Below are 115343 nucleotides of genomic sequence, written 5' to 3' on the forward strand. Positions count from 1 at the left end.
ATCCATGGGGTCGTATTGCAAGTGAATTTAACGCAGTACCCGCGAAAAAAGGCCGTTTGAAACATATTCATTAAACCGAATTGAGGTTAATTATTTAAGTTAAGCGATAAATTAAGATTCTGCTGGCGCAGCAGTCGATTTATAGACTTTAACTTCTGCGGTTTCTCTTAACGCCTTAATTAACGCTTGATAATGGTAATCTGTCATTGCCTGTAATAAACGCTGCTCAGTTGCCTGATCAGTCGTTTCAACTTCGGCAGTGGTAACATTATTTAATTTAACCAAAGCAAACTGAGCCGGAGAGACTTCAACCCAAGTTGTCGAAGCTTGCTCATTGCTAGGCTGTGCCATTTCAAATGCTTTACGAGCAATTGGTGATGGTACTGAGCTACCAAAACGAGGAATGTCGGCTTCAGATTTAACTTCAAGTGATTTTTCAGCTAATAAAGCTGAAATATCATCACCGGCTTGCCATTTGCTGTTTACTTCTTCAACCCAGCTTTGTGCAGCCTGTTTAGCTAAATCCAGTTTTACTGCCTCTGTTACTTGCGCTTTTACTTCATTAAGCGATTTAGTACGGGCTGGTTCGTGCGCTTCAACTCGAACAACCACTAAATGGTCGCTTGAAATTTCAATCACACTTGAATTGTAACCTTGATTTAATACGTCATCAGACATAGCAGCATCTGTTACTTTCGGGTTATTTAATGGCGCTGGTAAATTATTTATATTCGCCAAAGCAGTTGTTTTAACCGTTAAACCAGCTGCTTTAGCAGCATCCGTCAATGTATCAGGTACTTCGAATGAGACATCTGCTAATTGCTGTTGTTTTTCAACAAAAATATCACGCGCTTGATTTTTCTGAAGCTGTTTAACAATATCATCTTTCACGTCTGCCAAAGGTTTGATTTTAGCTTCTTCAATAGCGGTCAATTTAATAATGTGATAACCAAATGAAGACTCAACAACATCAGATACATCACCGATATTCTCTAATGCGAATGCCGCTTCTTCAAATGCTGGATCCATTACACCTTTACCAAAAAAGTCTAAATCGCCACCATTTTCACCAGAAAAGGTATCTTCTGATTTTTCTTTTGCTAATTCAGCAAAGTCAGCACCCGCTTTAATCTCAGCTAATAAAGCTTGCGCTTTAGCTTTAGCATCGTCAGTCGCTGTGCTGATTAAGATATGTGAAGCACGGCGACGCTCAGCTGCTTTGTAAGTATCTTGATTTGCGTCATAATATTCTTGAACTTCGCTGTCACTTACCTCAACCTGAGACGCTACCGCATCTAAAGTTAATTCAACATAGCTTAACTTTAACTGCTCTGACGTTTCATAACTGGCAATATGTTGCTGATAATATTCTTCAATTGCGGCATCATCTGCCGTTACGCCAGCTTTAAATGATTCAACCGGCACTTCAACATACTCAATTGAACGTTGCTGAGCTTGTAAAGCTTGGAATTGTTTAGCTTCATTCTCTAATACAAATTCTGAATCAGTTAATGCACTCACCACTGCTTGTCGGGTTAAATCCTGACGCAATGTGTCTCTAAACTGAGCTGGCGTATAATTATTACTGCTTAATAACTGAATATATCTGTCGTTATTAAATTTGCCATCAACTTGAAAAACAGGCATTTCAAAAATTTCTTTTTTGATTTGCTCGTCACTGATACGAATAGATAAACGTTTAGCTAAATCATTAATTAGCTGCTCTGAAATTAAACGCTCTAAAACACCTTGCTTAAAGTTAGCAAGATAAGCAGGATCAGCCGTTAAACGAGAAAACATTTCGCCATACTGGCTTTCCATTCGTCGTTTAGCGTCATCATAAGCACGCTCAAATTGGCTTTGTTTTATTTCAAGATCATTAACTTCTGCTGCATTTGGTTCGCCACCAGAATTAATGTATGAACCAACCCCCGCAATTGCGAAACTAACAATAACTAAACTAAGAATAACTTTGGCCACCGGGCCCTGACTGCCCTCGCGGATTTTTTCTAACATGTGATTTCTCTTTTGAATTTTACTGTTACAAACTGTTTAATTTGCTGGCTTTTACCAGTGCTCTTATAATTTGAGACAGAACAGTATTCAACCGACCCTCAGTCATTTTTAACTTTTTTCACGAAGGCCTAAAACAAAGAAGGCTCCGATTCTCATCGAAGCCTACATTATGCAAAACTAATATAGAACGTGTTATTACTTGTTAACAGCGTCTTTTAATGCTTTACCAGGCTTGAATGCAGGAATTTTAGCTGCTGCGATTTCAATAGTTTCACCTGATTGTGGGTTACGGCCTGTACGAGCAGCACGCTCACGTACAGAAAAAGTACCGAAACCAACTAATGCTACTTGGTCATCTTCTTGTAAAGCGCCAGAAACAGCTTCAATAAATGAATCTAATGCACGACCTGCTGAAGCTTTAGAAATATCAGCGCCTGCAGCGATTTTTTCGATAAGTTGAGATTTGTTCAAGATTACATCCCCTTCAATTGTTATTATACTGCCACAATATCGAACACAACGCCGATGCGGCCAGATTGGTCAGAGTTTTATATCAGGCTTTTTTAAACTAATCAAGCAAATCGGCCTAACATTCCTTAAATTTTCAAATTTTCTCTAGCCCTTTAAATATAAGGGCTAGCAAACAAACTAAGGCTACCATAAAAAAAATAAATAAGAAGTATTTCTACTCAATTAATTTACTTTTTTACCACCTCAAAGCCTTCTGGTGGCTGCTCAAGCGCTAAATTGAGCACTTCATCAATCCATTTCACAGGGTGAATAGATAAATCACCAATGACATTTTTTGGAATTTCTTTTAAATCGCGTTCATTATCTTTTGGAATGATCACGGTTTTAATGCCGCCTCTGTGTGCTGCCAGTAGTTTTTCTTTTAAGCCGCCAATAGCTAATACTTCACCACGTAATGTAATTTCACCTGTCATTGCTACATCGCAACGTACAGGGTTACCGGTTAAGCTAGAAACTAAAGCTGTACACATTGCAATACCCGCACTTGGACCATCTTTAGGGGTTGCTCCTTCAGGAACATGCACATGAATATCGCGCTTTTCATAAAAATCTTCGGCGATTCTAAGCTTATCAGCTCGTGCCCGCACCACACTCATCGCAGCTTGAATTGACTCTTGCATAACATCGCCAAGCGAACCAGTCGTTGTCATTTTACCTTTACCGGCAACGGCTGCGGTTTCTATAGTTAATAACTCACCGCCGACTTCTGTCCAAGCTAAGCCAGTAACCTGACCAATTTGGTTTTCGCTTTCAGCTTTACCATAATCAAAACGTTGTACACCTAAAAAGTCACTTAAATTATCTTGATTGATTTCAACAGTTTTAATCGTTTTATCCATTAAAATATTTTTAACGGCTTTACGGCATAATTTTGATACTTCACGCTCTAAACTACGTACCCCAGCCTCGCGGGTGTAGTAACGAATAATGCCTAAAATAGCAGAGTCATCAATTAAGATTTCTTTTTCTTTTAAGCCGTTACGGTCGATTTGTTTTGGAATTAAATGACGTTTGGCAATATTTAGCTTTTCATCTTCGGTATAACCGGATAAACGAATCACTTCCATACGGTCAAGTAATGGACCCGGAATTCTCATGCTGTTTGATGTTGCAACAAACATCACATCAGATAAATCAAAATCCACTTCCAGATAATGGTCAACAAAAGCATTATTTTGCTCAGGGTCTAATACCTCAAGCAGTGCAGATGATGGATCACCACGCATATCAGCTGACATTTTGTCGATTTCATCTAATAAAAATAGTGGGTTTTTAACCCCTACTTTAGTCATATTCTGGATGATTTTACCCGGTAATGACCCGATATAAGTTCTTCTATGGCCTCTGATTTCAGCTTCATCTCGAACCCCACCAAGAGCCATTCGCACATATTTTCTGCCCGTTGATTTAGCAATGGATTGGCCAAGCGAAGTTTTACCAACCCCCGGCGGCCCAACTAAACATAAAATAGGCCCTTTAACTTTATTGGTTCTTTGCTGAACCGCTAAATACTCAATAATGCGCTCTTTAACTTTGTCGAGACCATAATGATCGGCGTCTAACACTGTTTGAGCAGCCGGTAAATTCTTTTTAACTTTTGAACGTTTTTTCCACGGCACAGACGTAATTGCTTCAATGTAGCTGCGAACAACCGTCGCTTCAGCCGACATTGGCGACATCATTTTTAATTTTTGCAGCTCTGAATTGGCTTTTTCTTCTGCCTCTTTTGGCATTTGAGCATCTTTAATTTTATTTTGCAGAGTTTCAAATTCATCAGGCACATCATCTAGTTCACCTAATTCTTTTTGAATCGCTTTCATTTGCTCATTTAAATAATATTCGCGCTGACTTTTTTCCATTTGTTTTTTAACACGGCCACGAATTTTCTTTTCAACCTGCAATAAGTCGATTTCGCTTTCCATTAATGCCATTAAAAACTCTAACCGATCAGAAACATCAATAATTTCTAATACGGTTTGTTTATCATTTAATTTAAGCGGCATGTGCGCAGCCATCGTATCAGCAAGACGGGCAGGCTCTTCAATACCATTAAGTGAGGTTAATACTTCAGGTGGAATTTTTTTATTAAGTTTTACATAACCTTCAAATTGGTTAATTGCAGAACGGATAAATACTTCCTGCTCGCGCTCATCTACCTCTGGTGAATTAATTAATTCAACTTGAGCGCTAAAATATTCCTCGGTTTGTAAATATTCGCTGATTTTGCCTCTTTGGTTGCCTTCAACCAATACTTTCACTGTGCCATCAGGTAATTTTAATAATTGTAAAATAGTCGCTATTGTGCCGATTTCGTAAATTTCGTCTGTATTTGGATCATCAACAGATGCGTCTTTCTGCGCGACTAAAAAGATTTGTTTATCATTATCCATCGCCGCTTCTAAACAACGAATAGATTTTTCCCGCCCGACAAATAACGGAATCACCATGTGTGGGTATACAACTACATCTCGTAGCGCTAAAACCGGAATATCAATACGATCTGAGGTTTCTATCGTCATGTTTAGTATCTCTTTTTCGGCAAAATGATATAGGTTAATACTGCCTAAAATTATAAATTAGTCACCTTGAAAAAGGCTTGATTAGTTAGTTTTTAAACAGGTATTAATTGATTTACTTGAATATAACTATATGGGGCTATGCAGGCTAACTTCAAGCACTTTTAGCTGTTAGCTTGCATTTTTTGTTGCAAAGCAGTGAAACTGGTGTTTTTTTGTACCACTTTGATTTTGTAGTAAGATCTTAACGACTTAAATAACAGATATAAAAAAAGCGAATTAAAATTCGCTTTTTTGTTTATCAAAGTTATCGGTTTATTCTGAAGCGGCTGCCTGATTTGAATTTTCATAAATCAAAATAGGATCAGATTCACCATTAATAACGGTTTCATCAATCACAACTTTGGCAACATTTTCCATTGATGGTAAACGATACATAGTATCGAGTAATACACCTTCCAGAATAGAACGTAAACCACGTGCACCCGTTTTACGTTCCATCGCCTTTTTAGCAATAGCGCGTAATGCATCTTCGCGAAACTCTAAACCAACATCTTCCATTTCAAATAATGCAGCATATTGCTTGGTTAATGCATTTTTAGGTTCACTTAGAATTTGAATTAAGGCGGCTTCGTCTAATTCAGCTAAAGTAGAAATAACAGGTAAACGACCAATAAACTCAGGGATTAAACCAAATTTAACTAAATCTTCTGGTTCAACCGATGCAAATTTCTGGCTTAATGTACGTTTTTCGCTATTCGTTTTAACCTCTGCGCCAAACCCAATACCAGCGCCTTTTTCAGTGCGCTGTTCTATTACTTTTTCTAAACCGGCAAACGCACCACCACAAATAAACAAGATTTTAGAAGTATCTACTTGTAAAAACTCTTGCTGTGGATGTTTGCGGCCACCCTGCGGTGGAACTGACGCAATTGTGCCTTCAATTAATTTAAGTAACGCTTGTTGTACCCCTTCACCGGATACATCTCGGGTAATTGAAGGGTTATCAGATTTACGCGAAATTTTATCTATTTCATCAATGTAAACGATACCGCGCTGGGCAAGTTCAGGATCATAATCACATTTTTGTAATAGTTTTTGGATGATGTTTTCAACATCTTCACCCACATAACCGGCTTCGGTTAACGTAGTTGCATCAGCCATGGTAAATGGCACATCCAGAAAACGAGCCAAAGTTTCAGCTAACAGGGTTTTACCACTACCTGTTGGGCCTATTAGCAAAATATTACTTTTACCCAGTTCAACATCTACTTTGGACTTTTCAGAGTTACGTAATCGCTTATAGTGATTATATACAGCTACCGACAAGACTTTTTTAGCTTGTTGTTGATCAATTACATAATCATCTAAATGTTTATGTATTTCTTGTGGTGTCGGTAACTTGTCACGAGAAGACTTAGCTTCAGGTGCAATGTCTTTAATCTCTTCACGAATAATATCGTTACACAGCTCTACACATTCGTCGCAAATAAACACAGAAGGCCCCGCAATAAGCTTACGAACCTCATGCTGACTTTTGCCACAAAATGAGCAATGCAACAGTTTATTGTCACCAGCCCCATCACCTTTGCGGGAATCTGTCATCGAACTACCTCTAATTTCTTTTATCTCATTGTAATTACTATGGGCTGTTACCCTAAATTACAATCAAAATTTTAGACTATTTTAACGACTGGTTAAAATACTATCAATTAAACCATAGTCTAAAGACTGTTGTGCAGTCATAAAATTGTCACGGTCTGTATCTTGTGACACTTTCTCAAATGGTTGTCCTGTATGGTCTGCCATCAAGCGATTTAGTTTTTCTTTGATTGCTAAAATTTCACGAGCATGAATTTCAAAGTCAGATGCCTGACCTTGGAAACCACCTAAAGGTTGGTGAATCATTACTCGGGAGTTAGGTAAACAATGACGCTTACCTTTAGCACCGCCTGATAATAAAAATGCGCCCATACTAGCCGCCTGACCAATACAAACAGTTGATACGTCAGGTTTAATAAACTTCATCGTATCATAAATTGCCATCCCAGCAGTTACAGAGCCGCCCGGAGAGTTAATATAAATATGAATATCTTTTTCAGGATTTTCTGATTCAAGAAACAACAACTGAGCAACAATTAAATTAGCCATGTGGTCTTCAACTTGACCGACTAAAAAGATCACTCGCTCTTTTAATAATCTAGAATAAATGTCGAATGAGCGCTCACCTTTAGCGGTTTGCTCAATAACCATAGGCACCAATGCATTCATTGGATCAAAAGTAGAATTTAACGTATTCATGAATTCCTTTGCTCTGAAAATAAAAAATGGCTTGAATGATTCATCCAAGCCATTTAACCAAGGCAAGCCCTATTTAGTCAATCCTAAAGTGACTAATTAGCCTTGTTTATTCATAATTTCGTCAAAAGTTTTAGCAACAGTTTCAACCTGAGCTTGCTCAAGTACAAAATCAATTGCTTGCTCTTCCATTACAACATTTTGAACGCTTTGTAATAATTCTTTGTTGTTTAAGTAATATTCAACAACTTCTTCTGGTGATTCATAAGCAGAAGCCATGCTTTCAACCGTTTCTTTAACACGGGCATCATCCACTTTGATTTCGTTAGTTTTAACGATTTCAGATAAGATTAAGCCAGTTTTTACACGACGAACTGCTTGGTCTTTAAATAATTCAGCCGGTAATTCAGGCATGTTTGCACCCTGACCACCAAAACGCTGAACAGCTTGACGACGTAACGCATCTACTTCTTGATCAATTAATGCATTTGGAATTTCAACATTAACTGTATCTAATAAACCGTTAATTGCACTTTCTTTAACTAAAGATTTAAGTGCATTTTTTAATTCACGTTCCATGTTTTGACGAACTTCAGTTTTAAGTGCGTCTAAACCGCCTTCAGCAATACCAAACTTAGCAATGAACTCATCATTGATTTCTGGTAACACTTTTTCTTCTACTTTGTTTACTTTAATTTTGAATACAGCTTCTTTACCTTTAAGGTCTTCTGCATGATATTCTTCAGGGAAAGTAACAGTAACGTCTTTTTCTTCACCCGCTTTTAAGCCAACAATGCCGTCTTCAAAACCAGGGATCATACGACCAGAACCGATTTCAATGCTAAAGCCTTCAGATTTACCACCTTCAAACACTTCACCATCTACAGAGCCTTCAAAATCGATATTTAATTTATCGCCTTCAGCCGCTGCACGGTCAACTTCTGCAAACGTAGCGTGTTGCTTACGTAAAGTTTCAAGCATGTTGTCTAAGTCTGCATCTGTTACTTCAGCAGTTGCTTTTTCAACTTTGATAGACTCTAAACCTTCAACTTTTACTTCAGGGTAAACTTCAAATACAGCCGTAAATTTGAAATCTTCACCTTCTGCTAAAGATTGCTCCTGAATTTGAGGTGCACCAGCAGGGTTTAATTTTTCTTGAACGATTGCTTGATAAAAGTTTTGTTGGATAACTTCTTGTGCAACTTCATTACGCACAGCCGCACCATAACGTTTATTGATTACGTTTACTGGTACTTTACCTGGACGGAAGCCATCAATTCTTTGTGTTTTAGCTAATCGTTGTAAACGACCTTTAACTTCAGATTCTACTTTTTCAGCAGGAACAGTAATTGTTACTCGGCGTTCTAAGCCTTGAGTTGTTTCAACAGAAACTTGCATTGCAATACCTCAAAATTATGAGCTTTAACCAAAATGAGCTCTTTATTTCCTTTTGGGGCTTTAAGCTGCCTTTTTGAATAAGCCAAATACTTATACGAAAACCAAAAACAGAAAAGCCCCCAACGGCAGGATATTCAACGCCAGTAAGCGTTATATCCAGACATTAAATTCTGTACATTCAAAAATGACGCAGCATTATAGCGATGACAATGGATAGAGTCGAGTAAGAATGCGAATTAAAGACAAACTTTTTATGAATTTGTAATAAAAATATGAGATATAAAGAGAATAAGTGGTCGGTGATGCAAGATTCGAACTTGCGACCCCTTGGACCCAAACCAAGTGCGCTACCAGGCTGCGCTAATCACCGATATATAAACTAGAAATGGGGTGGCTGATGGGACTTGAACCCACGACAACCGGAATCACAATCCGGGGCTCTACCAACTGAGCTACAGCCACCATAGTAGATTTTTGAATGGCGCGTCCTGCAGGATTCGAACCTGCGACCCACGGCTTAGAAGGCCGTTGCTCTATCCAGCTGAGCTAAGGACGCACATTTAAGGCCGAATGCCTCATTCATCAAAAAAGTGGTCGGTGATGCAAGATTCGAACTTGCGACCCCTTGGACCCAAACCAAGTGCGCTACCAGGCTGCGCTAATCACCGACATTGTGTGAGGTTCCCCTCGACAGCGGGGCGCATATTACTGAGTTCACCTGTGTACGTCAAACACTTTTTTAAACTTTTTTATCGTTTGCTCATTATTTTATCTATTTGCATAAAAATAACCCAAATAAATTGATTTTTATGCTTTTTAATCTCAACTCAAGCTAAAAAGTGACTCTGAGCTTTAAATAATTTGAAAAATAAAAACAGATACAAACAAAAAAGGTTAGCCTTAGCTAACCTTTTGTCTTCACTAAATTATCGCTTAAAATTATAAAGCAACAATGTTCTCAGCTTGAGGACCTTTTTGGCCTTGAGTGATAGTGAATTGTACTTTTTGGCCTTCAGCTAAAGTTTTGAAACCTGAACCAGTAATTGCGCTGAAATGAGCGAATACGTCTGGACCAGCTTCTTGAGCGATAAAACCAAAACCTTTAGATTCGTTGAACCATTTAACTGTACCAGTAGTAACGTCTGACATAGTATATCCTGTTTAAAATTAAGTAATTGTTTGCCCGTTAAGGCGGTATTGCTGTGGAAGTGTTGCTATTACTTATTGTTGAACAGAACGATTAACTAACAAAGAGCAGAACATCGAAATGGTGTACAAAATAAATATAGGTCTAACTTTCAAGCTAAGTTCAGTATATACTTAGCTAAATCCTTGTCAATAAGAATTATTTTGACTTACCAGAACAAAAAACAATCAAACTATACAATTTTGGTTTATACCTGTGGCAAATGAACATTTAGATCCACTGAATGGGATCACCTTAGAAAAGATGCTAGTGGCGCTTAATAACGAGCTTGGCTGGCAATTAATGCATCAGTCTGTGCAGATAAACTGTTTTTCAAATGACCCGAGTATTAAGTCCAGCTTAAAGTTTTTACGAAAAACACCGTGGGCAAGAGCAAAAGTTGAAGAATTATATTTAACAACATTTCACCCGTATTATCAGTCAAATAAAAAATAGTCGCTTAAAAAATAAAAAACCGGCGTATATAGTGCCGGTTTTTAAAAGGTAAATTTGCGAATATCTTGGTTTAAGATAAATATTGATTCAGAGCATCTAAAATAGCGACATTCGCTTTTGGAAAATCGTAATCTACTAGCTGATTAACGTTAGCCCAAATAATCTCCTGTCCTTCTAAACCTTTTGCTTCACCGCTAAATTCAGTCACTAAATAGGTATCCAAACAGACTTTTTTATCACCATAATCATGTTCAATTACAATCAAAGGTTTTAGTTGAGTTGCTTCAATTGCACACTCTTCTTTTAGCTCTCTGATTAAAGCTGAGCAGGTTGTTTCATCGGTTTCGATTTTACCGCCCGGAAACTCCCACTTTCCACCCTGATGCTGATCAGGCTTACGTCTAGCCAATAATACTTTGTCGCCATAAAGCACCACGCCAACGGCGACATTAACCACTTTCGCCATTAGCTTAATTTACCATGACAGTTTTTATACTTTTCACCTGAGCCACAAGGACACGGTTCGTTACGGCCAACTTTAGCACCCTGGCGGAATTGAGCCTGACCACTTTGTTTATTCTCAAGTGCGTTATCTGACTCATGCTGGTATTCTTTTTTCGCTTGTTCAGCAGCCTGACGGCGTTTAGCTTCCATAGCCTCAACTTCTGACTCTTCACGTACCTTAACTTTCGATAAAACGCCAATCACATCAACTTTTAAGTCTTCGAGCATTTGCGAGAATAACTGGAAAGATTCACGCTTATATTCCTGTTTCGGATTTTTCTGAGCAAAACTACGCAAATGAATACCCTGACGTAAATGATCCATTGCGGCTAAATGCTCTTTCCAGTGTGAATCTAAGCTTTGTAACATAATGGCTTTTTCAAAGTGGCGTAATACCGCTTCACCAACTTGAGTTTCTTTGGCTTTATAATCTTCGGTTAACGCTGTTGAAACTCTTTCTCTGAGCTGCTCTTCATCCATTTTGTTATCTTCTTCAAGCCATTTTTTAACTGGCAAGTCTAAGTTAAATTCAGATTTCAAACGCTCTTCAAGGCCATCTACATCCCACATTTCTTCAACAGATTGCGGCGGAATATAAGAATCAATCGTCGAACTTAATACATCTTCACGAATAGAAGTAATTGTGTCGCTAATATCCGTTTCGTTCATTAACTCATTACGTTGCTGGTAAACAACTTTACGCTGATCATTCGCAACATCATCGTATTCAAGCAATTGTTTACGAATATCAAAGTTACGAGCTTCTACTTTTCGTTGTGCATTTTCAATTGCTTTAGTTACCCAAGGATGCTCAATAGCTTCGCCTTTTTCCATACCCAGTTTTTTCATTAAACCGGCAACTCTTTCCGATGCAAAAATACGCATTAATGCATCTTCCATTGATAAATAGAAACGTGATGAACCCGGATCACCTTGACGGCCTGCACGACCACGTAACTGGTTGTCAATACGGCGAGATTCATGGCGCTCTGTACCAATAATATGTAAACCACCAGCATTGATAACTGTGTCATGATCTTTTTGCCACTGCTCTTTTGCATTTTTAATTTGAGCTTCGGTTGGGTTTGCAACATTACTTAATGCTAAATCAGGGTTACCACCTAATAAAATATCTGTACCACGACCAGCCATATTGGTTGCAATTGTCACCGCACCAGGCTTACCAGCTTGAGCAATAATCTCAGCTTCTTTAGCGTGATATTTAGCATTTAATACATTATGCGCAATTTTATGTTTTTTCAGTACGCTGGATAATAACTCTGAATTTTCAATTGAAACTGTCCCCACTAAAACAGGACGACCGGCTTCAACACACTCTTTAATATCAGCCACAATCGCTTCGTATTTTTCTTCTGCGGTTAAATACACTAAATCAGAAAAGTCTTTACGTACCAATGGGCGATTTGGTGGTAATACTATGGTTTCTAAACCATAAATAAAGTTAAACTCAAACGCTTCAGTATCGGCAGTACCTGTCATCCCAGATAATGTATTGTATAAACGGAAGTAATTCTGGAAAGTAATAGAAGCTAAAGTTTGGTTTTCATTTTGAATTCGTACGCCTTCTTTTGCTTCAATGGCCTGATGCAAACCTTCTGACCAGCGACGACCTTCCATCGTTCGGCCTGTATGTTCATCAACAATGACAATCTGTTCGTCTTTAACAAGATAGTCCACATCTCTGTGGTAAAGCTTATGAGCACGTAATGCAGCATTAATATGCGTTAATAACGCTATGTTACCAGCGCTATAAAGTGAGTCGCCTTCCTGTAAAATTTTATGTTCAATCAGAATTTCTTCAACTTTAAGCTGACCTTTTTCTGTTAAATGAACCTGTTTAGACTTTTCATCAATAGTGAAATGCCCTTCACTTTCTTCTTCTTCGGTATCTTCTTTTTCAGCCTGAATTAAACTCGGAACTATAGTGTTAATTTGGGCATATAAAGCAGAACTATCTTCTGCCGGACCAGAAATAACCAGCGGTGTACGTGCTTCATCAATTAAAATTGAGTCAACTTCATCGACAATCGCAAACTGTAATTTGCTCTGTGTGCGTTCTTCTGGGCTAAATGCCATATTGTCACGCAGGTAATCAAAACCAAATTCGTTATTCGTACCGTAGGTAATATCAGCATTGTAAGCTTCTTTTTTCTCAGCAGGTCCCATCCCCGGAATATTACAACCAACAGATAAACCTAAAAAGCTGAATAAAGGACGACTCCAATCCGCATCACGGCGGGCAAGATAATCATTCACAGTAACAACATGCACAGAGCCAGCAATTGCATTTAAATAAGCCGGTAATGTTGCGGTTAAGGTTTTACCTTCACCGGTTCTCATCTCTGCAACTTTACCTTGGTGTAATACCATACCGCCCAATAATTGCACGTCAAAATGGCGCATACCCAGTACACGTTTTGAAGCTTCACGACAAACAGCAAATGCCTCTGGTAATAAAGCATCTAATGTTTCGCCGTCTGCTAGGCGTTTTCTAAATTCGTCAGTTTTTGCTTTTAATGCTTCATCGGATAAAGCTTCAAATTCTGACTCTAGACCATTTATCTGGTTTACGACTTTATTTAATTTTTTAATAGTCCGATCGTTACGGCTGCCAAATATTGATGTCAGTATTTTTGTAATCATTTATCTATCCAAACCTGTTGCCAGGTGAGTGCTTCTTAGAAAAAATAAAAGCAACCATCAGATTGCCTTGCTAAAGTTATCCTAAAAACTGACGAGCAAAAAGTTAGCTCATCAGCTCACTTTATTGAGCCCGACGATAAACATATTTAAGCGGGTCAATTTGTTTGCCATTTTTAAGAATTTCGTAATGCACATGAGGCCCGGTCGAACGACCTGTAGAGCCCATCACGGCTATTTGCGTGCCTTTGGTCACAATTTCACCAACGGTCACAGTAATTTCTTTATTATGCCCATAGCGAGTTTTCATGCCGTGGCCATGATCAATCTCAACTAAGTTACCATAGCCATAACGTTCACCAGCCCAAGTCACAACACCAGAACCGGTTGCCACTACTTCACTGCCTTCTTGTCCAGCAAAATCAATTCCTTTGTGTTTTGCGGGTAATCCGCTAAACGGATCTTTTCTGATCCCATAATAAGATGATAACCAGCCGGATGTAATTGGTCGGCCAGATATATATATCTGTTCACTTATATTGTGATTCAGCATCACAGATTCAAGTAAATGAAGTTGTTGTTCTTGAAAATTAAATTTTTCTAACAATGCATCCATTTGATTCAGCAACGAAAAATCTGCGGAGTCTGCTTGCAATTCAAAATCGTGAGTATGTTCTTCAGGGCCACCGGTTGCTGGTTGTTCAGCAAAATTAAACTCATCGCCTGAAATATCAGCCTGCTCAGCAACCCTTGCACCAAGTGCATTCATACGTAAGGCATAGCTTTGTAGTTCTGCAAGCTTAAGTTTAAGCGCCGTAATTTCAACTTCTGTCTTTTGTTTTAAATCTATTAGTTGTTTTTTATGTTCAGAAATATCTTGTTTAGATTGATTGACCGGATTAAAAGATTTTTCGGTATCGCCAAAAATCTTGTTTATACTATAGGTAATCATAGAGGCTAATGAGATTAGCAAAAGTAAAACAGCAAGCCCGTGACGTACAGATAATCGCCACTCTAATTGAGTGTCATGCTTAGTATATTGAATAGAAAAAGACATAAATAATTAAATGCGACCCAGACCAAAAACAGTTCAACAAATTTTTAATAAAAAGTGGCCAAATAAGCAACCACAAAATTCTGCGCCCGAGTATACCAGCCCTATTGAGCAGGAGCTAGCGCTTTACATACCTGAAAAACTACAAGATATAATTAAAATTAAACAATTTGACAAGGGGATGTTAACGCTCACTATCCCAAATGCAAGCTTTCAAATGCAATTTAATGCAATTCGTAGTGAATTAATGTCTAAACTTAGAATTAATAATCCCAGTTTAATCAGCATAAAATGTATTGTTGAACCCAGCCGTCAAGTATCCAACTCAGCTAAAACGCATCATACTTCAACTCATCAAGCTCAGCCAAGTATTAAATTATCAGATAACGCCAAAGCCAATTTAGCGGCTATTTTGCCTGACATGCCAGAAGAAATAAAAACAGCTTTAGCCAAATTAATGAATAAATAGCAATAATTAAATCAAAGTGAGGATAAAACAAAGCGAGCCTAAGCTCGCTTTAAAGGGAATTTATGCAGGAGTTGGTTCTAAGAACTGAACCGGCCCTTGATTACTTTGAGTAAACTCAACCAAGGTCCAGCTGTCGGTTTGTTTCATGACTTCTCTGAGCAATATATTATTTACTGCATGGCCTGTTTTAAATGAATTAAACTGGCCTAAAATCGGCAAACCCGCCATGTATAAATCGCCGACTGCATCTAAGATTTTGTGCATGACAAATTCATCGTCATACCTTAAACCGTTGGCGTTTAATACCTGAAACTCATCTAATACAACTGCATTATCAAAGTTTGCACCTAGCGCTAAATTGTTTGCCCGCAAATATTCAAAGTCCTTCATAAAGCCAAAGGTTCTTGCCCGGCTCACTTCATCAATGAAGTTTTTACTCGAAAAGTCGAAAGTCACGTGTTGACGAGTTGCCGAAATTGCAGGATGCGGAAACTCAATGCTAAAGTTGAACTTATAGCCGTTATAAGGCACAAGTTCAGCCCACTTATCACCTATTTCAACACGGATCGGTTTATCGATTCGGATAAACTTTTTCGCCGCTGATAACTCTTCAATCCCAGCTTCTTCTATTAACATAATAAAAGGGCTAGCACTGCCATCTACAATTGGCACTTCATTAGCATCTAGCTCAATAATTAAGTTATCAATACCAAGTCCGGCCAAGGCAGACATTAAGTGTTCAACAGTCGAAATTGCAACACCATCCGAATTGGTCATACAAGTACACATTTGTGTATCCGTAACAGCTTCCGGTGATATTTTGATATCCACCGCAGGAGTGAGATCGGTACGACGAAATACAATCCCTGTATTAGCAGGTGCAGGACGTAACGTTAAATTGACCTTTTCTCCGCGGTGTAATCCAACACCAACTGTACTCACACTTGTTTTTAATGTGCGTTGTTTCACCATAATCGTTTGTTTTCTCCACACATGAGCGCTGCTTCGCGCTTATCGTTTGATAATCATGCGAAATAGTATAACACATCAGACCAGCTAAACCGAAGAGCTGCTGACTCTAATCTATAAAATTGCTAACTTGTACACACTAAAAGTGTACACCAAGCTTTAATTAATCTGCTTGTTTGCGTAAAAACGCCGGAATATCTAAATAATCCAAGTTAGCTGAAGCTTCTTTGCTTTTTGCTGGCGCAGGTGATGCTTGCGCAGGCGCAGCAGTACGTTCTTCAATTGCAACCGCAGCAGAACCAGCAGCTGTTTCAGAAGAACGGAAACTTTGATAAGAAGTTTCATTTAAGCTTACTCTTGTATTTGGTACTAAAGAAATATCAGGGCGAGTATCGCCAATACCAGTAGCAACCACAGTTACTCGTAATTCTTCTGACATTTCAGGATCAATTACAGCACCAACAACCACTGTCGCATTTTCAGAAGCAAAAGCTTTAACTGCATTACCAACAATTTCAAACTCTTCAATGCTCATGTCCATGCCAGCAGTGATATTCACTAAAATACCGCGAGCACCGGCTAAATCAACATCTTCTAATAATGGGCTTGAAATAGCTGCTTCTGCTGCTTCTTCCGCTCTGTCTTCGCCTTTAGCAATACCAGTACCCATCATAGCGGTACCCATTTCAGACATTACGGTTTTAACATCTGCAAAGTCAACGTTAATTAAACCCGGACGAGTAATTAACTCGGCAATACCTTGTACTGCACCTTGTAATACATTATTAGCCGCTTTAAACGCATCTAATAAAGTAGTGCCTTTGCCTAATACTTTCAATAATTTGTCATTAGGGATTGTAATTAAAGAATCTACATTTTTTGATAATTCTTCAATACCAGCATCGGCATAAGCCATACGCTTTTTGCCTTCAAACGGGAAAGGTTTAGTCACAACTGCAACCGTTAAAATACCTAATTCACGTGCAATTTGAGCAACTACCGGAGCCGCACCTGTACCTGTACCACCGCCCATACCGGCAGCAATAAAGACCATGTCAGCACCTTTTAATACTTCGCTGATAACTTCTTTATCTTCTTCAGCACTACGACGACCAATTTCAGGATTAGCACCTGCGCCTAAACCTTTGGTTACGTCACGGCCTAATTGAATTGTTGTGCTTGCAGCAGAATTACGTAACGCCTGCGCGTCAGTATTTGCTGTAATAAACTCAACCCCTTCAATGGTATTTTTAACCATGTGTTCAACAGCGTTACCGCCGCCGCCACCAACACCAATTACTTTAATGACAGCTTCATCATTATGCTCTTTCATTAAATCATCAAACATATTATTTCTCCTAACACACCTGCATAAAAAAATTAAAATTCACCTTTAAACCAACTTTGAATACGATTCCACCAGTCCCCTACACCTTGGCTTTCTTTATGGTCGGTATTAACTACCTGTAGATTTTGTTTGCCATAATGTAACAAGCCAATTGAGGTTGAATAGACTGAGTCTTCAACATATTCAGTGAGTCCTTTCAAATTTACCGGACTACCTAAACGCACCGGCATTTGAAATACTTCTTCCGCTAACTCAACAGCCCCTTCCATTTTGGCTGTACCACCTGTTAGCACAATACCAGCCGCGATTTGCTCTTCCCAACCGCTTGCACGAATATCTGCCAGTATTAAATCAAATAATTCCTGATACCTTGGCTCTACCACTTCGGCCAATGTATGACGAGACATAGAACGAGCCGGACGACCGCCAACACTTGGCACTTCAATACTGTCCTCCAAACTCACCATGTGTCGTTGAGCACAGGCATACTGCACTTTAATTTGTTCAGCGTGACTTAAAGGCGTTCTAAAAATTTGCGCAATATCTTTAGTCACCTGATTACCAGCCACAGCAATGACAGAGGTATGACGAATGGCACCATTGGCATAAACCACTAAGTCCATAGTACCGCCACCAATATCCACCACCGCAACGCCTAGTTCTTTTTCGTCTTCGGTTAAAACGGCATAACTTGATGCTAAAGAAGATGAAACCAATGCATCTACTTTTAATCCACAGCGCTCAACACATTTCACAATGTTTTTCGCCATATCATTGGCACAAGTAATTAAGTGCACTTTAGCTTCTAAACGCACGCCAGACATACCAATTGGGCTTTTTATCCCCTCTTGCACATCCACATTATATTCCTGCGGTAATACATGCAGCACCATGCGCTCAGCTGCTAAAGGTACAGATTTAGCAGTGTGAATAACATTATCCACATCATCCTGAGTCACTTCAGTTTCATTAATTGGCACCATGCCATTTTCATTCTGACATTTCACATGGCGACCAGATACAGCCAAATAAACGGATGAAATTTGGCAGTCTGACATCATTTCTGCTTCATGAACTGAGCGCTTAATTGATTTAATAACCAACTCAATATCATTGACTCCGCCTTTATCCATACCTTCAGACGGGTGCGTACCAACACCAACAATATTCACTGTATTGTCAGGCAGCACTTCTCCAACCACAGTGACAACCTTTGATGTCCCTATGTCTAAACCCACAATTAAATTTTTATCTAATGCTTTGGACATTGTTTTATCTGCCAATTAACCTGTTATTGTTGCTTTTTGTTTAAGTTCACCAACCGCAAACCCGGTATCATATCGCAAATCGACATATTGTATTTGATGTTGCTTTGCCAACCTAGGGTAAAACTCTAAAAATCGTTTAATTCTTGCCAGCCAGTTTTCTCTGCCTAATTTTAATTCGATGCCATTATCTAAGGTAATTTGCACCGAATGTCTGTCTGTTATCGTCAGCTTTACAGCTTTCATATCATGCAGCGCCAGTAAAGCTGAAAAATCTTCGTAATGTTTAAGCACACTACTTGCTTCATCATCTGGGCCATGCAAATTCGGTAAAGCATTAGCCAATAAACTGGCATCAGCTTTAAATACTTCACCCAAATGATTTAATAAAAAATCATCATTCCATTTTGCTTTGGCTTTTTGCTCAACCAAATTCACTTTTATGGTATTGGGCCACTCTTTACGAATGGCCGCCCAATATACCCAATCCAAATTCTCGACACTGGCTTGAGCCGCGTTTACATCTAACCCCACAAAACTAGATTGCATTTGTGGTTTAAGTGCAGTTAATACCATTTGGTGATTAACCTGAGTTAAATCCCCTTCAACAACCAAATATTGAATTGGTAATTGGTTTTTATCTTTTAACCAATCGTTGGCCGACAGCATTAAATGCACACAACACCCAATCACAGCAATAAAAAACACAAAGCCTATCCAAAATGGCCACTCAAGTTGTTTTAATTTCTGCGACCAGGTTTGCATCCTGTTACCTTGCTGCCTGTAAAATATCTAAAACCAGTTGTTCGAAACTCAAACCCACAGCTTTAGCTGCCATTGGCACTAAACTTTTTTCTGTCATGCCGGGTACCGTATTCGCTTCCAATAAATAAAACTGACCATCAGCATCGCGCATAATATCAATACGTCCCCAAACACTTGCCCCTACTGCATCAAAAGCTTCGAGAGCCAGTTGCTGAATATAAATTTCATCTGTCTCAGATAATCCACAAGGGCATAAATACTCAGTGCTATTCGACAAATATTTAGCTTCGTAATCATAAAAACTGCGTTGAGTCTGCATTCTAATTGCTGGTAAAGCCCGGCCATTTAAAATAGAAACCGTATATTCAGGACCATTAATCCACTGTTCAATTAATACCGTTTCATCAAATTCAAAAGCCGTTGTAACTGCTTGTTCTAATTCGGCTGCATTAGTAACTCGGCTCATGCCGATACTTGAACCTTCACGCGCTGGTTTTACAAAAACGACATCGCCAAGCTGCTGCATAATGGTGGAATATTCAATTTCCTGCCCACGTTTCACACTGACATATTTAGCCGTTGGTAACTGACAGCTTTGCCACACCTGTTTGGTTCTAATTTTATCCATCGCCAACGCCGAGCCTAAAACTCGACTGCCGGTGTAAGGCAGCTTTAAGCTTTCTAACAATCCCTGAATCACCCCATCTTCACCACCACGCCCATGCAGCGCGATAAAAACAGCCTGATACCCTAACTGTTTTAGTAATAACGGGGAGATTTCTTTTGTATCAACCAGCTCAGCATCCACACCTTGTGCAACTAAAGCTTTATGAACAGCCTTTCCTGACTTTAATGAAATTTCTCGCTCAGCCGATTCACCGCCATAAACCACCGCTACTTTTGCAAACTGACTCATACTAAACGCTCCTGGGCTGAGCTATATCTTATCATTTCGTTTTCATCTAAATTAAGTTCTTTCAATAACTTAGCTATAGCTCCTATATTACCTGCTCCTTGGGTAATAAAGAGATCATTAGGTTGTAAAACCCGAGCCAATTCTGCTGGCAATTGCGCTGGCGTTGCCACATAAATAGGATCAACCTGTCCACGCTGGCGAATAGAACGCGATAAATGGCGGCTATCTGCACCAACAATACTGGCTTCCCCTGCGCTATAAACTTCAAGTAATAACAACACATCAACCTGAGACAATACTTGTACAAAATCATCATATAAGTCACGGGTTCGGGTATATCTGTGTGGCTGATAAGCCATAACCAGTCTTTTTTCTGGATAAGCCGCGCGAATCGATTTAATGGTGGCTAATACTTCAGTTGGGTGATGACCATAATCATCTAAAAATTCAACTGAGCCACCACCAAACGGATACTGCCCCATAGCTTCAAAACGGCGACCAATACCTTCAAACTTAGCCAACGCAGCTAAAATCTGGCTATCATCAATACCTTCATCGGTTGCGACAGCTATTGCTGCGGTTGCGTTTAACGCATTATGTTTACCCGGTAGATTTAGCTCTACTGATAAATCGGTTAAATTTTTACGTTTCACTGTAAAACAGGTTTTTGTGCCGTTTTGTTTAAACTCACTAATACAAAAATCAGCATCTTCACTAAACCCATAGGTCAAATAATTACGACCAATTTCTAAACTTAACTTACGTACGTTTTCATCATCAATGCATAACACAGCCAAACCGTAAAAAGGTAAGTTGTGCAAAAACTCTTTATAAGTCAGCAACATTTTATCGAAGTCACCATCATAGGTATCCATGTGGTCAGCTTCAATATTGGTCACAATAGACACCATTGGCTGCAAATGTAAAAACGATGCGTCACTTTCATCGGCCTCTGCAACCAAATAGCGGCTCTTACCTAATCTGGCGTTGGTTTTTGCACTGTTTAAACGACCACCAATAATAAAAGTTGGATCTAACTCGGCTTCGGCAAAAATACTTGAAACCAAGCTGGTAGTTGTTGTTTTACCGTGTGTTCCAGCCACCGCAATACCATGACGGTAACGCATAATCTCAGCTAACATTTCAGCACGGCGAATAACTGGTACTCTCTGCTCCAATGCTGTTGCAACTTCGGGGTTAGAGCTATCAACCGCGCTGGAGATCACAACCACATCCGCGCCTTTAATATTATCTGCCTGATGACCAATTTTAATATCCGCGCCTAACTCTGAAAGTCTTTGAGTATTAACACTTTCAGCGATATCCGAACCTGAAACCTTATAACCATCAGTCAACAAGACCTCAGCAATCCCACACATACCAGCTCCGCCAATGCCAACCATATGAATAAGTTGAACTCGGCGCATTTCTGGAATTGTAAAATCACTCTTGTTATTCATTTTCATCTTTACCTTGAATTATTTACTCTGCACTAATTGCTCAAGCAAAGTGCCAATTTTTTCCCTAGAATCAAGTACCGCCACTTGTTTACACGCAGCAGCCATTTCAATTAACTGCTCTGGTTTTGCTTTAATTTGCGCTAATAAAGGGGCTAATTCACCATTAGCTAATTGATTTTGTGGTAATAAATAACCACAACTGGCATCAACCAATACCCTTGCATTAAAGGTTTGATGATCATCAACTGCGTGTGGCAAGGGCACAAAAATACTTGCTCTGCCTATTGCGGCAATCTCAGAAACAGTTAATGCACCAGCGCGGCAAATCACTAAATCAGCTTTTTCGTACGCGCTTGCCATATCATCAATAAATTCAACTACCTGGTAATTAATTGCAGTTTGTTGATACGCTTGTTCAGTTTCAGCCTGCTGACCTTTTCCTGCCTGATGCAGCACACAAAAATCATTTTGTGCAAAACCAGCAAGCGCTTTGGGCACATATTGGTTAAGCGCCTGCGCACCTAAACTGCCACCCACAACTAAAATCGAAACAGGTGCCGTTACTTTAGGTGATACGGCGGGTGCTATCTGTTTTCTGAGCGGATTGCCCACACGCACCATTTTATTCCCTAAATGCTCAAAACCACTAAAAGCAACTAAGACCTTGTTCGCAAAACGGCTTAAAATTCTGTTAGTTAAACCAACCGCCGCATTTTGCTCATGAATCACCAAAGGTACTTTTGCCAACCAAGCTGCAATCCCACCCGGCAAAGCAACATAACCACCAAAACCAACCACAACATCCGGTTTAAATTGTTTAATCACCTTACGCGCTTGCATAACCGCGTTTAACACCATAAAAGGAGATTTAAACTTAGCCAGTTTAGATTTATTTCTAACCCCTTTGATATTAATAAACTCAATATCAAAACCCGCTTTAGGCACTAAATCTGCTTCCATTCTATCGGCTGTACCAAGCCATAAAACTTGCCAGCCTTTAGTTGATAACTCTTGTGCAACCGCCAATCCGGGGAAAATATGTCCGCCAGTTCCACCCGCCATAATTAATATTCGTTTAGTCATTGGGTTTTCCCCGCTTACTGCCACGAGTTGCCTGTAACTGACTGCATCTTTGTTCATAATCGATGCGTAAAACCAAACCAATAGCCACACTCATTACAATTAAACTACTACCGCCATAACTGACTAAAGGTAAAGTTAACCCCTTAGTCGGTAAAATACCGGCACTCGCACCAATATTGACCGCAGCTTGAAAACTAATCCAAATTCCAATGGCATAAGCTAAATAACCGGCAAATACATTTTCTTTTTTAATTGCCCGGCTACCTAAACTAATCACCTTAGCAACCAAGAAAAAAGTCAGCGCAATCACACAACTCACCCCGATAAAACCAAACTCTTCAGCCAAAATGGCGACGACAAAATCAGTATGTGCTTCGGGTAAATAATCTAATTTTTGAATACTGTTACCTAACCCAGTGCCAAACCAGTCACCACGACCATACGCCATTAAACTTTGAGTTAACTGATAACCTGAGCCAAATGGGTCTTGCCACGGATCTAAAAATGACGTCACCCGCTTTAACCGGTAAGGCTCTAAAATAATCAAAGCAACAATTGCCATAATCCCAGTCATAAATAATGCAAAAAACTGAATTAGCTTAGAGCCGGCTAAAAATAGCAAACCAACCGTAGTTGCAAACATCACAACCACTGTACCTAAATCTGGCTGAATCAATAACAAAATGGCCAGTATAAAAAATACCGCGAGCGGCTTTAAAAACCCTTTTAAGTTTTGTTTTAAATCCGCTTCCCGACGAACCAAATAACCGGCTAAATACGCAAAAAAGAATAACTTAGCAGGCTCTGCGGCCTGAATATTTAATGGACCAAACGATAACCAGCGCGTTGCACCATTTACCGTTTTACCCATAATTAATACGGCAATCAGCAACCCTAAAGCGACAAATAACAAATACGGGTTAAATTTTTCCCACCAACTGATTGGCAGTTTCATGACTGCGCCCATTGCTATAAAGCTCAGTACCAGATAAATAATATGTCTGATTACAAAGTGCAGCGGGTTATCAAATTCACGCATCGCATACGGAATTGAGGCCGAAGCCACCATTACCAACCCTAAACAGGCTAAAGTTATAGCGATAAGCAAAATACTACGATCATACAAAGCATGCTCAGACGAAACGCCAAAAGCGCTTTCAAAAAAGCGCCCTATGGTTTCTTTAACGGTTGGCTTTGCAAGTATTTGCTCTGACATTTCTACCTATCTCAATTTCAGTGTCGCTAAACCAATTAAAACTAATACCAAGCTAATAATCCAAAAACGAACGATCACTCTCGGTTCCGGCCAACCTTTTAATTCATAATGGTGATGAATCGGTGCCATTCTAAAAATTCGGGTACCGCGTAATTTGTAACTGCCAACTTGCAAAATAACCGATACGGTTTCCATCACAAACACACCGCCCATAATCACAAGTACAATTTCTTGTCTGACCATTACAGCGATCACACCTAAAGTTGCACCCAAAGCCAGTGACCCAACATCGCCCATAAATACTTGTGCCGGATAAGTGTTAAACCATAAAAAACCTAACCCAGCCCCAAAAATGGCAGTACACACAATCACCAGCTCACTGGTTTCGGGTATAAACGGAATATTTAAGTAAGCCGAAAAATTCACGTTGCCTGTTACATAAGCAACAATTGCAAATGCCGCAGCCACCATAATGGTGGGTACAATTGCAAGACCGTCTAATCCGTCAGTTAAATTAACCGCGTTACTAGTCCCCACAATCACAAAATAAGTTGTCACCAAATAAAAAATACCCAGCTGAGGCATAACCTCTTTTAAAAACGGAATTAATAACTGAGTTTCAACTTCTTGTCGGGCCGTTAAAAATAAAGTTAAAGCCACTGCAATTGCGGTCACTGATTGCCAAAAGTATTTCCAGCGGGCAATTAACCCTTTGCTGTCTTTTCGGATTACTTTACGGTAATCATCCACAAAGCCGATAAGTCCAAAAGCCACCACCACAAATAAGGTAATTAAGACATAACGATTGGTTAAATCTGCCCATAATAAAATAGAGGTAGATATTGCCCCTAAAATCAAAATACCGCCCATAGTCGGCGTACCTGACTTTGAAAAATGCGATTCTGGACCATCAGTTCTAACCGTTTGTCCAATCTGCATTTTTTGTAAATATCTAATTAACTTAGGACCTAAAAATAAAGACAAAGCTAAGCCAGTTAAAATGCTTAAAATCGCGCGAAAAGTCAGGTATGAAAAAACATTAAACCCGGTATCCACATTTTGTTGTAGCCACTGCGCCAACCAAACTAACATGCAAAAAATTCCTCAAAATATGGCTTAAGAGCTACTACAACTCGCTCCATTTGAGCACTGCGAGAGCCTTTAACTAAAATGTTGATTTCAGCTTTTGAATCAGCTGAAAGAATCGCTTTAACATCCTGTTTTATTGTTTCGATTAATCCCTCTATTTGCTTAAAGTGATACTCAGGCTTAAATTGTGCAAACTGAGTTAACTCACCTAAGGTATAAAAATGTTCAATCTGTTGATTACGTACATGCTCACCAACTTGTTGATGCAAGTCTTGCCCGTAATCGCCCATCTCACCCATGTCACCCATTACAAAAAAGTGATGTCCGCGCGCTTTAGCTAATAAATCAACGGCGGCTTTCATTGATGACAAATTGGCGTTGTAGGTATCATCAATTAATTTAATTTGATGATTAATTTGATGCACATGAGCTCGGCCATTAGTGCTTTTAACCTGAGCTAAACCCAGGTTAATCAGTTCAGCAGAAATCCCCAGAGCTAGCGCACAGCTAATTGCAGCCAAGGCATTTTTAGCATTATGTTCACCAGCCAGAGGCAAACGAACAAAATAACTTTGGCCTCGATAAACCCATTCAAATGATGGATTAAGCTGCTCATCCAAACTTAAATTTTTGTAATAAACATCCGCGAATGGCGCTGTTGAAAAACTGATTTGTTGAAGATGCGCAATATCGTTTTGCCAAAAATGAACAAATTCAGAATCAGAATTAACCACGGCAATCCCGTGCTGTGGTAACGCCTGATAAATTTCACCTTTAGCCTGAGCAACCCCTTCAAGGCTGCCAAATCCTTCTAAATGTGCAGCGCCCACATTATTAATCACAGCAACATCCGGCTGAGTTAACCCTGCGGTATAGGCTATTTCACCTTGGTGATTCGCGCCCAGCTCAATCACTGCATATTGATCATGCTCAGATAATCTCAATAAAGTTAATGGCGCACCAATATCATTATTAAAATTGCCTTTAGTCGCTAGAGTTTGACCGGCTAATTGGCAAATCGACAACAGCATTTCTTTTACCGTTGTTTTACCGCAACTACCGGTAATTGCGACTGTTTTCACATTGGCGACTTGCTTGTTGTATGCTGCAATTTGACCCAATGCAATTCGGGTATCGGCCACCACTAGTTGACTTACGGCTAAATCCTGAGGTTGATTAACCACTAAACATTTCACGCCTTTTTCAACCGCTTCCCGACAAAATGCATGACCATCAAATTTATCGCCTTTAATGGCTAAATAAACATCGACATTATCAAGCTGACGGCTATCATGGCTGATAGAGCTAAGCTCAATATCGTCACCAAGCATTTGACCCTGGGTGATTTGTTGCCATTGAGATAATTTAACCGGGATCATGCTGCAACCTCCGCGGCTAATTCAGCAACATACAAACGCTCGTTATAATTCACTTTACCGTTTGCAAATTCCTGATAAGTTTCATGGCCTTTACCTGCCACTAAAATACAATCCTGACTGTTGGCATTAGCCAAAGCCAGTTTTATTGCGTTTTTGCGATCAAATTCGACTTGATAATCTTTTGCCTGAATCCCAGCAATAATTTGCTCAACAATTGCTTCTGGTGATTCAGTTCTCGGATTGTCGTTGGTTAAAATAATTTTATCAGCCAACAAAGCAGCAATTTGTCCCATTTTACTGCGCTTTTGTTTATCTCTGTCACCACCGCATCCAAATACAACCCAAACATCACCGCTACAATGTGCTTTACAAGCAGTTAAGGCTTTTTCTAATCCGTCTGGGGTATGCGCAAAATCAACAATCAGATTGACATTTTTTGCCGTAGTAAATACTTCCATCCGTCCGGCAACCGGTTTTAACAGACCCGCAGCTTTTGCTACCTGCGCTAATTCAAAACCCTGATTCAACATACAAGCAATGGCTAACAGTGCATTTTCAACATTAAACTGCGCAATTAACGGTAATTTAAATGTTTGCTGTAAAACGCTATTAGTTGCAGGTAATTGAACTTCTACTGTTAGTGAAAAACCATTCGGTAGCTGCTCAGCCGTTACCAGTTTTAAATAGTTATTCGAGAAGTGTTCTGCATTTAAACCCACAGCAAATAATTTGTCAGAATCAACGACAGCGTGTAGTTGGTTAAATAATTTTTGGCCGTATTCGCTATCCGTATTAATCACTTGTAAAGCGGTTGGATTTTGTAAAAACAAACTGGCTTTAGCCTCAAAATAGGCCTGCATGGTTTGATGATAATCCAGATGATCGTGCGATAAATTTGTAAATACAACTTGATTAAACTGACAACCAGCAATTCTATGCTGAACAACCGCATGCGATGAAACTTCCATTGCAGCAAGCTGACAATCATGTTCAGCAAATTCAGCTAAATAACGCTGCACTTTTACAGCATCAGGTGTGGTTAATCCAGTTTGAGCTAACTGAGCCTGATATTTAACCCCTAAAGTGCCCATATAAGCCGCTTTTTGATTTAAATTTTCAGCTAACTGATAAATCATTTCACAAACTGAGGTTTTACCATTGGTGCCGGTTACCCCAATTAACGCCATCGTCTTATCTGTCGGGCGGTAAAATAAAGCGGCAATTTCACCAGCTAACTGGTTTAAGCCACACACAAACAGGCAAACCGTTTTGCCGTCAATTAAACTTTGCTGCGCATGTAATTCTTGCTCGTTGGTATCAACCAAAATTAAACTTGCACCCTTGGCTACTGCTAAGTCATTAAATGTTGAACCATGTACTTTTTGACCAGCTAGAGCCAAAAAGCAAAAATCGGGTTTAACTTCCCGACTATCAATACAAATACCCTTGACCTGAATATCTGGTAATGAACAGCCCAATAATTGGTTTAAGCGAGTAATAAAATTTGAATTAATATGCACTTGAACGATCTCCTTTTACACTGGCTAATTGGATATCGTCATTGCTGTTTTTATCATTCGGAATATTTAAAATTTGCAAAGCACCGCCCATAACAGCACTAAAAACAGGTGCAGCTACATCACCGCCGTAATAAACATCCCCTTTAGGATTATTAATCACAACAGCTAATGCAATTCTTGGATTTGAAACCGGCGCAACCCCTGCAAATAAACCAACATAGTCATTACCATAACCACCAGCGACAGCTTTACGTGATGTACCGGTTTTACCTGCAACTCGATAACCTTCAACAGCTGCATTTTTACCACCACCATCGTCAACTACAGTTTCTAGCATTTTCAATAATTCTTCAGAGGCTTTTTGACTGAAAACGCGTTCACCTTCATGCGGTTTATCCAGTTTTAAAATAGATAACGGCCGACGTACCCCACCATTACCAATTACTGAATACATTTGCGCCAGTTGCAGTGAAGTAACCGATAAACCATAACCAAAAGATAAGGTTGCCAATTCAAAATCAGACCAGCGCCGTCTGTCGTAAAAAATACCAGCGCTTTCACCAATTAATCCAGTTCCGGTATCACTGCCAAAACCAACATTATAAAAAGCATCCAAAAATTGCTCATGCGGCAATGACAATGCTAGTTTAGTTGTACCTACGTTACTGGATTTTTGTAAAATTTCGGCAATAGATAATTCGCCACGGTTGATCGGATCTCGTACGCGACGACCACCAAACATAATCCAACCCGGTGAAGTATTAATCACTGTATTGGCTTTAATTGAGCCAAATTCTAGAGCAGATATAACCGCCAGCGGTTTTAAGGTAGAGCCAGGTTCAAAAGTATCGGTAATCGCTCGGTTACGCATGACCGACGGGCTAATCCCTTTACGATTATTTGGGTTGTACGACGGGTTATTTACCATGGCTAAGATTTCACCCGTATTAACATCTAAGGCAACTAAAGATCCTGAATCCGCCTGATAATACTGAACCGCTTTTTTAAGCTCTTGATAAGCTAGCGTTTGAATACGCTGATCGATAGATAAAGTGACATTTTTAGCCTCTTTAGCAGCCTGCTCAGATAAAACCTCAATCACTCTGCCATGTGCATCACGTAAAATATTCTTTTTGCCACTTTCACCAGTTAATGAATCATCAAATAGTTTTTCAATACCATCAATACCGTGATCATCTATATTGGTAATGCCCACCACATGCGCGTTAACTTCAGCAGCCGGATAATAGCGCTTAGATTCTGGTCGTAAATAAACGCCATACAGATTTAAGTTTTTAATGTAATCAGCCATCGCGGGTGATACATGGCGAGCTAAATACACAAAACGGCTTTTGGGATTAGCCGCGACTCTTTGTTTTAATTGATCAACATCTGTATCCAGAATATCGGCCAGCGCTCGCCATTCTCTGTCTTTGCTTAAAACATTTTTTTCAATTACCTGCGCAGGATCAGCCCAAACGGTATTAACAGGTACACTAATTGCCAATTCCAGTCCATTTCTGTCGGTAATCATCCCTCTGAGTACGTCATCAGACAGTTGGCGATGGGTTCGCAAATCACCTTGTTTACGTAATTCGTCTGGCGAGATAACCTGAATATAAGCAGTACGGGCAATTAATCCACAAAAAACAAGCGCAATAAGGCCAAACACTGTTACTAAGCGCCAGCGTATTGTCCCTGTTTGTTTAATTACTTTTCGCTTATTCATGGTGTTTTAATAATAATTTCTTGCTCGCCCGATGGCCTTTGCATATTCAGTTTATCTTTCGCTATCTGCTCAACCCGGTTGTGTTCAGATAACACGTTGTTTTCAAGCAGCATGTGCCGCCAGTCAATATCCAGTTTGTCTTTATCTTCCAGTAACCGCTGTAACTCTGTGTTTAATTGGCGATTATTCCACGCGTAATAAATCACTGCATACGCACTTGCCAACACAAAAAGCAATAAAGCAATAGTTATTTTATGTTCAAGCCAGTCCGAAATAATGCTGGAAACCAGTCCGGGCTGCCTTGATTTATCCGTCGTTTTATCTTGCTTTTCATTAATCGACGGCACGTTCCGCAACCCTTAACACAGAGCTTCGAGCACGTGGATTCATCGTAATTTCAGCGTCACTTGGTTTTATCGCTTTGCCAATTAACTTGAGCTTTATATCTTTATTTAGCTCAGCGTCAGTAACTGGCAAACCTCTTGGTACAGCTTTAGCTTTGCTTTGCTCGTTAAAAAAGCGTTTAACTATGCGATCTTCTAACGAATGAAAACTAATGACAGAAATGCGTCCATGTTTTTTAACCACATCAACAGCGCTTTCCAGTACCTGTTTTATCGCATCTAATTCGCCATTTACCTGAATCCGAATCGCCTGAAAACTTCTGGTTGCCGGATTTTTCCCCGGCTCTTTCTTTTTAATAATTCGCCCTAACAACCCAGCTAACTGTGCTGTTCGGGTAAATGGCGTTTCAACTCTGTCATGCACAATGGCTCTGGCAATTTTTCTGGCAAATCTTTCTTCGCCATACTCTTTCAGCACATAGGCAATTTCATCTTCACTTGCGTGCTGTAACCACTCAGACGCAGATTCCCCTACATCGGGGTTCATGCGCATATCCAGCGGTCCATCCCGCATAAAACTAAATCCGCGTTCGGCTTCGTCTAACTGAGGCGAACTTACTCCTAAATCAGCTAATACACCATCCACTTTGCCGGTTAAACCACGCGCTTCGATAATGTCAGCTAAATCTCTGAAATTACCTCGCACAATCTCAAAGTTAGCCTGATTAAAATGTTCATTTGCCCATGCAATAGCGGTTGGGTCTTGGTCAATCGCTATTAATTTTCCGCTTTCACCAAGCTGATTTAAAATCAACCGACTATGTCCGCCTCGGCCAAATGTGCAATCGACATATACGCCGTCTGGTTTTATTGCCAGCGCATCGACTGACTCTTGTAATAAAACGCTGATATGTCCGCTTTCTGGCTGCATGTTCAATTCTGCTTATTTGTTAATTTTTATAATGAAAAATCTTGTAGCTTATCGGTTAGCTCATAATCATCAGCCGCGATCTGAGTTAAATCATCATCAATTTGAGCTTGCCATACAGCCTCATCCCAAATTTCAAACTTATTCAAGCTACCTACTAACATAATTTGTTTTTCTAAGCCGATGACTTTACGTAGCGTATTAGAAATCAATAAACGGCCATTTTTATCTACTTCGCCTTCCATCACATGGCTTAATAACACACGTTTAAATCTACGTTCAGCCGGATTGGTATCAGACAAGTTTCTTAATTTTTTCTCGATCTGCTCCCATTCATGTAATGGGTACATTAATAAACAAGGTTGAGACACATCTTTTGTGCATACAATCTGGCCGCTGCATTCTTCTTGCAGCAACTCACGATATCGGGTTGGAATTGTAATCCGCCCTTTATCGTCCATTGTGATTGCGTTAGCGCCTCTAAACACTTGTTTTTTATCCTATTTATCAATTCTTATTAGAATCGGCCTTGTTTATTATTAAAAACAGATGAGATCTAAGCTGGTATTATAATCCCACTTTGATCCACTTTATACCACTTTTTCACAGTTTGAGTACCGATCAAAGCTTTGTCAAGATAAAAAATACGCTTAATCTGCGAAGAAAATCACGCAAAAACAAGGGTGTGATTCAAGTGGCTGAAAAGTGGTAAAAAATGGAACAAAGGGGAATAAACTGATTGATTGAACAAAAATAGAACAATTAGTTAGATATATATAACTAATCGATATTCACTTTACTGAAAATGATAACAATTATCACTTGCAATATAATTTAACTACGCTATTCTATACACAACTTGATGATTACCCACAGTTATCAAGTTATCTCCGTGGCGTGTAGGTAGTTAATCAGTTGGTTGCTCATTCCTTGCTGGTTAACTACTTACCATTCCTAAAAATATACACCTTTCCTGATCTCTAAAATTTATAATCTGCTTGAGTACAAACCAACTTATTTTACATAAATTTAGGTAGCTTTCTGCTCACGGATTGGATGTAATCGCGACAGCTAAATAACCTTAATTCTGGATAACAAGTTGCTTTCTAGTGGTTATTTTTCCTGATAACTGAGTTAAATGCACTAGTCACAGCCAGGCAATTTAAGGCTTTAACTAACTTCTTATCCTGAATCCGGAGTTGAGGTTAAATAGATAAATCACAAAAAATAAAAATGATAACAATTATCACTTGTAATTAAGTAAAATTAAGTTACTCTATAAATGACTTGATAATAACCCACAGTTGTCAAGTTATCTCCGTGGCGTGTAAGTAGTTAGCTAGCTGGTTGCTCATTCCTTGTTAGTTAGCTACTTACTTTTTCTCTAGATGATAAACCCACCTTAATTAATCAAATTTAACTTGTGTAAGTGATTCAACCACTTCTGTTGCAGCAGAGGCGGCTAAATTATCCTGTTTGGTATAGTCAGATTGAATTAATATTCGCCGGTTAACTCCAGCAGCTAATGCGGCTTTTACGTCTGACTCTCTATCACCAATCATCACAGATTGGGTTAAATCTAAATTAAATTCACGTTTTGCCTGCAATAACATGCCCGGCATAGGTTTACGACACAAACAATTGTGTAAATATTGCGTACCGCCATATTCGGGATGATGCGGACAATAATAAGCTTTGCTGATTGTAATTTCTTGTTTGGCAAATTCAGCAATCATCCACTGATGAAGCTGCCTGACGTCTTGCTCGGTATAATAGCCACGGGCAATGCCAGCCTGATTAGTCACCACCACAATTAAATAGCCTAAGCTTTGTGCCTGTTTACACAACGCAAAAATATGATCGGTAAATTTAAAATCTTCGATTTTATGCACATAAGCAAAATCGTGATTAATAATGCCGTCTCTGTCTAACAATAAGGCTTTATTCACTTTTAATACCCTGCTCTGCAACCACTTTATCAAACATCTTAATTACAGCTTCAAGGCTTATATCTGCCATTAAATTTTCACCTTTTACTCTGGTGCCCCATTTTAATTTGTCAGCCGATTGACCAAACTGATCGGTTAAATGCTGGTGATACACTTCGACAACATAATTTTGATAACAATAAGGCCCGGTTCGGGCTGGATTACTATGTGCATACAAACCAATCACAGGTGTACCTTGAGTCACCGCCATGTGCGCAGGCCCTGTATCTGGTGCTATCACTAAATCGGCTCTGGCTAATAACGCCAACAGCTGTTTTAAGCTTGATTGTCCAACACAGTTTTTTATTAAGTCACTGGAACTGGTTTGACTGGCCGCCATAATATCCTGTGCTAATGATTTTTCCATTGCGGTTGGGCCGCCACTTAAAATCACCCAAAAACCTTTATCAACGGCATAATCCGCCAATTTAGCATAGCGATCTGCCAGCCAGTTACGCTCGGCTTTACTAGCCGCTGGCGCAATCACTAACACTGGTTGTTGAGTATTGCACTGAGCTTCCGCCCATTTTTTATCATCATCAGATACCGGAATAAACCAACTCGGGTTAAAATCCGGTACGCCTATGGCTGCAGTAAACGCTTTAAAGCCATCCAGCACATGTGGCTGAGCTAAAGCCGGGGCATGTTCATTTATCACCAAACTATGTAGCTCTTTTGATAAATGCGGGGCAAATCCAATTTTCCGTTTCGCTTTAATAAAAAACGCTGCAATATTTGCCCTAAGCGCAACTTGCATGTGCAGCAAAACATCAAACTTTTCCGGCAAATCCCGTTTAAGTTGTTGATACGCTGACCAGCCTTGCTTTTTGTCAAATATAACAAACCGCACACCGGGTAAATCTTTTAGTAACATGGCTTCAATTTTACCTATCACCCAAGTTATTTTAGCGTTTGGATAATGTGCCTGAATAGCTTGAACACTGGCAACTGCGTGGCATACATCCCCAATTGCTGATAAGCGCAAAATACAGATAGATTGAATAGACTGGCTGGAAGTCATTAAAAATTAAAGCCTTAATTATTGCGATAAAGTTATTACCAAAATTCTGCCATAAGTTGGCCTAATCACAAAATTAAACAATAAGAGAATTTTTGTGGTTATTAAGTTAAATCAGTATACTTGGCTAAATTTTTTATTGGGTTAATCGGTTTTGCCAACAATTTCTAAACTTGCCAAACAAACTTATTTAATTAGCTCTGCTAATCAGCCGCTGGATATTTCAGATAACTGGTTTGAGCCTGCATTCTGGCAAAATCAAAACGCGATTACTGGCCAGTCTGTGGGGCGAAATACGACATACTTTTTTGCCCACCAGCAGCAAAACTATGTATTACGCCATTATTATCGTGGCGGATTAATTGGTAAATTTGCCAACGACGGTTATTTTTATACCGGTTTAAAACGTAGCCGGGTCTATTGCGAATTTGCTTTGCTTGAAAAAATGCAACAACTTGGGCTGCCAGTACCAACGCCCATTGCAGCACGTTTAATCCGAACTCTGCATTTATATTCTGCCGATATTGTGATGACTCAAATACCGAATGCGTCTGACGTTTTTCATATTTTACAAAAACAAGCGCTGGATAATCAGGTTTGGCAAACCATTGGCAAAACCATTGCTCAATTTCATCAGGCGGGGGTTTTTCACGCCGATTTAAATATTCATAACATAATGTTGGATAATCAAGGCAAAGTCTGGATTATTGATTTTGATCGCGGCCGCTTTAAAACACCGGATAAAAGTTGGCAGCAAAATAACTTGAATCGTTTACTTGTATCGCTCAAAAAAGAAAAAAACAAACAAGCTCAATTTTATTGGCAAGACGATAACTGGCAAGCTTTATTAACTGGCTATCAGATTATATAGCCAGTTAGAGAGCAATCCATTCTACTGCTCTCATATAGTTAGGTATTAAAGTGCTTCAAACTCGCATTCGTAAGATGTAAATTTGCGAATATTAATTACACCCGTATCAAAAATTAAATATTGGCCTTTTATTCCTTCAAGTACACCGCTCACTTCTGCTTCTTTATCAAAATTAAATGACTTAATTTTAGTTGGATATTGAGTCACCGGAAAACTTAAATCAACAACGGATTCATTAAGCTCTTCTATCGCGTCTTCACCAAAATTTAATTTAATATCCGCTAATTTTTCAGCAATTAAGGGTTTTAATGCTGCGGCTTTAGCTAATAAATCTAATTCGGCATTATCGCCTTTTAATAGCGCGCGCCAGTTGGTTTTATCGGCAATAAACTCGGCTAATGCAATTTCCACTAAACCAGAAATCCGGCGGGTCTTTACTTTAAAAATAGGCAAAGCTTGAGTTGCACCTTGATCAATCCAGCGGGTTGGTATTTGAGTATGACGGGTGATGCCCACTTTTAACCCCGAGGTATTGGCCAGATAAACATAATGCGGGATCATACAATTATCTTCGCCCCACTTTGGCTCCCGACAAGTACCTAAATGATAATGGCAAGTTTCGGGTTTCATTATGCACATATCGCATGCGGCTAATTTACGCATGCAATTAAAACAATAACCTTGAGAAAAACTTTTTTTAGTTTTTTTACTGCAATTTAAACAATAAATATTTCCGGTATGAGTTAGTTTAATCGCTTGCCCAATATACTGATTTAAATTAACCAGTTGATCACCCAAAGGCAGTTTATATTCAATTGGCGTTGAATGATTAGATTTTAACTTTTTAATACAGCCCAGCATAATTCTCACGTGACGAGATATGAAAAAATTAATTTTATCATATCTGCTCAAATAATTCGGCTACCGATTCAATGCAATAAGCAGCTTTTGGCAAGTGAGTTAAATCATCCGGTTGAAACTTACCTGTTTTCACCAAACAAGCGCCTAAACCGGCATCAAGAGCGCCACACACATCAGCTTTAACATCGTCGCCAATCATTAAACACTGCTCAGCTTTTAACCCGGTTGAAGCAACTACTTGAGCAAAAAAATGTTTATCCGGTTTACCCATAATAATCGGCTGTTTAGATGCAGCCCATGCAATGGCTTTAATAAAAGGTCCGGCGTCTAAAACTAATGCATCATCGGCTTTATAATATTTATTCATGCCAATTCCAATTAAAGGCGCACCTTGCTGACAAAGCTGAAATGCAACATTTAACGTTTGATAATTTAAATCATCTCCCGCATCACCCAATAACACACAATTAGGATCGGTTTGATTTATTTTGGCAAAATCGGTTTTAATTGCCTGATGAATCAAACAATAAGGACGTAACCCTTGCTGCTCTATATACTGTTTGGCTGCAATCGGCGCGGTAAATAATTCATCCGGCGAGAGTTGAAACCCCATGTTTTGTAAATCATCTAAAATGACATAACTGGGTTTACTAGCGGTATTGGTGACAAATCTCAGCTTTAAATTAAGGCTGCGGGCTTTTTTAACTGCGCTTAGAGCACCATTAATGACTTGATTGCCCTGATATAAAACACCACTTAAATCAAAAAAGATAGCTTTGAATGGAAAGCTCATTTGAGACCTCCTTGTTGGATAACAAAAAAGCAAATGGACTCATTTAACCTTAGCTGAAAGCTAAATTATTTTCGAGCGTAATTTAAAGCGGTGTAGGTTTTAAAACAGCGCAGGCTGAATTTTTTTAATCGCGGACAGCGTTTTTAAAGTCGCGCCTTGGTTGATCATAACGACTTCACTGGCGGCAACTGCAGCTTGTTGATATAAATTAGGATCAGACCATAATCGTAAAATCACTTCGGCTAATTCATTTGCATTATCTATTGTTGCTAAAGCTCGCTTATCCTGAAGCGCCTGACAAATATCCAAACAATTAACCTGATAAGGCCCCATAACTACAGGTTTGGCTAACGCTGCCGGTTCAAGCGGATTATGCCCACCACGATCAACCAAACTGCCACCTACAAACGCTATTTCAGCCAATGCATAAAATGACATCAGTTCGCCTAACGTATCCACTAACCAAACAGAATGTGTTGAACTAATCTCAGTTTGTTTGGTGCGGCTAACAAACTGAATATTTTGGCCGGTTAAATACTCAGCAACTTTATTAAATTGCTCGGGATGCCTAGGTACTAACACCAATAAAGCATCTGGCTTTTGCTTAACAATTTTCAAATGCGCATTAATCACTTGCTCATATTCGCCCGGATGAACACTTGCCCCAACCCAAATAGGCCGAGTTGCTGTAACCAGTTGAGTTAACTGACTTACCTTTGCCGCGATATCTGGATTAATTTGCAAATCAAATTTTAAATTACCGGTTACGCTGACTTTATTGGCCGATAGGCAGGAATAACGACTGGCGATTTGATCGCTCTGACAGCCAATCCAACTAAAGCAGCCAATCACAGGATTAAACAAAGCAGCTAACGATTGATAACGCTTAAACGACTTTTCAGATAAACGGGCATTAACCATCACCAAAGTAGTATTTTGTTTGTTAAGTGACAGTAGCCAATTTGGCCAAATTTCTACCTCGGTAAATACAGACAAACTTGGCGATAATTTTTTGCTGAATCTGCGGCTCGCGCCCCACACATCAATAGGTGCCATTAATTGAGTGACTTTTGAGCCAAATAAATGCTCAACTTGTGCTGCTCCGGTTGGCGTTGAGTTGGTGATCACAATAGTGTGTTTAGGGTAGGTATTTATTAATTGTTCAATCAGATTTTTAGCTGCGTTAACTTCGCCTAAAGAAGCGCAGTGAATATGAATACAGCCGTTAAAATTGCCACGAATAAACCCTAACCTTTGCCAAAATCCCTGACGGTAATCTTTACTTTTCAGCATTCGCCGCGCCAGATACAACAAAATAACCGGCAGCAATAAATAGCCGATAACAGAATAAAGCAATAAACTGAGTTTCGTTTTTAGCGACAACCGGTTAGTCAAAATAATTGTTAGCCCGCATGGTTAATAAGTTAATTTTAGCTGCGAATGAAGCATCATTAATGGTTAGAGACAATCCAGCATTAAGCAAAAAACCGCCGTTTATCAACCGCGGATTTTTTTAATTACATTGGTGGTAGAGCAGCCGTCAACAAACTCAATCACCACAACTTCACCGCCGTTTTGCTGAACAAATTCTGCGCCAACAATCGTATCTACAGTGTAATCGCCACCTTTAACCAATACATCCGGCTTAACCGCTTCAATTAATTTAAGTGGCGTATCGTCACCGGCTTCACCAAATGGAATCACCCAATCAACTGATTTTAATGCAGTCATCACCACAGCTCTTTGCTCAAGTGGGTTAACCGGTCTGTCTGGCCCTTTTAAGCGGCTAATACTCTCATCGGTATTTAAACCCAATACCAAACGATGACCTAGCGCTTTGGCTTTTTCTAAATAGGCGACATGGCCTGCGTGTAAAATATCAAAACAGCCATTGGTAAATACAATTTTTTCACCCGCTTGTTTCGCAAATTCAATATGCTGTAAAACATCGTCAAACGGGCATTGATAATGCAAACCTTGAGTTAATAATTGTTGATTAAATTTGGCGGCCAATTCTTCTGGTTTAACCGTTGCCGCGCCTAATTTAGCCACGACAATTCCAGCTGCGGTGTTAGCCATTTTAGCCGCATCAGCCAATGGTAAACCAACCGATAACATAACCGCTAATGTCGCAATCACAGTATCGCCTGCACCAGTTACATCACTCACTTCTAAAACTTCGGCTGGCATATCGGTTTTTTCTGTTTGAGAGATAGCAGACATGCCCTGTTCGCTACGAGTTAATAAAATAGAGTCGATTCCAGCGTCAGCAATCAGTTGGCGGGCAGATTGAGTAATGGTTTCTTCATTAGTAGTATTACCGCCAGCCAGTTTAAACTCGCCTAAATTTGGCGTAATCACGGTTGCACCGCGATAAAGATTCAAATCGCTTTGTTTAGGATCAACCAAAATAATTTTACCCGCCTGTTTAGCGGTTTGAATCATTTGAGAAATATGACCTAACGAGCCTTTGTTATAATCTGAAAAAATAACGGTTTGGTAATTATCTAACACAGCTTCAAATTTCTTTTGTAACTCGCCAGCTTGTTCAAGTTCAAAAGTTTCTTCAAAATCTAAACGCACAACTTGTTGATGGCGGCTTACCACACGTAATTTAGTAATAGTTGGTTTAGTATTTTGCTCAACCAACTCAGACTGAATATTTTCTTGTGCGAGTAATTGTTTTAAATGCTCACCGTTTTCATCATGACCAACAATACCTAACAAGCCAACTTTACCATCCAAGTGAGCGACATTTCGTGCAACGTTAGCCGCGCCACCAACTTTATCCTGAGTTTGAGTTATTTTAACAACAGGCACTGGTGCTTCTGGCGAAATCCGCTGTGAATCACCAATAAAATAGCGATCCAGCATAACATCACCCACCACCAAAATATTGGCTTTAGATAAACGCGAAAAAACCGATAAATCTATACTCACAGTTAATTAATCCTCAATTAAAAGCTCAAATGCTTCACACACCCAGTGCCCCATAAATAAATGCGCTTCTTGAATTCGGGCGGTTTCCGGATGGTTAACAATAATAGGGAGTTTGGCGATATCTTTAATCAGTCCGCCATCTCGACCGGTAAAAGCAACTGAATAAGCACCAATGTTGTTTGCCGCTTCTAATGCTAAATTGATATTTGGGCTTTTACCCGAGGTAGATAAACCAATCACCACATCTTTATCGGTACATAAAGCTTCAACCTGACGGCTAAATACAGTATCAAAACCAAAATCATTGGCATGTGCAGTTAAAATTGAGGTATCGGTTGTTAATGCAATAGAGGCTAAAGCGCGACGATTCTTTTTAAATCTAACCACAAATTCCGCAGCTAAATGCTGGCTGTCGGCTGCACTGCCGCCATTACCGCAAAATACAATTTTTCCACCATTGGCCAATGCTTGCTGGCATTTTTCAACTAAGGTTAATAACTCATCCTGATGAACTGATAAGGTTTTAAATAACTCAAGATGACTGGCAAGGTTTTGTTCAAAGCTGGTTTTAAGTACAGATTCAGACATAGCGGCACTCTTAGCATGGTAGCAAAACAGTAAAAATTAGATTGGCAAGAATACACCGGATTGAGTTTCGAGTGTAGTCATAACCGGTAAAAGCGTAAAGCAATTCAATTATTTGTCTAAAAAACATTCATAACAACAGGATAGTTTAATCTTATTGTAATCTGATAACTGTATGGCATTATACGCCACTCAAAGGAACGAGGAACAACCATGAAACACTACTTATTTTTTATCGCCCAAAACTATTCATTTGAAATACTTCGCCCGTTACAACAACAAATAATTAATAATGGTGACCAAGTATTATGGTTTGTTTATGGTAATAATGTGAATTTATCCCTATTTACCGACAACGAAACTTACACTCAGGATGCCGCCCAAGCTGTCGCTTTTAACCCTATAGCTTCGTTTGTACCCGGTAATATTATTCCTAACTTTATTCCCGGCTTAAAAGTTCAGGTTTTTCATGGTTTTGAATGGAAGAAAAAAGGTCATTTTGTGATTCGGGATTGTTTTGATCTGTATTGTACTCAAGGCCCGTTATTTACCGATAAATTTAACCAACTTGCTAAAAAACACCCTCATTTTGATGTAGTTGAAACCGGCTGGCCAAAACTTGATCCTTTATTTAAAACCAAAGCCATGCAAGTAAATTGCCCTGAACTGCCATGCATTTTATATGCGCCAACGTTTTCTCCTGCGCTCACCAGTGCGCCCGATTTATTTGATCAAATAGTGCATTTAAGCCACCAGCAAGACTGGCAATGGTTAATTAAATTTCACCCCAAAATGGATAAAACATGGGTAGATAAATTTAAGCATGCCGCACATGCCAAACTACAAATAGTAGAAGATGCAGCAATTTCCCCTGTATTGCATGCCGCCGATGTTATTTTATCGGATACTTCATCTATCATTACTGAGTTTATGTTACTGAGTAAACCGGCTGTTACTTATAAAAATGCTCAGCCAGAGCCTGAATTAATCGACTTTACTAATCCAAAGCAACTGTTAGAAAAATTAGAATATGCACTGAACTTAGAGCCAAGCGAATTGGCAAAAATTGATGCCTACACAGCCAAAATGCACCCATATCAAGATGGATTATCGTCAAAACGAATTTTAGCAGCAGTCGATAATATTGTTTTAAACGGTAAAAAAGCGCCTAAAAATAAGCCGTGGAATTTAATTCGTAATTTAAAAATGAGAAAAAAATTAGCGTATTGGAAATAATTTCTACCGCGTTAACTGGTTAATGAACAAGGTATTAAAGTGAACTTTAATACCTTAATTGCTTAGATGCTTTACTTAAAATGAGTTAATTTAGGTTGGATCATTCAGGTCTGGATTTGACTACTTCGATAATTTCAGTGGTTGAAATAGATGGTGTTCTTGGTAAATACACCACCTCACAGACATCTTTAAAACAATCAAACTTGCCAGCCCAGTCATCCCCCATCACTAACACATCTGCTTTATGTTCAATTAAATAATCTCGTTTTAAATCCAGTGAATGCTCAGCAAAAACTTGATCGACACATTTTAATGAGCTGATGATTTTCATTCTGTCAGCTTCACTATAAATAGGGTAACGCTGCTTTTTAGAAAAATTAAGCGCATCAGTCGACACCCCTACAATTAAATAATCGCCTAAAGCAGCAGCTCTTTCTAAAATATTAATATGGCCGACATGAAATACATCAAAAGTGCCGAAAGTAATGATACGTTTTTGCAAAAAACAACTCCGTTAAACCAGTTTGTGGCCTACATAAAAATTATAGTGTTTTATTTGTGCCTGATTGTATTTATACTAATGCATACATCAAAACTTGAAATTAAACCAAATTTCAAGACTATATCATGTTTCAAATAAAACCCAAATGCCGCATATTGGGTGTATAAAGTTATCAAGTGGGACAAACATTGAGTAAAATTATTGGTTATACGACTGGAGTCTTCGATCTATTTCATATTGGTCATTTAAATATTCTTCGTAGAGCAAAAATGGAATGCGACTACCTAATAGTTGGTGTAACAACTGATGAGCTTTCACTTAAACGCAAAAATAAAAAACCGATAGTTCCCTTTGAAGAACGCATGTCAATTGTGGAAGCTATCAAGTTTGTTGATGAAGTAGTCCCACAAACTGATATGGATAAATTCCATGCTTGGAATAATTTAAAGTTTGATCGTATGTTTGTTGGTAGTGACTGGAAAGGCACTGATGCATGGAATAAGTTAGAAGCAGAATTTGCCACAAAGGGTGTTGAAATTGTTTACTTCCCCTATACAGACCATACTTCCAGTACTTTTTTACGCTCAGTACTAGAAAAAATATAATCTCTATGGGTGGACAACATAAGCTCACAGGTAAAGTTGCAGAAAAAGCGCTCAGGATGCTTTCAGATGTCACATTCACTTTATCAAAACATAAAATAAATTATTGCTTGGAAGGAGGGACACTTCTAGGCATAGTCAGGGAAAATAGATTATTACCATGGGATGATGACCTTGATATCACCATAACTGAACATCAAATCCCTAATCTAGAGAATGCTCTCAAATCTCTACCGCGAAAATACAGAGTACGAAAACGTTTCTACTTTACCAATCATAAAGCGATAAAATCAGGTAATTTACGTTTAATCCGAATCAGCAATAGAAAATGGTATTTTTTAAAAGGCAAAGTCCGTATGGATATATTTGTTAAATATCAGGATGATAACGACTATTATTGGACTGTAGGCAGTAAAAAACACTATGTTATAAAAAGCGTCCCCAAAGATTATTATGACAACCTCACGCAATACCCTTTTAATGGAAAATCATATTCAGTTCCCAAAAATTATAAAAATTACCTGACGTTAAGATATAGTAATTGGCAACAACAGGTAAAAAAATGGAATTGCTTATCAGGGAATAACATAATCTTATCTCATAAAAATAAACACCATGGAGCGGCAATAAAGTAATTATATTAAAATTACTCCGATAAACCATATAATTAAATCAAAGCAAACCACATGAATATAATTTTTGATACGCTTAATATTTATTACTTGCCACAATATATTCCTATTTCAATTGCTTTGAAGCAAGCTGGGCATAATTGCACATTTGTTTGCTACCAAAGTAAAAACGATGAACAGCAATTCAGTTCTATTTTGAAACAAGTTAACTGCCCTGTGAAGTGGGTTAATGATGAAGCTCAAGCAACCAACTATTATTTGCAAGCGAAAGCAGATTGGATATTTTTTGGGAATGCATTTAATGAGTTATCGAAAATCCACCAAGTATCAAAAACAGTACAGCTTGGACATGGTGTAGGCCCAAAACCCAGTTATTATCATAAATCCAGAACACCTATGACGGTGCGCTTTATCGAAGGCACAAAACGTTTAGAAAAAATTAAAGAACTTTACCCCAAAGATAATTTTGTTCAGGTAGGATTTTCAAAGCTCGATCCGTTATTTAATGGCACTGAAACAGGATTTAATTTAACTGCACTAGGGCTTGATCCAACTAAAAAAACCATTTTATATGCGCCAACATTTAACCCCAGCTCTCTGGAACGCTTTCCTAATGACTGGCCACAAGATTTTGCAGATTACAATATTTTAATCAAACCCCATACATTTACCTATACTAGGCAGCAGTACCACAAACAACGAAAAAAGTTAGCAGCTTGGGAAAAATTTAATAACACTTATGTTGCTAAACCAGAAGACATATCTTTATTACCCTTTATGGCAAATGCGGATATTTTGTTAAGTGAAGCTTCTTCAACCTTATTTGAATTTGTTGCCTTAGATAAACCAGTGATTGTTTGTGACTTCTACCAATTAAAATGGTCTTATAGAGGTATTTTCAAATACCGGTTTGAAAAAAGATTTGGCAAAGATAATGTTATTTATCAAGATATTGGTTGCCATGTGAAGTCTTACAAATCTTTAAAGCATGCTGTTCATGATGAACTTTCAAACCCTAAAACTTATCAAGAAAACAGAAAAACATATACTCATGAGCATATAGGGCCAACTGATGGCAAGACATCTAGCAGAATAGTTGCTTATCTGGAACAATTTACTGAATAGTTGTTGTATCACTATGTTTAGATTTAAACACCGTCAAAATTAGTGATATCAATGTTGAAAAACAGAAGAAGCCAAAGTATTTTTTTGCAGGTTAAGATAAATATCGACCAAAGCTTTAGCTTCTTGCTCTATTTGATAATGTTGTAACACCGTCTCTTGGGCGTTCAGAGCCATTTGTTCAATTAAATCAGGGTTAAACATTAATTTGCTTAATGCCTGCTGCACTTTAACTTGGGTATTGTCTTCTAATAAATAGCCGTTTTGTCCGTTTTGAATAATATCCGGCCATGCACCGGCTTTACTGGCAACTACAGCACAACCGCTGCTCATTGCTTCAAGCACAGTTAAGCCAAAACCTTCATTATCACTTAATGCAGTTACAATTGAGCAAGCTTGAAATAGCTTAGGTAACAACTCAAATGGTTGCTCACCTAAAAATAGAATTCGACGCTCAAGTCCAGCTTGTTCAATTTCTTGTTTGAGCTGTTTAACCAAGTCTACATCATCTATTGCGCCACAAATTATGCAAGAATATCCCGAAGATGTTTTGAATAGCTCAATACAAGCGCGAACTAAAAGGTGAACGCCTTTTTGTTTTCTAACCCGACCAAATATGCCAATCAGCTGATCTTGCGGTAAATTTAACGCAGTTTTAATTTCTGATTTATCCGCAGCAGGCGTAAATTTATTGCTGTCGACCCCATGTGGCACAATTGCAGCTGGAGTAAAACGTAAATAGGCTGCTGCGTAACTACAAGTAGAAATCACAGCATCCATCTTCCCCATTAACCAACAAGTAAACTTGGAGTGCTGGCGCTGCGCGGTTGAGGTAAATAAAATCTTTATTTTTGCGCCAAAGATATATTTGAGCAATAAAGCTTGAATCATTTCATCGTTGCGTCTGGCATGAAACACTCTAAATAGTCCGTTTGGTAGCGGTTTATTACATAAGATAGCGGCTTGCCAAAAGCTAATATACGGCGTATTAGCATCAAGATGATGTTTACCCATGACCGCTAAATTAATTATTTTTTGTTGATGCTGACAGGTTTGCAGCATAGTTGAAGTCACGCCTGAAAATTTAGGATTTGAGTTACCTAGAATCAATTCAACCGCGTTTAACTTATCAGGCAGGGAAATGAATTTGGATAATAATTGAGTTAATATCACAAGTGCAAACCTTATCCCCGAGAGACCCACATTTAAATGCGATTAGTTTGCCTTTAATTTATGACAGTTTAATTTAGCTGTCATAAATTAAAGGCAAAGTGGCTATTATTAAATTTAGATTCAAAAAATAATAATTTGCATTAAATGGCAGCTAACTTATCGCCCTCTCATTCTGGGCTTAAAATATTTCATGTACTTTTTTCAAGAGGGTTTGCAGGTTCCGAGCGCTCAACGGCTGAGTCCTGTAATCAACAATGTCAGCAACATGACGTGACTTTAATCATACGCACTGGCCATACCAAAAATGGCGCAAGTATCCGCCCACATCTTGATCCCAAGGTTAAAGTAATTGAAATCAGCAATAAATGGTTTACCCGCTGGCGCTTAAATAAACTCATTAAACAATATAAGCCGGATATTATTCATTGCCACCTGCGTCGCTCAACCCGAGTGATTAGTAAAATAAATCCGCCAGTTGCCAGTGTTTCTACCTTGCATATAAGAGTAAACGGGCAAGGTTTTAACAAAATGACCGGTTTAATCTGCAATGCCCGCTGGCAAATTAAAGAGATAGAAAACACTTACTCAGGTTTAATATTTAAAGCCAACAATTCGCTGGTACCGCACCCTCCAATTAGCCAACAACAAAAAGCTGAGCTTAGACAAAGTTTAGGGTTAAACGATAACGATTATTTAATTGCTGCGGTGGGTCGTTATCACGCCAGTAAAGCATGGGACACATTAATAAAAGCATTTAAACAAGTGCCAACAGCTGCCAATGTTAAACTTAAATTTTTTGGCTCAGGCAGTTTAGAAAACGAGCTTAAACATCTGGCAAAAGGCGATCCCCGAATTGAGTTTGTCGGATTCAGAAAAGATATTAAAGACTTATACCAATGTTTTGATTTATTGGTTTGTCCGAGCCGGTTTGAGCCGTTACCCAGAGTCATGTTAGAAGCTTATGATGGCGGCGTACCTATCATTGCCTCAGATGAAGGCGGCTGCAAAGAATTAATTGAAGATTACGGCGGTTATTTATTTAAAGTCGATAATATCGACCAACTAAGCGAACAACTTAAATTTTGCATTGAACAAAAACCGGCCAGATATAAACCGGATTTAACGGCTCATTATGTGACTAACGCCAATGCTCAAATAGTTGAGTTTTATCATCAATGTATCGCGGCTAAATCAGCCGAGCTATCAGCCAAAGCAATCATTAAAGCGCTTTAACCGCTTTAATGATTTAAAATTAAGCTTTAGGTGGATTACTTCCAATGTTGCTCAACCCACTTAGTTGGCAAAATATAATGCCTTAAATGGGTTAATAAACTGCCTTGTCTTTCGCCTTTTAAGCCCGCTTTAATATGTGCTTTAGGTGTCAGGTGTGGGCCATGTCTGAAATGATAAACGCCATCAATTGCATCCTGCGGCCCCAATGTACCCGGAAAAATCACAATTTTAGATGACTGACTCAATTTAGGCTGTAAAAAATAATTCAGTGGAAATGGTCTGCGGCAATTTCGTCTAAAATGTTTCACCCAACTTTTCGGCCAAAGTTTAATCCCACCCGGTGCATTTCGGGTAACAAACCTTTGCTCATAACCATATTTTTCAGCAATGGCTAATGGGTCTTTTGAAAACATTTCAAGTAGCGGCGCAAGTTTACCAACCGGCGCACGATAAACCGAGGTCTGCCCTAATCGCTCTAGCGGATTAGACGGGTTATACGCCAAAATCACATCATCTGCCTCACCATATTCAAAAAACGCATCTAAGTTACCGGTAATGACTAAATCTAAATCCAAAAATAAAAAAGGGCCTTCTAAATCAGCCAGTTGTTTATTCCATAAACGGCTTTTTGGCCAAATTCCCCGTTTAGTTTTTGGAATTTCAAAATTAAGTTCAGGCAAAGGATGGCACTCAACTTCGGGTCTAACTCCGCTATCATCATCACAAAAACAAACAAACCGAAAAGGTGGAGTAATGTTACGCTCAACCATATTGTATAAACGGTTAATATAAAGTGGACCGTATTTTTTACCCCAGTGAATACATACAATTTGTTTTTTAATCATCATTTTTTACAACCATGTCGAGTTCTATCGCTAAAATACAAGTTAAATATTTCAATCAATTGACGGACTTCCATAACTGTCCCCATTCTTTATCATAATGCGCCGGTTTAAATCGCCGAAAGCCAGAGCCATGCGCAAAAGTGAGCTCACCAAAATAAATTTTGCCATCAAAATTATATAAATCGACCCTGACATAATCAAAATCAGCAGCCAGTTGTTTGGCAACCCACACCATTTCATCGTAGTTGTCGAGTTTTGCTAACGGTTTGTTTTTACTTTTGGTTTTAATGCTTAGGTTGATTAATTGTTTAGCAGAATCGTAAATACTGCGGTGGTGATCACCATCTCTGTCATAATCCACCTGCAAAAAAAACTCTATATCATCGCCCTGATTAAACATGTGAAATTTATAATCTGACGGCAACTCACCAGACGAGGTTTGTAATAACGACTCAACCATAATTTTAGGTTTAATGGCTGAATACCAAGGCTCGTCTCTTAAAATGCCTGTATCTTTTAATAAAGATTTTTTGATTCGGCCTATCACATTGTTTTTATCAAATTGCCCGTTTCGGTAAATATAAACGCCACCGGAATCATGGGTCGTTTTAATCACAAACTGATCACCATATTGTTGGTAGTTAAGCTGTTCGGGCTGTTCTACCACATCAATTAAGGGTACTAAATACTGCTCGCCAACCTTTGTTTTAACATATTCTCTAACCGCAAATTTATCGGCACAAATACTGTACAAAGGTTGATTACCAAAAAATTTTCTGTGCTGAATTTTTTCGCTAAATGTTTTTGGGTGCGCAATATTCGGCCAATATTTATGCTTTTTTAAAAAACGACATTGAGTTTTAAAAATACGCCATCTTTTATACAGCGATACCGCCTGCGAATTATCTGTTTGCATAAACAACCTAGTGCTTGGTTAAAACAGTCCGGTTAAAACGGATATGACAATGCCGTCAAAAATACTTCATCTTTATTTCACCTAAATGACACCCTCTGAGAATAAATTAAGCCCAGTTGTCTGGTACGAATAAACAACAGAAAAATAGATAAGCAAATAGAGAAATGTTATGACTCATTTTATCTACAATCAATTGATGCGAGTTTTATTACCCTTTATGCTGCTGCGCTTAAAGCGAAAATCGCGTAAGCAGGCTGAATATGGCTTTAGGTGGGATGAGCGACTGGCTAAAAAAACATTAAATATAAAATCGGGCGGAGCGTTATTTCATTTAGCTTCATTAGGTGAAACCATAGCGGCAACCCCGGTGATAAAAGCTTTTATGCAAAAGTACCCAACTACTCCAGTCACTATTACCAGCACAACCCCTACCGGCTCTGAGCAAATTAAAAAAACCTTTGGCGATACCGTTACGCATTGCTATATGCCATTTGATTTACCCATTATTCAGCGCCGCTTTATTAATCAAATTAAACCTGCCATTTTAGTTTTAATGGAAACTGAACTGTGGCCAAATTTAATTCACCATACCAAACGCCAAGGCGGCAGAATTGTTGTGATGAATGCCAGATTATCTGAGCGTAGCGCTAAAGGTTATCAAAAATTGGCTAAGTTAACACAGGCAATGATGCGCAACATTCATTTAATTTGTGCTCAATTTGAGCAAGATGCTAAACGTTTTGAACACTTAGGTTGCAACCCCAAAAAATTAAAAGTCACAGGTAATATTAAGTTTGATACTCAAGCTAATCCAAAGCTTAAACAAGCTGCGCTTGAGTTAGCTAAAAACTGGCAACTCACTAATCGTCCAGTTTGGCTGGCAGCCAGCACCCACTGCGGTGAAGAAGAACAAATTTTAGCCGCCCATAAACAAGTTTTATTATTTCATCCAGATGCTTTATTAATTTTAGTACCGCGTCACCCTGAGCGATTTGAGCCAGTTTATCAATTAAGTAGCAATACATTTAAAACTCAAAAACGCAGTGAATTAACCGCAAACTCACCGCTAAGCACTCATACTCAGGTTATTTTAGGTAACTCTTTGGGCGAAATGGATATGTATATTGGCCTAGCTAATTTTGTATTTGTAGGCGGTAGTTTAGTTGAACGAGGCGGCCATAATCCGTTTGAAGCCGCTTGCCAGCAAAAAGCGATTATCACTGGCCAACATTTATTTAATTTTGCCGACAGCTATCAAATATTACGAGAGCAACAAGCAGTACAACAAGTGAATAATGAGCACGAATTAGCCATTCAAGTAAAACATTTAATTGAAGATTCAGATTATAAAAATAGACTTGCGCTCAACGCATATAATTGTCAAAAACAATTTCAGGGTGCACAGCAACTTAGCTTACAACTGATTAGCCAACAATTTAAACTGGCTCAACGTGAAAAACGTTCACTAAAAATACTTCAACCTGCATTCAGAAATTAAGCGCCTAACAAAGGTAAGTGCTTAAGAGTATGGTAACGCATTGCCATACTCAGGCGGCTTTTAGCTGATGATTGGATAACGGCTGGTCTATCGGCAGACGAATTTCACGGTTGCCGATAAACTCAAATGAGTCTGGATATAGCTCACGAAATGTTTCAATTAATAACGACTGGCAATTAAAAAATAAAGAGACAAACTCGGGATGCTTAATTTTCCAATCAATTCGCACCGCACTGCCTTGTTTACAAAGATAACTCAGTTCATTCCACTTTAAACTTTCTATCACTTTTCCTAGATTATCTTCAGCTGCAACTTGATAAATTAATGCTTTAAGTTCGGCGATTTTTTGTTTTGCCGCAGGCGGATATTGTTTTGTTTTATCATCAAACAACGCACTCATCTTCGGCTCGAAATTTTATCTATCTGTAGAGCTATCACAGTGGTAATCTGAGTTTAAACTCACTGCCACTACCAAGCTGACTGTTCACTAAAATTTCACCACCTAATAAATTAGCAAATTTTTGACTAATCGCCAGCCCAAGTCCTGTGCCACTAAATTGTTTAACATTAGCGTTGTCTGTGTGTTTTTTCCCTTGATTGACTTGTCTGAACTCATCAAAAATTTCAGCTAATTTGTCTTGTGCAATCCCGCAGCCTGTATCTTTAACACTAATAAAAAAATCTGTCTGATCACAAAAATAATCAATGCTAATGGTTCCATTACTGGTAAATTTACAAGCATTGCTTAATAAATTAATCACAATTTGAGCCAGCATAGCTTTATCTGTTTCAATAAATAGTTCTGTGGTATTTTGCGGCCCAACCAATAAATTCTGGCGTATGTCCAACAGCGGGGTAATTGAGTCAATTGCATTTTCAATCAAAGGCTTAACTTCCACCACTGAGATTTTTACATCCATTTTTCCGGCTTCAACTTTGGATAAATCTAAAATATCATTAATTAACGTTAATAATCGCTCAGCACTTACCTGAACCTTATTTAAATCCGCGGAATGCTGGTCCATTCCATCCAATTCAAGCTCTTCTTTAACCAAATCAATATAGCCGATAATGGCTTGAATCGGCGTTCTTAATTCGTGGGTGATATTCGCTAAAAATACCGATTTATGGCGTGATGCGGTTAATGCAGCATCACGCGCTTTAACCAGCTCTTGGGTTCTCATTGCAACTTGCTGCTCAAGCTGTTCGCTGTGTTTACGCAAGGTTTCTTCATTTTCATCCAGCGCTCTAATCATCTCATTATAAGCTTGCGCCATTTTTTTAACTTCTTTGGTGCCTTCTTCTTTAGATAATAAATGCATGCCGGTATGTTTGGATTCTGTCATTAAATCTGCCAGCCGGTAAATTGGCTGAGTAAAACGGTTTATCGTGACATTGATCAGGCCAACCAAAAATAATGAAATCGCGATACCAATTGCAAATGTCATAAAAAAAATATCTAACTTAGCCTGATTTAAGGTTTTTTTACTGATTTTAATCACCACAGTGCCAATTTGCTGATAAGGCGGCTGAGCTTTAACGTTAGCGTCCAGTTGCTCTAAATAAACTGGTTTGGAAAATATAAAACACTGCTTATCTTCAAATTTTTTAATATCCGGCAGGTCAGATAACGGCGCAAGATTATGATTAATAAAATGCTCAGGGATATTTTTATTCGCAAAAACTAACCCTTTATTATCTAAAATCGCAGACCCTTCTACCGAGTTTTGCGATACAGCATGCTCCACTAAACGGCGGGCATGGGCGAACTGATGATTATATAAACTGCTTTGTGCCAGCTCAGCTAAGCTTTCAACTTTTTCCAGCGCATCGGCAGTAATTAACTCTCTTAATTTTTGGTTGGTTAACCATGCAGTTAATAAACTACCAACCAAATTTAATATCACCACCCCCAAAATAATAACAGTTAATAACTGGCGGCGAATACTGACATCAGAACCTAATAACTTATAAAAGAATTTACTCAATGCAACACCTGCAAGGTTAACCAAATTTTTCTCGGTACTGACTAGGTGTGAGCTGAGTTTGCTTTTTAAATACCATAATCATGTACTGAACTGTATTGTAACCTGTTTTTTCAGATATTTCGGTTAAGGTCATATTGGTTTGTAATAATAGTTGTTTCACTTTCGCCAATTGCACTTTGACTATTTCTTGGTGAATCGAGCTGTTTAAATGCTGGCGAAAACGATTCTCAACATTTGCTCTGGATAATTTTAAGTGGCGTAATACATGAGTTGCCTGAATGCCATCACAGGCATGCTGTTTAATATATTCTATTGCATTTTTAACAACCGAATCTGAAACCGAAAAATGGTCAGTAGAGGCATTTTGCACTATCCCAATTGGCTCAACTACCTGCACCATGGGTTCTACCGGTTCACCTTTTAATTGTTGATCAAGTAACTGAGCTGCTAAAAACCCCATATATTCACTACCCTGACGCACACTGCTGAGCCGGTTACCGGTTAAAACGTTAACAATGTCATCGTCATCTACTCCTAAAATAGCAACCTGATCAGGAATTTTAAGCTCAGCGCTACGGCATGCTTCAATTAATTGTCTGGCGCGGGTATCTGTCGCCGCTAAAATAGCAACAGGTTTAGGCAGTTGAACCAGCCATTCTTCTAGCTTGTTCATCGCTTTTGTCCAGTTTTTATAACTGCTTAAAAAACCACGATAAGTATGTGCACTTGGCGCATCTGCCGACAATTGTTTTTGCCAATAAACAAAAGACTCTTCACGCTCTCTTGACCACTGATTACCACTGCGATCAGGCACACCATAAAATGCCATATTGCGATAACCCAAAGACAAAAAGTGCTCGACTGCTAATTTAGCAATGGTATGGTTATTGGTTGCAACATAAGGAATGCCTTGAGGATATTTTTGTTGATCTAAGTACGAACCGCCAATGCCAACAGCCTTAACTGACTGACTTTTAACATACTCAATAATGTTAGGATCATCAAAATCAGCAATAATACCATCACCTTTCCATGACTTAATTTTTTCAAGGTGAATTAAATAATCTTCTTCCAGATATAAATCCCAACCGATTCCCTGTTGAATATAACGGGCAATGCCGGAGATAATTTTTCTGTCGTAAGCTTTACTGGCATTAAATAAAATCGCGATGCGTTTCTTTTTTCTCATCTTGGCAACATCTAGTCAGAACTTAACATAACAAACCTGAGCAACAAGCCGGACAACAAGTTAGTTATAAGTTAAAATTTTGTTTATCATACCAGTTGTTTAAATAATAGAAAATGTAATTTAATTATAATTTATTGTTTTTGAAAAAGCTGAGTTAGAATCAAGCGATGGGAATTAGGGCTGTTAAAATAACACCCCATAAACTTGCAGTAATAAAATAAATTATTATTTATCGAAGAGCCAAATCGCCATAACAACTATGACTAGATAAAAAACGAATACTCCTGAACTTGCTAATATTGAGCCAGAAGAAATATTCTGTTGGTCTGAAACGCCTTCATCATTAAGCTCGTTAAATTTGATATTTGACGTGATTAGAGCAGATCCGGTATGCAGTTTTACTGCACTAGCTCCAGCACCCAAAGCCAACTCACGAAAAGTTCGCTGCTCAATTATTGTTAACCCACCTTCTATTTTTTCCATCGGATGGATAATTAGTTTAGGTCTAGGGCGAATCCATTTTGTGTTACTCAAATTCTTGATAGCGTGTTGTAACAGTTTCTCTCCAACGTAAAAGTCAGAGAATAAAACTCTAGGGTGAGAAAACGGATTAACAGCTACTTCATCATGCTTAAGACTCTGACTTGCTTTTTTCCCTACTCCAGAAATTTTTTTCTCACCTTTGTCTGTAGTTTTAATCACAACAATAGGGACATCATTAAACGATATACCTTTCGTTACATCGGTTACTTTAAGTTGATTTTCCCAAATTTGTACATAAATTACCGGAGCAAACCTTGAGAGCAATTTTGTAAACATTCACTTGAGCCTTCTAACCCCCTACCAAACATAAGGGCGCACTAACGTTACTGTAAAGGTATTAAATTGTAGGTCGCCTTTTAAGGCGAAAAGAAGCTTTTTTGTGCTAAAGCACGACCTGAAAAAACTAATATAACGCCAGCTTAACCAAAATCAAACTGGCGTGGTGGGTACTTATTTACCAAATAGGCCTTTTAATTTATCACCTACTTCGTCTTTTACCTTGTCTTTAGCTTTTTCTTTTTCACGATCAACAGCAGATTTAAGCTGAGTATTGAGCAAGTTATCTAAAGTGCCATCGGCATCATTTAACCATGCATCTAAATTAGCTATTTCACCGGCTTGCTCATTGCTTAATTTTAAGCTGCTGGCTACTTTTTCGCTTAACTTAGTTTGCAAATCAGCTTTAAACTCGGTTAGTTTTGCATCAACCTGTTGAGTAATACTGCCTTTAATAATTTCATCCACTTGCGAATGAAGCTGCCAGTTAGGCGACATAACATTACCCGTTAAATCTATCTCTGCCGGAATTTTGCCTGCATCATTTAATGCCTGCACAATTTTTTGCTGCCAGCCTTTGCTTGCATTAGTAATAAACTCTGGATCAACTAAATTCAGTTTTAATACCGCATCAATATCAAAATTATTGAGTTTAAATTGACCATCAGCAAATAATTTAGCGGCAACCAGTGATAACGCAGATTGAGCTGCCTGCTCAACCGTTTCACCTGCTTCTGCGCTTTGAGTTTGTCCAATTTGTAGTTGCTCAAGTAACCATTTACCTTCACTTAATAAGTTACCGTCTTTCGCTTTAAAGAAGTCAATTTTACCGCTAATTGAGCCATTTCCTTTTAATTGATTTGAGCTAACTTCAATTAAACTGGCTTGGTTGCGTTTCCAATGCTGCATATTAATTTCAGATAAGTTTAAGCTAAACTGACCTTGCGCGGTTTTAACACTGACTAACCCTTTTTCAATTAACCAGTCTGGCTGTGGAGCTTGTTCGGTAAAATGAATAAACTGACCAACATCCACAATGGCTTCTTCATCTTCTGCTGCGGCTTTATCCGATTGCAAAAACGGTTTAAGCATCTGATAAATATCCATCCCTTGATTATAATATTCGCGGCCTTTTTCGCCAAAGATAATATGGGCAACATCTTCTGCTTCAAAACTGTCTAATTGATATTTAGTTTTAACTGCTTGCCAATCTTGATCCGGTGCTTGTTTTAATTCAGTCACTGCTAAAGTGATATTGTCTTTACTGGTTTTAAGCTGATCTTTAGCCTGAGACAGTTGAGTTTTATCAGCTTTAATTTCTTTTTTCAGCTCATCTAACTGAGCTTTTAATTTAACCAGATCTTGTGGTGTTTCAATTTTAGTATCCTGAATTTCTTTAACTTTTTGTTTATAAAACTCAAGCTTTTGTTCATCCGGCAAGTTGTCTTTTAATTGGCTGAGTTGTGTTTTTTCGGTGTTATAAACCTGCTCTAATTGCTCGGCTTTTTTAACGGTAATTAAATTTGAGTTTTGTAAAAGCTGTTGAATATCCGGTAATTCAACCTCTTTTACTTTAGCAACGGTTTCGTCCAACGAGCCTTTACCATCATCAGCAGAGCGATAGACATCCCCTTTGCTGGCTCTTTTTGCACCAAACTCAAGTTCAGCTAAGGTTAAGTCTTCAACTATGACTTTACCCAATAAATATTGCCATAAGTTAACTTGCGCTTTAGCTTGTTTAAACTGCATGGCGTTAAACTCAGGTGCATTTGGGTCGGTTGCCTGAAACTCAACAATATCAACAGTAAAAGGAGACCAGTTAACATTAACCTCTTTAACATTAACTTCGGCGCCTAAATACCAGCCACCACCCTGTTCGATACCGGTTTTAATTAACCAGCCTGCAAACACATAAATAAACCCGGCAATTAATGCCAAAAATAAAATTAAGCCTAATAAACCTTGCCAACGTAAATACTTTTTCATTATTAAGCTCCTTGCAACTGGTTGTAAAGTTTATAAATTTTTGATGCCTTTAAAGTTTGCACAATACGGAATTTAAGCACATAAGTCATAATGTGAGTGCGGTATTCGGCAATTAAATAATTTAATAAAAACACCAGCGGGAAAAATAAAATAAGACAAACCACTAACGATCCTAACGTGCTGGTGTGGTGAAAATGCGCTAAACGCATAAAAGTAGATTGATACAATGCATCCCACATACCAGCAAGGGATGGCATAGTTAATAAGTAATGACCTAAGCTGGCAAATAAAGGCGCAAATAATAACCCTAAAATGCTAAAAACTGTCCAACCGACAAAAAAAGCGCCTAAATGCACTCTAACTAAAAATGCCAGTAACAAAACAACTAAGTTGTGCAAACTAAGCATAGGAGTTAAACCAATAATCATCCCAAGTGCAATCGCATAACTAATTTGCTTGGGGGAGTTTTCAGAATTAAGCGCAATAAACAGCTTGGCTAATAAAGTTAACATATTAAATTCCCTGTATTTAATTAATAAGATAAGCCTAATCGAAATTGAGCTTTAATTAAATTTAAATCTTTGTGATATTTCACATTTGCTTTTAATTAACCTGAGGTGCGTATAAGAAGTATTGAAGTAAATTTTTCAACTATTGGATTAAAGAAAGCTAAATCAATAAATTGGCAAAGCTGAACTTTTAACCGGAGATTTAAGCACAAATGATGAGTGCACACCGGTAACCCCCTCAATTCGGGTGAGTTTGTTTAATAAAAAATCCTGAAAATCGTCCATATCTTTAACAATTACTTTAAGTAAATAATCTGCGCTTTGTCCGGTAATTAAATGACATTCTAGCACTTGCGGTAGTTCCGCTATGGTTTTTTCAAACAAATCAAAACGCTCTGGCGTATGTTTATCCATACTAATCTGTATAAAAGACAATAAAGTTAACCCTAATGCTCTGGCATTAACCAAAGCAACATAACCGTCAATTAAGCCAGCTTCTTCTAATTGACGTACCCGTCTGAGGCAAGGTGATGGCGATAAATTAATGGCATCGGCGAGTTCCTGATTAGAAATTCGGCCTTGCTTTTGAATTGTTTGCAAAATCAGTTTATCGTATTTATCGAGTTCCATTTTCATCTCTTAGTGAAATTTTATTTCACTATAACAAAATAATAAGAAATATTATTGCGCATTCATTATCATATTCCAAGATCTTAGCAATCATTCACCTGATAAAACCTGTATTATAATGGTCAGTCACTTTAATTACGTCACGGAGCAAATAATGATCAACAATCCGGCAAGCAAATATCAAAGATTTGTAGGGGTAAATTTACCCGACCGCCAATGGCCAAATAATTTTATTGAAAAACCACCTATTTGGATGAGCACAGACTTACGTGACGGTAATCAAGCCCTGATTGATCCAATGTCAATTGAAACCAAATTACGCTTTTTTAAAGAGTTGGTTGCAATGGGCTTTAAAGAAATTGAAGTTGGTTTTCCGTCTGCTTCGCAAATTGATTTTGATTTTGTCCGTTTATTAATCGAAGAAAATCATATTCCTGACGATGTAACCATTGAAGTATTAGTACAGGCTCGTTTTGAATTAATTGAACGTACAGTTGAAAGTTTACGTGGCGCTAAACAAGCTATTTTACACATGTACAATCCGCTTGCGCCTGCGTTTCGTGAAATTGTTTACCGCACGGATAAAGCCGGTGTTAAAAATATTGCGATTCAGGGCACTCAATGGGTTAAAGAATTAACCGCTACCGCACCAGAAGTTAACTGGACATATCAGTATTCGCCGGAAGTATTTTCAAGCACTGAAATTGAATTTGCAAAAGAAGTTTGTGATGCAGTAAATGATGTATGGCAACCAACCGTTAATAATAAAATGATTATTAACTTACCGGCGACAGTTGAAATGAATACCCCAAATACTTACGCCGACCAAATTGAATGGATGCACAGAAACTTAAATAACCGTGAAGCGATTATTTTAAGCGTGCATCCGCATAACGACAGAGGCACAGCCGTTGCCGCCGCAGAACTTGCGGTTATGGCTGGCGCAGACCGAGTTGAAGGTTGTTTATTTGGTAATGGTGAACGCACAGGTAATGTGGATTTAGTTACACTTGCCCTTAATTTATATTCGCAAGGTGTGCATCCGGGTTTGGACTTTTCAGATATTGATAAAGTCAGAAGATTGGTTGAAGAATGTAATCAGATTCCAGTTCATCCACGTCACCCTTATGCCGGTGAGTTAGTATTTACTGCGTTTTCAGGTTCGCATCAGGATGCCATTAAAAAAGGTTTAGCAGTACAAGATAAAAATGGATTATGGCAAGTACCTTATTTGCCAATTGATCCGGCTGATTTAAACCGAAGTTACGATGCAGTTGTGCGCGTAAACAGTCAATCCGGTAAAGGCGGCGTAAGCTTTTTGCTTGAGCAGCAAGCAGGTATTCAATTGCCACGTAAATTACAAATTGAATTTAGTAAAATTGTGCAAACCGTTAACGACAGCCGTGGTAAAGAAATTACCGGCAGCGAGATTGTTGAGTTGTTTAATCAGGAATATTTAACCAAAAATGAACCGGTAAAATATGTCAGCAATCATGTCACTGATTATTCAGACAGCCAGCAACAAGTGCAAATTGCGTTTGAGCATCAAGGTAAAACCACAGAAGTCATCGGCATGGGAAATGGCCCAATTGATGCCGCAGCCCATGCGTTAAGCCAATATTCTGGTTTACCTATTGAGGTCATTGATTACCACGAGCATTCAATTGGCTCTGGCTCTGGCGTTAAAGCTATCTGTTATATTGAGCTTAAAATTGCAGGCCGTAATACACATTTTGGTGTTGCTCAACACAGCAATATTACAACGGCTGCAATTCAGGCTTTAATTAATGGTCTAAACCGTACTTTGGAAAAAACTCAGCAAACACAAGCTGAAATAACCGAAGCTTAATTGCTTTAAAACATCGCTTTAGCATACAAAATAACAGCCCGCACTCATTTGAGCTGCGGGCTTTTTTTATGCATCTAACCGCAGGGTTATCAAAAATAACAAGCAAAGAATGTAAGGAATGTAAAGTTCTTCCATTGAGCTATTTATATTGTGTCCGGCTAAACCAAACCAGTTACCAGTCCTCAACCGTCAATTTTGGCCACTGCATTTTCCACCTATCTGCTTTTTCTTGATAAATTTTTTGATTGACCAATATTTTATTGGGTCTGACTCTGAGTGATAACATATCTTGAAATCCATAAGGCGCAATAAACTCGATCTGCCCGTTTTGCATTCTCATTGCCATGCAAGCACCAAGCACGGGCCAACTTGCAATTGACTCTTGTATACTCACATACGGTTTTTTGGCGATACCAAACCGATCTTCGTACCATAAATGCACACGCGCAATATTTTTGACATCCCACTCAATATTTAAATTTGGTAACGATTTAGCAAGTAAATCTATATAGTGATTTTCACTTTCCCAGCTAAGATCCAAATCATCCCAATATAAAATATCTATATCTTTTACAAAACGGTTTTTCTCAAATCCGTGCTGCATGTTCCAAACATTTTGAAAGATGATACCCGCCCCCACCCAAGCATTAGGTAAGGCATTTATGCAATCTAAAATCTGAGGTATACCATTAATTGTCATTACAAACTCAGATAATAGCTTGGTTTGCTCTTGCAATGGTAAGTGCTGTGCTGTTAATAATTCCATTTTCATCTTGCAACTTTAAAATGCGCCAAAACAAAAAAGCCAGCTAACTTTAACATTAGCTGGCTTTTTAGCAGTAAACTTAAGAGGATTTTATTTAACTTCTTTAGTTTTTAAATACTCTTCATAAGTACCGGCAAAATCGACAATCCCATTTTCAGTGACTTCTAAAATACGGGTTGCAATTGATGATACAAATTCGCGGTCATGCGAGATAAAAAATACAGTACCTTCAAATTGCTCTAGCGCCATATTAAGTGACTCAATTGACTCCATATCCAAGTGGTTAGTTGGTTCGTCCATCATAATGATATTGGGTTTATGCATCATAATTTTACCGAACAACATACGCCCTTGTTCACCACCTGAAATCACTTTAACGGATTTTTTAATATCATCGGCTGAGAATAATAAACGGCCTAAATAGCCACGCACAGCTTGCTCATCATCGCCTTCTTGTTTCCATTGATTCATCCAGTCAAATAAAGTCATATCTTGTTCAAAATCAGCGGAGTGATCTTGTGCATAATAACCAAAGTGAGTATTTTCAGACCATTTAACTTCGCCACTGTCGGCTTCTAAATCCCCAATTAAGGTACGCATTAAGGTAGTTTTACCCGCACCGTTCTGACCAATAATCGCTATTTTTTCGCCTACTTCGGCCATAAAACTAAAGTTTTTGAAAACAGGACCTTCATCAAACCCTTTGCTTAAATCCGTGACTTCAATTGCATTTCTAAATAAAGGTTTAGCTTGAGTAAAACGAATAAACGGATTAACTCGGCTTGATGCTTTAACTTCTGCCAATTCAATTTTTTCAATTTGTTTAGCGCGTGATGTTGCTTGTTTTGCTTTTGATGCGTTGGCAGAAAAGCGGCTAACGAAAGTTTGTAATTCAGCAATTTGTGCTTTTTTCTTAGCGTTGTCAGATAATAAACGTTCGCGAGCTTGAGTCGCAGCAGTCATGTACTCATCATAATTACCCGGATAAACACGCAATTCACCATAATCTAAATCGGCCATGTGGGTACAAACTGAGTTTAAAAAGTGGCGGTCATGCGAAATAATAATCATGGTAGATTTACGCGCATTTAATGTATCTTCAAGCCAGCGAATGGTGTCAATATCCAAGTTGTTGGTTGGTTCGTCGAGTAATAAAATATCCGGATCAGAAAACAACGCTTGTGCTAGTAAAACACGTAATTTCCAGCCCGGTGCAACTTCCGACATTAAGCCATAATGCTGCTCAAGCGGAATGCCAACAGCCAATAATAATTCGCCCGCTTTTGATTCTGCTGAGTAGCCGTCCATTTCAGCAAATTCAGTTTCTAAATCAGCTACTTTCATGCCGTCTTCTTCACTCATTTCCGGCAGGCTATAAATGCGATCACGTTCAGCTTTAATTTGCCAAAGCTCTTTGTGTCCCATCACCACGGTATCAATAACTGTGTATTTTTCAAACGCGAATTGATCCTGATTCAACTTACCTAAACGCTCATCCACATCAATTGAAACATTACCAGCGCTAGGCTCTAGCTCGCCACTTAAAATTTTCATAAAAGTAGATTTACCACAGCCGTTAGCACCGATTAAACCGTAGCGGTTGCCGTTACCAAATTTAACTGAGATATTTTCAAATAAAGGCTTAGCACCAAATTGCATGGTGATATTTGCAGTTGTAATCAAAACAGACTCTCTTAGGAATAAATACCAGATAAAGCCAAATTGGCTAAATAAAACGGTTGGCTAACAAAATTAGCGCAGATTCTACAGAGTCAGCCAACAGATTACCAATGATATAACCATCAAATTTTATACTTGCCAGTATTCGCTTTTGTTTACACTGACCTTTAAACAAGCCAGCGCTTGCTCAAAATAAACCGAATGTTCACCTTTTCGGTACAAAGCATAAATCGGGTAAGTAAATTCTGGTGCGCCAGTGACTTTTTCCAGCACACCTTGCGCTAAATAATGTGAAACCACTCGGGTTCTAAAATAGCCATTACCACCATTTTTTAGCATAATTTTAAGCGCCAAAGGCCCTAAATTAAATGACATCGCGGCCTGCCTTTGTTGCGGCAGAGAAGCATCAAACTGGCGTTTAAACTCGCTGCCCCAGTCAATAAATAAATCAGGCTTGGTGCGATTTGGCACTTGTACATGAATTAATTTTTCTTCGGCAAGTTGCTCAACTACAAAACCAGAATAATAATTCGGACAATGTAGTAAAACGATATCTAATTGATTTTGTTCAAGCGCGGTAATTAAAGTTTCGGTTTCACCCACTTGTGAATAAATATTTAATTTAGGCTCCGCTGCGCCAATTGTTTCAATCCAATCCACCATGAGCGGATTCCACAAGCTATGCTCTGTGGCAATGCGAATACTGGCTTGCTGATTTTCTGGTAAATTAACTGCCTGTTTGGCCTGCTCCCAAGTTTGCACTAAATTAAGTGCAAACCCGGCAAAGCGCTCCCCATCCTGAGTCAGCTTTGCACCGGCACGGTTACGAATAAAAAGCGCTTTTCCCAGCGCATCTTCCAAAGCTTTAACTCTAGCAGTAACAGTAGTTTGCGTTACATTAAGGCGTTGAGCCGCTTCGTTAAAAGTGCCGGAACTCATAATTTCCAAAAAAGTTTTAGCTAGCTCAATATCCATAAAACCCCATTTTAGTGCAAATTTTTTGCATTTAAATATCATTATTATTCATTATACACAAATATAAATTATCCCTATTATTTGCAACCGTTTTGCCAAATGAGTTGTAAATATTCCTAGATGTTTGTAAATAAAGTAAAAAATCGTGTCACTTATCTTTTAAAAGAAACCCGTTTATTTTTAGGATTAGAGGCCAGTACCACCTCACATGCTGAAAAAATCATTTCAGGCATAGGTGCAATTTTAGGCATTTTATTTACCCAAAAAATTACGCTGCAATACTTTGATCCACACACATCTTTATTTTTAGTTGGTTCAATGGGGGCTACCGCAGTATTAATTTTTGCATTACCGCACGGGGTTTTATCTCAGCCGTGGAATGTATTTGCAGGCCATATTTTATCAGCCATTGTTGGTGTGAGTTGCCAGCAACTTGTTCAAGATCCTTATTTAGCAGCTGCACTGGCTGTTGGTTTGGCAATTTGTGTTATGCATTATACCCATAGTTTGCACCCGCCCGGCGGTGCAACCGCACTATTTTGTGTAATGGGTGGCGAGCAAGTTCACCAGCTTGGATTTAACTTTATTTATACACCACTGCTGCTTAACTTAGTGTGTTTAATGCTCATCGCATTTACTTTTAATTTATGTTTTCACTGGCGACGTTATCCGGCACATTTAAATTTTGCTGGTAAAACACATACGCCATCTAGCTATCAACTGAGTCAGGAAGATTTTACTGCTGCACTTCGCCAGCAAAATTCTTATATTGATGTTAGCTCAGAAGAGTTGGCCGAAATTTTTAGTAATGCAATTGAACATGCCCAAAATAATAAGCCACAAAAAAGATTAACGATTTCACTTAATCATTATTACAGTAACGCTGGATTAGGTGAATATTGGAGTGTCAGACAAGTAATAGAAATCCGCCGCACCCAACTTAAATATAAAGTAGTTGCAGGTAACGAGGCTGGCACAACGGGTGAAACTTATATTAAAAGCTTTAAAAAATGGGCAAAACATGAAGTGCACTCAGTTGATAAACATTGGATGAAACGCCCCTAAAATAATCAAGATACTGCTATTCAGGAAAACCTGAAAAAGCTTTAATCTGTTCTAGCTTGTTATCCCAATTAGCTTTACTGCCAACAAAAATATTGGCATCAGGTTTAAGCTGAATATCTGAATCCAAACAACCAGCAGGTACAACTAGCATAGCTGAGTTGTTTACTTGTACCGGCAAAGCTGAACCACAGTGTTGACAGAAACATTTATTATGACGAGTATCTTCCAGCCTGAAAACCTTAAGATCAGATTCACCGCTTAACCATGTTATTTTAGCGAATTTCGAAAATAAATTAGCAGCATGTGCCGACCCTGTATCTTTTCGGCAATATGAACAATGGCACAAGTAAAAATGCTCAAATTCACCTTCAATTTCAAATTTTACAGAACCACATAAACAAGCCCCTTGGTACATATATTTCTCCATTCAAAATGATTTAAGCCAATAAAGGAAATTGTCCGTCTACCAAAAAGTCAGCTAAAGCAAAACTTTGTAGTGTTTCATTTCTACTATAAAAGCTGACTTCTTGCTGATTTGACTGACATAACCAGTTAACCATTTGCTCAGGCACGGTTGAACAAATTGCTTTAGCCTGAGCAATTGCAAGATTAGTTTGGGCGGTATTGCTAAATTTATCTCGTGCAGAATAAAAACGAATTAACTCCACCTGCTTTTGCTCCGTTAAATACTCACCCAACTTTTGGGTAAAACTATAATCAGCAGGATTGGTTAATATTGGCTTAAATTCAGTTAATGAATTCGCTGTTAAATCTACCGTTTGATTTGATTTAACCTTAACCGAAAACATTAAATGTTCAGATTTAACCGGCTTGCTATACGGCTCTTGCATCGCCAATAAAAAAGCAAAGCGATAAAACGCAGCTTCGGCTAAGGCCGTTAATTTATCTTCACTGGCATAAAAAAAGCTTGGCATAAATTGATGACCAAACCTTGAACCATACTTTAAAGGTGGATAACGAAAAGGGGTAGCAATCAAATAATGTAATGACTGATGCTCAGCAGGCAATGTCGGTTTATTCTGTTCTAATAAGTCTTCTAACAGAGCTTGTTCTTCTAAACTATCAACCAAACTTGTAGTTGCCACCTGCTCCTGACTTTCAACAAAACGATAAACCTGCGCCTGGTATTGACTGTAAAATTCAATTTTTTCGATGCATTGTTTTAATAAATCCATTTAGTTAACCTATTGAAGCTAAATTTAATTTTACCTTAAATTTATACCTTGCCACGCATTGCATCTAAATAAGCATTGGTTTTAAGCAGACCATCAATTTTTAAACACAGTTCACTAGGCTCACCTTTGAGCACTTTGTTATAAGTGGAAAACCAATGGCGCATAAACTCGGTATCGCCACCGCCTAACGCATAAAGTGAGCGATACAGCCGGATAAAATGCATTTGCAGTTCAGCTTGTTTAGAGTCGACAGCAAAGCCTTTGTTTGATTTTCTCGACAAAGTGGATGGATCAACGCCAATAATCTTACTGGCTTGATGAGAAGACACAGCCAAAGCTTTGTAAGCATTGACATAAGCTTTCATTAATATCTGAGCAGCATCGGGTTTAGCAACGGCTGACATAAAACCTCCATTGATTAAAAATCAATCTATGGTTAATCATAACCGGTTTTATTGCATTTGCAACAATAAAACAAATAAAAAAGCAAATGCAAGAAAAATAGTGAAAATAAAAATGCCAATAACCCATAAAAAAACCTGAGTTAATTGCTTAACTCAGGTTTTTAAATTTCTTAATTTTGAAAAGTTAAATTACTTTTTCTTAACCGCTTTTTTATTGGGTAAGTCAGTAATTGAACCTTCATAAATTTCAGCGGCTAAACCAACTGATTCGTGTAACGTTGGGTGAGCGTGAATGGTTAATGCGATATCTTCTGCATCTGCGCCCATTTCAACCGCTAAACAAACTTCACCTAATAATTCACCTGCATTGCTACCAACCATAGCGCCGCCTAATAATCTGTGATCATCTTTATCAAAGATCATTTTAGTAAAACCATCGGTTGCATTTGAAGCAATTGCACGGCCAGAAGCTGCCCAAGGGAATACAGCTACTTCATAGTTAATACCTTGCTCTTTTGCTTCTTTTTCAGTTAAACCAGCCCATGCAACTTCAGGGTCAGTATAAGCAATAGATGGGATAACTTTAGGTTCAAAATAATGTTTTTTACCTGCAATCACTTCTGCTGCCACATGCGCTTCGTGAACGGCTTTGTGAGCAAGCATTGGCTGGCCAACAATATCACCAATTGCATAAATGTGCGGAACATTTGTACGTAGTTGTTTATCAACGTTAATAAAGCCACGGTCAGTTACTTCTACACCGGCTTTATCAGCATCAATTAATAAACCGTTTGGTGCGCGGCCTACTGCAACTAATACAGCATCGTATTTAACTGGCTCTGCCGGTGCTTTTTTACCTTCAAAGCTAACATAAATACCGTCATCTTTTGCTTCAACCGCAGTCACTTTGGTTTCAAGCATAATGTCGTTGAATTTTTTGCTGATTGACTTGGTAAAAGTTTTAATAATGTCTTTATCGGCTGCTGGAATAAGTTGGTCCATAAACTCAACAACATCAATTTTAGCGCCTAATGCACTATAAACTGAGCCCATTTCTAAACCGATAATACCACCGCCTAAAATTAACATTTTTTCTGGTACAAATGGCATTTCCAGCGCATCTGTAGAATCCCAAACACGCGCATCGTCATGTGGAATAAATGGTAATTTAACTGGGCGAGAGCCAGCAGCAATAATTGCATTATCAAAGTTTACAGTAGTCACCGTGCCATCTTCTGCGGTTACCGTAAGGCTGTTAGCACCTGTAAATTTACCAAAACCATTTACGGTTTTAACTTTACGCATTTTAGCCATACCGTCTAAACCGCCGGTTAACTGGCCAATCACTTTGTTTTTGTGAGCGCGAAGTTTATCAATATCCACTTCAGGTTTACCAAAAGTAACCCCTTCGTGTTCCATATTTTGTGCATCAACTAAGTGTTTAGCAACGTGCAATAAAGCTTTAGATGGAATACAACCAACATTTAAACAAACGCCACCTAAAGTGCTATAACGCTCAACCAAGACAACTTCTAACCCTAGATCGGCTGCACGGAAAGCGGCAGAGTAACCGCCAGGGCCTGAGCCTAATACAACGACCTGAGTTTTGATTTCATTACTCATAAAAATCCCCAGTTTTTATTAATTAAGGGCAAAGTTACTCTGCCCTATTTTGTCTATGAGAAGTTCAGCGCAAGTTACAGCACTAAACGGCGTAAATCAGTTAAGTTTTGTGCAATCTCTGTTGAGAAAGCAGCACCTTCAGCACCATCAATCACTCGGTGATCGTATGATAATGAAAGCGGAACCATTAAGCGTGGCTCAAACTCTTTACCATTCCACTTAGGTTTAAAGTCAGACTTAGATACACCTAAGATACCGACTTCTGGTGCATTTACGATAGGGGTAAATGCAGTACCACCAATACCACCCAAGCTTGAAATAGTAAAAGTACCACCTTGCATATCAGCCGCTTTTAACTGGCCAGCACGCGCTTTTTTGGAGACAACAATGAGCTCTTCAGAAAGCTCTTCAATGCCTTTTTTGTTCACATCACGAATAACAGGAACAACTAGACCACCCGGTGTTGCTACTGCAATACCAATATTGATGAATTTCTTAACAATTAAACTGCCGCCATCTTCCGATAACGAAGAGTTAAAGTTAGGAAACTTCTCTAGCGCCTTAGCAACTGCTTTCATGATAAATACTAACGGAGTAATTTTTAAACCCGTTTGCTTTTTAGCATGGTAATCATTTTGCGCCTTACGGAACGCTTCAAGATCCGTAATGTCAGCTTCATCAAATTGTGTTACATGCGGAATGGTTGCCCAGTTTCGGTGTAAGAAAGGACCAGAGATTTTAGTAATTCGGCTAAGTTCTTTTTCTTCAACTTCACCAAATTTACTATGATCAATTGGTTTAACCGGCACAATTTGCAATACATTATCACCCGCTGGCGCTGAGCCTGCGGCTGATTTAGGTTTAGCTAACTCTGCTTTAACCCAGTTTTGGACATCTTCTTTTAAGATTCGACCTTTAGGACCAGTTGCCGGAACTAAAGTTAAATCAACACCAAATTCACGCGCAGTACGGCGAACGGATGGTGAAGCATGTACATTTTTGCTTGGTTTAGACGGAGCAACAGCTGCCGCTGGCTCTGCTTTTGCAGGCGCTGGCGCCGCTTTTTCAGGTGCTGGTGCCGAAGCAGCTTTTTCTGCTACAGGTTGAGGTGCTGAGCCTTTAGTTTCCATTAATACAATTAATGAACCTTCAGACACTTTGTCACCAACTGCAACTTTAATTTCTTTGACTGTACCGGCAAATGGTGCAGGTACATCCATAGTTGCTTTATCTGTTTCTAACGTAATTAAACCAGCTTCAGCTTCAATTTCGTCACCAACTGCAACTAAAATTTCAATAATATCAACGTCAGTATCACCACCGATATCCGGTACTTTTACTTCTTTCATTTCGCTGGCAGCCGGTGCAGATTCAGCAGCAGGCGCAGCTTGCTCGGTTGCAGCCGGTGCACTTTGCTCAGCAGGCGCTTCACCGCCAGCCGTTTCAAGTAACAGAACTAAAGTGCCTTCTGAGGCTTTATCGCCAACTGCAATTTTTAGCTCTTTTACAATACCCGCAGCCGGACAAGGTACGTCCATAGTGGCTTTGTCAGTTTCTAAAGTAATTAAACCATCTTCGGCTGCAACTTCATCACCCACAGCAACTAATACTTCAATAACTTCAACATCTGTATCGCCACCAATATCTGGTACTTTTACTTCAATCACTGAACTACCGCCAGCTTGCGGTGCTGCTTTTTCAGCTTCTTGTGGCGCAGCTTGAGCTTGCTCTGGTTCAGCCTGTGCTTCACTTTCGCTCGCACTTTCACCAGCAGCTTCTACGGTCACAATTAAAGTACCTTCAGATACTTTATCGCCAACTGCAATTTTAATTTCTTTTATTGTGCCTGCAAACGGAGCTGGGATATCCATTGAAGCTTTATCACTTTCAACTGTGATAAGCGAATCTTCAGCTTCTACCGTGTCACCAACTGCAACACAAAGCTCAATCACTTCAACTTCATCACCGCCCACATCAGGGACTAAAACATCTTTAATTGCCATTGTTACTATCCCCTAATTAAGCGTAAAGTGGGTTAAGTTTTTCTGGATCAATATTGAATTTAGCAATTGCTTCGCTAACTACTTTCTTTTCAATCTCGCCACGTTTTGCTAATTCATATAACGATGCTACTACAATGTAATACTCGTTAACTTCAAAGTGAATACGTAAGTTTTCACGGCTATCTGAACGGCCAAAACCGTCAGTACCTAAAACTCGATAATCAGTTGGCACAAAACCACGAATTTGATCAGCGTATTGCTTCATGTAATCCGTAACCGCAATAGTTGGACCTTTGCTGTCAGCTAAAACTTGAGTGACATAAGGGACTTTTTCTTCTGCTTCTGGGTGAAGCATATTCCAACGCTCACAGTCTAAACCGTCACGAGCTAATTCATTGAAAGAGGTAGCAGAATAAACATCTGAGCTAATACCGTATTCTTCAGCTAAAATCTGAGCTGCCGCACGAGCGCGCTCTAAAATCACACCAGATGATAATAAATTAACCGATGCTTTCGCTTTTTTAGCTTCGTGGCTTTCTAATTTATAAATACCTTTTTTGATACCTTCTTCTACGCCTTCAGGCATAGGTAACTGAACATAGTTTTCGTTCATTACAGTTAGGTAATAGAAGATATTTTCGTTATCGCCATACATACGTTTAATACCGTCTTGTACGATAACTGCAATTTCATAACCATACGTTGGGTCGTAAGTAATACAGTTTGGTACAGTACCAAAATGTAAATGCGAGTGACCATCTTCGTGCTGTAAGCCTTCGCCGTTTAAGGTTGTACGACCAGCAGTACCACCAATTAAGAAACCACGAGCTTGTAAGTCACCAGCAGCCCACACTAAATCACCCACACGTTGGAAACCAAACATTGAGTAATAAATGTAGAATGGGATCATTGGTAAATCAGCATGCGAATAAGAAGTCGCCGCAGATACCCAAGACGCCATTGAGCCTAACTCGTTAATCCCTTCCTGTAATACCTGACCTTTTTTATCTTCACGATAATAAGCAACTTGGTCAGCATCTTGAGGGGTATATTTTTGACCTTCATGCGCATAAATACCAACCTGACGGAATAAGCCTTCCATACCAAAAGTACGGGCTTCATCAGGGATAATTGGCACAATGTTTTTACCGATTTTTTTGTCTTTTAATAATGCAGTTAAAACACGTACAAACGCCATAGTCGTCGAAATTTCTCGACCTTTAGAACCATCAGTAGTTGCTTTAAATGCATCTAATTGAGGGATTTCTAACTGAATAGATGAGTTTTCACGGCGAACCGGCATTACACCACCTAATGATTCACGGCGGCTCATCATATATTTATATTCTGGGCTGTTTTCCGGGAAACGATAGTAAGGCAGGTTTTCTAATTCAGAATCAGAAATTGGCACATTAAAACGATCACGCATATAACGAATCGCTTCTAAATCCATTTTCTTCACGCCGTGAGCAATGTTTTTACCCTCAGCAGCTTCACCCATACCATAACCTTTAACGGTTTTAGCTAAAATAACAGAAGGACGACCTTTTGTTGCTTTGGCTTTAGCATAGGCAGCATAAACTTTAACCGGATCATGACCACCACGGTTTAAGCGCCAAATGTCATCGTCTGACATATTAGCAACCATTTCTTTTAACTCAGGGTATTTACCAAAGAAATGCTCACGCGTGAAAGCACCGCCTTTTGCTTTAAAGTTTTGATATTCACCGTCTACGGTTTCATCCATTAACTTTTGCATTAAGCCGTTGTGATCTTTTTGGAATAATGGATCCCAGTAACGACCCCAAACCACTTTAGTTACATCCCAGCCTGCGCCGCGGAATGTACCTTCTAATTCTTGAATAATTTTGCCGTTACCACGTACAGGGCCATCTAAACGCTGTAAGTTACAGTTAACTACAAAAACTAAATTGTCTAACTCTTCACGAGCAGCTAAACCAATTGCACCTAATGATTCTGGCTCATCAATTTCACCGTCACCTAAGTAACAATAAACAGTTTGTTCAGAACAATCTTTTAAACCACGATCAGTTAAATATTTTAAGAAGCGAGCCATATAAATAGCCTGCATTGGACCTAAGCCCATAGAAACTGTCGGGAACTGCCAATAATCAGGCATTAATTTAGGGTGAGGATAAGAAGATAAACCATCAGCAAATGCTTCCTGACGGAAGTTATCTAATTGTGATTCGCTTAAACGACCTTCAACAAACGAACGCGCATAAATACCAGGCGAAATATGACCTTGGAAATAAACTAAATCACCACCATCTTTTTCGTTTGGAGCACGGAAAAAATGGTTAAAACCAACATCGTACAACATAGCTGATGATTGGAAACTAGAAATATGACCGCCTAGCTCTAAATCTTTTTTCGAGCCACGCACAACCATCATCATTGCATTCCAGCGAATAACCGCACGAATTCTGGCTTCAAGCTCAGGATCACCCGGCATATTAGGCTCTTGCCCAGCAGGAATAGTGTTCTTATACGCTGTCGTTGCATCAAAAGGTAAATGCGCACCATTACGGCGAGATGTTTCGATCATCTGCTCGATTAAATAATGTGCACGTTCCGGACCTTCATTTGCAAGAACTGATTCAATCGAGTCAATCCAATCACTGGTTTCGATTGGATCAACATCGTGATTAAGGACGTCAGACATATTGTTTTCCTTTATCGTTAGGCTTGCAAAGCTTAAACCGCATTTGCTTCATCTAGCCAATCTAGTGTTTTAGTTCTTTTTGCACGCGTCGCATAGCTCGCTGCAATCGGGTTTCTTCTTGTCCTAACTGAAGTAATGATTCTTCAATAAAAGACAAATGATGATGCGATGCCGCCCGCGCAGCTTCTGGATCGCGTGCTAAAATCGCAACCATCAATGAATTTCTATGTTTATCTAAACTCGGCAAAATTTCGGGCTTCGCCGATAAAATTTCTATATTCTGAGCGATATTCTTTTTAATTAAAACCGCCATGCCCTGTACTAAATGCACAATCACTAAATTATGTGAAGCTTGTGCGATTTCTAAATAAAATTCATACAAAGCATCCACTTGCTCAGGGATTGTGGATTCTGCTGTCTTCTGCGTCAACTCAAAACCCTGTTTAATTTGCTTAAAATCAGCTTCGGTTCCGCGCAGCGCCGCATAGTAGGCAGAAATGCCCTCAAGCGCATGACGAAATTCTAACAGATCAAATTGTGTTTCTGGTTTTGAAGAAATAAGTTGAAACAAAGGATCGGCCAGTGCTTTTTGCAACTGGTTATGAACATAAGTGCCACCACCCTGACGACGATAGACTAATCCTTTGGCTTCTAATTTTTGAATTGCTTCACGCAAAGACGGGCGAGACACCTCGAACTTTTTAGCAAGCTCACGCTCAGGCGGCAACTTTTGCCCCGGCAATAAACTTCCTTCCAAGATCATGGTTTCTAGTTGTTGTAAGATTGCATCAGCCAACTTAGGCTGGCGAACTTTATGATAATTCATTCACTTCCGTCTTAGGATAATTGGTAATACCAATTCACTTGGCGCCATACCTTACCAGAACAGAACGAGAGTGTAAATTAGCTAAACTTGATTTATATCAAGTCCTACCAGCTAAAGGTCATAATTATCGTCTCGTATAGCCAAGTTGACTGATTATTAAAAATAAAAATAGCTATAAGTCATTAAATAAATAAACCAAATAGTATGATTTATTATCATCAAAAAATGAGCTTATGCGTTTGCTTGCAGTCCACGTTCTAGCTCTGCCATCCCTGTTGGTAAATCAATTTTGCCGCCTAAATCTCGAATTGAACAGCCAAATGCATGTAAAGTTCTAAATAAATGATGCGCTCTACTTTGCTCGCCCATTTGCCCAATACGAACAATATCTAACCCAAATGAACCTGCTATTTCAACTCGATAACGATTAGAAATATGCTGACATAAGGCTTTTTGGGCAATACCGTTTGGCATGCTAATACCAATAACTGAGTTTAATCGAGCTTCTTCTGGGACATATAAAGATAAACCTAAAGCTTCAATACCTCTCTGTAGCGCCAGTGAACAGCGTAAATGGCGAGCAAAACGTGATTCTAGTGTTTCTTTACAAATAAGCGCTAGAGCTTCATGAATAGCTAAAATACCAGAAACTGGTGCGGTGTAATGGTAAGAACTACGATGCCAAAATTGCTCGGCTAATTGAGCATCTAAACACCACTGCGCACTTTTAGTTGGACGGCTATGAATACGCTGATAAGCCCGCTCAGAAAAAGCAATTAAAGAAACACCAGGGATAGAAGATAAACCTTTTTGACCACCTGTGATAACGGCATCAATTTGCCATTCGTCCATTTTCAGAGGCATAGTACTCAAAGTACAAACCGCATCAACAATCACATAACAGCCATATTGATGAGCCAGCTGGCTGATTTCTGCTAAATTTTTATTGCAAACCGTATTAGAGGTTTCACCTTGTACTAACGTGATTACCTGAGGTCTAAAGCGTTCAATAACTTGTTTCACTTCGACCAAATCAGGAATAGAAGCATCGGCTACTTTTAAAGTTTCAACATGCGCACCGACCCGTGATGCCATTTCAGCCAAGCGACTGCTGAAAAATCCGTTACAGATACTTAATACCCGCGTATCCTGCCAAACCAAATTAGTTACAGCCATTTCCATTGCCGCAGACCCCGGCCCGGCAACACCCATAATCCATTTTGACTGGGTTTGAAATACATAACGCGACATTTGCTTAACCTGATCAATTATCTTAGCCATAGTATCGCCAAGGTGATTAATCACTATAGAGTTTGCCCTTGCTACCTGCTCCGGAATAGGTACAGGCCCCGCGCCCATCATTAATAAAGGTTCTGTAGGTAAAATTTCGTCTAATGAAATCAATTCGGGCACATCTATTAACATGGAGTTATATAACCTCAAATAAAGTTAACTGTGGATAAAGGGCAAGAACTAAATAAGATAACAATTAATTTATCTTACTGTCATTAAGATTTTTACATAATGCAGTGAAAAGTATAAATAAAATGATGCAGCCTGAATTGGCCTTTGAATATAGCTAAAAATCGATAAAAACAAAAAAAGCCACAAACGTGGCTTTTTCAGTAGTGATTAACAATCAGCTTATAAACCGGCTGCGGCTTTTAAGTCTGCTGCTTTGTCTGTTTTTTCCCACGGGAACTCTTCACGACCAAAATGGCCATAAGCTGCGGTAGGTTGGTAAATTGGGCGCTCTAAATCTAACATTTTGATTAAACCATAAGGGCGTAAATCAAAATGTTCGCGAACTAATTCAACCAAACGCGCTTCATCAACTTTACCCGTTCCAAAAGTTTCAATACTAATAGACGTTGGCTCGGCAACACCAATTGCATAAGAAACCTGAATTTCACAGCGCTCCGCTAAACCAGCAGCAACAATGTTTTTAGCAACATAACGGCCTGCATACGCCGCACTACGGTCTACTTTTGATGGATCTTTACCAGAGAAAGCACCACCACCGTGACGCGCCATACCACCGTAAGTATCTACAATGATTTTACGACCCGTTAAACCACAGTCACCCATTGGACCACCAATGACAAAACGGCCAGTTGGGTTAATAAAATATTGAGTATTAGCAGATAACCACTCAGACGGTAAAACCGGCTTGATAATTTCTTCCATTACCGCTTCACGTAAGTCGGCAGTTGAAATGCTGTCACAATGCTGAGTTGATAAAACAACGGCATCAATACCAACTGGTTTGCCATTTTCGTAAGCAAAAGTTACCTGACTTTTTGCATCTGGACGTAACCAAGGTAAAGTACCATTTTTACGAACTTCAGCCTGACGCTTAACTAAACGATGCGAATAAGTAATTGGCGCTGGCATTAATACTTCAGTTTCGTTGCTAGCATAACCAAACATTAAACCCTGATCACCTGCACCTTGATCTTCAGGACGAGCACGGTCAACACCTTGGTTAATATCTGGTGATTGTTTACCTATGGTATTTAAAATAGCACATGAATCTGCATCAAAACCCATATCTGAATGGGTATAACCAATTTCACGAACGGTTTTACGGGTTAACTCTTCAATATCAACCCAAGCTGTTGTGGTTACTTCACCACCAACCATCACCATGCCGGTTTTAACATAAGTTTCGCAAGCAACACGAGCATGAGGATCTTGCGCTAAAATCGCGTCTAATACTGCGTCAGAAATTTGATCGGCAATTTTATCCGGATGACCTTCTGAAACTGACTCAGAAGTGAATACATGTTTAGCCATGAGTATGACTCCTATCAATACAAAAATATAAGTTCAATCTCATTTCAACCAAATACAAAGCGTATTCAAACCGATTACGAAGTCCTACAACATTTAGGTTGCATTTGCTTAGGTTGAGATTTTCATGTTTCGTCTTGGCAAACCAAGATGCGAAATTGCCGCTAAGTGTAGTGATTATTTATTTTTTTGCAAGTCTTTACGTCTAGACGTCTAAACATCCAAAATAAGAGATAGAAAGTGAGAAGTAAAGAATAGCCTTTAGGCAAATTTCCTCTGGCTGGAAGAAGCTTATTATTGCAAAAGGTTCAGCTGTTCAAGCGTTAATTTACCGGCTAAATAAGCCTCTAGTTCAGTTATCTGAACTAAAAATAGTTTATTTAAACTGGCAGCATCACCACGCATATATTTGTTTTTAAGTTTGACTTTTCTATGATACTTACGTTCAAGTAATTGAATATTTTTATCTTTTTTTAGTACCAACTGATACTTATAACTCGTTTTTACCGGCTTTTGCGCTCTGCTTCTGGGGGTTGCACCTAACTTGAGGGCCCATGCTTTCCATATTTTTCCGTGTCCACGCTCGCCCTGCATAAATGCCAGCGCATGAGCAAATTCATGTTTAAGCGTATCAATTTGAACATCCAGCGGGTTTTGAGCCAATACAGGCAAAGAAATAGCGATTTGTCGTTTTTTGTAATTACAGCTTCCTAATACGGATTTGGTGTTAGTAAATTTAAGCTGATAATCGGCTAACTGCGGAAAATGCGACTGATAACTTTGTTTAATTTCAGCAAAAAGTTGCCGAATTTGTTGCTGTTTATCAATCAAGTCCATCATTAAATATCTGCGGCAGTTTCAAAAATAAAAGAAGTAAAACAAAAAAGAGCCTGATTTTCATCAGACTCTTTTTTATAAAAGGGTCATTCCAGCTTATATTAAGCGGCTGCGCTTGTAGATTGCTGTTGCAGACGGAATAAAGTATCCATTTGCTGCATTGAGGTTAAAATGGCATAGCATACGCCTAAATAACCACGCTTGCGCATTTCTAAAAAGTCTTCGTCAGCTAACTGGTTGAATTTTTCTTCGTCAAACGCAAAGAAACTACCAATATTAACGCGCTCACCATCAGCTTTAGTATAACCAACTGTTCTTGGTACCAATAACTCTTTTTCAGAGATATATTTAACAAATGAACGACTTGACGCTTCACGCTCAAGGAAAGAGTTCATAAACTCTTTAACTTGCTCAATAATTTTACCTTCGCTGCCATCTTCGTTAAATAAAGGCTCACCATCGTCTTTATTAAACATTTCAGCATCTTCATCTAAACATACAACCATATTTTCTTGGTTACCGTTTACCGATGCAGCAGCAAAAGGATAACGACGAATAGCAGCTGGCACATAAGTCGCTGACCAACGGCCATCTTGAATAATTAAGTTTTCATCTTTTTTCAAACCTAATAAAGCAAGTGGATGATACTCACCTGTTTCGTCATTTTTATGGAAAATGATTGGGAAGCTTGAAGATGCTTGCGGAAACTCATGCGCTAATAAAGGTGCAACGTGAACGTTTTTAGCAAAATTATAGTTTGGTGCGCGCTTTAACTTTAAGTCTTTATGTGTGCTTGAGTTAATTGGAACCAATTTTTTGAACATTTGGGTTCTCCGATATTAATTATATTCTGTCTATGATTGTCTTATTTCAAGCTCATTACTTTGAAATCAGCTTGGAAGTAGATCCAAGATATGCATTGCGAGAAACAAATCAAGTATAAATTAAATAAAAAGTAAAATTAACGTAAAACCTTGTTCACTTTTCAATCAAACCGTACAAATTAAGCTCAATTTTAACATTTCGCCGGCTTTTGTTTTTTACAAATCGCAACAAGGTTTAGCAATTGGCTCGGCAATGTTAGAATAAAATACGTTTCATTTGGTATGTTTAATTAACGATAATAACTGTGATAAATTCGACTCATTTACTTATTTGCCCGCTTGATGCCACGCCATTAACTAAAAATGATAATAGCTGGCAGTGTCTGCATAACCATCAATTTGATATTGCCCGTCAGGGATATGTCAATTTATTACCGGTACAAAATAAAAGATCAAAATCTCCCGGCGATACCAAAGAAATGGTCAATGCCAGACGAGATTATTTAGCCACTCAAGCCTATCAACCAATCAGCGATAAGCTAAATGAATTAATTATTGAAAGCTTTCCATACAAAACTAATCTGAGTATTTTAGATGCAGGCTGTGGCGAAGGTTATTATTTAGCTCGCTTAAATAAGGCTTTAACCCACCAGCATAAAACTGCTCAATTATATGGTTTGGATATCGCTAAATTTGCGATACAGGCCGCGGCTAAAACGGATAAAAATAGTTTTTATTTAGTCGCCTCAAACCGCGCAATTCCGCTGGCAGATGCTAGTTTGGATAGTATTTATTGTGCTTTTGGTTTTCCGGTGTTTGAAGAATTTGCCAAAAAGTTAACCCATGACGGCCAGTTAATTTTGGTTGAAAGCGGCGCAGATCATTTAATTGAGTTGCGAAAATTAATTTACCCAAGCATTAAGCCATATCAGGTTAATCCTTATCCGCAGGCTGAAATCAGCGGTTTTAAACCAAGCAAACAAGATAATGTAAAATACCAAATCACTTTAGATAAGTCAGCACTTGCTAACCTTTTATTAATGACCCCACATATTCATAAAGCCAGCAAAGAAAAACAACAAGCGTTAGCACAATTAGACCAACTGACGCTGACCATTGATGTAAATTACCGAGTATTTGAATTAGCTCATGTATAAAAGCACTCATGTTTGAAGTCACTGATAATCAAAATAACCAAAGCTAAAAAATCATGAAATTAGAAGCCGCCAGCGCACCACAAAGCGAAGCTGAATTACTTAACCGGGCAATGCAAATTGCCGGGCTTAATCTTGCTCAATTAGCACAAATGGCTGGTGTTAGCGTGCCGGATAATTTACTGCGAGATAAAGGCTGGAGTGGCCAACTATTAGAATGGCATTTAGGTGCAACCGCTGGCTCTAAACCTGTACCGGACTTTGAATTATTAGGTATAGAGCTAAAAACCATTCCGGTTGACCGCAACGGGCAACCACTAGAAACCACTTATGTATGTGTTGCACCACTAACAGATTGCTCAGGTCAAATCTGGCAGGCCAGTCCGGTTAGAGTCAAATTAAATCGGGTATTGTGGATACCCATTTTAGCCGAGCGTGATATTCCGGTTGCGCAGCGAATTATTGGTTATCCGATTATCTGGTCGCCAACCCCCGAGCAAGATCAGGCACTGCAAGCTGATTGGGAAGAGTTAATGGATATGATAGTGCTAGGCAAAGTGAACCAAATTACCGCACGCACAGGGGAATACTTACAAATTAGACCCAAAGCCGCTAATAGTCGGGTTAAAACCTCTGGCATTGGTCAGTTTGGCGAGCCTATCGAAACTCTGCCAAGAGGGTTTTATTTGAAAAAAAGCTTCACCCGCCAAATTTTGGCGATGATTTAGCTCTATCCGGTGGCTCGAATATATTCGCGATTTTTAACTTAATCTTGCTGAACTAATCTTAAATTCAAACGGATTAAACTGAGTTTGGTTAACTCTTTTATTTCAGTCGCGGTTAATTTATTTTCTTTAAAAAATATTTTAGCCTCATGTTTGGCGATTAAACCGTGACGCTGAAGCACTTTATATCTGGCGTAACAAATCCCTTTTTTCAAAATCTCGGCCATTTCACTATTTGCACGGGCATAACTATCACTATGATCAGGCTTACCCGATAAATAAATTGCTAATGGCTGAGCTAAATTTAAACGCTTTAAATTAAATTTTTCTAATAACTTTAAACTTAATGGTGCTGAATGAGTTAATAATAAATCCCGCAGTGTTTCAGGTTTGGGTTCTAAATCGACCAAGGCATCATGCAGATCTTTTTTACGCATATCACGTGCAGCTTTTAGCTGTTGTTTCCATTCTAAGTCAAAGGTACGCAAGTAGAGCCTAACAATCGCGGATTTACCTAAGTCGTGAAATACACCTAACGCAAAAGCAATGCTGGGATCTTGATCATTAAGCTGCGCTAATCTGCGACAGGCGATCCCTGTACCCAAGGCGGATTCCCATAATTTACGCTTCATTAATCTAAAAGGTTCTGTGCTATGTGGTAGCCATTTTCTCAGGGCAAAACTGGGTACAACCAATTTTAAATTATCAATCCCGATATAACCCAATGCGGTTTTACATCTATCTACTCTAATTGGTTTTTTGCCATCTTCCTGCTTGCGGTAAATCGGTAAATTAACAAATTTAATCATATCCTGAGTCAACCAAGGCATACTGGATACCAAAGGTTCGACCCGACCGATTGAGGCGGCACGCACAGTTAAAATATCTAAGATCGCGGGGACTGCATCCTGAATTTGCAGAACATCCTGATAAATTAAATCCATATCATCAAGCTGAGTCAATACCATTTCAGATACTTTTTTATTCAATTCAATCGATTGCTGCGCCTGATTTGCTTGCTTATGTTTGGCTTTATCTATCCGCTCTGATTTAGCCTGCTGCTCAATGTCTAACAATTGACGCTGCTGAACTTGCTCTTCGCCTAACAAGTCTAACTCGTCTAAACCAAGTCCGTTGTGTGAGCGCGCAAAATCATAACTAATTAATAAGTCATGAAATCGAGTATGTAATAAATCAGAATAACTTTGGCCGGACATTCACTACCACTAAAATAAACAGGCTCGGATTTTGTTAATCGGATAAGCCTAGCAAAAAAATTAAGCGTTTAAAAAATTTCTTAAAATTTGATGTCCGTATTCCGACATAACAGATTCTGGATGAAACTGTACGCCAAATACCGGATATTGAATGTGCTCGATTCCCATAATCACTTTGCCGTTAATTTCATCTACCCAAGCGGTAGGTTTTAAAAAGCTGGGTAAAGTCCCCTCTTTAACCATTAACGAGTGATAACGGGTAACTAAAAAGTCGCGTTCAATACCTTTAAATAATCCTTGACCATTATGCTCAACCAAAGAGGTTTTGCCATGCATAACCTTATAAGCTTTAACAACTTGCGCACCAAAAACTTGAGCAATGCACTGATGTCCCAAACAAACCCCTAAAATAGGGTATTTGCCGGTAAAATGTTTAATGACGTCTAAACTAATCCCGGATTCATTAGGTGTACAAGGGCCGGGAGAAATACAAATGTGAGTCGGATTTAATTGCTCTATCTGCTCGATACTGATCGCATCATTACGAACAACTTTTACTTCAATTTCAAGCTCTTGAAAATAATGAGCCAGATTATAAGTAAAAGAATCATAATTATCGATTAACAGCAGCATATTAATATCCCGTCGCATTAAAGTTTAACGCGGGCATTATAACCAAACTATGATGTAACTGTTGTAGTATTTTTGTAATTAACGTTAACTCACCACAAAAGCCGTTTTGATCAGGTTTTGGGTATATTCATGCTGTGGTTGGGTAAAAACCTGTTCACAACTGCCTGCTTCTATAATTTTGCCAGCTTTCATCACCACCACATCTTCACAAAGCGCTTTAACTACTTTTAAATCATGGCTGATAAATAAATAAGTTAAGTTATGCGTTTTTTGCAGTTTTTTAAGTAATTTAAGCACTTGAAATTGTACGGTGCGATCAAGTGACGAGGTTGGTTCATCTAAAATAATAAACTTAGGTTTCATGACCAAGGCGCGCGCCAGAGCAATGCGTTGCCTTTGCCCACCGGAAAATTCATGCGGATAACGGTGACGAATTTCAGGATCAAGTTCAACTGCTTGCATCGCTTCTATAATCATTTGCTCGCGCATTGCCGGTTCGCCAATTTTATTAATTTCTAGCCCTTCACCAATAATTTCACTCACCAACATTCTGGGGCTTAAACTACCGTAAGGGTCTTGAAATACAAATTGCATATCGCGTCTTAGTTTAGTCAGCTGATCTTTTTTAAGCTGATTAACTGGCTGACCAGCAAATGTAAATTCACCCTGGCTTTTAATTAATCTGAGCAAAGCTTTAGATAAAGTGGTTTTACCACTGCCACTTTCGCCAACAACCGCTAATGCAGTGCCTTGTTTGATTGAAAAATTAATCCCGTCAACGGCTTTAACATGCCCAACCGTTCGGCGAAAAATACCTTGTTCAATCGCAAACCAAACTTTTAAATCTTTAACTGATAATAACTCCGCTGCATTTTTGTCTGAGTAACAAAATGCATCCGGCGGCTCAGCATTAATTAGTTTTTGAGTATAAGCATGCTGAGGTTGATTAAAAATTTGCTGACAGTTTTCAACTTCAACCAAGCGCCCTTTTTCCATCACCGCAACTCGGTCTGCTAATTGGCGCACGACCGTTAAATCATGGCTGATAAATAAAACGGCCATATTTAGCTCTTGTTGAAGCTGTTTAATTAAATCTAAAATTTGTGCTTGAACCGTCACATCTAACGCGGTGGTTGGCTCATCGGCAATTAATAACTCCGGCTCATTAATCAGTGCCATTGCAATCATAATCCGCTGTTTTTCACCGCCAGAAAATTGGTGCGGGTAATCTGCCAGCCGGTTTTTTGCATTGCGAATCCCCACCTTTTCAAGCCACTCAATAATTTTGCTTCGGCTTTGTTTTAAACTTAACCCTTGGTGAATTAATAAAGTTTCACCTAATTGTTTTTCAATGGTATGGAGCGGGTTAAGTGACATCATGGGTTCTTGAAAAATCACCCCAACTTTATCACCACGCCAGCCTCTTAATTGGCTTGGCGAAGCATTTAAAACCGATTGACCGGATAATAAAATATCACCGGTTGGATAACTCACTGGTGGCTCATTTAATAAGCGTAAAATCGACATAGAAGTCACCGATTTACCACTGCCACTTTCGCCTACTAAAGCTAAAATTTCACCACGCTGAATGGTTAAATTTAACTGGTGAACCACTTGTCTGGTTTCATCGCCCTGCTTAAATGCAATGCTTAAATTTTTAATTTCAACTAACTGGCTCATTTTTTATTCGCCCTTGGGTCAAATGCATCCCGAATCCCTTCGCCAATAAATACCAATAACATCAAAATAATCCCTAAAGAGCAAAATGCGGTAAACCCCAGCCAAGGCGCTTGGATATTAGCTTTACCTTGAGATAATAACTCACCAAGCGAAGGCGAACCGGGTGGCAAACCAAACCCTAAAAAGTCGAGTGAAGTTAAAATAGTGACAGAGCCAGATAAAGCAAATGGCATCATCGCCATAGTTGCGACCATGGCATTAGGTAAAATATGTTTAAACATCAAGCGGCTGTCAGACATTCCCATCGCTTTTGCCGCAGTCACATACTCTAAATTACGGCATCGTAAAAATTCAGCGCGGACAACACCAACAAACCCCATCCAACCAAATAAAGTGGTAATAAAAACCAGCCATGCAACATTCGGGGTAATAAAATTAACCAGAATAATCAACATAAACAGTTGTGGCATACCGCCCCAAATTTCCATAAATCGCTGTAAACTTAAATCAACCCAGCCACCATAAAACCCTTGCACAGCACCAAGCGCAATACCAATTAAAGCTGAGGCAATGGTTACAGCAAAGCCAAATAAAACACTTAACCTAAAACCATAAATAACCAGAGCTAATACATCGCGGCCTTTATCATCCGTACCCAGCCAGTTTTCATTGGTTGGCGCACTGGGCGCTGGAGTTGGTAAATCATAATTAATGGTTGAATAACTGTATGGAATTAACGGCCAGAGCATCCAGCCATCCTGTTCGATTAATTCTGCAATATAAGGGTCACGATAATCTGCGGCTAAATCAAACTCTCCACCAAAATCAGTTTCTGAATATTCAGTAATTAACGGGAAATATAAACTGTTCTGATAACTAATTAATAAAGGTTTGTCGTTAGCAATTAATTCAGCAAATAAAGACAAAACAAATAATACCGAGAACAGCCAAAACGAATAATAACTCTTGCGGTTATTTTTAAATTTTAACCACCTTTGCTGATTGATATGGCTTAAACTCAACCGTGATTTTGTCATCTAAGACCTCGACTCAAAATCAATTCGAGGATCAATAATCATATACATCAGATCACTCAAAATATTCAGCAATAAACCCACCAGTGTAAATACATATAAAGTGGCAAAAATAACCGGATAATCTCTTTGCACTGTGGTTTCGTAAAACAATAACCCTAACCCATCCAGTGAAAAGATAATTTCAATAATCAAGGAGCTACCAAAAAATACGCCAACAATTGCGGCCGGAAACCCTGACGCAATAATTAACATAGCGTTTCTAAACACATGCTTATACAAAATCGCGTTTTCGGTTAACCCTTTTGCTCTGGCTGTCATTACATATTGGCGGTTAATTTCATCTAAAAACAAGTTTTTAGTTAACATGGTTAAGCCAGCAAATGAGCCAATTACAGTGGCAATAATAGGTAAAGTCATGTGCCAAAAATAATCTGTAATTTTGCCCCAAGTGGATAAATCTTCCCAGTTATTGGATGTCAGCCCACGCAGTGGAAACCAGTCAAAATAAGAGCCACCAGCAAATAAAATAACCAGCACAACTGCAAATAAAAAGGCAGGAATAGCACTCGCGGCTAAAATAACGGTCGTTGTCCATGTATCAAACTGACTACCGTTTTTAATGGCTTTACGTATACCAAGCGGAATTGAAATAGCGTAAACAATTAAAAGTGACCAAAGCCCAAGTGAAATCGAAACCGGTAAACGCTCTATAATTAAATCGACCACACTTTTGCCGCGGAATAAACTTTCACCAAAATCAAATACCGCATAATCTTTTAGCAGTATCCAAAAGCGTTCAGTGATGGGTTTATCAAACCCAAACCGTTTTTCTATTTCTGCGATTTCTTCTTTGGTTAAACCACCTGCGCCTCGATAACCAGAAGCTTCCTGCGCGGTAATGTCTCTGGGTTGATTAACTTCACTACCGCTCGATGCCAACCTTTCTTGCATAACATTGGTATTACCCAAACCGGATTGAGCCGCAATATATTGATCAACCGGCCCGCCCGGAGCCAGTTGAATAATAAAAAAATTAATTGCAATAATTGCAAAAAAGGTAGGAATGACCAGCAATAAACGCCGAATAATATATGCGATCATTTAAATTTAATTTACCTGTTATTTTTGAGAATATTATATTTACAAATACTATCTTTGCGAAGCTGGCAATTTAGCGGCTTTCTCAGCGTCGTACCACCAAGTATCTTCACCTAAATCATATTTAGGTACTTGTTTTGGACGTGAGAATTTATTCCAGTATGCAACTCTGTATTTAGATAAATGCCATTGAGGAACAGAATAATAATTCCATAATAATACTCGGTCAAATGCACGGGCGTAAGCTTTTAATTCTGCTTCATTTTCTTGATTTTCAGCAATTTTATCAACCAGATAATCAATTACAGGATCATTTGGACCAACCCAGTTATAGGATGAATTTAAGTAGTCTGTGTGCCACTGAATTTTTAAAGTTTCACTTGGGAAACCAGCAAAAGCGCGGCTAATCATATCAAATTCACGCTCTCTAACTCGATTAATATATTGGGAAGCATCCGTCACTAACTTAATATTCATTTTAGCGCCAACTCTTTCAATATTTTTTTGAAAAGGGACTGAAAATCTTTCTTCTGAAGGTCTGAAAATAAGTAGCTCAAACTCCAGTTGCTTACCGTTTTTATCGACCAATTTATTATCAACCAAACTGTATCCGGCCTGTTTAAATAAAGCTAATGCCTGACGTATTTCACTGCGAATATTCCCACTGCCATCCGTTTTATTAAGCTTAAACTCTTTAGTAAAAACCTCTTTAGGTAATTTATCTTTAAATTGATTTAAAATTTCTAATTCTCGCCCTTTTGGTAAACCAGATGATGCATAATCAGAATTCATAAAGTAGCTATAGTTTCTTTGATAGTCACCATAGAAAAAATTCTTATTAGTCCACTCAAAATCAAATAATAAATTTAGAGCTTGGCGTACTTTTGGGTCTTGGAATTGAGGTTTTTGCACATTAAAAACAAACGCACTGTTTCCTGTCGGTGTTTCATGAGCAATTTCTTCTTTAACTATGTAGCCTTTATCAAAGTTTTCGCCAGTATATTGAGTCGCCCAATTTTTGGCTATAGTTTCTAGGCGGTAGTCATACTCACCTTTTTTGAATGCTTCAACTAACACAGTTTCATCAAGGTAATAATCTATCCTCAATTCATCAAAATTAAATCGTCCAATATTAGTTGGATGATTCGTAGCCCAATATTCGGGATTCCTTTGATATACAATGTGCTGCCCCATTTCATACTCTTTAACCTTATATGGCCCACTGCCAACAGGAGGCTTAGCAAATGGTTCTGCAAACTGTTTATCATGGTAATAATGTTTAGGAAGAATGGTTAAATCACACAAACTCAACATGAGCGCTTTATCTGGCCTAGTCAGTGTAAATTTAACTTTATTTTTAGCGACAACCTCAACAGAAACACCGTCATAATACTTTTTAAACTGAGGTACACCTTGTTCAAAAAATAAGTTGTAGCTAAACGCCACATCTTCTGCGGTAATCATTTTGCCATCGGTGAATTTTGCATTTTCATCAATATAAAAAGTCACCCATGAATAATCTGACGGATATTCTATTTGCTTCGCAATTAAAGGGTAATAAACCGATATTTCATCTAAATTTGAAGCCATTAGGCTTTCGTTTAAAAGATCTTCCAGCATGGCCGGAGAAGTACCCCGTTGAGCATAACGATTAAAATTATCAAATGTTCCTCTAACCCCATAAGTAATCATCCCACCTTTTGGTGCATCTGGATTAACATAATCCCAATGTTTAAAGTCGGCCGGATATTTAGGTTCACCGCGCAGTGCAATTGAAGTGGCTTTAATCACTTTTACATTATTTTGGTTTTCAGTTGGCGTAGGGTGCTGGGTTTCGGCATAAGTGCCGGTGCTGAATACACTAAAAGTTAACAGAAAAAAATAAGCGAGTTTCATTATTTGTTATCTCCATTTGCGCTATCAAAACAGTGTAATTTTGTTTTCAGCAAAAATTTTTATGATGAGAGTTTGAGGTTACTTACAATACAATAATTTTTAAGCTAGTTAAATTCAGCTAAAGATAAAATCGTTTAAGTATCTCAATTAAAGCATAAATGTTTCATATTCATCCAGTTATTCTGGTGCTATACTTTTAATCACTTGTTTATTGCGAGCTAAGCTAGGTCAAGCGGGTTTACTCAATTGACTGACTCAAATAATTCGATAAAGTTGCAGTATCACTATGAGAATCAATATAAAACTTACAATTTATGTTGGAATTATTGCCGCAATTGCGACGCTTATTTTGGCTTACACCTCTAACAACAATATCTTAAAATCGACCCAACAAGAAAACGACCGAATTATTCAGGCTTTAGTCGCCACTGTTTATGATACTGCGGCTATTTCTGCCTATTTAAATAATGAAGCGCTGGCTAATGATGTCGTTACTGGGCTATTAAAAAACCAACGGGTTTTATGCGCCTCCATTATTACGCCCCAAATGTCTACCGCAGAAAATAAAAGCTGTATTGGAGGGAAAAGTTATTCGGAAGATTTATTCTCGCCTTTTAACAAAGCAGAAAAAATAGGTCAGATAACCATATTTAAAAATGAAGCGTTAGAAAAACAACTCGCATCTGAAATTGCAAATAATAAAATTCAGGGCGTCATTTTTGTAGTGGTTATTAGTATATTAGTGACTTTGGTGACAACTTATTTATTAGTGTCGCACCCGATTGAAAAATTAGCTGCTTGGTTAGATTCAGTTAAATTGGATAATGCTCAAAGCCAGCGTTATCCGCATACCAACCGCAATGATGAAATAGGTAAAATTGGCTTTAAAATCAACCAGCTGCTAAATAAACTAGATGAACGATTAAATAAAGAAAGAGCATTAACAGAGCAGACTAAAAAGTTGTCAGATAATTTTACTATGATCTGCAACTTATCTAAAAATGCATTAATTGTTACTGATGATAAACTCAACTTATTGTCTTATAACCCTACCTTTGAATCTTTATGGAAAAAATATTCTGGTCATCCTCGTATACATACTAATACCCAATGGCTGGGATTTATTTTCGAAAATTCGGATACGATTTCAAATACGATAATGGACAGTCATATATTACATGAGCCCACTACACTAGAGATAGAATCTAAACATAAGCTAGGACAAGACAAAGACGATAATCAATGGTTTGAGCTTACTTTCGCTAAGGCTGAGAATATGCAAGGCGAGTTAAGTGTATTTATGATAATTAGTGATGTAACAAGTAAGCGCCAGCAATTATTAAAATCAGAATTTGAAGCTGATCATGACATTTTAACTAACTTGAAAAACCGTCGAGCAGCAAGACGTATGCTAAGTCACCTACTGCAAACTCCAGATCAATCCTCACAAGTTGCCTTACTAGTCATTGATTTAGACGGATTTAAGGATATAAATGATACTTATGGGCATGACGCTGGTGATACAGCATTAATAGAAGTAGCTAAACGGTTGGCCAAGATTACTCGCCGAGCTGATATTTTAGCTCGTTGGGGTGGTGATGAATTTATAATTGCACTTAATTATAGTGAGCAAAAAGAAGCAGAATTAATCGCAGAGAAAGCAATTCAGGCAATATCACAACCTATTTATATTGAAGACCAGATACAGGTTGAATTGGGTGCCAGTATTGGCATTTCAATGTCGCCATCACACGCCGATGACTTCGACACTTTATTTGAAAAGGCAGATCAAGCCATGTATCAAGTTAAAAAACAAGGGAAAAATAGTTTTATTGTTTTCAATAATTCAGCTTATGAGCAGAGTTAAGCCAGAGTAAAATTAATCTATTTCTATCCTGTATACTACTTTTACATCATTTGTTAACCAAGCTTCATCTACATAACCGACAGCATATAAATTCTGGCTGACATACTCAATTACCTGACTAGGTGGATCTAAAACAAGTGGGGGACTATATCTACCTGTAAATAATAGTTTCGCCCAATAGCTACTCATTTGGGAAAGAGATTTCCCCATAAGTTTTTGATAAAAATCAGCTTTCACAGGCATTTTATTTGATAAATCGACTGGTAATGCAGCTGTTCCACTTGGGAATGCAACCAGTTTACCCGTATAAATATCAAGTACATTACTGCTCGATAACGTTTCAGTGGGGTTGTCAGGGTGAACAATGACAACAATATCACCGCAGGTAGCGCTGAAACTAATACCAGAAAAAGAACATACTAAGGTTATTCTAGTTAGCCACTTTTGATAAAACATTTTAAAACATCCTATCATAGCTAATTAAAAACACATCTACCTGCTCCGAACCATTTTGTGAGAACCGTTCCGTTTGCCATAAACCAGCAGCATTTTTTTCTACCCATTTACGTTCAAACTGAAATTTAACGGCTTGCCAAAGCTCAAAATCCCAACGCATTCCAAGGATTAATGATTTTTGTTTGTAAGATGGATCAATAAAATCATTAATTACGTTTAAAACAAAGCGAGAGCCACCCTCTGTATTTTGTAAAACAGGTGAAACTTGATCTAGAGTATCTAAGAAATCATCTTCCGGAAAACTATTTAATGTATAGCCTTTTTTTGAGTGGATAAATGAAACACTCAAAAATGGAGTGACCTCATTCATTGTATATGCAAAATTAATATAACCCGTGTCTGTATCTGGCAATAAATAGGTACCCGAACTCAGCCTAGCCAATTCGCTACGAATTCTTAAATTATTTTGGTGATACTCTGCAGCCAAAGTTAAATACTTAAAAATTCCGCCTTTTTCTTTAGTTTGCTCAATAATTTCTAAACCTTCTAACCAAGGAGTAAAATTATTTTCAATGGGTAAAGCTTGAGGATTCGCTAAAAGCTGCATAAAACCTTCAATTTGAGAGACTATTTGCCACTCTTCCATTTGTTCTACTTGCGAGTAGCTTGCTCTTAATAACCAATTTTCAACTTCATATTCTAGGTTTATGCCGAATAAGTTTTTAAATTGACCTGTTACATCCCCTAAATCTTCAACTTTAAATGTAACCTGGGTCTGACCAAAGTAAGAGTTTAAGCTTAAAAGACCATAATTACTTCGGTAAGTATAAGTTGCATCAATACCATCAACATAAGGCAAAGGTAATTGGGAATAAAAATCCTGAACAGGTAAGACATCATTGTGTGCATAACCAATTAAGCGGCTTTCACTAACTAAATAACCACGCGGATAAAATCGACCGGCTCTAATTAACCAAGAAGAATCCGGACGGTAATTAATAGTAGCGATTTTAATCCGTTCGAGCTCATTATCAATTAGCTCATTTTTTAAAACCACTTGTCCAATTAACTCCCATTGAGAGTTAATTGTATAATTAACCTGCCCGCCAATAAGACTCAGATCATCAAAGATCCACTGTCCTCTATAACTATACTGCTCACTTGCAATTGATGATTTATATCCGATTTGGTTACTTGAACCATGGTAACCAGCAATAGTTAAAAAGCCATTAAATTGAAAGTTACTAGTATCTGCATGTATAGAGCAAGATACTAAACTAATAAATGTAGATAATGATTTTAACAGAGGTTTTAAACGAATTTGCATTATTTACACCTTGATTTAATGACTTCCAAAGCACTTTACTAATTAGCTTTTGGTCTCGGTACAAACCCAATTGCGTTAGAAACTTTATCCAAGATAACCTGGGCGCGAGCAGACGCTTTTTCGGCACCATCTAACATGATACGCTCCAATTCGGCTTGCTCGTTTCTTAACTCTTTAAATCGAGCTTGAATAGGCTCAAGTAAAGATACTATCGCTTCAGCGGTATCTACCTTTAAATGCCCATACATTTTATCTTCATATTCAGGCACAAGCTGCTCAACTGTTTTACCTGTCGCGCATGACAATAAAGTTAACAAGTTTGAAACACCAGGTTTTTCTTCAACATCAAAATAAATTCTAGCTTGCTCATCTGAGTCTGTAACAGCTCGTTTAACCTTTTTGATAATTTTTTTAGGCTCTTCCAACAACCCAATGAAATTACCCGGATTATCATCTGATTTAGACATTTTTTTGGTCGGCTCTAACAAACTCATTATACGAGCACCCGTTTCTGGGATATAAGGTTCAGGAACAACAAAAGTATCACCATAGGCATTATTAAATCGTATCGCTATATCGCGGCTCAATTCTAAATGCTGTTTTTGATCATTTCCGACAGGTACTTGGTTAGTTCCATATAAAAGTATATCTGCGGCCATTAAACTTGGATAAGTGAATAATCCTGCATTAATATTGTTTTCATTTTTTGCAGATTTATCTTTAAATTGTGTCATTCGATTTAATTCACCCATTTGGGTATAACAATTTAAAATCCATCCAAGTTGAGTATGCTGAGGTACATGAGATTGAACAAATACAATACTCTTCTGAGGATCAATCCCACATGCTAAATATAATGCCAAGCCATCTAAGCAAGCCTTTCTTAATTTTTCAGGGTCTTGGCGAACAGTTATCGCATGTAAATCCACTAATGAAAATAAACAATCATATTCATTTTGCATGTTAACCCATTGGCGCAATGCCCCCATATAGTTACCTATACTTAACTCGCCACTTGGCTGAGCGCCACTAAAAACGATGGGTTTTGTCATTTCTTTCCTCTAAACATATATTTATTTAATTATCTGCAATGATCGCTATCTAACAGATTAATTCAAGTACAAATTTATTTTTTTAAATAAAAAAGGCAAGCTGCTTTAGCTTGCCCTTCCAATATTAATTAATTTTGGACTATTAATATTTAAATTGCTTAATTTGATCTGATAAATGCCTTTCTACCTCGATCATAGCTTGAGTATTATTTTCCAGATCTTTTGTTTCTCCAGTTAAGCGAGTTGCGCCATCCAGTAAATGTTCCATACCTTGACTCACTTCTTTAGTTAATAATGATTGCTCTTCGGTCGCGCTGGCGATTTGAATAATCATATCATTAATACTACTCATCTTATCTGAAATACTAGAAAAAGCATCAACTGTCTTCTTAGTTGAAGCAATCGTTTCGCTTACTAACTCTTTACTTCGATATGAGGCTTGATACGAGTCATCAGCTTTGCTTTGTAATGACGCAATAATTGTCTCAATTTCTTCGGTTGATTGGCGAGTTTTACTTGCTAATGAACGAACTTCATCCGCAACAACAGCAAAACCACGGCCAGTCTCACCTGCACGAGCCGCTTCAATTGCCGCATTTAATGCTAGTAAATTAGTTTGCTCAGCAATACCTTTAATAACATCTAATACACCACCAATGTTCTCACTAGCAGTTTTAAGGTCTGAGGCAACACGAGCATTATTTTCCAATTCATCCACTAATTGCTGTACATGAGATAAATTTGTCTCGACATCGGTACGGCTTTGGGCTGCTAAATCAAACGTTTCAGTAGTGCTGGATGCTGTTAACTCTGCATTTTGTGCAATCTCGCCAGTAGCTTCAGATAGTTGTTTTAAATAACTTAAAGAATGCTCTGTCTGTTCTTTTTGCTCATGGGTATTGACTGTTGTTTTGTGACATACAGAGCTAATAGAGGTTGATAAATCACCTAAACCATTTGCACCTTGAGCCACATCGGTGATAATTGTTTGAATTTTTTCAATAAAGTGGTTGAAATTTTTTGCTAATGTACCAATTTCATCATTAGTTTTAACGGGAATTCGTTGGGTTAAATCTCCCCCACCTCGAGCGATATCGGCTAGTACATCACTTACATTTGTTAGTGGTTTAACCACAACTTTATTAATTAATAATATTAATAATACACTTAATGCAGCTAGAGATACCAACATGGAAATAATTTTTTCGTACCACTGAGAAGCAAGACGACTTTCCACACCACTGCGAGAGAAAGCCACTTTTACTTTACCAATTAATTCACCATCAGCTCCGTTAATATCATACCAAAGTGCATTCCCATCCAACTCAATATCTTGTTTAAGCTTAGTCTCAGCCATGTCTTTATCTCTGTGATCTGTTACTTTCACTTGAGCAATAATAGGATCTGGCATATAAGCATCTATGATACTTTTAATAAGCGGGAAATCATAAGAAAATACAGGATCTTGCAAAATAACTTTAAGTTGTTTAACTATCGCGTCTTTATTGTTTTCGTAACGCTCGTTTTCGCTACTGGTCTGAACGGACATAGTACCAAACGCAACCAGGCCTAGTACGGCCAGGTTTACGCACAACAAAACCACAAGTACTTTTCTGGCAATAGACTGCATAATAGAATTTACCTCTGAGCAACGTTCCCCTAAAACGACATCCATGCTGGTTTAGGTGACTCTAATTATGACCCTTATCATCGTAAGGATTTAATATAATGTATCCCCCTAAAATGTAACATTTTTTATAGATAAGAGTTACAGATTAGTAATAAGTGTTTTTAGCTTAATTTTTCTAAAGAATCAACCAAATAATAATATTATAACGATAGATTCATCTAGTCTGGTTACTCTAAAGGCTTTGTATTTCTGCCCATTAAATAGTTTTTTATTAGTGATATTAACTATATGGTTACAACATTATTCACTAAATATGCTGGAATATCTTCAAGTATAAAATTAAATGGATTATGATTATTTAGACTTTAAGTTGTCTGAAGCCATATTTATTGGCTATATCAAGATTAAATCTCAACTTATTTTAATTTAATCAGTTTCGCCTTGTAGAGTAACAAGTATTCGACGGCTTCCGCCATAGTTTCTGTGCTCCCCTAAATAAATTCCTTGCCATGTACCTAAACCAAACTCACCGTGTTGAATCGGGATTAATAAACTTGCCCCAAATAAGCTAGATTTAATATGAGCAGGCATATCGTCATCCCCTTCGTAGGTATGGCGATAATATGGCTGATTTTCGGGCACTATGTGATTAACATGGGCTTCAAAATCGGAACGAACAGTTGGGTCGGCATTTTCATTAATGGTCAGGCTGGCTGATGTATGCTGTAACATTAAATGGCACAAACCGATTTTATAGTTTTCTATTTCCGGTAATAAGCATTCAATTTCTGAAGTAATTAAATGAAAACCGCGAGATTTAGCAGATAAATTTATTGTTTTTTGAAACCACATATTTAACTTTTCACATTATCAAAACAAATTTCAATATGAACTTTTCCTGCTTCGGCTTCAAACGGCATAATAACCACAGGCCCATCTGATTTATGGTTAATAGTATGCCCTTTACCCGAAACAACAACCGGAGTTGCCATATCAAAATCATAACCTTTCTGAGCCAATAGTTTTTTGGCGCCACCTGTCACCATATTGGTAATTTCTCCCACCATATCCGTGACTTCTTCATTAATTTTATCGGGTTTTTCCCCAAGCATTCGCTGCATAATATCTAAGGCCAAACCTTCTTCAAATGAAACAGACATTGACCCTTTAGTTTGAGGACCAACCATTCCGATCAATCCAGAAACATCTCCACGAGCTATTTCATCTTTTTTTACTCTTGGCTTTTGGGGTTTTAACTCCAACATAGCCATAGTACTGATAACATTAATTAATGAGGATAAGAATGGGTTAACAAACTCTACATTCATAATTATTCCTAATAGGATCCTTTTATCTATATTCTAACTAATTTTTTATATAAGGTTAGTCCGGTAAAAAAATTTTTACGACACAATCATGGATCTTTAATATCTCAGTTTCAAAGCCTGAACGCTAAAAGGTGAATTTGATATAATAAAACTCAGAGGTGTATTGATTAATCCGAACTGATAGCTAATATACTGCCGTCAATTGACTCGATTGTAAACACAGAGATTAAGCTTTACGGTTTTATTGCAATTGATTGTACTAAATAACCGAAATTTTTTATAACTATCTATATTTAACTATAATTAACATGTAGCGTCAGATACTCCTAATATACGTTACAATAGTCAGGCATTATGCAACAAGATAAACTTTTTGAACTGGAAGAGATTGACAGCCCCTGCATCGGTGTTTGCGAATCCGGTGCAAGAGGCTACTGCAAAGGCTGTTTACGAAGCAGAGAAGAAAGGCAATATTGGTATCAGCTTTCGACTGAGCAAAAAATAAAGGTCATTTCACTTTGCCAGTTACGTCAAAAGAAACTCAATACCAAAAAACGCAAACAGCAGGAAGAAGCCTTATTGGCCGAGATAAAAAACGAACAGTTAGATTTATTTTAACTAATCTCAAAGCTGTGCGTTATTTCAACGCTACCCGCCATCAACATAGCAGCAACCGAGCAATATTTTTCCACCGATAAACTAACAGCCTGACTCACCGCTTTTTCAGTTAATTTGGTACCGCTCACCCTAAAAGTTAAATGGATTTTGGTAAATACAGCCGGAATCGCATCAGCTCGTTCAGCTGAGATGTCAACCTGACAGTCTGCCAGTTCAACCCGTTTTTTCTCCAAAATAGATACTACGTCAAATGCAGAACAGCCGGCTAATCCAAGTAAAACCATTTCCATTGGTCTTATTCCTTGGTTTTCTCCCCCTGCGCTGGGTGGTCCGTCTAGCATAACTTTTTGGCCATTAGTGCCCGTACCCTCAAATTGACGTTTACCACACCATTTTAAATTAAGCGTTTGTATTGACATAATTAACTAAAATTTACACTCTTAATAGAAACTTAGCTGAAATAGTGACATATAAATTAAAATGAACAAAGCAAAAGGTTTTACCAGTCAGCTTGTACACGCTGAAAGATTACAAAATTTAGAACAGGGTGCCGTACACCAACCTGCTCATCATTCGGTATTATTTGCTTATAAACAATCGCAAGAACTGGTTGATGTATTTCAGGGTCGCAGTAAAAATCATGCTTACGCTAGGCAATCAACGCCCAGTGTCAATGTGCTGCAAAATACCATTACTCAATTAGAGCAAGCCCATGCTAGTCTGGTTTTTTCAACCGGTATGGCGGCATTAACAACCAGTATGTTAACCTTGTTAAAAGCGGGCGATCATGTCATTTTCAGCCAGTTTATTTTTGGTAATACCAACAGTTTTGCCCAAACTCTAACTCAATATGGGATTGAGGTTGATTTTGTTGATATCACAAATCACCCGCAAATTAAGCAAAAAATAAAATCTAATACCCGAATGTTGTTTTGTGAAACCATCGCCAATCCGGTTACTCAAGTTGCCGATATTCAACACATAAAAACACTGTGCACACCTCAAAATATTGTTTTAGTGGTAGATAACACCATGACTCCCTCTTATTTATTTAACGGTAAACAACTGGGGGCGGATTTATTAATTACCTCTTTAACTAAATATTTTGGTGGTCACGGCAATGCTTTAGGGGGCGTTGTGGTTGATACCGGTAATTACAACTGGCAAAACTATCCAAATATATTGGATACCTATAAAAATGCAGAACCTGCTAATTGGGCGATCACTCAGATTAAGAAAAAAGGGCTTAGAGATATGGGCGCCTCAATTAGTTCTGAAGCAATTCACCAGTTAAGTGTTGGCTCTGAAACCATGGCTCTCAGGTTAGACCGTAGCTGCGCCAGTGCGTTGCAAATTGCTCAATTTTTGCAGCAACACGATAAAATCAGTCAAGTGTATTACCCAGGGTTACCTAGTCATCCCCAGCATGAGTTGGCAAAAAAACAATTTAAACATTTTGGCGCTATTTTAAGTTTCGACTTAATTGACTCAATTGATTGTCTTGAATTTATCAACCAACTTAATTTAATTTTATGCTCAACCCATTTGGGAGATAACCGAACCTTATCAATTCCAGTTGCGCCAACGATTTATTACGAAATGGGATTAGAAAAAAGACAAGCGATGGGCATTCGTGAAGGTATGATCCGCTTATCTGTTGGTATTGAAGATTGCCAAGATATTATTGACGATTTAACTCAAGCGCTTGATTATTTTGCTTAAATCAAAGACTAAAAATTAATAAAACATAAAATGGCAAGCTTGCTAATGCGAGCTTGCCAAGTTAAATAAACAGCCTGTTTAATACATTAAATGGGCAAAGGGGTTTAATAACCTTGCAGCGCCCTGAGTAAACTGTACCGGTGCATCCATAACAGCCAAACATAAGCAAGACTGCCCGTCTTTAGTTGCAGGCGAATGCGTAATATTATTGTCCAAAACAATAAAATCACCTGGGTAGTATTGCCCTTGTTCATCACATAAAGTTCCGGCCAGCACAACTGTTATCTCTAAACTTTTGTGAGTATGCATTGGTACATTTGTATTTGCTTCTATATAAAGTAAATTAGCTCTAAAATCATCATACTCACCCAATTTATTTGTTTGCACACCAGATAACTTCCTCCATCGGCTATTTTTCAAATAAAATGGTTTTAAGCTTGCTGGTAACACGTATTTTTGTTGTTCCAGTTTAATAAAGCTAGACTTCAACTCTTGCTGACTAAAGTTAACGTTAATGTTTGTTGGCTCTGTATTAAGAATATCAGCAAGCATATTGTCAAATGATTCATCAACCACAAGTGGCGCTTCAGCTAGCAGCGACTCTGCATGAGCCCTTTCATATTCTTGCACTGTTTGCCTACATAAAGGGCAATAATCTAAATGAGTAGCAACTGCTAGCGCTAAACCGGCAGACAAATTTGCTGCTGCAAAATTTTCTAAAATTTTATCTGATGGGTGGAAATTTATCATGCTACTTGTTCCTCCATCGCTTGTTGCAATTTTGCTAAACCTAGTCGAACTCTTGATTTAACGGTACCTAGAGGGATACCTAATAAATCTGATACTTCTTGGTGAGATTTATCATCTAAATAAATAAGCAGAATCACTTCGAGTTGAGCGGCTGGAATATATTGGTAAAAACGTTGCAACTGACCTTGTAATAATAAATTTTCTAACTCAGTAAATCCATTGGTAAAGTCATTATCTTCAACCAATACAGGCCAGAGTTCATCTGCTAAATTATCTTCTTTTTTCTGACTTATTTTGCGTAAAATATCATACCGAATATTTCTAGCTATAGTGTAAATCCAAGTAGAAGCAGCCCCTTTGTTAGGGTTAAATAAATGCGCTTTAGTCCAAACATTCAGCATGGTTTCCTGTACCATCTCCATAGCTAGAGACTCTTGCTTTAATACAGATATACCAAAAGATTTCAATCTAGGCGCAAAATGATTAAACAGCAAAGTAAATGCCTTTCGATCCTGATCTTGCGCAATCTTCTGTAATAATAAAGCCCAATTAGCTGTTTCAGATTTACTCATTTCTGCTCGAACATGATTCAAATTCTGCCTACCATGCAAGCTATCTTGACTGACTATATCCATGAGAATCAACTCTTTTTACAAATATTTATTCTAATACGATGGAAAGTCAATTTTGGTTCACATTATTTGGCAAGATATGTATTCAACGCTAAGCTATTTTATAAACAAGTAATTTAAGGATAAATACAATGAAGTTAGATGATGATATTCACAACTACTATGAAAAATTAGTTATAGATAAAATTGAAAATATGGGAATAGCGAATAGCACACCTAACCCAAATTATTTAGCTGATTTGTGTTGTTTAGTATTGAATCAACTGCCCCCTAGATATATTCGTTATGAAGTAGATATGGCATTTTATCTTGCTCCTGCAGAACGCCTTCAAATGGAAATGAATGTGACGAATGCAATAGAAACATCGATAAAATTTTTAAAGGAGCAAGAAAAATTAAATAATTAATATCGAGATTATTTTGTAGAATAGATAGCGATTAATTCAATGTTAAGGATAATTTATGTCTTTAGAGCAAGCACCAATACACATAAAAATTGCCGTTGATCTAATAATGATACTAGAAGATAGCGCAGTAGATACAGATGACGTACTAAAAGCATTAAAGCTAGTAGAACAAGACTTTGAAAAGAAAAAACAAGCTATGGTTCAAAATAAATTATAGTTTTTACAACAAAATAATCATAAATAGTCTAAACTTTATTGCAAATGCTTGCTTATCATTTATCATGAGCGGCAACTCAAAAATCGTCGACCAATAGTTTTATAAAACAACAAGTTACATTATGAACAAAAAAATGTCTACTCGCTGCACCATTGCAAGCTTTTTAGCTTTAAATATGCAAGCAACTGCTTTTGCTGCCGACGACCTGTTTTCTCTACCAATTGAGCAATTGCTTCAATTGAAAGTAGCCAGTGCCACTCTTACTAATGAAACCATGTTAACAGTACCTTCTAGTGTTGCTGTTTATGAGGCTCAAGATATAAGACAAATGGGTCTTGGAACTTTAGATGAGTTATTGAATTTTGTGACTGGCGTTCAAAGTACATCTTCTGACCGTAACCCTTTATATAAAAGAACCTCATTTAGGGGGCGTTCAACAGGAACTGGCGGGAGAGAAATTCTCATTTTATTAAATGGTCAGCGAATTAATAGTGAATACTCAGGCAATAATGATTACACTTTTCCAAGAATTCCATTATCCATTGTAGAAAAAATAGAAATAATAAAAGGCCCAGGTTCAGCTATTTATGGTTCTAATGCATTTTTAGGCGTCATTAATATTTTAACAAAAACAACAGAAGCACCAGAAGCAAGTATTGCTGTCGGCAATATGAACTCTGTTGAATTTTCGACTTCTGGTGGGTTAGAAATAAAAGAATTACATATACAAGCATCTGTTGCTTATGGTGAGACTGACGGTGATAATTACCCAAATATCTTAAATAGTTACAACCCAACAGAAAGAACAACAATTACAGACCCAAGTCACCACACAGAACTAATTTTTAACTTAAGTTACCATAATACGTCTCTGAATATTGCTTATAGTGAACAGGAAGCAAGAGATTATTATATTCAGGGGCATATTAGCAAAGGCTTCAATAAGTCTAAGGTATCTAGCTTATTCTCTACTTTAAATCATAATTTTGTTTGGTCTGATAAATTTAACAGTGATTTATGGGTTGATTACCGTCGCACCCGAACCAATTTATTTATTCAAGGCACCCCTGAGTTTGCTTTTTATGAAGTAACCTCACCGGCAACTACCGAAGCTTTATTAGCTGACACGCCATTTTATGAAGATACCCACGGGTTACGCTTAAATAATTTTTATCAGGTGAATGACAAATTAGATTTAAGCTTAGGGTTTGAATATCGTCACGCCAAATTACAAAAAAACCGCTCAAAAACTAATTTAGATTATGAACTGTGTTTAAATACTCAGGCTTGCTTAGCTTATCTAGCATCAAATGGCGCAATTAAGCCGCAGGAAAACCCAAATATTCCTTACTTTAACGGCCAGTTGATTGAAAATGCAGAGTTTGTGCAGCATTCAGACCGCAATATTTATGGCACATTTTTACAGTCACAAATAGAACTAACACAAAGTACCGAACTTACTTTAGCTGTCCGTTACGATGATTATAGTGATATTGGCCAAAAAGTTAGCCCAAGAATAAGCTTAGTCACTAAATTAGATGAAAAAAATACACTAAAAGCAAATTATGGTGAGGCCTACCGTGCGCCTCAATTTAGTGAGCTGAATTTAATTAATAACCCACTAATTCGTGGTAATCCTGATCTTGAGCCAGAAACCATTCGTTCGCTCGATATGATTTGGTTAAGCCAGCATAACTATTGGAATATTTCTGCAACTTATTTTATTCATAAAATTGAAAACGCTATTTTTGATTTAGTCAGAGATGGTTTAGTTCAAGTTGAAAATAATACGCGGGAGACCCAAAGCACTCATGGTTTAGAAGTTGAGTTAACGTATGCACCCAGCAACCAGTTTCATGTGCGCTTTGGTGGTACTCACTTTTTTAAATTGGCAGAAGACCAGTTTAAAGAATCCAGAAATCTGGCTTATGTAATCGCAAATTACCATTTTGAGAAATGGAACTATAACTTATCAGCTAACTATCAGAGCAATAAACAAAATATTGCGTATGGTGGATTATATTCAGATAGAGTAGAGTTAGATGATTTTATTTTAGTGAATACCAAAATTAGCTACGAGCTGTCTCCAAACGTAAATTTATTTGCGCAAGCTAAAAATATTTTTGATGAAAAATATACAACCCCAAGTGTGAGTAACCGCACTGAATTTGGTGTGCCAAACCGTGGTCGCCAATGGTTTGTAGGCAGTGAATTTTATTTTTAATATCTGCTGCAAAAACTACACTAACTATTTTAGCAAAAAGCCGAAGTTAACTTCGGCTTTTTTATGTGTAGATCAGGTTATTTAGCGCTGAAAACTACTTGTTTAAATTTAAACTTACCGGCTTTTTAGAACCTTTCTTTTTAGCCATATTAGTATTCATCTTAGCATTTGGCTTTCGCTTAGCGCCTTTTTCAGCCGCAGGTTTGGCTGACTTATCAAACCCTTGATTAGCGCTAAAACGGGTTAACCCTTTTTGATATTGGGTATTATCTTTACCGCGTTTGTTTTTGCCCTCTGGCGGCACTAAATGATTCGGGCCGTTACCGATTAATTTAGCTAGCCCCATTTTTTTAAGTGCTTCGCGGATCATCGGCCAACCTGCTTCATCGTGATACCTTAATAAAGCTTTGTGTAATCTGCGTTGTCTGTCGCCTCGCGGAATAAACACTTTTTCACTTTTGTGTGTCACTTTATGTATCGGGTTTGCCTCGGTATGGTACATAGTTGTTGCATTAGCCATAGGCGACGGATAAAAGTTTTGTACTTGATCTAACTTAAATTTATGGTTTTTAAGCCAAATAGCTAGGTTTACCATATCTTCGTCTGTTGTTCCTGGGTGCGACGAAATAAAATAAGGAATTAAATACTGCTCTTTACCCGCTTCTTTTGAGAACTTATCAAATAACTCTTTAAATTTATGATAAGTCCCCATGCCCGGCTTCATCATTTTATTAAGCGGGCCTTCTTCTGTATGTTCCGGTGCAATTTTTAAATAACCACCCACATGGTGAGTTGCTAACTCTTTAACATAGCGAGGATCTTCAACCGCTAGATCGTAACGTACCCCAGAAGCTATCAGGATTTTTTTAATCCCTTTTATGTTTCTGGCTTTACGATATAAATTAATGGTTGGGCTGTGATCTGTATCCATGTGTCCACAAATATCTGGCCACACACAAGATAAACGACGGCAAGTTTGCTCAGCTTTAGGGTGTTTACAGCGTAGTTGGTACATATTCGCTGTTGGCCCACCCAAATCAGAAATCACTCCAGTAAAACCGGGGACTTTATCTCTAATTTGTTCAATTTCATTTAAAATAGATTGCTCTGAGCGACTTTGAATAATTCGCCCCTCATGCTCAGTGATTGAACAAAATGTACAGCCGCCAAAGCAACCACGCATAATATTCACCGAGGTTTTGATCATGTCATACGCCGGAATTTTTGCATTGCCGTAAGATGGATGCGGTATACGTGCATAGTTCATATCAAATACAGCGTCCATTTCAGATGTTTCAAGCGGAAACGCTGGCGGATTCACCCACACAATTCTATCGCCGTGTCGTTGTACTAATGCTCTGGCACAGCCCGGATTGGTTTCTTTATGTAAAATACGCGAAGCATGCGCATAATATATTTTTTCGGCGCGAACTAAGTCATAAGGCGGTAACATAACATAAGTCATTTCCCACGGACGACGCTTTTTAGCAGGCTGAATCGTAATCACCTGAGTGGCATCCGGTGCCGCTTCTTCCTGTTTTGAATCACAACTGGATTCATCAATCATTTCATACGGGTTTGGAATAGGATCAATTTTGCCAAGTACATCTAAATCGGTCGAATCAACGCCAAACCAACCGGGTAATGGATCTTTACGTAATACCGCTGTACCGCGAATATCCTGCATATCCGCAATATCTTCACCGGCAGCAAGTCTATGTGCAACATCCGCTAATGGACGCTCGGCATTACCATAAATTAAAATGTCGGCTTTTGAATCAAATAATACCGAACGGCGTACTTTATCAGACCAATAATCATAATGCGCAATGCGGCGTAAACTGGCTTCTATTCCGCCAATAACAACAGGGACTTTATAGGCTTCTTTACATCTTTGAGTATAAACAGTGACCGCGCGGTCTGGGCGTTTGCCGCCAACATTGCCAGCGGTGTAAGCATCGTCATGGCGTAATTTACGATCTGAAGTATAACGGTTGATCATCGAATCCATGTTTCCGGCAGTTACGCCAAAAAACAGATTCGGTTTACCTAATTTCATAAAATCGTTTTTGTTGGTCCAGTCCGGCTGGGAGATTATTCCAACCCTAAACCCCTGCGCTTCAAGCATTCGCCCAATCACAGCCATCCCAAAACTGGGATGATCCACATACGCATCGCCAGTCACAATAATAATATCGCAACTATCCCAGCCTAAACTTGCCATTTCTTTTTTGGACATAGGTAAAAAAGGTGCAGGCTTATTCAGCCTTGCTTGGTAAGTAGGATAAGAAAACAAATCTTTATCGGCGCGCATTCGTTCTGCTTGCATACAAAATCCGGATGATTGATGAAAAGGCGCGCGATTTTAGCAAAATGCACAGATGAAAGGAATTAAACTTAAAAACAAAAATTTTTCAAGTTAAAGCCTATGTATAATAAAATTAACTATTTAATTGCAGCTGATGTGTTAAATTTAAATGTTAAATAAAAAAACGCCTATAATTAATGCTTGTTAATATAAGCTGAGCCGAGTTTTATAATGAAATACTTTTATTTATTAATAGCAATGATATTCTGCAATCAAACTATAGCCCAAACTTGGCAAGAAATATCTGATGATACTAAAGTCACAGAAATTAGACTAAGCAACAGCCCATCTCATACTAACAATATCTATATAAAACCTGAGTCTGAAGACTTTAAACAAGCTTTACGACTACTTGCTAACAACACTTCAACGATTGAGCTTATTTTACCAACACCAAATAATGGCCAACTTATTTATCTCGTGAGTTATGATGCTATTATGCCCGAACGCTTAGCCCGAAAATACCCTAATATTTTAACATTTAAGGGCCATCTTAAGGGAGATAAAACACAAACAGGACGTTTTGACTTAGGACCAAACGGGTTCCATGCAAGTTATCAAATCAATGAAAATTTATACTATTTAGATGAATATATTCATTACCAAGTTTATGAATTGTACCCTTATCAAAGTACCCTCTTAGAAGATGAACAATTACTCCATTCAGAAAAACCGACTATTGCTAACAAAGGTTCACTAGATACTGATAGACCTCAGAATATGACTTATCGTTTTGCAGTCGCTACAACGGGAGAATATAGTCTCTACTTCATAAACAGAGGCCTAAATGTACTGAACGCTGTGATTACTAGTGTAAATAGAATTAACGATATTTTTCAGCGAGATTTAGCCATCACACTAGAGCTGGTTGCTAATAATGATGCACTTATCTATACCAACCCTAATACAGATCCTTTCACAAATGAAGATAGCGAGGCTGATTTAAATAACATTCAGCAAACCTTAGATAATGAAATCGGTAACTCGAATTATGATATTGGTCATTTATTTTCCACTAACCCAGGAGGTATAGCTCAAGTTGGAGGAGTGTGCTTTACCGGATATAAAGGTCAAGGAACTAGCGGTAATCCAACGCCAAGAGGGGATTCATTTAATATAGATTTAGTCAGTCACGAGCTGGGACATCAGTTTGGTGCAGAACACACTTATAATGGGACTGACGGGTACTGTAATAGTGGGCGTGAAAATAATCATGCTTATGAGCTTGGCAGTGGCGTCACCATAATGGGCTATGCTGGCATTTGTGAAAATGAAAATATAGCGAATAGCTCTATTGCTGTATTTCACAGTAAAAGTATAGAAAAAATATACCAAACAATAAATTCAAATGGCACAACAGGTAGTTGTGGAAGCCAATCATCCAGAAACAACCAACCACCAATTGCAAATGCTGGAGATGATTATATAATTCCCGCTAGAACGCCTTTTGTACTCACAGCGAGTGCTATCGACCCAGAAGGTGATGATTTAACTTACTCTTGGGAACAAATTGATTTAGGCGAAGCAACCAGTTCGAAAATTCAATGGTCACAAACCAGCTCTGGACCTCTTTTTAGAAACTGGTTACCTAATAAAGATAATAAAAGATACATACCAAGGTTAGATGACTTAGCCAATGGTGTAACTAACCCAACAGAAATCCTCTCAAATAGCAGCAGAACGGTCAATTTTAGGGTTGCAGTAAGAGACCAGAAAGGTGGTGTTAACTTTGACGATATGCAAATTAATGTTAATGCTGATATCGGTCCATTAACTGTCGACAAGCCGGCCGAAAATGATATTTTCTTAGGAAATCAAACAATTACAGTATCCTGGCAAGTTAATCAAACCGATTTGCTATGCCCAGACATTAATATATTAATGTCTGACGACAATGCGAATAGCTTTAAATATACCCTTGCAGAGCAAGTTACCAACTCAGGAACAGCGCAAGTAACCTTACCAAACGAAACCATATTTCTAGGTAAAATAATGGTGAAATGCTCTGATAATATATTTTTTAACTTATCTTCAGGACAGTTCTCTATCACCCAAATACAAAATCAACAACCCATTGCTAATAACGACAGCTACTCAATTGACCGGACTCAAATAAATTCAATTAACTTAGATGTGATTGAAAATGATACTGATGCTGATGGTGATAGCTTAACCATCACACAAATTACTTATGCCGGAACCGGATCCACAGTCATAAATAATAATGAAATAATCTACACCCCAGCAGATAACTTTACTGGCACAGACACCATTATTTACTTTATTTCCGATGGTATAGACACAACTCAAGCAAGCGTTGCTATTACAGTAATGGCTACAAGTATAAATACAACACCAATTGCTAATAACGATAACTACACAATAGACAAAGCACAAATGGCTTCTATTAGCTTAAATGTGACCGAAAACGATACCGATATGGATGGTGATAATTTAACTATAACTCAAATTAATTACTCAGGTACAGGCTCCGCAACTATCAACAACAATGAAATTTTGTATACACCTGCGGAGCAATTTACAGGAATGGAACAGATAACTTACTTAATTTCGGATGGAACAGAAACATCTCAAGCCAGTATCAGTATTGTGGTAACGACTAGTGAAACAAATACTAATGAACCACCTCCAGCAGCTAATGATGAAAACAATAGCGGAGGCGCAATACATTATTTAGCTATTTATTTGATACTTTTATTAAAATTAATTCAAAAACTCAGTAAACGAACAGAGCTCCAAACTCGAATCTCTTGAAAATTGGTTTAGATAAGCGTATATTAGTATCCTTGAGATTGTGTTTAATATTTTGGGTTTGCACAAAATAACCACTCAACGGGGCCGATTAGGACTCGACGAATTACACAAACTCTTAGGTGCATGCCGTGGGGCGGTTGGCCACGTAAAAAGCCGCAAAAAAATAGTCGCAAACGACGAAACTTACGCTTTAGCAGCTTAATAACCTGCTCTTAGCACTTCTGCCCTAGCTTCCGCTTGTAAGACGGGGAATTACAGAAGTTCAAACCCAAACAAGATAGTGCGGATGCTCCCGCCTGAGAGCTGAACCACGAAATTTAATTCAGGATAGTCTAACGGTGGCGTGTTTGTCCGCAGCTGTTAGGTGAAATTAAAGATAAACTAAGCATGTAGTACCGAGGACGGCGGTACTTCGGACGGGGGTTCAAATCCCCCCGGCTCCACCATTAGCCAATTCTAACCAATCCTAAATAATCTTTTTACCCCTTTAAAATCAAGCCTTTAAGCCACTTTCCAGTCCTAACCAATACTAGCCAATATTGCCAATATCCTAGGATTAATGTAACACTCATATTAACACCAGCACCTTAACACTGAATTTGATGTTACATTGATATGGCAAACTCAACTAAACCACTTACTAACACTGAGGTCGATAAGGCCAAGGCTAAAACTAAAGAGTACAATTTATCTGACGGTAAAGGGTTAAGCCTTAGGGTAAAGCCTAACGGCTCTAAAAATTGGATCTTTAACTATCTAAACCCGATAACTCAGAAACGTACTAATATGGGTTTTGGTCAGTACCCCGATGTTAGCTTGGCTCAGGCCAGAGAAAAGCGCACAGAAGCAAGGGGCATTTTGGCGCAGGGTTTTGACCCTAAAGCTTATAAAGACCAAGAAGCTAACCGAATACAAGAGCTAAACAGTCAAACCGTTGAACGAGTAACAAGCCGGTGGTTTGAAATTAAACAAACCCAAACCACAAAAGCTTATGCCGAGGATATTTGGGGATCACTTAATAACCATATATTCCCAAAACTGGGCGCTACCCCGCTTCACCAAATCAAAGCTAAAGACGTTATAGAAGCACTTGAGCCACTAGCCAGCCAAGGCAAGCTTGAGACCGTTAAACGAATATGCCAGCGCTTTAACGAGGTAATGACCTACGCTGTTAATTTAGGCATGTTAGAGCATAACCCCACCATAGGTATAAGAGCCGCATTTAAACCACCAGAAAAAAAGCACATGCCAGCCATAAAACCGGAAGAACTGCCGGAACTAATGCAAACCATAAGCATGGCCAGTATAAAAATAGTAACCAGATGCTTATTAGAATGGCAATTGCACACCATGAGCCGCCCTAGTGAAGCAGCTGGCGCTCGTTGGGATGAAATAAACCTAGAGGATAAAACTTGGGTTATACCACCTGAGCGGATGAAAAAGCGCAAAGAGCATATAGTACCGTTAACCGAGCAAACATTAGCCATACTGGAATATTTAAAGCCAATTAGCGGTAACCGTGATTATTTATTTCCGGCTGACCGCAACCCTAAAAGCCACACAAGTGAGCAAACCGCTAACCGAGCATTAGAGCGCATGGGTTATAAAGGCCGTTTAGTGGCGCATGGTTTTAGGTCAATCGCCAGTAGTGCCTTAAATCAGCATGGCTTTGACCCCGATGTAATAGAGGCAGCATTAGCCCACGTTGATAAAAACGAAGTAAGACGGGCATATAACCGCACAGATTATTTAGAGCGCAGACGGGTTTTAATGGCTTGGTGGTCTGAATATATAGTTAATGCTTCAACGGGGCATTTTACCCAAGGGGTGGCACGTAAAGCGCTAAGGGCTGTAAATGGATAATAAAGATCAGGAAATTGAAGCAGCTTTTGAAGCTATAAAACTTAGACCATATAAAGATGATTGGAATGGCTTTAAAGAATTTTGCAACCCAAAATCTGAATATATAAGTTCCGAAATAAGCCTTTTTCATATATGGAATACAGTAAATTATTTAGGTGAGAATGAAGCTCTTTATCAAATTTATCAATTCAGTGCAGACAGCCTTGAACCATCCGTTTATGAGTGTTGCAAATTTAACATTGAGCTATACAACGCAGTTCTAAAGCACAAAATAGAAGTTGAATATCGATATTACATACAAGAAAGGCTAGAAATTTACACTAAAAAAGGTTTAGGCTTTGCGGATTATTGCCGAATCAATAGTGATTCAATTATGAAAGGGGCGTTTTGGTATTTTAAAGCGGGTGGCGAATTCAGTGTAACCGATGATACTTTATCTACGGTAGACAGCCGCTTTTTTGATTATAAAAGAGATGAGACAAAAAAAGATTTTGGTTATGCAAAGCTAAAAATACCGGATCGTATCCCTTTTTTATTAGTAATTAACCAACTTGAGAAATTTTTCCCTGAAAATAAAAAAGGTAATAATTCGATCAAAGAAGCCCTGAAATACCACCGGTTAGCATTAGCTTATTTTCAATTGGCATCTGTTTATCAAACATGGGTTTTATTATTTAGGTTTGGAGAACGATTACTGCCAGAAGACGAACGACAAACATGTAACCTTAAAATGCAGATTTGGAATAAAGATAAAAAAATTGCATTACTCGAAGCAAGAAACCTGATGGATAAAATGGATCATGCGTTATCTAAGTTTTACGCCACCAGCAAATTAGCTAAAGAGACAACTACCACCCCGCAAGAAATTAAAAATAACAATTATCAGCGTGTTGTAAAAGCAATTAACCGTTACTTATCAGCCCGAACTAAAGCCACAACTATTAATGGGCTAGAGGAGCAATTAAAAGGTGCAAACACTTTCTTAATGGAAAGTACAAATTTAAGTGAGAACACGGTAATTAAGCACAAAAAACGCTGGATTACAGAACAACAATTAAATTAAACCGCAATAGGGATACCCTACTGCGGTATTCTGAATTTAACCTTTAAAGCGTCAATACGACTGAATCCGTTAGTTACTTATAGGACGCTTTAAAATGACCAAACCAGACACAATTCAATTTATCCGTAAAAACGAAGTATTAGCCCGTTTTGGCTATACCAATTCAACCTTATACGACCGCATTAAAAACAAGCTTATGCCCTGCTCTATTAATTTAGGTGGTAATGCCGTGGGCTGGCTTAAACATGAAGTAGACAGCGTGGCCGCTGCGATTGTAGAGGGCAAATCAAACGATGAAATAAAAATCATTGTCAGTGAGTTAGAGGCAGACCGAAAAAACGCCAGCAAATGGCTTGAACGCAATCCAGCAGAAACAAAGCAAGCGGCTTAGGGAGTTAACCAAAATGAATAAAAAAACAGACACCCAACCACAGCCGAATGCCTGTAAAAATACTCACACTGAATTTAACTCACTGGATAATGTTATGCAAACCGCCCACCCGCTAAAAACCTTTTTTAATGGCTTTGCCGAGCCTGAGCAAATCACTAAAAAGAATCTGTTTACGGGTTCTGATGCGTTTCAATGGTTGCATATTTGGCTGTCTGATAGCTGCGACTTATTAAATAAAGGCCGCATCTATTTAATACAGCATAAAAACGAACATCATTTAACACCCCAAAGGCTTGCTAAGATCATTAGCCAGTTAAGCCTTGCTATGAGCCTAAGCAAGGAAAAATACCGAACCTACCACAGCGCGTTTGTTTTAAAGCATAATTTCCCCGCTTTGTTTGAGCATGAAAACCAACCTGATGAAAATGGCCTGTATAACCCGTATTTTAATGATGAAGATAACCCAGTATTTGCTTTGTCCAGCGGCATTATTTCAGCATGTGATTTTAGCTTGGAAAAAACAGAAAGCGCCTTGTTAGCCTTATCGAATTTTATTCGATTAATCAGCCGTACCCGTGACGCATTGGCACAGCTAAGCGAATACGCGCTAACCGATGATGATTGTGTATTGGTAGCCGAGTTAATGCCTAAATTGGCTCATTTAGCGGGGCAATTGTGGGAATGTGAACGTGAGTTTATAAACGACTTAAACGAGCAGCGAGCAGAGCAAGGGGGCGATTTTAAATGGGTAATTTAACCAATACAACCGCTGAGCCGGTCGAGCTAATCCGCCCCAAACGCATGAATAAAGTAGGCAGGGTTTTATATTACCTGTATCAAGGCGGCACATTAAACCGCTTTGAAGCGGGTACTAAATTACATGATACTTGCTTAAACTCGACTATATCCGAGCTAAAGAAAAAGCTAGGTATTATTATTGATAGCCACTTTGAGGTAATCACCGGATACCAAGGGCAAAAGACTAAAGTAAAACGATATAGCCTAACCAGAACGCCCCATAATCTGGATACAGCACTTAATAAGCTGGTGGAGGTTTACCATTATAAACTTGTATTACCAAGGTCAAAACCTGAGCTAGTCCCCAAATAGCCACAAGTAACCTAATGGCCTGATTACAGGCCACCTAATAGCACTGATTAATTTAAACCTTATACGCATTTAGGGCGGCTTTCTTATGCACAAATTAAACTTTAAAGCAGTGAATGACGCTGCATTGTCAAGGGCTGAGCAAGTAGCGGCTCATTATGCCCCTAATGGAATACGGCAAGGCCATGAATGGGTGGCACTTAACCCCACACGGTCAGATAATAAAAAGGGAAGCTTTTCAATTAACTTAAATACGGGCGTTTGGTCTGACTTTTCAACCGGTGACAAAGGGGGCGATTTTATCGACCTAGTGGCCTATGTTGAAAACTCAGGTAAAGGCACAGCTTGTAAACGCTTGGCCGACTTTTTAGGAGTCAGCAGTTCAGCGGGTGGCGCAAACAATAAACCCCAACTTAATAACGCAAAGCCACCGGCTAATAATACACCGGCATTTATTCCGGTTACACCACCGGCAAGCGCTGCGAACCAATGCCCGACTGAACACTACCAAAACGGTACACCGTCTAAAATCTGGAACTATACAGACGATAAAGGCGTTTTAATTATTCGGGTAATGCGCTTTGATTCAGCAGATGGCAATAAAACATATCGGCCATTAGCCTATGGCTCTAAAAAAGGACAAGCGCCCAAATGGCACTGGCAACAACTGCCGGATAATCGCCCCCTGTACAATCTGCCAGCGGTAAGCGGCAAATGCGAAAACGTGGTATTAGTTGAGGGCGAAAAAGCCGCTGATGCCGCTAAAAGCCTGTTTACTGATTATGTCGTTAGTACATGGTCTGGTGCAGTAAAGGCCGTAAGTAAAACCGACTTTAGCCCGTTATCAGGTAAAAACGTTTTATTCTGGCCGGATAATGACGAAGCAGGTCAAGAGATAATCGACAAGCTTAAAGCCGTTTTAGAAGCAGTTAAGGTTAAATCATTTAACGTGGTCAACCTTGATTTTTTTAGCAGCTATAAACCAACCGAAAGCGGCTTAACTGCCGGTGGTGAATGGCCGAATAAAGCGGACGCTTTTGAAGCGGTACAAATGGGCTTTACCGCAAGGCACATAAGCGCAGCAATTAAAAAAGGCTTATTCATTCAGCCAGATGAAAGCCAAGATACAGAAACGCTAGATACAGACCAGCCGGACTGGATGCCTAAAGGCTTTAAGATAGATGATAGCGGCCTTTATACCTTTAATCCGCAAACGGAAAGCTATAGCTATATATCAAAACCTATTCATGTATTGGCCTTATCCCGCAATGCAAACGGGGACGGTTTAAACTGGGGTAAGCTGGTGGAATTTAGCGACTTTGACCACCAGACAAAACAATGGAATATCCCAAACAAGCTATTTAACGACAATGGCGGCCAAGCCATTTTAAAAGAACTGTTAGACCGTGGTTTTGAATTTGAACCCAGACGCAACAGCAAAAAGCTGGTATTGGAATATTTAGAGGCCAGTAAACCCGCTAAACGAATGAAGCTAACGCAATCACGCGGGTGGCATGATAAATACAGAGCTTTTGTGCTACATGACAGGGTATTAGGCGACAACAAAGCTAACCTGATGTTTTATAGTGAACGGCCATTTAAAACCGATTTAAGCAGCAATGGTACACTGGAAGAATGGCGGGAACATGTAAGCCGGTATTGTATCGGCAACCCGTTTTTAACCTTTTCGGTGAGTCTGGCTTTAGCTGCGCCATTGGTTGAACTAATGGGCTTTGAAACAATGGGCTTTCATTTATTTGGGGATTCCAGCTTAGGCAAATCAACCTCACTTAATATTGGCAATTCAGTTTATGGCGATCCAAAAAACTACGGGCGCACGTTTCGCGGTACAGATAACGGTTTAGAAATGTTGGCCGCAGACCGTAACAGCTTGTTTTTAACACTAGACGAAATACACGAGGCCGACCCAAACCAGTTAGGCGGTATTGTTTACATGCTTGGCAATGGGCAGGAAAAAACACGGGCGGCAGCTTATGGGGCTGGCTCTAGCGATATACGCAAATGGCATTTAGCGTTTTTATCCAGTGGTGAGCATACCTTAGCCCAACGCTTAGCCGAAATCGGCAAAAAGGCCACAGGCGGACAGGCACAAAGGCTTATCGAATTACACGCCTGTTTGCATGAAGATGAAACCATTAAAAAGAAAATGGGATCTTTAAACGAGCTACACGGCTTTGATCACGGCTCAAAATTGGCCGAGCATTTAAGCGAGCAAATGCGCCATTATCACGGCTGCGCGTTCCCTGCGTTTATTGAAGCAATACTGGCTTATGATGTGAAAAAAGCACAGACTTTTTTAACTGAATTTATCAAAGGTTTTACCGATCAGGTGCTCAGTGAAAAAGCATCCGGCCAAGCTAAACGGGCGGCTAAAAAATTTGCGCTGGTGGCTGCGGCTGGTGCGTTAGCCAGTAGCTTTAATATTACCGGTTGGACAAAACAACAGGCAATAGAAGCCGCTTATACCCTGTTTATGCACTGGCTTAATGCCCGTGGTGGTGAAGGTAACATGGAAGTCATCGAAATTATTAAGCATGTTCGTTTGCAATTTGAGCTACACGGTGAGGGGCGCTTTACCCGTTGGGATGAAGTAAAAACCATGTCGGATGAACCCAGCACAGTAATAGATACACATGTGCCCCGCACGTCTGAACAATGGGGTTTTAAGCGTGGCATAGTGGAAAAAAGCACTTTAGACGGTGATACGCTGGCCTTTGAATATTATGTTTATCCAACCGTTTTTGAGCAGGTGGTTTGCCGTGGCTATGACCATAAGCGGGTGGCACGTTTACTTAAAGACTTAGGGGCTTTGGTTCTGGCTGACAGTGAACACAAAGAGGGACGTTTAAAAACAAAATCCAGATTGCCGGGCACAGGCAAAAAGCGTGTTCCTATCTACCGGATAGATGGTACACAGTTATTTGATGACAATGAATTAGCTAAGATAGCAGCCTAACCCAGCCCCGACCATCACACTAAACCTGCGAACCAGAACACGGGGCAGCGTGTCCCAGTATTGCGATTGTGTCCCAGTCGAAAAAGCAATTATTTTAAAAACTGGGACACGATTAAATCAAGATAAAACAGTAACTTAAACAACCGAGTCCCAGTAGTCCCACAAGTCCCAGTAAAAAACAGGGGATACTGGGTTTTAGCTAAAAATAAACACGAGTTTTCTAGGACAAATTACAGAAGCAAAACAGCGTACAGCAAAGACGGGGCAAGGGATACAGCCGACTAAGCACCCTAAAAACAAGTCTAAAAACTCGTAAAAAATGAATATATATTCATAAAAAAGTTTTTTAGTTTTGGCAGTTACGTGAATTTATCTAGGGCGGCGGTACTAAGGCTTAAAAGGTATAGAGATTTAATACCCCCCTACTTTATATATATACAATATAAATACCCCTAAGATATTGATATTAAATATTATTATAACCCCCCTCTAAGCCACTATCACCTGAGTTTTTGTGCGAGGCGCTTACCCGTGTATAAATAGGTATAGGGAAGAACCTAGTATATGGGGGTATACAGTACCTATACTGGATAAACCTTTAGCGAATAATTATTCAACATATTGCATAACCAAGCATTTAAACCTTACCTATCTGGTGGTCATGGCTGGTCACAGCCGCTTAACCAACTGATGCTTTGGGAGTGGGTTTTAATGGTTCAAAACTCATATCAATTTATACCCCAATATTAGGGGGTGGCCTGTTTTTGACTGGGACTTGTGGGACTACTGGGACACAAACACAATACTGGGACACAAACGGGCTTTTTTGGCTAAATTATGGCCTTTTTTGAAAAATTACGGCCTGTAAAAAACATCACTTTTTCACGAGTTTTGATACAAAAACTCAGGCCGTATAACCCCATTATTTAAGCCACCGGCTAAACAAATTTAGCAGCAAGGTAGTTAAGCAAGAATTTGCATAAACATTCAGAGAAAAAGGCACAGCTTGAAGATCAGCACCGATTTGTATAAACCGTTAAACAAATTGATGACCATCGTGGATTGGCAAAGATTTCTGTAAACCGTCTAACAAAACGATGACCATCGTGGATGAGCAAAGATTTGTATAAACCGTTAAACAAATTGATGACCATCTTGGATTGGCAAAGATTTCTGTAAACCGTTTTAGAAAACGATGAGCATCTTGGATTGGCAAAGATTTGTGTAACCCACTCGCGTTTTAAACGCGAGTGGGAAAAGCAGGTTTAAAGGGGTTAGATTTCAAGTCTAACCCTTTAGCGGGTGGGCTATTTGGCAAGGCCAACGCATAATAAAAAGGCATCTAACCAGCTAACCGCCTCTTTTAGCAGCTTAGCGGCCTTTTCACGCCCTACGCTTATTTGTTTGCTAATAGCTTCAAACGTCAGGCCAGCCAGATAATAAAGCTTTATGGTTTGGGCTAATTGCTCGTTTCTTTGCTCAAGCACTGTTACCGCCCGATCCACTGCTAACCCCAAATCATCGGTTATATAAAAGGTTCGCTTTATTTTGCGGGTGGCTGGCTGCGCCATATCGGCAATAGCGCCCATAACAGACGAATAGCCGAGGTTATTTTTTGTTTTGCTCCAACTGCCCCAAGCGTCTAAAAGTCTTTCAGTATAAACAAAGCTCATATTCTGCCCCCTTATGGATTAACTACACGTTGAACGGTTGATAATGCACAACCGCATTGTTCCGCTATTTTACGAAGTGACAAACCACCGGCTTTAAGTTCGATAATTTTATCATGTAATTCAGTGTTGTTTGGTCGGCCTTTATATTTACCTTTAGCTTTGGCCTGAGCTATGCCCTCTAGCTGGCGTTCCTTTAGCATTGAACGCTCAAACTGATAAACACTCCCCAACAGGCTAAGCATTAAATCTTGCATAGGGTTTGATTCACCGGTAAATGCTAGGTTCTCTTTGTGAAAGTGAATCGCTATGCCTTTTTCATTGACTAATTTAACGATATTCAATAAATCTTCAAGGTTACGGGCTAGGCGGCTAATATCGTGTACGTGGATTTCATCACCAGCGCGCACATAATCGAGCAGTTGTTTTAAAGCTGGTCGGTTTGTATCTTTACCACTGCATTTATCTTCAAACGTTTTATCCAGTGTTAAGCCTGCTAATTGACGGTCTGTGTTTTGCTCAACAGTAGAAACCCGAATATATCCAACCTTTGCCATAATGTATCCTTAAGGTGTACCGATTTAAGTCTAAGATGTTTTAATCTTAATGTACCGATAATTAAAAATCAAGTTAAATGAATACGGATAATGCAGGTTTTTGTACTCGTGCTTACTGTACCGATTTGGGTATAGTTAAAAAGTTAAACAATATTCCATTTTAACAAATTAGATTATATTGTTATCATTAGCTGCGATAACAATATTAATAAAGGGAGTTAAGTTTGGCCAATATCACAGTCATCGCTGGTGTAAGCATTCCATATACCCAAGATGCAGAAACAAAGAAATGGAACAGCACAACTGGAAGCTCATGGGATGTAAGCAACTCGTTTGTTA

At 38.6% G+C, this 115343-nt stretch carries 102 protein-coding genes, 4 tRNA genes and 1 other RNA gene (1 of these 107 running past the window's edge); 28 read left to right on the forward strand and 79 right to left on the reverse strand.

Annotated features, from left to right (window positions below; all coding sequences use genetic code 11):
• Positions 1-111: 111 nt before the first annotated feature.
• The 11 genes from N7931_RS00980 to N7931_RS01030 all read right to left on the reverse strand — a co-directional run bounded on the left by N7931_RS00980 (position 112) and on the right by N7931_RS01030 (position 9908).
• Positions 112-2016, reverse strand: coding sequence for a SurA N-terminal domain-containing protein (locus N7931_RS00980; RefSeq protein WP_262791379.1), 1905 nt, complete (start codon positions 2014-2016; stop codon positions 112-114).
• Between the two features lie 195 nt (positions 2017-2211).
• Complete coding sequence (locus N7931_RS00985; protein ID WP_262791380.1) at positions 2212-2487, reverse strand: HU family DNA-binding protein; 276 nt, start codon at positions 2485-2487, stop codon at positions 2212-2214.
• Between the two features lie 227 nt (positions 2488-2714).
• Positions 2715-5066 carry an endopeptidase La gene (gene lon / locus N7931_RS00990; RefSeq protein WP_262791381.1) on the reverse strand — a complete coding sequence of 784 codons (2352 nt, stop codon included), beginning with the start codon at positions 5064-5066 and terminating at the stop codon, positions 2715-2717.
• A 312-nt stretch (positions 5067-5378) separates the two neighbouring features.
• On the reverse strand, positions 5379-6668 hold the full coding sequence (gene clpX, locus N7931_RS00995; protein ID WP_262791382.1) for an ATP-dependent protease ATP-binding subunit ClpX: 1290 nt from the start codon (positions 6666-6668) through the stop codon (positions 5379-5381).
• A gap of 81 nt (positions 6669-6749) precedes the next feature.
• A complete protein-coding gene (gene clpP / locus N7931_RS01000; RefSeq protein ID WP_262791383.1) occupies positions 6750-7364 on the reverse strand; it encodes an ATP-dependent Clp endopeptidase proteolytic subunit ClpP in 615 nt (204 codons plus the stop codon).
• Positions 7365-7460: 96 nt separating this feature from the next.
• Positions 7461-8759, reverse strand: coding sequence for a trigger factor (tig, locus tag N7931_RS01005; protein WP_262791384.1), 1299 nt, complete (start codon positions 8757-8759; stop codon positions 7461-7463).
• A gap of 293 nt (positions 8760-9052) precedes the next feature.
• Positions 9053-9129 (reverse strand) — tRNA-Pro (locus tag N7931_RS01010).
• Between the two features lie 16 nt (positions 9130-9145).
• Positions 9146-9221, reverse strand: a tRNA-His gene (locus tag N7931_RS01015).
• A gap of 17 nt (positions 9222-9238) precedes the next feature.
• Positions 9239-9315 (reverse strand) — tRNA-Arg (locus N7931_RS01020).
• A 35-nt stretch (positions 9316-9350) separates the two neighbouring features.
• A tRNA-Pro gene (locus N7931_RS01025) sits at positions 9351-9427 on the reverse strand.
• A 271-nt stretch (positions 9428-9698) separates the two neighbouring features.
• Entirely contained in the window at positions 9699-9908 is a 210-nt protein-coding gene (locus N7931_RS01030; RefSeq protein ID WP_262791385.1) for a cold-shock protein, read from the reverse strand.
• Positions 9909-10161: 253 nt separating this feature from the next.
• Between N7931_RS01030 and N7931_RS01035 the strand changes: the two genes are divergently transcribed.
• Entirely contained in the window at positions 10162-10401 is a 240-nt protein-coding gene (locus N7931_RS01035) for a VF530 family protein (protein ID WP_262791386.1), read from the forward strand.
• A gap of 70 nt (positions 10402-10471) precedes the next feature.
• Here N7931_RS01035 and mutT read toward each other — a convergent pair whose 3' ends face one another.
• The 3 genes from mutT to N7931_RS01050 all read right to left on the reverse strand — a co-directional run bounded on the left by mutT (position 10472) and on the right by N7931_RS01050 (position 14623).
• Positions 10472-10867, reverse strand: coding sequence for an 8-oxo-dGTP diphosphatase MutT (gene mutT / locus N7931_RS01040; protein WP_262791387.1), 396 nt, complete (start codon positions 10865-10867; stop codon positions 10472-10474).
• Complete coding sequence (gene secA, locus N7931_RS01045; protein WP_262791388.1) at positions 10867-13569, reverse strand: preprotein translocase subunit SecA; 2703 nt, start codon at positions 13567-13569, stop codon at positions 10867-10869. Before secA ends, mutT begins: the two co-directional genes overlap by 1 nt.
• Before the next feature lie 121 nt (positions 13570-13690).
• Positions 13691-14623 (reverse strand): M23 family metallopeptidase, encoded by a 933-nt coding sequence (locus tag N7931_RS01050; RefSeq protein WP_262791389.1) that lies wholly within the window; start codon positions 14621-14623, stop codon positions 13691-13693.
• A gap of 10 nt (positions 14624-14633) precedes the next feature.
• Between N7931_RS01050 and N7931_RS01055 the strand changes: the two genes are divergently transcribed.
• Positions 14634-15089 (forward strand): hypothetical protein, encoded by a 456-nt coding sequence (locus N7931_RS01055; RefSeq protein WP_262791390.1) that lies wholly within the window; start codon positions 14634-14636, stop codon positions 15087-15089.
• Between the two features lie 60 nt (positions 15090-15149).
• Here the strand turns inward: N7931_RS01055 and lpxC are convergent, their stop codons facing one another.
• From lpxC to N7931_RS01140, 17 genes are all read right to left on the reverse strand, one after another.
• A complete protein-coding gene (gene lpxC, locus N7931_RS01060) occupies positions 15150-16061 on the reverse strand; it encodes a UDP-3-O-acyl-N-acetylglucosamine deacetylase (protein WP_262791391.1) in 912 nt (303 codons plus the stop codon).
• Between the two features lie 160 nt (positions 16062-16221).
• On the reverse strand, positions 16222-17406 hold the full coding sequence (ftsZ, locus tag N7931_RS01065) for a cell division protein FtsZ (RefSeq protein WP_262791392.1): 1185 nt from the start codon (positions 17404-17406) through the stop codon (positions 16222-16224).
• A 32-nt stretch (positions 17407-17438) separates the two neighbouring features.
• Entirely contained in the window at positions 17439-18674 is a 1236-nt protein-coding gene (ftsA, locus tag N7931_RS01070; RefSeq protein ID WP_262791393.1) for a cell division protein FtsA, read from the reverse strand.
• A gap of 15 nt (positions 18675-18689) precedes the next feature.
• Positions 18690-19436, reverse strand: coding sequence for a cell division protein FtsQ/DivIB (locus tag N7931_RS01075; protein WP_262791394.1), 747 nt, complete (start codon positions 19434-19436; stop codon positions 18690-18692).
• Between the two features lie 4 nt (positions 19437-19440).
• Entirely contained in the window at positions 19441-20352 is a 912-nt protein-coding gene (locus N7931_RS01080; RefSeq protein ID WP_262791395.1) for a D-alanine--D-alanine ligase, read from the reverse strand.
• Positions 20349-21818, reverse strand: a complete 1470-nt coding sequence (gene murC / locus N7931_RS01085) for a UDP-N-acetylmuramate--L-alanine ligase (protein WP_262791396.1) — start codon at positions 21816-21818, stop codon at positions 20349-20351. The genes N7931_RS01080 and murC overlap by 4 nt, the downstream gene beginning before the upstream one ends.
• Before the next feature lie 12 nt (positions 21819-21830).
• Positions 21831-22895: an undecaprenyldiphospho-muramoylpentapeptide beta-N-acetylglucosaminyltransferase gene (murG, locus tag N7931_RS01090; protein ID WP_262791397.1), complete on the reverse strand. Its 1065-nt coding sequence runs from the start codon at positions 22893-22895 to the stop codon at positions 21831-21833.
• A complete protein-coding gene (gene ftsW / locus N7931_RS01095; protein ID WP_262791398.1) occupies positions 22888-24111 on the reverse strand; it encodes a cell division protein FtsW in 1224 nt (407 codons plus the stop codon). Before ftsW ends, murG begins: the two co-directional genes overlap by 8 nt.
• Positions 24112-24117: 6 nt before the next feature.
• A complete protein-coding gene (gene mraY / locus N7931_RS01100) occupies positions 24118-25203 on the reverse strand; it encodes a phospho-N-acetylmuramoyl-pentapeptide-transferase (RefSeq protein ID WP_262791399.1) in 1086 nt (361 codons plus the stop codon).
• On the reverse strand, positions 25197-26579 hold the full coding sequence (gene murF, locus N7931_RS01105; RefSeq protein WP_262791400.1) for a UDP-N-acetylmuramoyl-tripeptide--D-alanyl-D-alanine ligase: 1383 nt from the start codon (positions 26577-26579) through the stop codon (positions 25197-25199). The genes mraY and murF overlap by 7 nt, the downstream gene beginning before the upstream one ends.
• Entirely contained in the window at positions 26576-28099 is a 1524-nt protein-coding gene (locus tag N7931_RS01110) for a UDP-N-acetylmuramoyl-L-alanyl-D-glutamate--2,6-diaminopimelate ligase (RefSeq protein ID WP_262791401.1), read from the reverse strand. Before N7931_RS01110 ends, murF begins: the two co-directional genes overlap by 4 nt.
• On the reverse strand, positions 28089-29771 hold the full coding sequence (locus tag N7931_RS01115) for a penicillin-binding transpeptidase domain-containing protein (RefSeq protein WP_316250555.1): 1683 nt from the start codon (positions 29769-29771) through the stop codon (positions 28089-28091). The genes N7931_RS01110 and N7931_RS01115 overlap by 11 nt, the downstream gene beginning before the upstream one ends.
• Positions 29772-29824: 53 nt before the next feature.
• Positions 29825-30175 carry a cell division protein FtsL gene (gene ftsL / locus N7931_RS01120; protein WP_262791403.1) on the reverse strand — a complete coding sequence of 117 codons (351 nt, stop codon included), beginning with the start codon at positions 30173-30175 and terminating at the stop codon, positions 29825-29827.
• Positions 30162-31103 carry a 16S rRNA (cytosine(1402)-N(4))-methyltransferase RsmH gene (rsmH, locus tag N7931_RS01125; RefSeq protein ID WP_262791404.1) on the reverse strand — a complete coding sequence of 314 codons (942 nt, stop codon included), beginning with the start codon at positions 31101-31103 and terminating at the stop codon, positions 30162-30164. Before rsmH ends, ftsL begins: the two co-directional genes overlap by 14 nt.
• A 26-nt stretch (positions 31104-31129) precedes the next feature.
• Entirely contained in the window at positions 31130-31588 is a 459-nt protein-coding gene (gene mraZ, locus N7931_RS01130) for a division/cell wall cluster transcriptional repressor MraZ (protein WP_262791405.1), read from the reverse strand.
• 918 nt (positions 31589-32506) lie between these two features.
• Positions 32507-33049, reverse strand: a complete 543-nt coding sequence (gene gmhB, locus N7931_RS01135; RefSeq protein WP_262791406.1) for a D-glycero-beta-D-manno-heptose 1,7-bisphosphate 7-phosphatase — start codon at positions 33047-33049, stop codon at positions 32507-32509.
• Positions 33042-34109, reverse strand: coding sequence for a glycosyltransferase family 9 protein (locus tag N7931_RS01140; protein ID WP_262791407.1), 1068 nt, complete (start codon positions 34107-34109; stop codon positions 33042-33044). The genes gmhB and N7931_RS01140 overlap by 8 nt, the downstream gene beginning before the upstream one ends.
• Positions 34110-34260: 151 nt before the next feature.
• On the opposite strand from N7931_RS01140, the gene N7931_RS01145 reads away from it, so the two are divergent.
• Entirely contained in the window at positions 34261-34977 is a 717-nt protein-coding gene (locus tag N7931_RS01145) for a 3-deoxy-D-manno-octulosonic acid kinase (protein WP_262791408.1), read from the forward strand.
• A gap of 45 nt (positions 34978-35022) precedes the next feature.
• On the opposite strand, the gene N7931_RS01150 is transcribed toward N7931_RS01145, so the two are convergent.
• The 5 genes from N7931_RS01150 to N7931_RS01170 form a co-directional block, all read right to left on the reverse strand.
• Positions 35023-35838: a DUF2797 domain-containing protein gene (locus N7931_RS01150; RefSeq protein ID WP_262791409.1), complete on the reverse strand. Its 816-nt coding sequence runs from the start codon at positions 35836-35838 to the stop codon at positions 35023-35025.
• A 37-nt stretch (positions 35839-35875) separates the two neighbouring features.
• Positions 35876-36631 carry a TIGR01458 family HAD-type hydrolase gene (locus N7931_RS01155; RefSeq protein ID WP_262791410.1) on the reverse strand — a complete coding sequence of 252 codons (756 nt, stop codon included), beginning with the start codon at positions 36629-36631 and terminating at the stop codon, positions 35876-35878.
• Between the two features lie 99 nt (positions 36632-36730).
• Positions 36731-38026 carry a lipid IV(A) 3-deoxy-D-manno-octulosonic acid transferase gene (gene waaA / locus N7931_RS01160; RefSeq protein WP_316250556.1) on the reverse strand — a complete coding sequence of 432 codons (1296 nt, stop codon included), beginning with the start codon at positions 38024-38026 and terminating at the stop codon, positions 36731-36733.
• A 102-nt stretch (positions 38027-38128) separates the two neighbouring features.
• Positions 38129-39565 carry a bifunctional D-glycero-beta-D-manno-heptose-7-phosphate kinase/D-glycero-beta-D-manno-heptose 1-phosphate adenylyltransferase HldE gene (gene hldE, locus N7931_RS01165; RefSeq protein ID WP_262791614.1) on the reverse strand — a complete coding sequence of 479 codons (1437 nt, stop codon included), beginning with the start codon at positions 39563-39565 and terminating at the stop codon, positions 38129-38131.
• A gap of 12 nt (positions 39566-39577) precedes the next feature.
• Positions 39578-40159 (reverse strand): SIS domain-containing protein, encoded by a 582-nt coding sequence (locus N7931_RS01170; RefSeq protein ID WP_262791411.1) that lies wholly within the window; start codon positions 40157-40159, stop codon positions 39578-39580.
• Positions 40160-40369: 210 nt separating this feature from the next.
• Between N7931_RS01170 and N7931_RS01175 the strand changes: the two genes are divergently transcribed.
• Complete coding sequence (locus tag N7931_RS01175; protein WP_262791412.1) at positions 40370-41392, forward strand: CDP-glycerol glycerophosphotransferase family protein; 1023 nt, start codon at positions 40370-40372, stop codon at positions 41390-41392.
• A gap of 100 nt (positions 41393-41492) precedes the next feature.
• Here the strand turns inward: N7931_RS01175 and N7931_RS01180 are convergent, their stop codons facing one another.
• On the reverse strand, positions 41493-41894 hold the full coding sequence (locus N7931_RS01180) for an adenylyltransferase/cytidyltransferase family protein (protein ID WP_262791413.1): 402 nt from the start codon (positions 41892-41894) through the stop codon (positions 41493-41495).
• Between the two features lie 188 nt (positions 41895-42082).
• On the opposite strand from N7931_RS01180, the gene N7931_RS01185 reads away from it, so the two are divergent.
• From N7931_RS01185 to N7931_RS01195, 3 genes are read left to right on the forward strand one after another with little or no spacing between them, the layout of a single operon-like run.
• Positions 42083-42499 (forward strand): adenylyltransferase/cytidyltransferase family protein, encoded by a 417-nt coding sequence (locus tag N7931_RS01185; protein ID WP_262791414.1) that lies wholly within the window; start codon positions 42083-42085, stop codon positions 42497-42499.
• Between the two features lie 5 nt (positions 42500-42504).
• Positions 42505-43131: a LicD family protein gene (locus N7931_RS01190; RefSeq protein WP_262791415.1), complete on the forward strand. Its 627-nt coding sequence runs from the start codon at positions 42505-42507 to the stop codon at positions 43129-43131.
• Between the two features lie 51 nt (positions 43132-43182).
• Positions 43183-44253: a CDP-glycerol glycerophosphotransferase family protein gene (locus tag N7931_RS01195; protein ID WP_262791416.1), complete on the forward strand. Its 1071-nt coding sequence runs from the start codon at positions 43183-43185 to the stop codon at positions 44251-44253.
• A 48-nt stretch (positions 44254-44301) separates the two neighbouring features.
• Here N7931_RS01195 and N7931_RS01200 read toward each other — a convergent pair whose 3' ends face one another.
• Positions 44302-45423: a glycosyltransferase family 4 protein gene (locus tag N7931_RS01200; protein WP_262791417.1), complete on the reverse strand. Its 1122-nt coding sequence runs from the start codon at positions 45421-45423 to the stop codon at positions 44302-44304.
• Positions 45424-45567: 144 nt separating this feature from the next.
• Between N7931_RS01200 and N7931_RS01205 the strand changes: the two genes are divergently transcribed.
• Complete coding sequence (locus N7931_RS01205; protein WP_262791418.1) at positions 45568-46656, forward strand: glycosyltransferase; 1089 nt, start codon at positions 45568-45570, stop codon at positions 46654-46656.
• 35 nt (positions 46657-46691) lie between these two features.
• Here N7931_RS01205 and N7931_RS01210 read toward each other — a convergent pair whose 3' ends face one another.
• Positions 46692-47504, reverse strand: coding sequence for a glycosyl transferase (locus N7931_RS01210; protein WP_262791419.1), 813 nt, complete (start codon positions 47502-47504; stop codon positions 46692-46694).
• Between the two features lie 52 nt (positions 47505-47556).
• Positions 47557-48417 (reverse strand): ATP-grasp fold amidoligase family protein, encoded by an 861-nt coding sequence (locus N7931_RS01215; RefSeq protein WP_262791420.1) that lies wholly within the window; start codon positions 48415-48417, stop codon positions 47557-47559.
• Positions 48418-48586: 169 nt separating this feature from the next.
• Here N7931_RS01215 and waaA (N7931_RS01220) point away from each other — a divergent pair, with 169 nt between their 5' ends.
• Positions 48587-49915, forward strand: a complete 1329-nt coding sequence (gene waaA / locus N7931_RS01220) for a lipid IV(A) 3-deoxy-D-manno-octulosonic acid transferase (RefSeq protein ID WP_262791421.1) — start codon at positions 48587-48589, stop codon at positions 49913-49915.
• A 49-nt stretch (positions 49916-49964) separates the two neighbouring features.
• On the opposite strand, the gene N7931_RS01225 is transcribed toward waaA (N7931_RS01220), so the two are convergent.
• From N7931_RS01225 to N7931_RS01255, 7 genes are all read right to left on the reverse strand, one after another.
• Positions 49965-50315, reverse strand: a complete 351-nt coding sequence (locus tag N7931_RS01225; protein ID WP_262791422.1) for a DUF1801 domain-containing protein — start codon at positions 50313-50315, stop codon at positions 49965-49967.
• 34 nt (positions 50316-50349) lie between these two features.
• Positions 50350-51903, reverse strand: a complete 1554-nt coding sequence (locus N7931_RS01230; protein ID WP_262791423.1) for an ATP-binding protein — start codon at positions 51901-51903, stop codon at positions 50350-50352.
• Positions 51904-51919: 16 nt separating this feature from the next.
• Positions 51920-53092 carry a XylR family transcriptional regulator gene (locus tag N7931_RS01235; protein ID WP_262791424.1) on the reverse strand — a complete coding sequence of 391 codons (1173 nt, stop codon included), beginning with the start codon at positions 53090-53092 and terminating at the stop codon, positions 51920-51922.
• Positions 53093-53317: 225 nt separating this feature from the next.
• The gene (locus N7931_RS01240) at positions 53318-53911 is read right to left on the reverse strand and encodes a rod shape-determining protein (RefSeq protein WP_262791425.1); all 594 of its coding nucleotides are present in this window, start codon (positions 53909-53911) and stop codon (positions 53318-53320) included.
• A gap of 174 nt (positions 53912-54085) precedes the next feature.
• Complete coding sequence (locus tag N7931_RS01245) at positions 54086-55897, reverse strand: TIGR03545 family protein (protein WP_262791426.1); 1812 nt, start codon at positions 55895-55897, stop codon at positions 54086-54088.
• Positions 55898-55899: 2 nt separating this feature from the next.
• Positions 55900-56409: a TIGR03546 family protein gene (locus tag N7931_RS01250; RefSeq protein ID WP_262791427.1), complete on the reverse strand. Its 510-nt coding sequence runs from the start codon at positions 56407-56409 to the stop codon at positions 55900-55902.
• A 162-nt stretch (positions 56410-56571) separates the two neighbouring features.
• Positions 56572-57036 carry an Lrp/AsnC family transcriptional regulator gene (locus N7931_RS01255; RefSeq protein ID WP_262791428.1) on the reverse strand — a complete coding sequence of 155 codons (465 nt, stop codon included), beginning with the start codon at positions 57034-57036 and terminating at the stop codon, positions 56572-56574.
• A gap of 154 nt (positions 57037-57190) precedes the next feature.
• Between N7931_RS01255 and leuA the strand changes: the two genes are divergently transcribed.
• Positions 57191-58885 (forward strand): 2-isopropylmalate synthase, encoded by a 1695-nt coding sequence (gene leuA, locus N7931_RS01260; RefSeq protein ID WP_410369319.1) that lies wholly within the window; start codon positions 57191-57193, stop codon positions 58883-58885.
• 172 nt (positions 58886-59057) lie between these two features.
• Here the strand turns inward: leuA and N7931_RS01265 are convergent, their stop codons facing one another.
• From N7931_RS01265 to N7931_RS01275, 3 genes are all read right to left on the reverse strand, one after another.
• Positions 59058-59657 (reverse strand): nucleotidyltransferase family protein, encoded by a 600-nt coding sequence (locus N7931_RS01265; protein WP_262791429.1) that lies wholly within the window; start codon positions 59655-59657, stop codon positions 59058-59060.
• Positions 59658-59741: 84 nt separating this feature from the next.
• Positions 59742-61334, reverse strand: coding sequence for an ABC-F family ATPase (locus N7931_RS01270; protein ID WP_262791430.1), 1593 nt, complete (start codon positions 61332-61334; stop codon positions 59742-59744).
• A gap of 126 nt (positions 61335-61460) precedes the next feature.
• Positions 61461-62306, reverse strand: coding sequence for a LysR family transcriptional regulator (locus N7931_RS01275; RefSeq protein WP_262791431.1), 846 nt, complete (start codon positions 62304-62306; stop codon positions 61461-61463).
• A 120-nt stretch (positions 62307-62426) separates the two neighbouring features.
• Between N7931_RS01275 and N7931_RS01280 the strand changes: the two genes are divergently transcribed.
• Complete coding sequence (locus N7931_RS01280; protein WP_262791432.1) at positions 62427-63371, forward strand: HPP family protein; 945 nt, start codon at positions 62427-62429, stop codon at positions 63369-63371.
• A gap of 16 nt (positions 63372-63387) precedes the next feature.
• Here the strand turns inward: N7931_RS01280 and N7931_RS01285 are convergent, their stop codons facing one another.
• The 11 genes from N7931_RS01285 to N7931_RS01335 all read right to left on the reverse strand — a co-directional run bounded on the left by N7931_RS01285 (position 63388) and on the right by N7931_RS01335 (position 76563).
• Positions 63388-63786, reverse strand: coding sequence for a GFA family protein (locus N7931_RS01285; RefSeq protein WP_262791433.1), 399 nt, complete (start codon positions 63784-63786; stop codon positions 63388-63390).
• Between the two features lie 22 nt (positions 63787-63808).
• Positions 63809-64567 (reverse strand): RES family NAD+ phosphorylase, encoded by a 759-nt coding sequence (locus N7931_RS01290; protein ID WP_262791434.1) that lies wholly within the window; start codon positions 64565-64567, stop codon positions 63809-63811.
• Between the two features lie 41 nt (positions 64568-64608).
• A complete protein-coding gene (locus N7931_RS01295; RefSeq protein ID WP_262791435.1) occupies positions 64609-64971 on the reverse strand; it encodes an MbcA/ParS/Xre antitoxin family protein in 363 nt (120 codons plus the stop codon).
• A gap of 189 nt (positions 64972-65160) precedes the next feature.
• Positions 65161-66594, reverse strand: coding sequence for a dihydrolipoyl dehydrogenase (gene lpdA, locus N7931_RS01300; RefSeq protein ID WP_262791436.1), 1434 nt, complete (start codon positions 66592-66594; stop codon positions 65161-65163).
• Between the two features lie 74 nt (positions 66595-66668).
• The gene (aceF, locus tag N7931_RS01305; RefSeq protein ID WP_262791437.1) at positions 66669-68597 is read right to left on the reverse strand and encodes a pyruvate dehydrogenase complex dihydrolipoyllysine-residue acetyltransferase; all 1929 of its coding nucleotides are present in this window, start codon (positions 68595-68597) and stop codon (positions 66669-66671) included.
• 16 nt (positions 68598-68613) lie between these two features.
• Positions 68614-71283 (reverse strand): pyruvate dehydrogenase (acetyl-transferring), homodimeric type, encoded by a 2670-nt coding sequence (gene aceE / locus N7931_RS01310; RefSeq protein WP_262791438.1) that lies wholly within the window; start codon positions 71281-71283, stop codon positions 68614-68616.
• A gap of 61 nt (positions 71284-71344) precedes the next feature.
• Entirely contained in the window at positions 71345-72109 is a 765-nt protein-coding gene (pdhR, locus tag N7931_RS01315; RefSeq protein WP_262791439.1) for a pyruvate dehydrogenase complex transcriptional repressor PdhR, read from the reverse strand.
• Between the two features lie 231 nt (positions 72110-72340).
• Complete coding sequence (locus N7931_RS01320) at positions 72341-73534, reverse strand: pyridoxal-phosphate-dependent aminotransferase family protein (protein WP_262791440.1); 1194 nt, start codon at positions 73532-73534, stop codon at positions 72341-72343.
• Between the two features lie 219 nt (positions 73535-73753).
• Positions 73754-74905, reverse strand: a complete 1152-nt coding sequence (gene metK, locus N7931_RS01325; protein ID WP_262791441.1) for a methionine adenosyltransferase — start codon at positions 74903-74905, stop codon at positions 73754-73756.
• Between the two features lie 291 nt (positions 74906-75196).
• Positions 75197-75742, reverse strand: coding sequence for a SprT family zinc-dependent metalloprotease (locus N7931_RS01330; protein ID WP_262791442.1), 546 nt, complete (start codon positions 75740-75742; stop codon positions 75197-75199).
• 98 nt (positions 75743-75840) lie between these two features.
• Positions 75841-76563, reverse strand: a complete 723-nt coding sequence (locus tag N7931_RS01335; protein ID WP_262791443.1) for a SapC family protein — start codon at positions 76561-76563, stop codon at positions 75841-75843.
• 305 nt (positions 76564-76868) lie between these two features.
• Here N7931_RS01335 and N7931_RS01340 point away from each other — a divergent pair, with 305 nt between their 5' ends.
• Together N7931_RS01340 and mutH are read left to right on the forward strand one after the other, a co-directional pair.
• The gene (locus N7931_RS01340) at positions 76869-77720 is read left to right on the forward strand and encodes a putative RNA methyltransferase (RefSeq protein WP_262791444.1); all 852 of its coding nucleotides are present in this window, start codon (positions 76869-76871) and stop codon (positions 77718-77720) included.
• Between the two features lie 53 nt (positions 77721-77773).
• Positions 77774-78445: a DNA mismatch repair endonuclease MutH gene (mutH, locus tag N7931_RS01345; RefSeq protein WP_262791445.1), complete on the forward strand. Its 672-nt coding sequence runs from the start codon at positions 77774-77776 to the stop codon at positions 78443-78445.
• A 38-nt stretch (positions 78446-78483) separates the two neighbouring features.
• On the opposite strand, the gene N7931_RS01350 is transcribed toward mutH, so the two are convergent.
• The 6 genes from N7931_RS01350 to N7931_RS01375 all read right to left on the reverse strand — a co-directional run bounded on the left by N7931_RS01350 (position 78484) and on the right by N7931_RS01375 (position 86003).
• Entirely contained in the window at positions 78484-79659 is a 1176-nt protein-coding gene (locus tag N7931_RS01350) for an HDOD domain-containing protein (RefSeq protein ID WP_262791446.1), read from the reverse strand.
• A gap of 60 nt (positions 79660-79719) precedes the next feature.
• Positions 79720-80292: an anthranilate synthase component II gene (locus N7931_RS01355; protein ID WP_262791447.1), complete on the reverse strand. Its 573-nt coding sequence runs from the start codon at positions 80290-80292 to the stop codon at positions 79720-79722.
• 84 nt (positions 80293-80376) lie between these two features.
• Entirely contained in the window at positions 80377-81972 is a 1596-nt protein-coding gene (locus N7931_RS01360) for an ABC transporter ATP-binding protein (RefSeq protein ID WP_262791448.1), read from the reverse strand.
• Positions 81969-82994, reverse strand: a complete 1026-nt coding sequence (locus tag N7931_RS01365; protein WP_316250561.1) for an ABC transporter permease — start codon at positions 82992-82994, stop codon at positions 81969-81971. Before N7931_RS01365 ends, N7931_RS01360 begins: the two co-directional genes overlap by 4 nt.
• A gap of 15 nt (positions 82995-83009) precedes the next feature.
• Complete coding sequence (locus N7931_RS01370) at positions 83010-84110, reverse strand: microcin C ABC transporter permease YejB (RefSeq protein ID WP_262791450.1); 1101 nt, start codon at positions 84108-84110, stop codon at positions 83010-83012.
• A 48-nt stretch (positions 84111-84158) separates the two neighbouring features.
• Positions 84159-86003: an extracellular solute-binding protein gene (locus N7931_RS01375; protein ID WP_262791451.1), complete on the reverse strand. Its 1845-nt coding sequence runs from the start codon at positions 86001-86003 to the stop codon at positions 84159-84161.
• A gap of 286 nt (positions 86004-86289) precedes the next feature.
• Between N7931_RS01375 and N7931_RS01380 the strand changes: the two genes are divergently transcribed.
• Positions 86290-87870, forward strand: coding sequence for a GGDEF domain-containing protein (locus tag N7931_RS01380; RefSeq protein WP_262791452.1), 1581 nt, complete (start codon positions 86290-86292; stop codon positions 87868-87870).
• Positions 87871-87882: 12 nt separating this feature from the next.
• On the opposite strand, the gene N7931_RS01385 is transcribed toward N7931_RS01380, so the two are convergent.
• The 6 genes from N7931_RS01385 to N7931_RS01410 all read right to left on the reverse strand — a co-directional run bounded on the left by N7931_RS01385 (position 87883) and on the right by N7931_RS01410 (position 93663).
• Positions 87883-88326: a hypothetical protein gene (locus N7931_RS01385; RefSeq protein WP_262791453.1), complete on the reverse strand. Its 444-nt coding sequence runs from the start codon at positions 88324-88326 to the stop codon at positions 87883-87885.
• 1 nt (position 88327) lies between these two features.
• The gene (locus tag N7931_RS01390; RefSeq protein WP_262791454.1) at positions 88328-89653 is read right to left on the reverse strand and encodes a hypothetical protein; all 1326 of its coding nucleotides are present in this window, start codon (positions 89651-89653) and stop codon (positions 88328-88330) included.
• A 38-nt stretch (positions 89654-89691) separates the two neighbouring features.
• On the reverse strand, positions 89692-90705 hold the full coding sequence (trpS, locus tag N7931_RS01395) for a tryptophan--tRNA ligase (protein WP_262791455.1): 1014 nt from the start codon (positions 90703-90705) through the stop codon (positions 89692-89694).
• Positions 90706-90847: 142 nt separating this feature from the next.
• Positions 90848-92254 (reverse strand): methyl-accepting chemotaxis protein, encoded by a 1407-nt coding sequence (locus N7931_RS01400; RefSeq protein ID WP_262791456.1) that lies wholly within the window; start codon positions 92252-92254, stop codon positions 90848-90850.
• Positions 92255-92761: 507 nt separating this feature from the next.
• Positions 92762-93187 carry a secondary thiamine-phosphate synthase enzyme YjbQ gene (locus tag N7931_RS01405; RefSeq protein WP_262791457.1) on the reverse strand — a complete coding sequence of 142 codons (426 nt, stop codon included), beginning with the start codon at positions 93185-93187 and terminating at the stop codon, positions 92762-92764.
• Positions 93188-93189: 2 nt separating this feature from the next.
• A complete protein-coding gene (locus tag N7931_RS01410; protein ID WP_262791458.1) occupies positions 93190-93663 on the reverse strand; it encodes a chemotaxis protein CheX in 474 nt (157 codons plus the stop codon).
• A 354-nt stretch (positions 93664-94017) separates the two neighbouring features.
• Here N7931_RS01410 and N7931_RS01415 point away from each other — a divergent pair, with 354 nt between their 5' ends.
• Complete coding sequence (locus N7931_RS01415; RefSeq protein ID WP_262791459.1) at positions 94018-94281, forward strand: DUF1289 domain-containing protein; 264 nt, start codon at positions 94018-94020, stop codon at positions 94279-94281.
• Here N7931_RS01415 and N7931_RS01420 read toward each other — a convergent pair.
• Positions 94278-94700: an OsmC family protein gene (locus N7931_RS01420; protein ID WP_262791460.1), complete on the reverse strand. Its 423-nt coding sequence runs from the start codon at positions 94698-94700 to the stop codon at positions 94278-94280. The two genes, N7931_RS01415 and N7931_RS01420, sit on opposite strands and share 4 nt — an antisense overlap.
• Before the next feature lie 61 nt (positions 94701-94761).
• Between N7931_RS01420 and N7931_RS01425 the strand changes: the two genes are divergently transcribed.
• Positions 94762-96003: a cystathionine gamma-synthase family protein gene (locus N7931_RS01425; RefSeq protein WP_262791461.1), complete on the forward strand. Its 1242-nt coding sequence runs from the start codon at positions 94762-94764 to the stop codon at positions 96001-96003.
• 78 nt (positions 96004-96081) lie between these two features.
• Here the strand turns inward: N7931_RS01425 and N7931_RS01430 are convergent, their stop codons facing one another.
• Together N7931_RS01430 and N7931_RS01435 are read right to left on the reverse strand one after the other, a co-directional pair.
• A complete protein-coding gene (locus N7931_RS01430) occupies positions 96082-96753 on the reverse strand; it encodes a ChrR family anti-sigma-E factor (RefSeq protein ID WP_262791462.1) in 672 nt (223 codons plus the stop codon).
• Positions 96750-97388, reverse strand: coding sequence for a sigma-70 family RNA polymerase sigma factor (locus N7931_RS01435; RefSeq protein WP_262791463.1), 639 nt, complete (start codon positions 97386-97388; stop codon positions 96750-96752). The genes N7931_RS01430 and N7931_RS01435 overlap by 4 nt, the downstream gene beginning before the upstream one ends.
• A gap of 128 nt (positions 97389-97516) precedes the next feature.
• Between N7931_RS01435 and N7931_RS01440 the strand changes: the two genes are divergently transcribed.
• The 3 genes from N7931_RS01440 (at position 97517) to N7931_RS01450 (ending at position 100233) form a co-directional block, all read left to right on the forward strand.
• On the forward strand, positions 97517-97792 hold the full coding sequence (locus N7931_RS01440; protein ID WP_262791464.1) for a late competence development ComFB family protein: 276 nt from the start codon (positions 97517-97519) through the stop codon (positions 97790-97792).
• A gap of 55 nt (positions 97793-97847) precedes the next feature.
• Entirely contained in the window at positions 97848-98009 is a 162-nt protein-coding gene (locus N7931_RS01445; protein ID WP_262791465.1) for a YbaM family protein, read from the forward strand.
• A 121-nt stretch (positions 98010-98130) separates the two neighbouring features.
• Positions 98131-100233 (forward strand): TonB-dependent receptor plug domain-containing protein, encoded by a 2103-nt coding sequence (locus tag N7931_RS01450; protein ID WP_262791466.1) that lies wholly within the window; start codon positions 98131-98133, stop codon positions 100231-100233.
• 94 nt (positions 100234-100327) lie between these two features.
• Here the strand turns inward: N7931_RS01450 and N7931_RS01455 are convergent, their stop codons facing one another.
• Positions 100328-102562, reverse strand: coding sequence for a YgiQ family radical SAM protein (locus tag N7931_RS01455; protein ID WP_262791467.1), 2235 nt, complete (start codon positions 102560-102562; stop codon positions 100328-100330).
• A gap of 210 nt (positions 102563-102772) precedes the next feature.
• Between N7931_RS01455 and N7931_RS01460 the strand changes: the two genes are divergently transcribed.
• The 8 genes from N7931_RS01460 (at position 102773) to N7931_RS01495 (ending at position 112777) form a co-directional block, all read left to right on the forward strand.
• Entirely contained in the window at positions 102773-105376 is a 2604-nt protein-coding gene (locus N7931_RS01460) for a reprolysin-like metallopeptidase (protein WP_262791468.1), read from the forward strand.
• Positions 105377-105456: 80 nt separating this feature from the next.
• Positions 105457-105822: a transfer-messenger RNA gene (gene ssrA / locus N7931_RS01465) on the forward strand.
• Positions 105823-105991: 169 nt separating this feature from the next.
• Entirely contained in the window at positions 105992-107239 is a 1248-nt protein-coding gene (locus tag N7931_RS01470; protein WP_262791469.1) for an integrase domain-containing protein, read from the forward strand.
• Positions 107232-108302, forward strand: a complete 1071-nt coding sequence (locus tag N7931_RS01475; protein ID WP_262791470.1) for a hypothetical protein — start codon at positions 107232-107234, stop codon at positions 108300-108302. Before N7931_RS01470 ends, N7931_RS01475 begins: the two co-directional genes overlap by 8 nt.
• A gap of 94 nt (positions 108303-108396) precedes the next feature.
• Entirely contained in the window at positions 108397-108693 is a 297-nt protein-coding gene (locus tag N7931_RS01480; protein ID WP_262791471.1) for a helix-turn-helix transcriptional regulator, read from the forward strand.
• A 13-nt stretch (positions 108694-108706) separates the two neighbouring features.
• Positions 108707-109450, forward strand: a complete 744-nt coding sequence (locus N7931_RS01485; RefSeq protein ID WP_262791472.1) for a hypothetical protein — start codon at positions 108707-108709, stop codon at positions 109448-109450.
• Complete coding sequence (locus N7931_RS01490; protein ID WP_262791473.1) at positions 109438-109803, forward strand: helix-turn-helix domain-containing protein; 366 nt, start codon at positions 109438-109440, stop codon at positions 109801-109803. The genes N7931_RS01485 and N7931_RS01490 overlap by 13 nt, the downstream gene beginning before the upstream one ends.
• Positions 109804-109888: 85 nt before the next feature.
• Entirely contained in the window at positions 109889-112777 is a 2889-nt protein-coding gene (locus N7931_RS01495; RefSeq protein ID WP_262791474.1) for a DUF927 domain-containing protein, read from the forward strand.
• Positions 112778-114084: 1307 nt separating this feature from the next.
• On the opposite strand, the gene N7931_RS01500 is transcribed toward N7931_RS01495, so the two are convergent.
• Both N7931_RS01500 and N7931_RS01505 read right to left on the reverse strand, forming a co-directional pair.
• Complete coding sequence (locus N7931_RS01500) at positions 114085-114450, reverse strand: antiterminator Q family protein (RefSeq protein WP_262791475.1); 366 nt, start codon at positions 114448-114450, stop codon at positions 114085-114087.
• Positions 114451-114461: 11 nt separating this feature from the next.
• Positions 114462-115004, reverse strand: a complete 543-nt coding sequence (locus N7931_RS01505) for a recombinase family protein (protein ID WP_262791476.1) — start codon at positions 115002-115004, stop codon at positions 114462-114464.
• Between the two features lie 224 nt (positions 115005-115228).
• Here N7931_RS01505 and N7931_RS01510 point away from each other — a divergent pair, with 224 nt between their 5' ends.
• Positions 115229-115343, forward strand: partial view of a nucleoid-associated protein gene (locus N7931_RS01510; RefSeq protein ID WP_262791477.1) — the start only. Its footprint extends 974 nt past the window's final position; 115 of the gene's 1089 nt are visible here — the first part of the coding sequence; the start codon lies at positions 115229-115231; its stop codon lies off the right edge, out of view.

Origin of the sequence: Catenovulum sp. 2E275 (assembly GCF_025515275.1) — a bacterium.
Classification (GTDB): Bacteria; Pseudomonadota; Gammaproteobacteria; order Enterobacterales; family Alteromonadaceae; genus Catenovulum.

Excerpts from the sequence above, each read along its gene's own strand:
- N7931_RS01350 (WP_262791446.1), bottom strand. The coding sequence starts at position 79,659 with ATGTCCGGCCAAAGTTATTCTGATTTATTACATACTCGATTTCATGAC.
- N7931_RS01255 (WP_262791428.1), bottom strand. The coding sequence starts at position 57,036 with ATGGAACTCGATAAATACGATAAACTGATTTTGCAAACAATTCAAAAG.
- clpP (WP_262791383.1), bottom strand. The coding sequence starts at position 7,364 with ATGAATACGTTAAATTCTACTTTTGATCCAATGAATGCATTGGTGCCT.
- N7931_RS01250 (WP_262791427.1), bottom strand. The coding sequence starts at position 56,409 with ATGTTAACTTTATTAGCCAAGCTGTTTATTGCGCTTAATTCTGAAAAC.
- lon (WP_262791381.1), bottom strand. The coding sequence starts at position 5,066 with ATGACGATAGAAACCTCAGATCGTATTGATATTCCGGTTTTAGCGCTA.
- rsmH (WP_262791404.1), bottom strand. The coding sequence starts at position 31,103 with ATGCAGCCAGAAAGCGGACATATCAGCGTTTTATTACAAGAGTCAGTC.
- N7931_RS01495 (WP_262791474.1), top strand. The coding sequence starts at position 109,889 with ATGCACAAATTAAACTTTAAAGCAGTGAATGACGCTGCATTGTCAAGG.
- leuA (WP_410369319.1), top strand. The coding sequence starts at position 57,191 with ATGATCAACAATCCGGCAAGCAAATATCAAAGATTTGTAGGGGTAAAT.
- N7931_RS01410 (WP_262791458.1), bottom strand. The coding sequence starts at position 93,663 with ATGAATGTAGAGTTTGTTAACCCATTCTTATCCTCATTAATTAATGTT.
- N7931_RS01155 (WP_262791410.1), bottom strand. The coding sequence starts at position 36,631 with ATGAGCTTTCCATTCAAAGCTATCTTTTTTGATTTAAGTGGTGTTTTA.
- N7931_RS01175 (WP_262791412.1), top strand. The coding sequence starts at position 40,370 with ATGAAACACTACTTATTTTTTATCGCCCAAAACTATTCATTTGAAATA.
- aceF (WP_262791437.1), bottom strand. The coding sequence starts at position 68,597 with ATGGCAATTAAAGATGTTTTAGTCCCTGATGTGGGCGGTGATGAAGTT.
- pdhR (WP_262791439.1), bottom strand. The coding sequence starts at position 72,109 with ATGAATTATCATAAAGTTCGCCAGCCTAAGTTGGCTGATGCAATCTTA.
- N7931_RS01440 (WP_262791464.1), top strand. The coding sequence starts at position 97,517 with ATGAAGTTAGATGATGATATTCACAACTACTATGAAAAATTAGTTATA.
- N7931_RS01415 (WP_262791459.1), top strand. The coding sequence starts at position 94,018 with ATGCAACAAGATAAACTTTTTGAACTGGAAGAGATTGACAGCCCCTGC.
- N7931_RS01330 (WP_262791442.1), bottom strand. The coding sequence starts at position 75,742 with ATGATGGACTTGATTGATAAACAGCAACAAATTCGGCAACTTTTTGCT.
- N7931_RS01195 (WP_262791416.1), top strand. The coding sequence starts at position 43,183 with ATGAATATAATTTTTGATACGCTTAATATTTATTACTTGCCACAATAT.
- murC (WP_262791396.1), bottom strand. The coding sequence starts at position 21,818 with ATGAAAATGAATAACAAGAGTGATTTTACAATTCCAGAAATGCGCCGA.
- N7931_RS01430 (WP_262791462.1), bottom strand. The coding sequence starts at position 96,753 with ATGATAAATTTCCACCCATCAGATAAAATTTTAGAAAATTTTGCAGCA.
- N7931_RS01205 (WP_262791418.1), top strand. The coding sequence starts at position 45,568 with ATGGCAGCTAACTTATCGCCCTCTCATTCTGGGCTTAAAATATTTCAT.
- N7931_RS00980 (WP_262791379.1), bottom strand. The coding sequence starts at position 2,016 with ATGTTAGAAAAAATCCGCGAGGGCAGTCAGGGCCCGGTGGCCAAAGTT.
- N7931_RS01405 (WP_262791457.1), bottom strand. The coding sequence starts at position 93,187 with ATGTGGTTTCAAAAAACAATAAATTTATCTGCTAAATCTCGCGGTTTT.
- clpX (WP_262791382.1), bottom strand. The coding sequence starts at position 6,668 with ATGACAGATTCCCGCAAAGGTGATGGGGCTGGTGACAATAAACTGTTG.
- N7931_RS01280 (WP_262791432.1), top strand. The coding sequence starts at position 62,427 with ATGTTTGTAAATAAAGTAAAAAATCGTGTCACTTATCTTTTAAAAGAA.
- N7931_RS01390 (WP_262791454.1), bottom strand. The coding sequence starts at position 89,653 with ATGCAAATTCGTTTAAAACCTCTGTTAAAATCATTATCTACATTTATT.
- aceE (WP_262791438.1), bottom strand. The coding sequence starts at position 71,283 with ATGTCTGACGTCCTTAATCACGATGTTGATCCAATCGAAACCAGTGAT.
- secA (WP_262791388.1), bottom strand. The coding sequence starts at position 13,569 with ATGATTACAAAAATACTGACATCAATATTTGGCAGCCGTAACGATCGG.
- N7931_RS01425 (WP_262791461.1), top strand. The coding sequence starts at position 94,762 with ATGAACAAAGCAAAAGGTTTTACCAGTCAGCTTGTACACGCTGAAAGA.
- N7931_RS01375 (WP_262791451.1), bottom strand. The coding sequence starts at position 86,003 with ATGAAACTCGCTTATTTTTTTCTGTTAACTTTTAGTGTATTCAGCACC.
- N7931_RS01480 (WP_262791471.1), top strand. The coding sequence starts at position 108,397 with ATGACCAAACCAGACACAATTCAATTTATCCGTAAAAACGAAGTATTA.
- N7931_RS01505 (WP_262791476.1), bottom strand. The coding sequence starts at position 115,004 with ATGGCAAAGGTTGGATATATTCGGGTTTCTACTGTTGAGCAAAACACA.
- mutH (WP_262791445.1), top strand. The coding sequence starts at position 77,774 with ATGAAATTAGAAGCCGCCAGCGCACCACAAAGCGAAGCTGAATTACTT.
- N7931_RS01295 (WP_262791435.1), bottom strand. The coding sequence starts at position 64,971 with ATGTCAGCCGTTGCTAAACCCGATGCTGCTCAGATATTAATGAAAGCT.
- N7931_RS01400 (WP_262791456.1), bottom strand. The coding sequence starts at position 92,254 with ATGTCCGTTCAGACCAGTAGCGAAAACGAGCGTTACGAAAACAATAAA.
- N7931_RS01080 (WP_262791395.1), bottom strand. The coding sequence starts at position 20,352 with ATGAGTCAGTTTGCAAAAGTAGCGGTGGTTTATGGCGGTGAATCGGCT.
- N7931_RS01385 (WP_262791453.1), bottom strand. The coding sequence starts at position 88,326 with ATGTTTTATCAAAAGTGGCTAACTAGAATAACCTTAGTATGTTCTTTT.
- N7931_RS01210 (WP_262791419.1), bottom strand. The coding sequence starts at position 47,504 with ATGATGATTAAAAAACAAATTGTATGTATTCACTGGGGTAAAAAATAC.
- N7931_RS01030 (WP_262791385.1), bottom strand. The coding sequence starts at position 9,908 with ATGTCAGACGTTACTACTGGTACAGTTAAATGGTTCAACGAATCTAAA.
- N7931_RS01055 (WP_262791390.1), top strand. The coding sequence starts at position 14,634 with ATGCGACCCAGACCAAAAACAGTTCAACAAATTTTTAATAAAAAGTGG.
- tig (WP_262791384.1), bottom strand. The coding sequence starts at position 8,759 with ATGCAAGTTTCTGTTGAAACAACTCAAGGCTTAGAACGCCGAGTAACA.
- N7931_RS01265 (WP_262791429.1), bottom strand. The coding sequence starts at position 59,657 with ATGAAAATGGAATTATTAACAGCACAGCACTTACCATTGCAAGAGCAA.
- N7931_RS01335 (WP_262791443.1), bottom strand. The coding sequence starts at position 76,563 with ATGTTCAAAAAATTGGTTCCAATTAACTCAAGCACACATAAAGACTTA.
- ftsW (WP_262791398.1), bottom strand. The coding sequence starts at position 24,111 with ATGTCAGAGCAAATACTTGCAAAGCCAACCGTTAAAGAAACCATAGGG.
- murF (WP_262791400.1), bottom strand. The coding sequence starts at position 26,579 with ATGATCCCGGTTAAATTATCTCAATGGCAACAAATCACCCAGGGTCAA.
- N7931_RS01245 (WP_262791426.1), bottom strand. The coding sequence starts at position 55,897 with ATGAAAAAGTATTTACGTTGGCAAGGTTTATTAGGCTTAATTTTATTT.
- N7931_RS01460 (WP_262791468.1), top strand. The coding sequence starts at position 102,773 with ATGAAATACTTTTATTTATTAATAGCAATGATATTCTGCAATCAAACT.
- N7931_RS01370 (WP_262791450.1), bottom strand. The coding sequence starts at position 84,110 with ATGATCGCATATATTATTCGGCGTTTATTGCTGGTCATTCCTACCTTT.
- N7931_RS01150 (WP_262791409.1), bottom strand. The coding sequence starts at position 35,838 with ATGCTGGGCTGTATTAAAAAGTTAAAATCTAATCATTCAACGCCAATT.
- metK (WP_262791441.1), bottom strand. The coding sequence starts at position 74,905 with ATGGCTAAACATGTATTCACTTCTGAGTCAGTTTCAGAAGGTCATCCG.
- waaA (WP_262791421.1), top strand. The coding sequence starts at position 48,587 with ATGACTCATTTTATCTACAATCAATTGATGCGAGTTTTATTACCCTTT.
- N7931_RS01420 (WP_262791460.1), bottom strand. The coding sequence starts at position 94,700 with ATGTCAATACAAACGCTTAATTTAAAATGGTGTGGTAAACGTCAATTT.
- N7931_RS01075 (WP_262791394.1), bottom strand. The coding sequence starts at position 19,436 with ATGCAAACCTGGTCGCAGAAATTAAAACAACTTGAGTGGCCATTTTGG.
- N7931_RS01380 (WP_262791452.1), top strand. The coding sequence starts at position 86,290 with ATGAGAATCAATATAAAACTTACAATTTATGTTGGAATTATTGCCGCA.
- N7931_RS01490 (WP_262791473.1), top strand. The coding sequence starts at position 109,438 with ATGGGTAATTTAACCAATACAACCGCTGAGCCGGTCGAGCTAATCCGC.
- N7931_RS01170 (WP_262791411.1), bottom strand. The coding sequence starts at position 40,159 with ATGTCTGAATCTGTACTTAAAACCAGCTTTGAACAAAACCTTGCCAGT.
- N7931_RS01435 (WP_262791463.1), bottom strand. The coding sequence starts at position 97,388 with ATGGATATAGTCAGTCAAGATAGCTTGCATGGTAGGCAGAATTTGAAT.
- N7931_RS01190 (WP_262791415.1), top strand. The coding sequence starts at position 42,505 with ATGGGTGGACAACATAAGCTCACAGGTAAAGTTGCAGAAAAAGCGCTC.
- lpdA (WP_262791436.1), bottom strand. The coding sequence starts at position 66,594 with ATGAGTAATGAAATCAAAACTCAGGTCGTTGTATTAGGCTCAGGCCCT.
- N7931_RS01450 (WP_262791466.1), top strand. The coding sequence starts at position 98,131 with ATGAACAAAAAAATGTCTACTCGCTGCACCATTGCAAGCTTTTTAGCT.
- N7931_RS01225 (WP_262791422.1), bottom strand. The coding sequence starts at position 50,315 with ATGAGTGCGTTGTTTGATGATAAAACAAAACAATATCCGCCTGCGGCA.
- N7931_RS01360 (WP_262791448.1), bottom strand. The coding sequence starts at position 81,972 with ATGAGCCAGTTAGTTGAAATTAAAAATTTAAGCATTGCATTTAAGCAG.
- ftsA (WP_262791393.1), bottom strand. The coding sequence starts at position 18,674 with ATGTCCAAAGCATTAGATAAAAATTTAATTGTGGGTTTAGACATAGGG.
- N7931_RS01445 (WP_262791465.1), top strand. The coding sequence starts at position 97,848 with ATGTCTTTAGAGCAAGCACCAATACACATAAAAATTGCCGTTGATCTA.
- N7931_RS01275 (WP_262791431.1), bottom strand. The coding sequence starts at position 62,306 with ATGGATATTGAGCTAGCTAAAACTTTTTTGGAAATTATGAGTTCCGGC.
- N7931_RS01470 (WP_262791469.1), top strand. The coding sequence starts at position 105,992 with ATGGCAAACTCAACTAAACCACTTACTAACACTGAGGTCGATAAGGCC.
- N7931_RS01215 (WP_262791420.1), bottom strand. The coding sequence starts at position 48,417 with ATGCAAACAGATAATTCGCAGGCGGTATCGCTGTATAAAAGATGGCGT.
- N7931_RS01355 (WP_262791447.1), bottom strand. The coding sequence starts at position 80,292 with ATGCTGCTGTTAATCGATAATTATGATTCTTTTACTTATAATCTGGCT.
- N7931_RS01285 (WP_262791433.1), bottom strand. The coding sequence starts at position 63,786 with ATGTACCAAGGGGCTTGTTTATGTGGTTCTGTAAAATTTGAAATTGAA.
- N7931_RS01235 (WP_262791424.1), bottom strand. The coding sequence starts at position 53,092 with ATGAGAAAAAAGAAACGCATCGCGATTTTATTTAATGCCAGTAAAGCT.
- murG (WP_262791397.1), bottom strand. The coding sequence starts at position 22,895 with ATGACTAAACGAATATTAATTATGGCGGGTGGAACTGGCGGACATATT.
- trpS (WP_262791455.1), bottom strand. The coding sequence starts at position 90,705 with ATGACAAAACCCATCGTTTTTAGTGGCGCTCAGCCAAGTGGCGAGTTA.
- N7931_RS01455 (WP_262791467.1), bottom strand. The coding sequence starts at position 102,562 with ATGCAAGCAGAACGAATGCGCGCCGATAAAGATTTGTTTTCTTATCCT.
- mraY (WP_262791399.1), bottom strand. The coding sequence starts at position 25,203 with ATGTTAGTTTGGTTGGCGCAGTGGCTACAACAAAATGTGGATACCGGG.
- lpxC (WP_262791391.1), bottom strand. The coding sequence starts at position 16,061 with ATGGTGAAACAACGCACATTAAAAACAAGTGTGAGTACAGTTGGTGTT.
- N7931_RS01475 (WP_262791470.1), top strand. The coding sequence starts at position 107,232 with ATGGATAATAAAGATCAGGAAATTGAAGCAGCTTTTGAAGCTATAAAA.
- mutT (WP_262791387.1), bottom strand. The coding sequence starts at position 10,867 with ATGGCGAAAGTGGTTAATGTCGCCGTTGGCGTGGTGCTTTATGGCGAC.
- N7931_RS01140 (WP_262791407.1), bottom strand. The coding sequence starts at position 34,109 with ATGACTTCCAGCCAGTCTATTCAATCTATCTGTATTTTGCGCTTATCA.
- N7931_RS01240 (WP_262791425.1), bottom strand. The coding sequence starts at position 53,911 with ATGTTTACAAAATTGCTCTCAAGGTTTGCTCCGGTAATTTATGTACAA.
- N7931_RS01290 (WP_262791434.1), bottom strand. The coding sequence starts at position 64,567 with ATGGATTTATTAAAACAATGCATCGAAAAAATTGAATTTTACAGTCAA.
- N7931_RS01320 (WP_262791440.1), bottom strand. The coding sequence starts at position 73,534 with ATGTTAATAGATGTGCCCGAATTGATTTCATTAGACGAAATTTTACCT.
- N7931_RS01500 (WP_262791475.1), bottom strand. The coding sequence starts at position 114,450 with ATGAGCTTTGTTTATACTGAAAGACTTTTAGACGCTTGGGGCAGTTGG.
- N7931_RS01050 (WP_262791389.1), bottom strand. The coding sequence starts at position 14,623 with ATGTCTTTTTCTATTCAATATACTAAGCATGACACTCAATTAGAGTGG.
- N7931_RS01485 (WP_262791472.1), top strand. The coding sequence starts at position 108,707 with ATGAATAAAAAAACAGACACCCAACCACAGCCGAATGCCTGTAAAAAT.
- ftsZ (WP_262791392.1), bottom strand. The coding sequence starts at position 17,406 with ATGTTTGATGATTTAATGAAAGAGCATAATGATGAAGCTGTCATTAAA.